Here is a 110068-nt window from a genome sequence, read left to right on the forward strand (position 1 = left end):
TCTTCGATCCGGCATAGGCGAGATGCGACAGCCGCGGCCGCGTCACCACCGAGACGCCCTTCAGCAGGCGCTGCAGGATGCCATGCATGGTGGCGGCGCCGAGCAGCAACGTCTCCTGGCGGCCACGCAGATGCAGGATACGGTCGGTGAAGATATGGCCGCGTTCGAGATCGCCGGCCAGCTGCACCTCGTCGATGGCAACGAAGGCGGCGTCGGTCTCGCGCGGCATGGCTTCGACGGTACAGACGGAATACCTGGCGCCTGCCGGTTGGATCTTCTCCTCGCCGGTGATGAGCGCCACCTTGTGGGCGCCGACCTTCTCGCAGACGCGGGCATAGACTTCGCGGGCAAGCAGCCTGAGCGGCAGGCCGATAATGCCGCTTTCATGCGCCACCATGCGCTCGATGGCGAGATGGGTTTTGCCGGTGTTGGTCGGGCCGAGCACAGCGGTCACGTCGCGGCCCGACAAGATCAGCGGCTCAGTGTGTTTCGGCTGAATGTTCATCGACCTGGAAATAAGGCTTTCTGCCGTGTTGTCGGGAGCGCGCCTCAATGTGGCGCGTGTGACAGGCGACACATAGGGATTTCACGCGCGAAGCGAAAGCGGAATGTTCCTGCCTGCTGTCCGAGGGTCGCGTTCGAGGGCCGAATCCGTCCGCGGTTAACAGTTGGAACGAGTCTGGAACGAATCGGCGACGAATCAGTGACTCCTGCAGATTCAGCTTTTGTTCACGGCTACATGTGGATTTTTGACCGGCGAGTCTCACCACATGCTGAATCGCTGGAACTGGCCCGATTCATGCAGGCGAACGCTGATGTTAACCTTTGCCGGGGAAGGATCGGATCCTGGCGGCGGACCTCGCCCAAGATTATGAAATTGTTGATCTTTCCTAACGCGCTTTAATCATTTGGAGGGTGGTTTCAGACTTCGCCGTTAACGTTCCGGTCAAAGCCGGAACGAATCGGCGACGAATCAGCGATGGCCCGATTTTCCCGGTTTGTTCACTCCAATATCTTGTGTTGTGAACAGGTTTTCCACCGAGAATCCACAGGCTTGCTAACAGGTTTCGCACAGGCGGCGCTGTTGCCGTTAACATCTGCGTACCGGAGTGGCACAGATCGGCATCACGTGCTTTGGCCGGTGCAGTCGCTGCACGACGGCCTGACCCGACCAACAATGGTTCTCAGCGTCGGTTTAGGGTGCGCCCTCTCCCGTTGCATAGCGCTGCAATGTCGGGCCGACGTTCAGGATGATTTCGTCGTGGGACAAGGCGACGACGGGCGGAAGCCGCAGCAAGTATCGACACATCGCCAAACCCAGCAGCTGGCTTGATACGAGCCCGGCCCGTCGACCCGCATCGGCGGCGGCTCCGGCCGACCCAACCACTGGCCACACCTGGTTGGCAAACACCTCGCGCAATTTCTCGGCGGCAAATTCGTTCGAGGTTGCCGAACGCAGCAGAATTGCCATGCCGGGACCGCTGGTCGGACCTTCCCAGATTTCGAGGAAACGTCTGATCAGGGCTTCGCCGACGGCGCTGCGGTCGATCACCTGCAATTCCGGCAATTGCAGATCGACGACCGCTGCCCTGGCGAACAGTTCGTCCTTGCTGCGGAAATAGCGGATCACCATGGCCGGATCGATAGCGGCCTGCGCGGCGACGTCGCGAATGGAGGCGCCCTCATAACCCTGCTCGGCGAACAGGAGCCGTGCGGCTTCGAGGATATGGGTCCGCGTGCGGTCCGACTTGCTGATTTTCATAGGCTGATTCTCGATCATGAACCTCATATGCCAACGACTGTTGACAAATGCAATGGCGTCGATTAAAAAGTCAACACTCGTTGATAAATGGAGAGAGAAATGCTACCCGATACAACAGAAGTGATGATCATTGGCGCCGGCCCGACCGGCATGGCGCTGTCCATCGTGTTGCACCAGGCCGGTGTCGACCACGTTCTGATCGACAGGCTGGAGCAGGGCCTTCAGAGCTCGCGCGCCGGCGTCATTCACGCGCAGACGCTGGAAACGCTGGAGCCTCTCGGCGTGACGCCGCGGCTGGGCGAACTTGCCCTGAAGCTGCAGAAATTTGCCTTCCGCGACCGCAACCGGGCGCTGCTCAACCTCGCTTTCGGCACGCTTCCGTCAAAGCATCCCTATTTGATGATGCTGCCGCAGAACCTGACCGAGCAGGTGTTCGCCGAACGGATCGCCGCCCTGGGCGGAGTCATTCACCGCGCAGTCGAGGCCAAGGCAGTCTTTCAGGACGTTGACGGTGCGCATGTGACGGTGGTTGAGAACGGCCGCGAGAGACTGATATCGGCACGCTACGTCGTTGGCGCCGATGGTATGAACAGCCTGGTGCGCAAGTCCGCCGGCATCGAGTTCGACGGTGCGGCCTATGACGCGTCGTTCGTACTCGCCGACGTTCGTCTCGACTGGCCCGTTGGGCCGACCGAAGTGTCGCTGTTCTTTGCGCCAGCCGGGTTGGTCGTGGTGGCGCCGCTTCCGGACGGGTCGTACCGCATCGTCGCAACAATGGACAACGCACCGGAAAAGCCTGAGGTCGCCGACATCCAGGCGCTGCTCGACAGCCGTGGGCCGACCGGGAAACAGGCCCGGGTGCTCGGCCTGACGTGGAGCTCGCGTTTTCGCGTGCATCACCGCCTGGTCCGCTCGTACCGCAAGGACCGGTTGTTCCTGATGGGCGATGCCGCGCATGTGCACAGCCCGGCTGGCGGGCAAGGCATGAACACTGGCATCGTTGACGCGGTCGTGCTTGGCCAACTGCTAGCCGATGTGGTGAACGGGGTGCGCGCGGAGGTCGAGCTCGACGTCTATGAAACGCTGCGGCGTCCGGCAGCCCAGGAGGTGCTTGGTCTGGCTGGCAGGATGACCGAGATGGCGCTTGCCCGCAGCCCGGTGAAGCGCCTCGTCCGCAACCTGGCGCTTTCGCTGCTGAACCTCAATCCATTCCTGAAGCGTCGCATTGCCTTGAAGCTGTCAGGTCTCAGCCGGGCGCCACTTGCCCGGCTGCCGGCGCCTTCCCGCCGGCCGGATCCGATCGCCCAGACTAAGCCTGCAGCCAAGCCAGGGCTGAAGCTCGCTGCCTGACGGCCATTGTCAGGCTCGCTGCCTCGTCGCGGGTACCGGCCGTTGGGCCGGTACATCGCTTGTCAGCGAGGGACGCCAAAGCCTCAGGCGAAGTATTGGCCGCCATTGGCAGAAATGGTCGAACCGGTGATGAAGCCGGCCTCGTCGGAGGCGAGGAAGACGACGCAGCGCGCGATCTCCTCGGGTTCGCCGAGGCGGCCGACCGGTATCTGCGGGATGATGCGTTCGTTGAGCACTTTTTCGTCGATCGCCTTGACCATCTCGGTTGCGATGTAGCCGGGGCAGATGACGTTGACGGTGATGCCGGCCCGTGCGCCTTCTTGGGCCAGCGCCTTCGAGAAGCCGATGTCGCCGGCCTTGGCGGCGGAATAGTTGACCTGACCGGCCTGGCCCTTCTGGCCGTTGATCGAGGAGATGGTGATGACGCGGCCGAACTTGCGGTCGCGCATGCCGCCCCACAGCGGATGCGTCATGTTGAAGACGCCGGACAAATTGGTGTCGATGACCTCTTTCCACTGTTCGCGTGTCATCTTGTGGAACATGCCATCACGGGTGATGCCGGCATTGTTGACCAGCACGGAAACCGGACCAAGGTCGGCTTCGATCTGCTTAATGCCGGCGCTGCAGGCATCGTAGTCGGCGACCGACCATTTATAGGTCTTGATGCCGGTCTCCGCGCTGAACTTCGCCGCTGCCTCGTCATTGCCGGCATAATTGGCGGCAACCGAATAGCCGGCGTTTTTCAGCGCGATCGATATCGCCGCACCAATGCCGCGCGACCCACCGGTGACGATTGCAACCTTGCTCATGCGCTTCCCCTTTTTGATATCGCCCTGTTGTCGGGCTTTTCAGGCACTGGATAAGGAACGGGCGGCTTGCGCCGCCCGGATAATGCTACAGGGCTTCGATGCACATGGCGACACCCATGCCGCCGCCAATGCACAGTGTGGCAAGGCCCTTCTTGGCGCCGCGGCGACGCATTTCGAAGACCAGCGTGTTGAAAACGCGGGCGCCGGACGCGCCGATCGGGTGGCCGATGGCGATGGCGCCGCCATTGACGTTGACGATCGAGGTATCCCAGCCCATGCCCTTGTTGACGGCACAGGCCTGGGCCGCGAATGCCTCGTTGGCCTCCACAAGGTCGAGGTCCTTGACCGACCAACCGGCCTTCTCCAGCGCCCTCTTCGAGGCCGGGATCGGGCCTGTGCCCATGATCGCCGGATCGACGCCTGCGGTAGCCCAGGACACGATGCGCGCCAGCGGGGTGATGCCGCGCCTGACAGCTTCCGCTTCACTCATCAGCAGGGCGCCGGCAGCGCCGTCATTGATGCCCGACGCGTTGGCGGCGGTCACCGTGCCGTCCTTGTCGAAGGCCGGCTTCAGCTTGGTCATGGCGTCGATCGTGGCGCCGTGGCGGATGTACTCGTCCTGGTCGACAATGGTGTCGCCCTTCTTGCCCTTGATGGTGACGGCGACGATCTCGTCCTGGAACTTGCCGGCCTTCTGCGCGGCCTCGGCCTTGTTCTGGGAGGCCAGTGCGAACTGGTCCTGGTCGTCGCGGGTGATCTGGAACTGGCGAGCGACGTTTTCGGCGGTGTTGCCCATGTGATAGCCATTGAAGGCGTCCCACAGTCCGTCCTTGATCATGGTGTCGATCAGCTTGAAGTCGCCCATCTTGACGCCGGCGCGCAGGTGTTGGGCATGCGCCGAAAGCGACATCGATTCCTGTCCACCGGCGATGACCAGCTTGGCGTCGCCGGCGGCGATCTGCTGCATGCCGAGCGCAATGGCGCGCAGGCCCGAACCGCAAACCTGATTGAGGCCCCAGGCGGTGGTCTCTATGGGCAGGCCGGCATTGATCGATGCCTGACGGGCCGGGTTCTGGCCTTGCGCGGCGGTCAGCACCTGTCCGAGGATGACTTCGTCGACCTCGCCCGGTTCGACACCGGCTCGCGACAGCAGCTCCCGGATGACGACGGCACCGAGCTCATGCGCCGGCGTGTTGGCGAAGGCGCCGTTGAAGGAGCCGACGGGGGTGCGCGCCGCACTGGCGACAACGATGGCATTGGCAGCGGACATTTTCTTCTCCAGACTTCGAGCTTGTTTTTTGGCTATGGTTGGAGACTTTTCTTGCCCTTTCCATGATCCAAGTCAAACCGGAAATGGGCATGCCGGCCATGCGCCGCAAGCATGCCGCACGTGCTCACGGCAACGGCACCGCCTTTGCTGCGCAGCATATTGTGCCTGCCATGCAGCATTAATTGATGCCGCACTGCACAAACCACTTGGAATTGTGACGCTTTTGCGCATATCCTCGAAAGAGGCGCAATCGTCACCGGCTGCTTACTCAGGCCAGCCGGGGTCCCGGGGAGGATACTGATGGCCGCGAAAGACGATCCGATCATTATCAAGAAGTATGCCAACCGCCGTCTCTACAACACCGGCACCAGCACCTATGTGACGCTCGAGGACCTGGCCGACATGGTCAAGAAGGGCCAGGAGTTCACCGTCCAGGACGCCAAGACCGGCGATGACATCACCCATCCGGTGCTGACCCAGATCATCTTCGAACTGGAGAACAAGGATGGGCAGAACATGCTGCCGATCCCATTCCTGCGCCAGCTCATCGCTTTTTACGGCGACCAGATGCAGATGATCGTGCCGAGCTTCCTCGAGCAGTCGATGATGGCCTTCTCCAAGGAGCAGGAGCGCTTTCGCGAGCAGATGAAGGGCGCGCTGGTCAAGTCGCCGCTCGACATGATGAAAATCGCCACGCCGATCAAGGCGCTGGAGGAACAGACGCGGCGCAACATGGAAATGTTCCAGAACGCCATGCGCCTATTTACGCCATTCCCGCCCGTCGGCTCGAATGGCCCAGCTCCGGCGCCGACCGAGCCGGCCAGGAAGGAAGCGCCGGAAAAATCCGACGACCTTCAGGAGCTGAAGGAACAGATCGCCGCCATGCAGCGCAAGCTCGACACCATGTCGTGACGTGATCGAAAATCCTGCAACCCGGAAATCTATGGCAACGGTCCCTCGTAGCGGGCGCGCGGCCTGATCAGGTCGCTGCTGGTGACCTGTTCGACGGCGTGCGCGGTCCAGCCGATGCTGCGGCCGAGCGCGAACAGGCGGAACGGCGCATCGGGCGGCAGGCGCAGGCTGCGGGTCAACGCCGCCAGGGCGAAATCGATGTTCGGGTGCAAGCCCGTTGCGGCAAAGGCCGCGTCGCGCAGCCGTGAGAACCCTCGATCGACCTTGAAGACAGCCAGCAAGGCTTCAGCCCTGGGATCGCCTTCGGGGTAAAGCGGATGGCCAAAGCCAGGCATTGGCCTGTCATGACCAAGCCAGCGCTCGACAGCCGTGTCCGGTCCCAGCCTTTGCGCATCCTCCGCGAGGATCATGACCGCCTCGCCCGCGCCGCCATGGCGCGGTCCCGAAAGCGTGGCGAGGCCGGCCAGCAGGCAAGCGGCAATCGGCGACCCGGTGGAGGCGGCGACACGCGCTGCGAAGGTCGATGCATTCAATTCATGATCGGCCAACAGGACGAGCGCCCGGCGGATCAGGGCTGCGCCTGCGGTGTCAACGGACCAGCCCCGCGCCAGTCTTATGTGGAGGGCAGCCGTTCCGGCAACCGCGCCCAACGCTTGCGCGATAACTCCGATGGCGCCAGCCGCATCCTGATGCAGCGAAGCCGGCATGCGTCCGAGCGAAGGCCGGCCCTCGGCTGCCAGCAAAGCCAGTTTGGCGAAGGCAGCCGGCCGGCCGCGTTCCTGGCCGCTGTGAGGGGCCGGCGAAGCGAACGACACAGGACCATCGGATGCCCATAGCAGCCTTGCCGTGTCCTCCAGCGAGGCCTTCTCGGAGAGCGCAACCGCATCCTGGCCGCGATAGACGAGGCGGCCGTGAACGATGGTCGATATCCCGGTGGCAATCGCCGGCTCACCCCAGGCGATGGCGCTTTCGGCGATGGCCTGGGGCGTTCGCCCGCGCGCCCGGCGGGTCGCCAGCGACGCGATGTCGTCGGCGCGATACTGGCTTCGGCGCGGATCGGCCTGGTCCGGCCGCATGCCGATGCGGCCACGGCTGACATAGGCGTAGAGTGTCTGCGGGCGCACTTTCAGGCGCTCCATCGCCTCTTCCCGGGTCAACCACTCCGACATGTTGACGCTCCGACATATTGATTCACTTGATCAAGATTGATGATTCGATCGCTCACCATTATCTCCAATACGAAATTGGTCAAGGAGACAGCCATGGCAAACGGGCTCGATGACGTGGTGGCGGCGGAGACAGTGCTTTCCGACGTCGATGGTCTTGGCGGTCGTCTCACCATCCGCGGGCATTCGCTGCCGGAACTGGCCGGCCGCTGGCGCTACGCACAGGTGGTTCGCCTGTTGCTCGACGGCTTCTTCGAGGATCTTCCGGGCGATGCGGAACTGGCGGAGAGGATCGGCGAGGCGCGCGTTAACGTCCTCGCGCGGCTTCACCCGATGCTTGCCTCGCTGGCGCCGCTCGACATCTACAGCGCCATGCGCGCCGGCATTGCGATGCTGCCGGACGGCGACACATTGATGGATGCGCTGCGGCTGATCGCGGCACCTGCGGTGCTGACGCCGGCCCTGTTGCGCGCCAAGCGTGGGGCGCCGGCGATCGCCCCCGACCCGCACGCCGATCATGCCGGCGACATGCTGAGGATGCTGACCGGCACTGCCGCGTCACCGGCGCTGGCCACGGCGCTCGACACCTATCTGGTGACCGTCTGCGATCACGGCCTCAACGCATCGACCTTCGCGACGCGCGTGGTGGCATCGACGCAGGCCGGCCTGACATCGTCGGTGCTGGCAGGGCTAGGTGCCCTCAAAGGTCCGCTGCATGGCGGGGCGCCTGGACCGGTGATCGAGATGCTGGATGCGATCGATGCGCATGGCGATGCCGCCGGCTGGCTGCGCGCCGAAATTGCGCGCGGCGAACGCATCATGGGCTTTGGTCACCGCATCTATCGGGTGCGCGATCCGCGCGCCGACGTCTTGAAGGCGGTGGTGCGGCAACTCGGCAGCCAGGGCGAAACCGGTCGCCGGCTGGCCTTCGCCGAGAAAGTGGAGCAGGCCGCGCTCGACGTGCTCCGGGTCGCCAAGCCGTCGCGCTCGCTGCAGACCAATGTCGAGTTCTACACCGCGCTGCTGCTGGAGGCGGCGGGCTTTCCGAAAGAGGCGTTCAGCAATGTCTTTGCCGCCGGGCGGATGGCGGGCTGGATCGCGCACGCGCGTGAGCAACAGGCGACCGGACGGCTGATCCGGCCACAGTCGCGCTATGTCGGACCGGTGCCGGATTTGGTGGCCTGAGCTTCCCAGCGTTCGAAGCCAGCTCTCCGCTTCGAAGTGGAGAGGCTTTTTCTTCATGACCGAAATTTCATGTGATCACGCGACCGTGTTCGTGTTCTTGCCTTGGTCGGGACTTATATGCTGCACTGCAACATAAGTCCGCTGCAGCCGAGCCGCTCCGATTCCCGGATGCAACGAGGTACGCAGCAACCAAATCGACAGGAACGCCATGACGAAGAACGGCAAGGCGGAGGAAACCAAGAAGATCAACATTGCGCTGCAGGGCGGAGGCTCGCACGGGGCTTTTTCCTGGGGCGTGCTCGACCGGCTGCTGGAGGATGGCAGGCTCGACATTTCAGCGGTTTCCGGCACCAGCGCCGGTGCCATGAATGCGGTGGCGCTGGCCGACGGCTTTGTTCGCGGCGGAGTCGACGGCGCGCGGCAAAAGCTCGACGATTTCTGGCGCGCGGTGGCGGCCAAGGGCCGCTTCAGCCCGGTGCAGCGCATGCCGTGGGATGTCGCCTGGGGCAATTGGTCGATCGAGAACACGCCCGGCTATTTCTTCTTCGACACCATGTCGCGGGTGTTTTCGCCCTATGTCGCCAATCCGCTCGGCCTCAACCCGCTGCGCGACGTAGTCGAACAGGAGATCGATTTCGGCAATGTGCGTGCCTGCAAATCGATGGAGCTGTTCATCTCGGCCACCAATGTCGAGACCGGGCAGCTGCGCGTCTTCTCGGACGGCGAGATCGACCTCGACACGGTGATGGCCTCGGCCTGCCTGCCGCAACTGTTCCAGGCCGTCGAGATCAAGGGCGTGCCCTATTGGGATGGCGGCTATGGCGGCAATCCGGCGCTTTATCCGTTCTTCAAGACGGCGGCGACCGAGGATGTGCTTCTGGTGCAGATCAATCCGGTGGTGCGCGAAGGGACGCCGAAGAGCGCCAACGAAATCCAGAACCGCATCGACGAGATCACCTTCAACGCCGGGCTGCTGCGGGAATTCCGCTCGATCGCCTTCGTCAAGGAACTGATCGCCGCCGGCCGCTTGCCGCATGGCGAATACCGCGACATTCGCATGCACCGCATCGATGCCGACGAGGCGTTCAAGGACCTGTCGGCATCGTCAAAGGTCAATGCCGAATGGGCCTTCCTGGCCTATCTGCGCGACCTCGGCCGCACCGCCGCCAGCGACTGGCTGGAGGAGAATTACGACGTCGTCGGCAAGCGGCCGACGCTCGATCTCTCCGGCGAACTCGATGACGGTTTCAAGCCGGTGCGTGGTCCCGCACCTGGCCGGCGGGTCAAGGAATTTCTGGCGGCGCGCAAAAGGCCTGAGCAGGTACGCCGTCAGGCATAGATCAGTCCGTCAGGACCGGTGTGGCGCAGTGCTTCCCCAGGGGAACCGGGGAAGTGCTGGATTCGGCCCATGGCGCGTTGTAGCTTACCTAGACGTAAACGGGAGGTTGCGATGTTGCAGACCAGACAGGATGCCCTCGGCGCATTGTTCGAGCTGCAGTGCAGGGCATTCGAGAAAGAGCCCTTTCCAGGCTTCGACGTCCGCAAGGATCGCCTCAAGCGCCTGCTGGCGCTCACCGAGCAGCATGAGGCCGAAATATGCTCCGCCATCGACGCCGATTTTGGCGGCCGGTCGGCCGAGGAGACGCGGCTGGCGGAATTGTTCGTCGTCCGCGCCGGGATACGGCATGCACTGGCGCATTTGCGCGGATGGATGCGGGAGCGCCGCGTTGCCACCAGCCTGCCGTTTCTGCCGGGACGCAACCGCCTTCTTCCGCAGCCGGTCGGTGTCGTCGGCATCGTGTCGCCCTGGAACTATCCTTTCCAGCTCGCCATCGCGCCGGCCACTGCCGCGTTGGCCGCGGGAAATCGCGTTCTGCTCAAACCGTCCGAACTGACGCCGCAATTCTCCGCGCTGCTCGATCGACTGGTCGGCAAGCATTTTGCGCCCGACGAGATGAGCGTCGTCATCGGTGATGCCGACGTCGGAAAGACATTCGTATCGATGCCGTTCGATCATTTGCTGTTCACCGGCTCGACCGCAATCGGCCGTCAGGTCGCGCTGGCGGCGGCGGCCAATCTGACGCCGGTCACGCTCGAACTCGGCGGCAAGTCGCCGGCCATCTTCGACGCGTCCTGCGATCTCGATGCGGCGGTGGCCAGTGTCGCCTATGGCAAGCTTCTGAACGCCGGACAGACCTGCATCGCGCCCGACTATCTGCTCGTCCCGCAAGGGCAGAGCGAGGCGATCGCCGCAAAACTTGCCGCGGCCATGAAGCGGCTCTACCCGAGCCTGCGCGACAACCCCGACTATACCTCAATCATCAGCGAACGGCATCGTCAGCGCCTTGGCGATATGATCGCCGAGGCCCGCGAGAGCGGCGCCGAAATCATCGAGATCAACCCGGCCGGCGAAGACCTCGGCGCCACCAACCGCAAGATGACGCCGACCCTGGTCAGGAACGCAGGCGAAAATCTGCGGCTGATGCGCGAAGAGATTTTTGGGCCGGTGCTGCCGATCATCGAATACGGCACGATCGACGACGCCATCGATCACGTGAACCGGGTGGAGCGGCCGCTTGCGCTGTATTGGTTCGGGCGCGATCACGGCAACCGCCAGCGGATCCTGCGCGAAACCATCGCCGGCGGTGTCACGATCAACGATTGCATGCTGCATCTGGTGCAGGAAAGACAGCCCTTCGGCGGTGTTGGCGCCAGTGGCATGGGCGCCTACCACGGCGAATGGGGCTTTCGCACCTTCAGCAAGGAGAAGCCGGTTTTCCTGCAGTCCAAGCTGAGTGCTGGTGGCTTGTTGCGTCCACCCTATGGCAAGACATTCGAGAGGCTTTTCCGTCTGTTGAGGCTGATTACCTGACGGATTCGCCCCTGGTTACTTCACATAGTTGAGAGGTTGCACATTATCCTGACGCCTACTGCCACGAGCATGAAGACCAGAGAAAGCGGGCTGGCAGGCGGCCAGAAGCCTGGGAATGGCGGGTGCGCCTGCCCGGTGGCACCATAACCCATCAACTTTTCTGACTATTTTGCGGTGCAACTTTGATGTAGAAGCGCGCTTCGCCGTTCACGGCAAATTGAACACGGCCTTGCGCGCACCCATATCGGCAGCGCGCCCGAGTAGAAGACGCGGCCTGGCCATGCCCCGCACAGTGGAAAAACGATGATGAAGATCAGGTTTCACAAGCTTGCAGCCGTTGTCGTGCTTGTTGGCTTCGCGGCGTGGGTTGGGACGGGCGTGTTCTCGTCCGTCGGCAGCGCCTCCGTCGACAACAAGCCCAAGGCAGCGGAAGTCGAACAGCCAAAGCCGCCGGTTCGCACCGTCGCCGTGGTGACGCCGCCGCGCGCCACCTATGCCCGCGCCATCCGCATTTCGGGATTGACCGAAGCCGACAAGCGCGCCGTGCTGGCGACGCGGGTGGCTGGCGTCATTGCCGAGTTGCCGGTCAAGCAGGGCCAGCACGTCAAGGCCGGAGATCTGGTGCTGATGCTGGCTGCCGAGGAGAAGATCTCGGCTGTCGACAATGCCAAGCAGCTTCTGGTGCAGCGCCAGGCCGAGCTCGAAGCCGCCCTGCGGCTGATGAAAACCGGCAATCTGCCCAAGCTGCAGCTCGATACCGCCCGCTCCAATTTGACGTTGGCGCAATCACAGCTGGAAGCCATGCAAGCCGAGCTTGACCGCAACGAGGTGAAGGCGCCGTTCGATGGCATCATCGACCGCGTGCCGGTGGAGCTTGGCAGCGCCGTCATGCAGGGCGGCGAGGTCGCCACCATTCTCAGCCTCGATCCCATTGTCGCCCGGGGCGAGGTCAGCGAAAGCGATCTCGGCTATTTGAAGATTGGCGATAAGGCGAATGTGCGACTGGTCAGTGGCCAGATCGTCGACGGCACGGTGCGCTATATCAGCCGCGATGCGTCGTCGGCCACCCGCACCTTCCGTATCGAGGTCGCCATCCCCAATGCCGACGGCGCTCTGCCGGCGGGCATGACGGCGGAAATTTCGCTCAGCGCGCAGCCGACCGATGCGGTCATGCTGCCGCGTTCGGTGGTAACGCTCGGCGACAAGGGCGATCTCGGCATCCGCGCCGTCGACAAGAACAACAAGGTCGTCTTTTACCCGATCGATCTTGTCGACGATTCGCCAAAGGGCCTGGTGCTCGGCGGCATTCCCAAGGATGCCCGCATCATTGTGCAAGGACAGGACCTGGTGACCGAAGGCGATACAGTCAACGCCGTCGAAGCCGATCCGGCGATGATCAAGAAGCTGATCGGCGAAGCCACCGGCGCGACCCAGTAAGCGGCGCAACACAACAGGCAACGGGAAACTTTGCGAATGGGTATCGTTGGTTTTGCGATCCGCAATGCGCGGCTCACGCTGTCCTTCATGATCTTCTTCATCGTGGCCGGCGCGCTGTCCTATATGTCCATCCCGAAGGAAGCAGAGCCGGACGTCCAGATTCCGATCATCTATGTCAGCCTGAGCCTGCAGGGAATCTCGCCCGAGGATTCGGAGCGGTTGCTGCTGCGTCCGGTCGAGACGCGCATGAAGAGCCTTTCCAACGTCAAGGAAATGCGCTCGGCCGCCTTCCAGGGCGGTGGCTACGTGCTGGTCGAATTCAACCCCGGCGCCAATCTGTCGACGGCGCTGGAGGATGTCCGCGCCAAGGTTTCGGACGCCAAGCGCGACCTGCCGCAATCGGCCGACGAGCCCACCATCAACGAGGTCAACCTTTCGGAGTTCCCGGTTCTGGTTGTGACTTTGGCGGGCAACGTCCCGGAAAGGGCGCTGACGGCGGCGGCGCGCGACCTGCGTGACCGCATCGAAGAGGTTCCGGGCGTGCTCGAAGCCGATCTCGAAGGCGCGCGCGACGATCTCGTCGAGGTCATCGTCGATCCTGTGAAGCTGTCGTCCTATGGACTGCAGCTCGACCAGCTCATCGCCGGTGTCGGCGCCTCCAACAGCCTGGTTGCGGCCGGCAACATCGAGGGCGCCGAAGGAAAATATGCGGTCAAGGTGCCGTCGCTGATCGAGACGCCGGAAGATGTCGCCAACCTGCCGGTGATCGCCGGCCCGAACGCCGTGGTGCGCGCCCGCGACATCGCCACCATCCGCTCGACCTACAAGGATGCCGAGACGATCACCCGGCTCAACGGCAAGCCGGCCATCGCCATCGAAGTCAAGAAGCGCATCGGCGCCAACCTCGTCGAAACCGTCGACGCGGTGAAGGCGATCGCCGACGAGTATGCCAAGAAGCTGCCCGAAGGCAGCATCGTTTCCTACAGCCAGGACAAGTCGACATCGATCCGGCAGCTGCTCGGCGACCTGCAGAACCACGTGATGATCGCCGTCATCCTGGTGTTCATCGTCATTCTCTATGCACTGTCTGGCCGTGCCTCGCTGTTGATCGGGCTGGCGATCCCGTCATCGTTCCTGCTCGGCATATTGATGCTGTCGCTGCTCGGCTTCACGGTGAACATCGTCGTGCTGTTCAGCCTGATCCTGGCCGTCGGCATGCTGGTCGACGACGCCATCATCGTCACCGAATTCGCCGAACGGCGAATGACCGAGGGCATGGACAAGAAAGAGGCCTATGCGCTGGCCGCCAACCGCATGGCCGGACCGGTCATCGCCGCGACCATGACGCGCATTGCCGCCTTCTCGCCACTGCTGTTCTGGCCGGGCATCGTCGGCGAGTTCATGAAATACATGCCGATCACGCTGATCGTGACGCTCGGCGCCTCGATGCTCTACGCGCTGGTCTTCACACCGACGCTGGGCGCCATTTTCGGCAAGGCGCACAAGGAGCCGGAGCACAAGGACGGCGTGTATATGGGCACGGTCAAACTCGCCGTGCGCCATCCGATCATAACGCTGCTGCTTACCGTCGTGCTGCTGGTTGGTTCGGTATGGACTTATGTCCAGAAGGGTAACGGCGTCGAATTCTTCCCCAACGTCGAACCGGATTACGGTCTGCTCTACGTCCATGCGCGCGGCAACCTTTCGCTGGACGAGATGGACGCGGCCGTCGGCCAGGCGGAAAAGCGCATCCTCGGCTGGCCGGGCATCAAGTCCGTCTACACACGCGCCGGCAAGGCGCAAGGATCGGCCAACAACGACGTCGCCGAGGATGTCATCGGCGTCATCCAGTACGAATTCGTCGACTGGCGCCAGCGCAAGCCCGCCAATGACGTGCTTTCCGACCTGCGCGTCGCCATGGCCGGCATTCCCGGCGTCGACGTCGAAGTCAGGGTACCGGATGCCGGTCCGCCGACCGGCAAGCCGATCCAGGTCCGCCTGTCGGCGACCGACCCTGCCGGCTTGAACGACAAGGCCCGCGAAGTGGCCAAAATGCTGAAGACGGTGCCCGGTGTCATAGACATTTCGGACGGGCTGCCGCCGCCAGGCATCGACTGGGCGCTGAAGGTGGACCGCGCCAAGGCCGCGCAATACGGCATCAGCCCGGCCTCGGTAGGCACGGTCGTGCAACTGGTGACAACCGGGCTGAAGCTGTCCGAATATCGTCCGCCAGGGGCCGACGACGCCGTCGACATTAGGCTGCGCCTGCCTGAGGACCGCCGCACACTGGCGACGCTGGACCAATTGCGGGTGCAAACGGCGCAAGGGTCGGTGCCGATCTCCAATTTCGTCAGCCGCGAACCCGAACTGACGACCGGCATCCTCAACCGCATCGACGCGCAGCGAACGGTCACCGTTCAGGCGAATCTGGCGACCGGCACCCAGCCGGCGGAGGCACAGGCCGAGGTCAAGAAGAAGATGGCCGAGATGGAGCTTCCGGGCATACGCTGGAAGCTCGCCGGCCAGGACGAGGAGTCGGCAAAAGCCTCAGCCTTCCTTGGCAAGGCCTTCGGCGCCGCGATCTTCATGATCTGCATCGTGCTGCTCATGCAGTTCAACAAGTTCACCAGCGTGCTGATGGTGCTGTCCTGCGTGGTCATGTCGACGATCGGCGTGCTGCTCGGGCTGCTGATCACCGGCCAGCCGTTCGGCATCGTCATGTCGGGCATCGGCGTCATCGCCTTGGCCGGCGTGGTGGTGAACAACAACATCGTGCTGATCGACACTTATGACCGGCTGCGCCAAGAAGGCTGGGACAAGATGGACGCCGTGCTGCAGACCTGCCGCGAGCGTGCGCGGCCGGTGGTGCTGACCGCCATGTCGGCCATCCTCGGCGTGCTGCCGATCGCCTTCGGCCTCGGCCTCGAAATCTTCCACCACGAGACGACGATCAACGCCCCGTCGACCCAGTGGTGGATTTCGCTGTCGTCGGCGATCGTCTTCGGCTTGTCCTTCGCCACCATCCTGACGCTGGTGGTGACACCAGCAATGCTGATGGTGTTCACACGCAGCAAGAACAGCCGCTTCTATGCGTTCTTCCGCCGGTTGTTCCGGCGCGACAAGAAGCCCGATGCGGTCGCAGGGCCAAGACCAGGTCCGCTTGACGAACCGGCAATCGCCTTCCCGAAGGCCGCCGAATAGCTGCATTCGATCAGCCAGACAAAAAAGGCCGTCCGGAACAACCGGGCGGCCTTTTGCATTGTCCCCAGGAGCAACGCAAAGCGTTGTCTCCGAGCAGCACGCAAAGCGGGAGCTTCCGATGCCGATCAGCACCATCCTCATCATCGTCCTTGTTCTCGTCCTGATCGGCGCCGTGCCGAGCTGGCCGCACTCGCGATCCTGGGGCTACGGCCCGTCGGGCATCGTCGGCCTCGTCCTGGTGGTGCTTTTGATACTGCTGCTGATGGGCCGGATCTAAGCCCCCGATGCAACGACAAAAGCCATGCAAGCCGTTGAGCTTGCATGGCTTTTCTTTTCACCGGTTGCTCAGGCGGCCTTGCTCCTGTTTGCCTTGTCGACGCTGGCAATGCCGATGTCGTCCAGGGCTTGCGAGATGGCCGCATCCAGCGGGGTGCGCGGGATTTCGCCGATGATGTCTTCCAGCCGGTCGGAAACCAGCCGGTGCGGTTGGAAGCGCAGATACGACATCGAGACGATTTCGCGCCACATGGCCACGAACGGGCTGCCGGCGCGCAGCACCCACCAGGGCATGAACGTCAGTTTCAGCGGATGGCCCAGCGCCTTCTCGGAAGCTGCCTTGATCTCGAGATCGGTGACGGCGTGGCCGGGGAAGTTGAGCGCCTCGTAGAAGCCGAGCTTGTCGAGATTGCGCGCCACCCCGACGAAACCCACGGCGAAGTCCGGCAGATAGGCCCATTCATGCACGAGATTGGCCGGACCAGGCGCCGTATAGACGCCCTTGTTCATCTTGGCGGCGACCACCAGATCGAACCAAGATCCGCTGCCGGTGCCGCCGAAGAAATCGCCAGCGCGCAGAATGATGGTGCGCACCCGGCCGGCGTCTGCCTCACGGCGAAACAGCGCCTCCATGGCGACACGGATGCGGCCCTTCTCCGTCGTCGGGCGGAACGGCGTGTCTTCAGTGACCACCGCCGGCATGGGCGAGCCATAGTTGTAAACGGTGCCGGGGAAGAGGTGCAGCGTGCCGTTCGCATGACAGGCGGCCATGACGTTTTCGGCCATCGGCAGGCATTTGCCCCAGTCGGTGTAGATCGGGTTGAGGCCGTTGAAGATGATGTCGACACCTTCTGTGGCGCGGATCAGCGCTTCGCGGTCGAGCGCATCGCCGGCGACGGCTGTAGCGCCGTTCAGTTCAGCCGGTACCTTGCCGTTGCGGGTGACGGCGCGGACGTCGAAGCCGGCGTCGATGAAGGCCTTGCCAACCACGCGGCCGAGCCGGCCATTGGCACCGAGGATTGCGATCTTGGTCATTTTTCGTCTCCGTGTTTGCGTTTAGGTCCGCAATGTGGAGCCTTTGCAAACGAATAGAAATTGACTGACATTGGTGTTCTGATATTCACAAATGAATGGCTGAAATCGACTGGAACCTGATCAAGAGTTTCGTCACCGTGGCGGAGACCGGCAGCCTGTCGGCTGCGGCGCGAAAGCTGTCGGCAAGCCAGCCGACGCTCGGGCGTCACATCGGCGAACTGGAACAGGCGCTGGGCGTCACGCTGTTCCGGCGTGGGCGACATGGCTATGAACTGACGGAAGCCGGCAGCACGCTGTTCGAGCGCGGCAAGGCGGTCAGCGAGCAGGCGAGCGCCTTCTCACTGTTGGCGCTGGGCTCGGTCGAAGCGATCGAGGGTACGGTGCGCATTGCCGCCAGCGAGGTGGTGGCGGCCTATGTGCTGCCCGAGATGACGGCGCGGCTGGGCGTCGAGGAGCCCGGCATCGAGGTCGAGATCGTCGCCTCGAACCAGGTCGAGAACCTGCTGCGACGCGATGCCGATATCGCCATCCGCATGGTCAAGCCGGCGCAAAACGAGCTGGTGGCGCGCAAGGTCAGCGATATCCCGCTCTGCGCCTGCGCGGCCAAATCCTATCTCGACCGGGTTGGCCGTCCCCTCAAGCCAGCCGACCTTGCCGGCCACGCCTTGATCGGCTTCGACCGCAGCGACGATATCATCCGCGGCTTTGCCCAATATGGCATCCCGGTCACCCGCAGCAGTTTCCGCTTCCGCGCCGACAACCAGATCGTCTTGTGGGAAGCGGTGCGGGCGGGAAACGGCATCGGCCTCGGCCAGGAGCCACTGGCCGAGCGTGATCCCGTGGTCGAGAAGGTGCTGCCGGGCCTGCCGCTGCCGGTGCTGCCGGTATGGCTGGTCATGCACCGCGATGTGCGCACCAGCGTACGCATCCGCCGCGTCGCGGATTTCCTCTACGAGGAACTGAAGCGCTATTCGGCCGGAGCCGGAGCGAACTCGGCGCGGTGAGCCAGTCCGGCCATCAGCAGGACGATGACCAGCAGCCCCGACAAAGCAACGAAGATCGGACCGAAGCTTGAGTGCTCGGCAACGAAGCCGATCGCCGACGGCGCCACCAGAATGCCGGAATAGCCCATGGTGGTGACGACGCTCATGCCGGTGCCCGAAGACATGCCTTCCTGATTGCCGCCGGCGGAAAAGATGATCGGCACCATGTTGGCGATGCCGAAGCCGCAAAAGGCAAAAGCCGCGATGGCGAGCCAGGGCGACGGCGCCAGACCAGCGACCAGCATGCCGGCGGCGGCGACAAGCGCCGAGACGCGGAGCATCATCACCGCGCCGAAGCGGTTGCGCACGCCGTCGCCGAGGAAGCGCATGAGCGCCATGACGCCAGAAAAGGCGGCGTAGGCGAGGCCGGCAACGGCCAGGTCGGCACCGAGTTCCTGGCGAAGATACAACGCCGCCCAGTCGAGCACCGCACCCTCGGAGATCATCGTTAGCAGCGCCATCAGCCCGACCAGATAGACCAGCGGATTTGCCGGCAGCGTGAATTTATGATGCTCGGCAACCTCGGGCTTATCTTCGACGATCAGATGGCGGACCGCTACCGCGAGCACGGCAAAGGCAATCGCCGTCACCACAACTGCGTGGGCCAGATGCCCGTAGTTCTGGATGGCGAAGCCGCCAAGCGCCCCGCCGGCAAAACCGCCGAGGCTCCAGAAGCCGTGCGAGGACGACATGATCGCGCGGGAAAGCCTTCTTTCCACAACCACCGCATTGGAATTCATGGCGACATCCATGCCGCCGACCAGGCCGCCGAAGATGAACATGGCGATGGCCGCCAGCGGCACATTGGGCGCCAGCGCGACGACCAGCAGGCCGAGGCTGCCGCACAGGCCGAACCAGCGCAGCACGGTGCGGGAGCCGTGCCTGGAGATCAGGTGGCCGCACCAGGTCATGGCCGCGACAGCGCCGGCGCCAAACAAAAGGATCAGCAGGCCGAGCGTGAATTTGGAGATGTCGAGCCGGGTCAGGAACACCGGGATCTGCGGCGCCCAGCTGCCGGTCAGGAAGCCATTGGCGAGGAAGATGCTTGCCACGGCCCATCGCCCGCGAATGGCGGTCTGCATGACGTTTTGCGCGTCCATAAGGTCGAATCCGCTGCGGAATTGGCTTTGCGCGGCAAATTAGATCGATTCAATCTTCAGTCAAGCATTCGTTGCCGAAAGCGCTTAGGCCAAGCTGGGGTCAGTGATCCTTGGGCCGCCTTGCCTCGAATTCGGCCTTCTTGGCGTCGGAGGCGTCAAGCTGGTTGAGCGCCTGCCATTCGGCATAGGGCATGCCGTAGACGATTTCCCGCGATTGATCCTTGCTGAGATCGACGCCCTCGGCGGTCGCGGCATCGCGATACCAGTTGGACAGGCAATTGCGGCAGAAGCCGGCGAGGTTCATCAAATCGATGTTCTGCACGTCTGAGCGCTCGCGCAGATGCGCCAGCAGCCGGCGGAAGGCGGCGGCTTCGAAATCGCGTTGCTGCTCGTCGCTGAGTTCGGTCATCATAAACCTCCTAACAGCGGCCCGGTGCGCGAGCCGAAGATTTTCACCTGGTGTATATCGGGACGACGATCGATCGCGTCAACGATCGGCGCCAGCCGTTCGGCCCAGGCGAGCGCGCCCTTCTGATCTGATATCAGGTCCTGGCGGATCTCGATCAGCACATGGGCAAACCCGTTGACGATGGCATGCTTGAACATGGTGTCGCCACGCAGAGCGCCGTCATAAGGTTCGTTGTCGCCGACGATGAGGGTTTTGTCCTCGGCCAGCATGTCGATCAGCGGCCGCGCCACGCGGTCGTCGAGGTCCCACAATATGCCGACGTGCCAGGGGCGTTCGACGCCCTGCATCACCGGCGTGAAGGAATGCACCGAAAAGATGAAAGGCGCCTGCGCGGAAGCCTGCGCGACGGAGGCGATCATGGCGCCGACCGCGTCATGGTAGGGCCGGTAGAAGCGGTCCAGCCGCCGTTCCCGCTCCTCGGCAGCGATGGGATAGTTTCCCGGCACGACGGTGCCGTCATAGAGCTGCCGAATCAGCGTCGGGTCGTCCTCGCCGCGATTGGGGTCGATCAGCAGTCGGGAAAAATTGGCGATCAGCGCCGGCACGCCGAGCAGTGCCGCCAGTTCACGCGTCACCGCCTCAACGCCGATGTCGTAGGCGATGTGGCGCTCGAATTCGGCTGCGGGCAGGCCGAGGCTGCCATACTCCTCGGGCAGGTCGCGCCGGGCGTGGTCGGCCAGCAGCACGATGCCGCGCTTGCGGTCGCCTTCGACGATATCGAAAGGCGCGAAAACTGTGGATCGGGTCATTGGCTGGAAATGGTCTGTTCGCTGGCTTCCGGGGAGGGTGGTATCGTCATTCCACGAAGAGGACGCTGGCGCAATGCCGTTGTTTGGCCACGGTTTCTGCGAAAATCCGACAAAAGGCGGCAGACCGCGCGCCGGGGGCGTTTCTAAATCGATTGGAATTGGACAGAACGGCGCGTTGACATGCGCCCGGACTTTTCCGAAAAGGGGCGTTGAGAGATGCACATGTGGTTGTTGAGGGGTTTCAGGATGGGTTCCGCCGGCAGGCCGCGCATGCGCACCGCCTTTGCCATGCCGATCCTGGTCCTCACGGTTGGCTTGTCGGCGATGGTTTCGGCCTCGCCCGCCCGCGCCGACTTCCGCGTCTGCAACGCCACGCAGAACCTTGTCGGCGTCGGCATCGGCTACCGCGCCAAGGCCGGCTGGATTACCGAGGGCTGGTGGCACATCGAGGGATCGAGCTGCAAGACGCTGATCGAAGGTCCGCTGTCATCAAGGTTTTACTATCTTTATGCAGAAGACGCCGAGCGTGGCGGGCGCTGGGACGGTCCGATCAACATGTGCGTGGCCGAAAAAGAGTTCAAGATCGCCGGCGTAACCGATTGCGTCGCCCGGGGCTTCCAGCGCGCCGGATTCCAAGAATATGACACGGGTGAACAGGCAAGCTGGATGGTCCAGCTGACCGATGAGCCCGCAACGGGAGGCGCCCCAGCCGCCCCGGGAACAAACAGTCAATGAGACGTAGCCGCAAGGTCAAGATCCTCGCCACCATCGGTCCGGCCTCCTCGTCCGAGGAGATGCTGAAGAAGCTTTTCGAAGCCGGCGCCGATGTGTTCCGCATCAATATGAGCCACACCGATCACGATCTGATGCGCACGCTTGTCGGCCGCATCCGCACGGTCGAGGAAGCGGTCGGCCGTCCGATCGGCATCCTCGCCGACCTGCAGGGACCCAAATTGCGCGTCGGCAAGTTCGCCAACGGCAAGGAGGTGCTGACCGTCGGCCAGACCTTCACGCTCGACAACAATCCGGAACCCGGCACGTCGACAAGGGTCTATCTGCCGCATCCCGAAATCCTGAGCTCGGTCGAGGCCGGCCATCGCCTGTTGATCGATGACGGCAAGCTCGAATTGAAGGCGGTAAAGAGCGACGGCAAGGCCATCGTCTGCACCGTCATTGCCGGCACCACCATTTCCGACAAGAAGGGCGTCAGCCTGCCCGACACCGATCTGCCGGTCGGGGCGCTGACCGACAAGGACCGCAAGGACCTTGATGCGGTGCTGGCGACCGGTGTCGACTGGGTGGCGCTGTCGTTCGTGCAGCGGCCAGAGGATCTGGCCGAGGCGCGCAAGATCGCGCGCGGCCGGGCGCTGATCATGGCCAAGATCGAAAAGCCGCAAGCGGTGGCCCGGCTGGCCGAGATCATCGAACTCTCGGACGCGCTGATGGTCGCGCGCGGCGATCTCGGCGTCGAGATGCCGCTCGAAGCCGTGCCCGGCATCCAGAAGCAGATCACGCGTGCGGCGCGGCGCGCCGGCAAGCCGGTGGTTGTCGCCACGCAGATGCTGGAATCGATGATCACAGCACCCGTGCCGACCCGCGCCGAAGTCTCCGACGTATCGATCGCCGTGTTCGAAGGTGCCGACGCCGTCATGCTCTCGGCTGAATCCGCCGCCGGCGCCTATCCGGTCGAAGCGGTGGCGATGATGGACCGCATCGCCACCAAGGTTGAAACCGATCCCACCTATGCCGGCATCATCAACGCGCAGCGCTCGGAGCCGGAAGCGACCGGCGCCGACGCCATCTCGCTTGCCGCCCGCGAAATCGCCGAGACGCTGAAACTGTCGGCGATCATCACCTATACGGCGTCAGGCACCACCGGCCTGCGCGCCGCGCGTGAGCGGCCGCAGGTGCCGATCGTGGCGCTGTCGCCGATCCTCAACACGGCGCGACGGCTGTCGCTTTTGTGGGGCACGCATTGCGTGGTCTCGCCCGATGCCAGCGACCTCGACGACATGGTCGACCGCGCCTGCCGCATCGCTCTCGAGGAAGGGTTCGGCAAGCCCGGCGACCGAGTCATCATCACGGCCGGTGTGCCGTTGCGCACGCCCGGTTCGACCAACATGCTGCGCATCGCCTATATCGGCTCGGACTCGCACGCCGGCCACTAGGTCGGCGCGAGTTCGGCCTCAGGCACTTTGAGGTCGGCGCATTTGCCGGCGCCATAGGCATCGCCGGCGATCCGTGCTTCCACGGTCTTGGCCATCGCCTGCAGGTCGATGGCCTTGCCGGCCACCTTTTCGATCGCGCCGACGACCAGATCGGGCGCGATCCAGTCGGGCTTGTGACCGAGATTGTGGACCCAGACCAGTTCGGCGCCGGGGATATCACGAACCAGACCGACCGAATGGATCGTGGCATAGACCACCTTGTCGCGATCCCCTGAGATAACCACGGTCGGTGCCTTGATCTCGCGGTAGTGCGGCGAGGCGTCGAGCGCATAGCGGTAAAGCCCGGCGACATCGGTGGCGTTGGAGCGGAAGGCTTTGGGCCTGAGCACCAGCGGGATCGAAGCCCTATCGACATAGTCGTCCGGCACCTTGTTGGGGGAAAAGACGCAGGTGGTGGCGTCGTCCATCTGCAATGTTCCCGCCGGATAGGTCAGCGTTTCGGAAAACAGCCAGCCGACGACCGGAAGGGTGGTCAGACTGTAATACCAGGAGGTCGCGCCGCCCGGCCAGGGATGGCTGACGGGCGAGATGAAGACGAGGCCAAGCGTCCTGTCCTGGTGTTCGCGGCCAAAGGCTGTTGTCACGGCGCCGCCAAAGGAATGGCCGACGATAATGGCTTGTCTGATGCCGAGACGGTCCATCAATGCCGCGATGGTGTTGGCCTGCGCCGACGGGTTCTCGTTGCTGCCCGGGCCGCGCCCCGACCAGCCGTGACCTGGGCGGTCGAAGAAAACCATCTCGGCACGGCCTTCAAGCAAGGGCCGCAGCGGCAGCATCTGGTCTTTTAGATTGGCGCTGGCGCCGTGGATGAAGATGATCGGCGGCAGTTCGGCATTTTCCGGCGCCGGAACATGAACATAGTGGATGCGGGCGCCATCGATGTCGACGAATTCGCCGCCTGGCGGATTGCGACGTTCGATCAGCCACGCGCCGGCGCGGGTAACCCCGACAAGGGTAAGGACAAGCGCCATCAGGAAGGCGAGCGCGGCGTAGATCAGGTTCATGGGGGATATACGGGGGTGGAGAGGGATAAGTTTGTGGGGTGGGCAGTAGGCAGTAGGATGTGATCAGCCGCTTATCCTACTGCCCACGCCCTATTCCCTACTGCCTATATTAAATTCCTTCGCCGGCAAGCTCCTCCGAAAGCGTCGCGACCTGATCCTGGGCGCTGCGCATCATCGGATAGATGCCCAGCACCTTCTGCCAGGCTTCGAGCGCCGATTGCTTGTGGCCGGTCGCCGCCATGATCTGCGCCAGCCCCGAAAGCGCGCCGAAATGGCGTGGCTCCAACTGCAGTGTGTGGTCGATGTCGGACATCGACTTTCCAAAATTCTTCATCATGTAGTGCACGGTGGCGCGCCGGTTCCAGCCCTCGGCATAGGTCGGCTGCAAGGTCACAACCTGGTCGAGGAAATCGAGCGCGACGTCGAATTTCTGGTTCTCGATCGCCTTTTGCGACCACAGCATCATCAGGTCAATCGAAGCGCTGCCGGATTGGAACCATTCGCTCCAGATGTGCCCGGCAATGCGCTCGGCGGCCTTTTCGTTGCGTTCGCGCTTCAGGTCGGCGAACAGCTGGTCGAGCCTGGCTGCCTTGGTCTCGGCAACCGGAGGGCCGACCGGGTCGTCCGCCCAAGCGGGCAAGACGGCGCTGGAGAGGAAAAGGGCGGTTAGAAATGCAAAAAGAATCCGCATCGCCGGAATCTAACCCCGGACGGCGGATCGTCAAACTGAAATTAGCGTGAAAAGGCCGGCAAGCCGGCAATAAACATCATGCGGGCGGAGGCAGAGAGCCTCCGGCCGAAAACTCAGCCCTGGCGCGCCTTGTAGCGCGGAGCGGTCTTGTTGATGATGTAGACGCGGCCCTTGCGGCGAACCAGCTGGTTGTCGCGGTGACGCGCCTTCAGCGCCTTGAGCGAATTCTTGATCTTCATGGTCTTGCCCGTCGGTCTGGGCCCATCCCGGGCCGAATTATTAAGGCGCGCTCGGAAAGCGCGCCTTGAACTTGTGCGTGGCTCATAAACGAGGAGCCTTGTCCGTGTCAACCGCAAGCGTGCTCATAGACGACGCGAATGCATCGCACCATCAAATATCTACCATCGGCGCCTTGAGGCATTGCGCCGTCCGGGCCCGGCTGGAATGATGCCGAAGCCGCGAAGTGATTTGGGGACCATCATGCGCCGAATTTTTCTGACCGCCTGTCTTGTCGTCCTGGCGTCGGCCGCGCGTGCGGAAGATTGCGACCGCAGCGACGACAGCCAGCAGATGATGACCATCTGTGCCAGCGAAGACTTCAGCGCGGCCGACGCGAAGCTCAACGAGACCTACCAGAATCTCATCGGCGCAAGTGACGCCAACACCGGGAAACTGCTGCAGACCGCGCAACGCGCCTGGATCGTCTTTCGCGACGCGGAGTGCCAATATGCCACCGCGGGCAGTGAAGACGGCTCCATCCATCCGATGGAGGTTTCGGCATGCCTGACACGCTTGACCAACGACCGCATCAATCAGCTTACCGCTGCTACGAACTGCGACGACAGCGATGCGAGCTGCGCCAGCCCCGACGAGGACGAGGGCGACATCCAATAAGATGGTTTAGCCGCGGCGGCTGATCCGGGTGAAGTGGCCCATCTTGCGGCCGGGGCGCGCCTCGGCCTTGCCGTAGAGATGCAGCATCAGATCGGGCTCGGCGAGCAGGGCGGGAACGCGCAAGATATCGTCGCCGATCAGGTTTTCCATGACGCAGTCCGAATGCCGGCCGGGGTTGCCGAGCGGCAGGCCGGCGACGGCGCGGATATGCTGCTCGAACTGCGAGACGACGCAGGCGGCTTCCGTCCAATGGCCGGAATTGTGGACGCGCGGCGCAATTTCATTGGCCAGCAGCGAGCCGTCGGCGAGAACGAAAAACTCGACGCCGATGACGCCGACATAGTCGAGCGCCGCGAGTATCTTTGCAGCCGCGGCCTGCGCTGCCGCAGCTGTCTCGCGCTTTATCCCGGCCGGCAAGGTCGAGCTGTGCAGGATGCCGTGGCGGTGGACATTTTCGGCCGGATCGTAGGCGGCGACAGCGCCGTCCAGCCCACGCGCTGCGATCACTGAAATCTCGCGCTCGAAGGCGACGAAGGCCTCGAGGATCAGCGGCACGCCGCCCATCGCCTCGCAGGTGCCGGCAAAGCCGCCCGCTTCCATGTTGCGGAAGACGCGCTGGCCCTTGCCGTCATAGCCCATGCGCCGCGTCTTCAGGATGCCGCTGCCGTCGAACTTTTTCAGCGCCGCTGTCAGTTCGTCGTCATTGTCGACGGGGCAGAAATCCGCGGTCTGGATGCCGATGCCGTTGAGGAATTTCTTCTCGGCGACACGGTCTTGTGCCACCTCCAGCGCGCGCGCCGGCGGGTAAACCGGAACCGTTGCGGCAAGTGCGCTGGCGGCCGCGACCGGAACGTTTTCAAATTCGTAGGTGACGACGGCGCTGACTGCTGCCAGGTCCGCAAGAGCGGTTGCATCGTCATAGGCGGCTGTGATCTGCCGGTTGGCGACCTGTGAAGCCGGACAATCCGCTTGCGGCTCCAGCACCACCGTGCGGTAGCCGAGGCGGGCCGCTGCCATGGCCAGCATGCGGCCGAGCTGACCGCCGCCGATGATACCGATGGTCGATCCCGCCGGCAGGCTCACGGCGCGTCCGTCGGTTCGGCGGCGACCTTGGCGGTCTGCGTGGCACGCCAGGCATCGAGCCGAGCAGCGAGCTTGTCATCGTAGAGCGCCAGCACGGCCGCGGCCAACAGGGCGGCGTTGGCAGCACCGGCCTTGCCGATGGCCAGCGTGCCGACCGGAATGCCGGCCGGCATCTGGACGATGGAGAGCAGCGAGTCCTTTCCCGACAGCGCCTTCGATTCCACTGGAACGCCGAACACCGGCAACGGCGTCATCGCCGCCGTCATGCCCGGCAGATGGGCAGCACCGCCGGCACCGGCAATGATCACCTTGTAGCCGGCCGCCTTGGCGCCCTTGGCAAAGTCATACAGCCGGTCGGGGGTGCGGTGGGCCGAGATGATCAGCCGGCTGTGCGGGATGCCCAGCGCCTCCAGCGTTTCGGCGGCATGGCGCATCGTCGCCCAATCAGACTGGCTGCCCATGATGATGGCGACGTCGGCGCGGTGATCGTTCAAGCTTTTGCTCCCGGCGGCAAAGGCGCGCATTAGCGGAATTCGCGCAAAGCCGCAAGGAACAAGCACCTGCCGGTCGAGACAAAGGGTTTGCGGGGATCAGTCGACCCTGACGACGAAGTGCTTGGTCACCGGCTCGATGATCTTCCACGTGCCCTTGAAATCGGCTTCGACCACGAAAGCGTCGCCAGGGCCGACTTCGACGGGCGTGCCGCCATCGGGCGTGATGATGATGCGGCCGGCGATCATGTGCACGAACTCATAGTCGCTGTAGGTCGCGTGCCAGGTGCCCGGCGTCGCCTGCCAGGTTCCTGAGATAACCTTGCCGTCGGCGGTGGTGTGCTGGACGGCGGTTTTCATGGTCGGCTTGCCCTCGACCACGACCCAGCCCGCAAGATCGCCGGCCTCGGCGTTGTCGACGGCGCCGAATTTGAGGATGGTCTTGTCTGTCATGATCGGGCTCCGTGTGCCGGCATTGGCTGCCCGGTCAATAGCCGATGCGCCCGGCGCGGGCAACGCGGATGCGATGTCCAACCGGTCCAGCCGGCCAGTTTAGTCCGGCCAGCGCAAGGCGCCGGAAGACTCCTTGCGGGGGGACTTCATGGCGTCCTTGGGACGGTCAGCTGCGCTCAACACCGCGCGCAGCCTTTCGGCGACGATCTCCGCCTCGCCGGGGTGCAGATTGCAGGGGTCGAGGAAGAAGTGGCCGCGCTCGACCTCGTGGTTGCGGACGATGATCGGCGGCGAGCCCGCGGCAAGCGCCGAGGCAAGGCCGGCGGCGCTGAAGCGGCTCTCGGGTGAGACAAAGATCTGCAGCCGGTCGAGCGGGTTGGCTGTCGGATCGGGAATGATGATCGCGGCGATGCCGGGCAGCCCTTGCAGTGCGTCTTTCCAAAGACGCAGCGCTGCGTCCTCGCGCTGGCGGATGCCGGCATGGTCGCGCTTTTCCCAGGCTTCCAGAGCCGCCATGGTGCCGGCAATGCTTTCCTTGCCGACCTTCATGGCGCGGGCCACGCCTCGGTTCTGCAGATAGGCTGTGCGCACCAGATCCTTGCGCCCGGTGACGATGCCGCTGGTCGGTCCTGAGAGGAATTTGTGGCCGCTGTAGACGACGATATCGGCGCCGCGCGCGAGGAATCTGCGCAAATCGTATTCCGAGGCGGCGTCTACGATCACCGGCACGCCCTTGGCGTGGCAGATCTCGCAGAATTCCTCGAGCGACAGCATGCCATACTGCACCGTGTGGTGGGCAACGACGTAGAGTGCCGCCGCCGTGCGCTCGTTGATCGCCTCGCGCACGTGATAATCCTGCGTCACGCTGACCGTGCCGGCAGGTATCACCTTGGCGCCGGCCACCCGTACTGACTGGTCGATGGGCGCGCCGTAATTGACGATATGGCCAAGCTGGATGACGACTTCGGACTTCAGCCCTTCGGTATCGTCGGGCAACCGTTCGATCGCCAGCAAATTGGTGCCGGTCATTGCCCCGGCGATGGCCATGGTGATGCCGCTGGCACAGCATGCGGTGATGAAGCCGGCCTCGCCGCCGGTGAGGCGGGCAATGACCGTGCTTGCGGCACGTTGCAGGTCGTCCATCTCCACCCATTGCGAGGCGATTTCCGCCATCGCGCTGATCGCTTCCGGGACGATGATCGAGGCGCCGAGCGTCGTCATCGTGCCGGAGACGTTGATGATCGGTCGCAGGCCGAGCCGTTCGCGGATCGTGGTGTTGGAGCCGTTAGCGGAATAGGTTTTCATCTCGGCAGATCCATTTCCAAAAAGTCAGGCGGCGATCTCGACGACCGCCTCGATTTCGACTGTGATGTTGCCCGGCAGCGAGCCGACGCCGATCGCCGAGCGGGCGTGGCCACCGATAGTATCGAAAACAGCGGCGAAAAGATCGGAGCAGCCATTGACCACCTTAGGGTGGTCGCTGAACGTCGGGACGGCATTGACGAAGCCAAGCAGCTTGACGATGCGCACAATGCGGCCGAGATCGCCGGCCGCGGCGTGCATGACGGCGAGCAGGTTCAAGCCGGTGAGACGGGCATGGCCATAGGCTTCTTCCACCGTGACGTCGTCGCCGACCTTGCCGGTGCAAAGCGTGCCGTCGGCGCGCAACGGCCCCTGGCCGGAAAGGAAGATCAGCCGTCCGCTCTCGGCATGGGTGACGAAATTGGCGATCGGTGTCGGCGGCTCGGGCAGCGTCAGGCCCAGTTCGGCGAGCCGGATGTAAGGCGTCATAAAAGGGCTCCTTGCAACAGCTTGCGCTGCCGATGTCAAAAATGCGAGGCGCGGAACCGCGCCAGGAAGCTGCGAAGACGTTCGTTCTCGAACCCCTCGGCCAGGATTTCGGCAGGCGGGCCTACGGCGCTGACGCCGCCATCGGCCATGAAGACGATGCGGCTCGAGGCGTCGCGGGCAAAGGCCATTTCGTGCGTGACCATCAGCATCGTCATGCCGTCCTCGGCCAGGCTGCGCACGACTTCGAGCACCTCGCCGACGAGTTCGGGATCGAGCGCCGAAGTGATCTCATCGAGCAGCAGGATTTTTGGCTCCATCGCCACGGCGCGGGCAATGCCGACGCGCTGCTGCTGGCCGCCGGAAAGCTCGGCCGGCAGGCTGTCGGCCTTGTGGGCGAGGCCGACCCGGCCGAGCCAATGTTCGGCAATGGAACGCGCCTCGGCTTCGCTTTTTCCCCGCACCTTGCGCAGGCCAAGCATGATGTTGCCGGCAGCCGTCAGATGCGGAAACAGGTTGAAGCCCTGGAACACCATGCCGGTCTCGGCGCGCATCGCGGCCAGGTCGCGCTCGCTGCGGCGCTGGCGTGTTCCCGTCTCGCGATAGCCGACTTCCTTGCCGTCGATGCGGATCGAGCCGCTGTCATAGCTTTCGAGGAAGTTGACGCAGCGCAGCAGCGTGGTCTTGCCGCTGCCGGAGGGGCCGATGACGGTTACCACTTCGCCGCGCGTGACCTGCAGGCTTACGGAGCGCAGCACGGCGACGGTGCCGAAGGCCTTGGAGACATCGCGGACTTCAAGCAGCGCGGGGCTGGCGTTTGTGGCGTCGGACATCATGCTATTCCCGAATGAAGGAGAAACGCCGCTCCAGCCGCCGGCTGGCGAGCGAGAGCGCGTAATTGACGGCGAAATAGATAAGCGCGCCGAGGATATAGAGCGGCATAGCCTCATAGGTGCGGCCGATGACCTGGTTGATCGCCTGCATCAGGTCGGTGATGCCGAGCAGCGAGACTAGGGCGCTGCCCTTGACCGCATCGGTGACGCCATTGATCCAGGGCGGCAGGAAGCGCCTGAAGGCCTGCGGAAAGATGACGTAGGTGAGACGTTGGCGAAAGGTCAGCCCGATCGCCATCGCCGCTTCGGATTGCCCCTTCGGGATGGAGCCGACCGCGCCTCGGAGATATTCGATGACTTGCGCCGTCTTGAACAGGGTGAGCGCCAGCACGGCAGCCCAGAAGGACTCCAGATGGATGCCGACTGCAGGCAGGCCGTAATAGACGAAGAAGATCAGCACCAGGATCGGAATGCCGCGGATGGTGTCGCTGAAGATACGCACCGCCCAGCGTAAGGGTGCTGGACCGTAGACAAGGCCGACGCCCATCGCCACGCCGGCCCCAAGTGAAAAGACGACGACCAGCAGCGACACCCACAAGGTCAGGGCGAAGCCCTGGGCGAGGAACGGCAGAGCGTAGAGGATCTGGGTGAGCATGTCAGCGTGCCGCCCTGAACCGGCGCTCGACGAGGCGCAGCGCAAAAAGCAGCGCGTAGCCGGTCAACAGGTACATCGCCGTTGTGACCAGGTAGACCTCGACGATGCGGAAGGTGTTGAAGTTGATCCATTGCGCGCCGTAGGTGAGTTCGGGCACCGAAATGACCGACGCGATCGACGTGTCCTTGAACAGCGATATGAAGGTGTTGGAAAGCGCCGGCAAGGTTATGCGCAGCATCGTCGGCAGACGCACATGCAGCAGCCTTTGCCAGGGCGTCAGGCCGATCGCCTTGCCGGCGTCGAGCTGTCCGCGCGGCACGGCTTCGAGTCCTGAGCGGAACACCTCGACCAGATAGGCGCCGCTGTAGAGCGACAGCGTGGCGACGAACGAGGTCTGGGCGTTGTAGGCGAGATCGATGACCGTCGGCAGGCCATAGAAGACCAGATAGACCAGCAGGATCAGCGGCACGTTGCGGATGAATTCGACATAGGCGGCGATGATCGACCGTACGATGCGCCCGGCCGAAACGTACCAGACCGCCAATACGAGCCCGATGACGATGCCGATGGCGATCGAGATGACGGCGAGCTCGAGACTGAGCAGCAGGCCGCCCCAGAGCTTGTCGAAATGCCGCCAGATTAAATTGAAGTTGAGGGCATAGCCCATGCGTCTGCCTCAATACCCAGCATGGCTCACGCTGTCGAGGAGAAGGAGGCGGAAGGGCGTTTGCTCGCCCCTCCGCCGGCTTTTTGTCAGATGACCGGAAAACCGGGATGCCGCGCCGGCGGCTCCAGCCCGAAATAGTCCTTGAATGCCGCGTCGTAGAGCGCCGTTTCATGACCGAACATTGCGGTCGCGAAGGTCGTGTTGACGAAGGTCAGCCAGTCGAGATCGCCCTGCCGGAGTGCGGCTCCATAGAGCATCGAGAACCAGCTCTTGCCGGCGTCGAAGTACTTGTCGGGATTGCGCGAGGCGAGCCAGCGGACCGTCGAGAGATCGACGGCGGCAGCGTCGACGCGCTTCGATTCCAGTGCCTGCAGCACGTTGGCCTGTGTGTCGATCTGCATCACCTGCGACTGTGGCAGGACGAGATGGACATTCTGCTCGGCATCGACGTTCTGCAGGATGGAAATCCGTGTCGCCGAACCGCCGGCGAGCAGCTTGTCGAATGTCTTGTTCTCGGCGGTCGGAAGCGTCAGCAGCGCGACGCCCTCGACATAGTAGGGCCGGGAAAAATTGATCAACTGCGAGCGTTGGGCGGTCATGGTCATGAACTGGATGGTGATGTCGACCTTGTTGGTGGTGACATTCGGAATCCGCTGCGCCGGGTCCTGCATGACGAACTCGACCTTGGTCGGGTCGTCAAAAAGCCCCTTGGCGAGAATGTGCCCCATGGTGATGTCCATGCCGACGAGTTCGCCGGCATCGTTCTCAAAATGCCAGGGTGCGTTGGTGCTGCCGGTGCCGACGATCACCTTGCCGCGATCGAGAACGGTGCGCAGGAGGCTGTCGGGTGCTGCCTGGGCAGCCGCTTTCTTGACATCGACCGCGGTTGCCGCGCTCATCACACCGGCCGTTGCCAGCCCGGCCATTCCCAGTTTCAGAAAATCACGTCTCTTGGATGTGTCGTTCACTGCGACCTCCTTTTCGTGTGTATTCCCCTTTTTCAGACACATGCGTCTGTTGATTTCGCGATTTGTCTCTTACAAAAGACACATGTATCCTATACAAGACAGATACTAACACGAGGAATCGACAATGCAAGATGGCAATGGCTTGGCAGCCGTTTCGGATATCGGTCAGGACGAAGACAGGGTTTCAGGCTCCCGCGAGAAGGGCCTCACCCGGGTGCTGCAGATTCTGCAGTTCCTGCACACGACCCAGCGCGCCATCGGTATCGGCGACCTCGCCAAGGGCGTGAACGCGCCGCGCTCGACGACCTATACGCTGGTGCGCTCGCTGGTCGATGCCGGCCTGCTGGAATTGGCCGGCGACGGTAATCGCGTCTATTTCGGCAAGAAGCTTTATCTCTACGGAATGGATTATGTGAGGGGCAACGACCTGCTCAGGCGAGGGCGCCAGGAGGTCGACAATCTGTCGCGCGAGACCGGCGAGACCTCTGAACTGTGCATGCTGCAAAGCGGCCGTTACACGATCGTCCATTCAAGCCCGGGCACCAGGCCGTTCCGCATCAGCTCGGCGACAGGCCTGCAGATACCGCTGCCCTGGACCGCTTCGGGGCGGCTGCTGCTGGCAGGTTTCGAACGAGCCGTCATTGAAAGCATGGTGTCGGAGGACGATCTCGTGCTGCCTGACGGTCGCAAATTGAAGCTGGACGATTTCATCGCCGATATCGCCGTCGCCGAGACCACAGGCTATTGCGTCACGTCAGGACTCGTCGATGCCTACACCAAATGCCTGGCCGCGCCGGTGCTTTCGGTGTCAGGCAAGGTCGAGGCGACGATGTGCCTGGTGGTCCCGATCGACACCTCAAAGGAGAAAACCGGCGAGCTCATCACCCTGTTGCGTGAACGCGCAAGGAAGCTTTCGATCGCCGGATAGCCCCCTTGTTCGGGCGCAGCCCGGCAAACGCCGTTCAGGCGATGATGTCTGGGATGATCTTGTCTTCCAGCGCCATCAGCCGGTCCTTCAGGAACAGCTTCTTCTTCTTCATGCGCTGGATCTGAAGGGGATCACAGCCCATGGCGATCATCGCATTGATGGCCGCATCGAAATCGGCGTGTTCTTGCTTCAGCCGAGAATATTCGAGGCGGACATCAGCCTGTTCCTGGTCGGACATTATCTACCGTCTGCACGTCTGCGGCGCCCAAAATGGGCCTGATTGGGCGGGACCGGCGTCTTTTTGCAAGCCGGCGCGCAGCCCATATCACATTTCACATTGTCGTGGAATGCTACCACGCAGCATTCGACATCAATGCCGGATGGTGGCAGACTGTCACCGTGCCGTCACAGAAGCGAGCCTGCGGTGGACGCCTTGGCGGCTGCAATCGAGGAAACCATGAAAGGGAGAACCAATCATGTCTCTTGCTTCCCATCTTGATGAGTTGCAGCGGAAACACGGCGACATCGAACGCGAAATCGATGATGCAATGAACCATCCATCGGTCGACGACCTCGAAATCGTGAATCTCAAGCGGCGCAAGCTGGCACTCAAGGACGAGATTGAAAAACTGAAAGCGACGAAGCCGACGACACATTGACGCTCCACAGCTGAGATAGCCGCTTCACGCGGTGAATTGTCTTGCCGGCGGCAGGTGCTGTCGCCGGAAGCGGCTGTGTTTGGCAGCAAATTTCCGAAATCGATGCTTCTGGCGGCACCCCGCAATGCGGTTCCTGCCATGATTGCGTGAGCGATTTGATCGCCCAGTGGCGACCTGTCGCCATTGACAAGCCATCTTTGCTCCTCCACCTCATGCCCGGACCTTGCAGATAAAAGGCGGCCGGCCATGACCGGATATTTCTCTTCTCCCTTCCCGCGCCGCACATCGGTCGGCGTCGATGTCGGCGGCGTGATCGTCGGCGGCGGTGCACCGGTCGTCGTGCAGTCGATGACCAACACCGACACCGCCGATATCGACCAGACGGTCGCGCAAGTTGCGGCGCTGCATCGCGCCGGCTCCGAGATCGTGCGCATCACCGTCGATCGCGACGAGAGCGCTGCCGCCGTGCCGCGTATCCATGAGCGCTTGCAGAGGCTGGGCATCAACGTGCCGCTGGTCGGCGATTTTCACTATATCGGCCACAAGCTTTTGGCCGACCATCCGGCCTGCGCCGAAGCGCTGGCCAAATACCGCATCAACCCCGGCAATGTCGGCTTCAAGGACAAGAAGGACCGCCAGTTCGCCGCGATCGTCGAGATGGCGATCAAGTATGACAAGCCGGTGCGGATCGGCGTCAATTGGGGTTCGCTCGACCAGGAGCTTTTGACCCGGCTGATGGACGACAACCAGGCCAAGGGCTTTCCGCTGACCGCGCAGGAAGTGACGCGCGAGGCGATCGTGCAGTCGGCGATCCTGTCGGCGGAGATGGCCGAAGAGATCGGCCTCGGCCGCGAAAAAATCATCCTGTCGGCCAAGGTCAGTGGCGTGCAGGATTTGATCGCTGTCTACACCGAGCTCGCCACCCGCTCCGACCATGCGCTGCATCTCGGCCTGACCGAGGCCGGCATGGGCTCGAAAGGCATCGTCGCCTCGTCGGCTGCCATGGGCATCCTTTTGCAGCAAGGCATTGGCGACACCATCCGCATCTCGCTGACGCCGGAGCCGAATGGCGACCGCACGCGCGAGGTGCAGGTGTCGCAGGAGCTTTTGCAGACCATGGGCTTCCGGCAGTTCGTGCCGATCGTCGCCGCCTGTCCCGGTTGCGGCCGCACGACCTCGACCGTGTTCCAGGAACTGGCGCAGAACATCCAGGCCGATCTCAGGAAGAACATGCCTGCGTGGCGCGAAAAGTACCCGGGCGTCGAAAATCTCAAGGTCGCGGTGATGGGCTGCATCGTCAACGGTCCCGGCGAATCCAAGCACGCCGATATCGGCATTTCGCTGCCCGGCACCGGCGAGACGCCGACGGCGCCGGTATTCGTCGACGGCAAGAAGGCAGCGACGCTGCGCGGCCCGTCGATCGCCGCCGACTTCGAGAAGATGGTTGCCGATTACATCGAGCAGCGGTTTGGACAGCACGGCAAGGCCGCAGCGGAATGAGCCCATGCCGAAAATCCACTCCGGCGGCCACCTGAAGGCGTCTTCTGCGCTTCCGGTGCTCACGGACCGAATGTCCGCTCCGCGCGTCGCGAGGGCGACCCCGAAGCCACCATCATCTGGCTCACCGGAGCGATTTTCAACACGGGCTCAGCGTTTGGCGCACGTCCTCGCGCTTATTGTTTCCCTGGTTTCTATCTGGCTTCTGGGGAGCAACGGGGCTCAGGCCGATCCACCGCAATCCGCCGCCAAAAGATTGATCGGCCGGGTCTGCGACCTGATCGAGACCCAGGCCGACCAGAACGGCCTGCCAAGGGACTTCTTCGCCCGGCTGATCTGGAAGGAGAGCCGCTTCGATCCGAACGCGGTCAGCCCAGTTGGCGCCGAGGGCATTGCCCAGTTCATGCCGGGCACCGCCAAGATGCGTGGCCTCGCCAATTCCTTCGACATTGCTCAGGCGATCCCGGCTTCGGCGAAATACCTCGCTGAAATGAAAACCGGTTTCGGCAATCTCGGCCTGGCGGCTGCCGCCTACAATGCCGGTGAGAGCCGGGTGTCGCGCTGGCTTGATACCGGCGGCTTTCTGCCGATGGAGACCGAGAGCTATGTCTTCGACATTATGGGCGAGCCGGCCGACAAGTTCACCGACACCGCTTATGCCGGCACCATCCAGCCGCTCGACAAGAAAGCCCCCTTCGCCGTCGCCTGCCGCAAGCTGCCGGTGATCATGTCCTCGACCGTGGCGATGGCGTCGATCAACATCAAGCCGTGGGGCGTCCAGGTCGCCGGCAATTTCCGCCGCGGGGCGGCGATCAATCAATGGATCAGGGTCAGGAGCCGGTTTCCGGCTCTGCTTGGCGGCCATGATCCTGTCGTCAGCCGGGTGCGCACGCCGATCGGCCGGCGCGGCATCTATGCGGTTCGCATCGGCGTCGACGATCGCGCCGCCGCCAACGTCATCTGCCAGAAACTGCAGAGCATCGGCGGTGCGTGTATTGTTGTGCGCAATCGGTAGAGCTTCCGAAGGCGCGTTGCAGATGACCGCTAAAATTATCCTCCGGCGTCGGCAGTGCCGGCAAAGATTCCAGCTATAGGTTGCCATGACCGACCGCCTCTACAGCGACCTCGTCCAGTTCTACGACATCGAAAACGAGCGCGGCGTTGATTTCGACTATTGCGTCCGCTTCGCCCAAGGTGCTCGCTCGGTTCTCGATCTCGGCTGCGGCACCCGGCAACTGGCCGCGGCACTTGCCGATGGGCGCAGCGTCACCGGCGTCGATCCCGCCTCGGCAATGCTCGATATTGCGCGCCGCAGAGCGGGTGGCGACAGCGTCGACTGGGTCGAGGCCGATGCGCGAAATGTACGGCTCGGACGGCGCTTCGACCTGGTGCTTTTGACCGGGCATGCGTTCCAGGTGTTTCTCACGATGGGAGATCGCGAGGCGGTGATTGGCACCATCGCGGCGCATCTTGTTCCCGGCGGCCGCTTCATCTTCGACACGCGCAATCCCGCGGTCGAGGAATGGCTGGAATGGACGCCAGAACGATCGCACCGGATGCTGGATCATGTCGGACTGGGCACGATCAAGGCATGGAACGATGTCCGGCGCGATGCCACCACCGGCGTCGTCACCTATTCGACCCAATATGACATTTTGGGCCGCAAAGAGATTCTGAGCGCCGAATCGAGAATCGCGTTCCCGGCAAAGGAAGAACTTGCGGGTTTGATCGATGAGGCGGGCCTGACCGTCGAGAAATGGCTCGGCAGCTGGCTTGGCGAGCCCTATGGTCCGACATCGCCGGAGATCATCCCGATCGGCCGGCTGCGCTGACGGGCTATGCCGTCTTCGCCACCACCGTCTCGCTGAGCCAGGTGCCGATCTTGCTGCCGAGGCGATCGGGCGAAACCGGCTTGGGCAGATAATCGTCCATGCCGGCTTCGATGCATTTGTCGCGATCGCCCTTCAGCGCGTGCGCGGTGACGCCGATGATCGGTGTGTGGCTGCCAGTCGTGGCCTCGATCGCCCTGATGGCGCGGGTCGCCTCGTAGCCGTTCATCTCCGGCATGGAGACGTCCATCAGCACCAGCTTGGGGCGAAGCGCTCGATACATCTCGACCGCCGTGCGGCCGTTGCCGGCGATGCGGTAGCTCAGGCCGAGACCGTTGAGGATCTGGCCGAAGACCAGCTGGTTCACGTCATTGTCCTCGGCAATGAGGATATCGATGGGTCCGTTCGGCGTGGCGGTCGATTCCGGTGCGACCGATGCCGGCATTGCCGGCCCGCGGATGACGGTAAAGGCAGGCGGCGCTACCTGGGGGATGACCGGTTCGCGAACGAACTGTGCCTTGCCGACCTGGGCGCGGGCCCTCTGGATGACCGATATGACGGTGCCGAGCAGGATGGCCGAGCGGGCCGGCTTGGTCAGATGCGCGGCGATGCCGAAATCGATGACCATCCTGCCGAAATCGATCTGGTCGACCGAGGTTAGCAGCACGACCGGAATGGCGGACAGGCGGCTGTCCGAGGCAATGGCTCTGGCGACATCGGCGCCGTTCATGCCGGGCATCTGGTAGTCGAGGATGATGCAGTCGACCGCGGCGCCCAACTGGTTGGCGCGATCGAGGAAGGCCAAGCCGACGGCGCCGCTTTCGGCGGCCGCGCAGTCGAAGCTCCAGCTTCGCAGCTGCTCGAGCAGGATCTCGCGGTTGACCGGATTGTCGTCGATGACCAGCACGCGGGCGCCGGTGACGTCGACCGGCACGATCTCGTCGCGTGCATCCTGTTGATGCGAGGGCACCGGCACGGCGAACCAGAAGACAGAGCCACGGCCGATCTCGCTTTCGACGCCGATCTTGCCGCCCATCAGATCGACGAGGCGGGCGGCGATGGCGAGGCCGAGGCCAGTGCCTTCATGGCGGCGCGTCGACGAGCCGTCGACCTGAGCGAATTTTTCGAACACGTTCTGCAGCTTCTCGGCCGGAATGCCGATGCCGGTGTCTTCGACGCGCACTTTGAGCTGGACCAGGCCGGCGACGATTTCGCCGCCGACATCGATCAGCACATGGCCCTTTTCGGTGAACTTCACCGCATTGCCGAGCAGATTGGTGACGATCTGCCGGAACCGTCCGGCGTCGCCGACGACAAAGGCCGGCAGGCGCGGGTCGACACGCACGATCAGCTCGAGGTTCTTCTCGGCTACGCGCGCCGACACCAGGGTGGCGACATCCTCGACCGCTTCAGCAAGGCGGAAAGGGGCCGGGTCGAGCGTCAGCTGGCCGGCGTTGATCTTCGAGAAATCGAGGATGTCGTTGATGATGGTGAGCAGCGCATTGCCGGATTTGACGATGACATCGGTGAAGGTCTTCTGGCGCGGGGTCAGTTCGGTCTTGGCGAGCAGCTCGGCCATGCCCAGCACGCCGTTCATCGGCGTGCGGATCTCATGGCTCATATTGGCCAGAAATTCCGATTTGGCGCGATCGGCGGCCTCGGCCTTGAACAGGGATTCGGCGGATTCGGCGAAGGCGCGGCGGATCGCCTTTTCCATCGGCCGGAAAATCCACAGGGCAACGATGGCAAGCACGGCAAACAAAAGCCCGCTCGCCCACAACAGCAACCGGTCGCCGGAGGCATCAGCCAGATGGCGCTCGTCGTCCATGGCGGTGCGAACGCGGACCAGCATCGGCTGGGCAAACAGATCGTTCTGGTTGCGGATCTCGCGATAGCTCCATTCATCGGCCTTCTGCGCCACCGACATCAGGTTGAAGTTGCGCACCATGTCGCGTGTCGACCAGAACAGATCGCCGTTGACGGAGGCGGATTCGAGTTCGTTGACGGTTTTGCTGGAGAGGCGCGGCTTGATCGCGGCAATCTGGGCGGTCAGCGTTTCGATCTCGCCGGTCAGGCGTTCGGAATGGCCGCGCGCCGATGCGGCGAGACCATCGCGCGTTTCCGCCCGCCAGGCGGTGCCGGTCGTCTCGGCGAAGCTGGTGGCGTTGCGCAGATCGCGGGTGAAGATGACGAGGTTGCTGCTCAGCGCATCGATGTCGTGACGGAAGGAGTTTACGCGGTTGAGCGCAAACATCACGGCAGCGGAAGCCAGCGCAAAGATCAGCAATCCCGAGAGATAGCGGATGCGGATCGAGCGAATGAAGAAAGAATATTCCGGCATGCGCAACCCCAACACATACGCATCATTTTAATCGCCGGGATTACGCTTCATTTACATTAAAATTTCGTTCGTGCGGGGCGGGGCAAATCAGTAACTGACCGCCCTAGGATGCCTTCCCATCCTCAGGCGGCCGGATCAGCCTGCGCGCGGCATCTGCTCCTGCCGCGAGGATGCGATCCGACAATTCGGTCCCTGCCGCCGCGCGGGCCAGCTGAAGCGCGCCGATGAGGGTCGCAAAGACACCCAGCGCCACGCCTTCCGGGTCCTTGCCCTGCGGCAGCGCGGCAGACACCTGCCGCACCTGGGTCAGGAAGCGCTCGGTATAGACCTCGCGCGTTTCAGGCGGCTGGCGCGCAATCTCCGGCAGCAGCGCGGCGGACGCGCAGCCCTTGTCCGGGTTGTCCCGGTGCTCGGCCGACAGATACGCCTGAATGGTCATTTCCGGACCGCCCGAAGCCAACAACTCCTGAATTTGCTGCGACTGGGCATCCAGGGCCGCTGCCACGCTTTCGCGGATGAGCTCCGCCTTTGATTGGAAGTGCGGGTAGAAGGCTCCGTTCGTCAGCCCGGCGTCGCCCATGATGGTTGCCAGTCCAGACGCGGCGATGCCGTCACTCCTAAAACGCTGGGCGGCGACCTCCACAATCCGATCGCGGGATGCGTCCTTCCGGCCCTTTTCGTAGCGCATGGCGGCGTTTCCTTTCTGCTATTGCATTATGCACGTAATGTGATATTATGATCGTAATTCAACCAATGGCAAAAAGCTAGCCCTCATGCATCTGGAGTATCAAATGAGTGTCCTTTCAGGAAGAACCGCGATCGTTACCGGAGCCTCTTCGGGCATCGGCCGCGCCACAGCCGAAGCCCTGGCGCGGGCAGGATATACCGTCTTCGGGACAAGCCGTAGGGCGATAAGCAACGGCCCGGCGCAGGTGTCCATGCTGACATGCGACGTGACCGATGGCGACTCCGTCAGCGCCCTCGTTGCAACCGTGCTGGCGCAGACCGGGCGGATCGACCTTTTGGTCAACAATGCCGGTGTCGGCATGCTTGGCGGTGCCGAGGAATCCTCGGTCGCACAGGTGCAGTCCCTGTTCGACGTCAATCTGTTCGGCGTCATGCGCATGATCAACGCTGTGTTGCCGTCGATGCGGCGGCGCGGCCAAGGGCGGATCATCAACATCGGCTCGATTCTGGGATTGGTACCCGCGCCATACTCAGCGCATTACTCGGCGGTCAAGCACGCGCTCGAGGGCTATTCGGAATCGCTCGACCATGAGGTGCGCGCCTTCAATATTCGCGTCTCGATCATCGAGCCGGCATACGTGCGTACCGTCTTCGACCAGAACGGCATTGAGCCGGATTCGGTGTTGAAAGAATACGATCAGGCCCGAGCCGGGGTCGAAGCGCTACTTCGCGATGTCATGCCCAAAGCCGATCGGCCGGAAGTGGTGGCGGATGTGGTCGTCAAGGCGGCGACCGATGCCCGTCCGCGGCGACGCTATACCGCGGGCAAGGCTGCGCGCCAAGTCAGCATGCTGCGCCGCTTCGTCCCCGCGGAGATGTTCGACAAGACCTTGCGCAAGCAGTTCCGCCTGCCGGTCTGAACCACAGCGAGGAGTTCACGCAGATGAGACTGGCAACCACGACACAATTGGTCAGGCGCCACAGCACGGAGGTGTCAAACATGGCACATATAGTCAATCAGTCGTCCCATTCACGGCTATCGTTCCAGGATGCGCCAACGCGCACCGTCGATGTCGGCGGCACGGCATTCGTTTACCGAGAACTCGGGCCCAGGACCGGCGTGCCGGTCATCCTCCTCAACCATCTGGGCGCTCAGCTGGACAATTTTGATCCACGCATCGTCGATGGTCTCGCCGCGACCCGGCGGGTGATTGCCTTCGACAACAGAGGCATCGGTGCTTCGGCTGGCAAAACGCCGTCAACCATCTCCGGGATGGCGCGCGATGCCGTCGCCTTCATCCGGGCGTTGGGGTTCGAAGAAGTCGACCTCTTCGGCTTTTCACTTGGCGGCTTCGTGGCGCAGGAGATTGTGCTGACCGAGCCCGGGCTTGTGCGTAAACTCATCCTCACCGGCACCGGGCCGGTCGGCGGTCAAGGCATCGACAAGGTGACGCCGCTGACGATCGTGGACATGATCAAGGGGGCGCTGACTTTTCGGGATGCGAAATACTATCTCTTCTTCACAAGGACGGCGAATGGCCGTCGTGCCGCGAACGCCTTTCTGGAGCGGCTGAAAGAGCGCAAGAGCAACCGTGACAAGGCGATTTCGCTGAGCGCGTTCGGCGCGCAACTGAAAGCGATCAAGGCCTATGGGCTGCAAACGCCGCAAGATTTGAGCACCATCCGCATTCCTACTTTTGTTGCGAATGGCGATCACGACAGGATGGTGCCGAGCAGCAATACCCACGATCTCGCCCGGCGTATCCCTGGAGCACAACTGATCATCTACCCGGATGCCGGGCATGGCGGGATTTTCCAGAATTACGCCGATTTCGTCCCGAAGGCCCTGTCCTTCCTCGAGGGCTGAGACCTTCCCCCTGGGCGGCTCTGCCGCCAAAGACGCCGGTTTGTTTCATCCTGGAACACCGATAGACATTTTCAGAAAGTTACTGCCATGAAGGCATTCGTTGTCGACAAATACAACAAGAAGGGCGTTCTGCGGCTGGCCGAGATGCCGGAGCCGGAGCTCGGGAACAAGGATGTCCTGGTCGAGGTCCATGCCGCAGGCGTGAACCTTCTGGACTCCAAGCTCAAGACCGGCGAGTTCAAGCTAATCCTGCCCTATCGCCGGCCCTTCATCCTGGGCCACGACGTGGCTGGGACGGTCGTCAGGGTGGGCTCAAAGGTCCGCAAATTCAAACCCGGCGACGATGTCTATGCGCGGCCGCGCGACGGCCGGATCGGGACATTTGCTGAGTTCATCGCAATCGATGAGGCCGACGTGGCCCTGAAGCCCAAAAACCTCAGCATGGAAGAAGCGGCTTCCATTCCCCTTGTCGGCCTGACTGCATGGCAGGTGCTGATCGAGAGGGCAGGCTTGAAGAAGGGCCAAAAGGTCTTCATCCAGGCTGGCTCCGGCGGTTTCGGGACATTCGCCATCCAGCTGGCAAAGCATCTCGGCGCGAAGGTTGCGACGACCGCAAGCGCGGCGAGCACCGATCTGGTCAAGGGACTCGGCGCCGATGTCGTCGTCGACTACAGGAACGACGACTTCGAGAAGATCCTGTCCGGCTACGACGTCGTGGTGAACAGCCAGGACGCCAGGACGCTTGAGAAATCCCTGACTGTGCTCAAACCGGGCGGCAAGCTGATCTCCATTTCCGGTCCGCCGGATCCCGAATTTGCCAGGAAGCAGGGGCTGAACGTGGTGCTGAGGCTGGTGCTGCGCCTGCTGAGCCGCGGTATCCGGGCCAAAGCCAGGCGCCGGGGCGTCGGGTATTCGTTCCTGTTCATGTGGGCGCAAGGTGACCAGTTGGGCAACATCACGTCCCTCATCGAATCCGGAGCGATCCGCCCGGTTGTCGACAGGGTCTTTCCCTTTGAAGCGACCAACGAGGCTCTGGCCTACGTCGAGACAGGACGCGCCAAGGGCAAGGTCGTCATCAAGGTCAAATAGCGCACGCCTTCCCTTTCCGCTGGCAGCACGTCACGAAGCGGACGCGGCGACCTTGGGGCGTCCGAACTCGACGTCCCAGCTGCGCTCCTGGGGTGCAGCTTCGCCGCTGAGCCCGAGTTTGGGGAACAGCAGTTCGGCGACGTTGAACGCCTCTTCCAGGTGCGGGTAGGCGGACGCGATGATCGTTTCGATGCCGATCTCCTGATACTCGCGAATGCGCGCGGCGACATTGTCGGGGTTGCCGACCAGCGCCGTTCCGGCGCCGCCGCGCACCAGCCCAGGTCCCGCCCACAGGTTCGGGCCGACAACCAATTTGTCGCGCCGGCCCTGGTGCAGCGCCGACATGCGCTTCTGCCCGACGGATTCCGAGATGTGGACAAATCCGTTCTGGGCTTCGGCGATCAGGTCGTCGGTGACGTGGCTGATCAGCCGGTCAGCGGCGGCCCAAGCCTCGTCCTCCGTTTCGCGTACGATCAGATGAATGCGAAGGCCGAAGCGGATCGTGCGGCCTTGCGCTGCCGCTGCCTGTCTGACGCGGTCGATCTTTTCGGCAAGTTGGTCCACCGGTTCGCCCCAGCTCAGATAGGCGTCCACATGCTTGGCGGCGATCGCAATGCCGGCGTCGGAAGAGCCGCCGAACCAAAGTGGCGGGTGGGGTTTCTGGACCGGCGGGAAGGAGATGTCGGTGCCGTGCGCAGACAGGTACTTGCCCTCGAAATCGGCCGGCTCACCCGAAAGGATCCGCCGCCAGATGGTCAGGAACTCGTCGGTCTGCGCGTAGCGCTCGTCATGGCTGAGCTTGTTGCCGTCGCCGGCGAGGTCGGCAGGATCGGCACCGGTGACGACGTTGAGCAGGACGCGGCCGCCGGAGATGCGGTCCAGTGTGGCCGTATGACGCGCAAACAGCGCCGGTGTTCCGCTGCCCGGCCGAAGTGCGACGAGGAACTTCAGCCGCTCGGTGAGCGGGATCAACCCGGCCGCCACGATCCAGGCGTCCTCGCAGCTCGTTCCGGTGGGCAAGAGCACGCCTTTGAAGCCAAGCCGGTCGGCCGCCTGGGCGATCTCCTTGAGATATCCGAAGCTTGCCGGGCGGTGCCGCTGGTCAGTGCCGAGATACGACCCGTCGCCATGAGTCGGCAGGTACCAGTAGAGGTCGAGTGGCTTGCTGGACATCGGATTGTTCCTTCAGCGATGAGGGGCGGCAAGCGTCAGAGCTTGCCCTTCCAGGGGATGAGGCGATGCTCCAGCCAGCGCATGCCGCTGGTGAAGGCGAAGGCCAGCACAGCGATGACGATGAGGCCGACGAAGACGACGTCGGTGGCGAGGAAATTGGCGGCCGACATGATCATGTAGCCAAGGCCCGACTGGGCTGCGATCAGTTCGGCGGCGACCAGCGTCGACAAGCCGGCGCCGATGGCAATCTTCAGGCCGGTCAGGATTTCCGGCAATGCCGACGGCAAGATGATGCTGGTGAACAGTTGCCGGCGGCTGGCGCCAAGCGAAAGTGCTGCGTTGATCCGTTCAGCGGGCACCGATCGGACACCGGCCTGTGCGGCAAAGCAGATCGGGGCGAAGGTCGACAGCGACAGCAGCACGATCTTGGAGGTCTCGCCGATGCCCAGCCAGATGATCAGCAGCGGCAGGTAGGCCAGCGGCGGCAAGCCCCAGTAGAGGTCGATCGGAACGCTGAAGATGCCCTTGACCCAGCGGTTGAGCCCCATCAGCAGGCCGAGCGGAATGCCCAGGAGAATGCCGACGCCGAGTGCCGCGGCGATGCGGCCAAGGCTCGCCAGCGTGTGCTCGAGGAGAGTGCCGTTGGCATAACCGTCGACCCAGACAGCGCTGAACTGGGTCAGCACCTCGGCCGGTGACGGCAGGAACAGCGGCGACGCCCATTCGAAATGTGCGGCGAGGAACCACAAGGCAATCAGCGACGCCAGCGTGACCAGGCTGATGCCGAGCGTGCTTGTCGATGCGGACCGGCGCGGCGGAGCGGACAGTCTGCGCTGGGCCGTTGAGCGCCGGAATGAAGTCGGGGAGTTGGCGGCAAGCGTCATTGCAAGTTTCCTGTTCGGGGCAAGGTTCCTGTGCGGGCGGCTTCCGACTGGTGGATGAGCGAGCGGATTTCCTGCCGCAGTTCGATGAAACGCGGGTGGGACTGGATCGGCCCGATGTCGCCACTCTCGGCGAACTCGCGAACGAAGTCGGCGTCGAACCGGGCAACGATGCGGCCGGGCCTCGGCGACATCACGACGATGGTGGTGCCGAGCGTCAGTGCTTCCTCGATCGAATGGGTGATGAACAGGATCTGCTTGCCGGTCTTGGCCCAGACCGAGGCCAGAAGCTGCTGCATCGTCTCGCGCGTCAGGCTGTCGAGGGCGCCGAACGGCTCGTCCATCAGCAGGATTTTTGGATCGGTGGCCAACGCCCGCGCGATGCCGACTCGCTGACGCATGCCGCCGGACAGTTCATAGGGCGGCTTTTCAGCGAAATCGGCGAGCCCGACCAGTTCCAACAGGTGCCTTGATCGCTCATGGCGTTCGCCGCGCCGCACACCCCGGTATTTGAGGCCGAGCGCGACATTGTCCAGCACATTGGCCCAGGGCAGCAAGGTGTCCTTCTGGAAGACGACGCCACGATCGCCGCCGGGCGCGACAATCTCTTTTCCGTCCAGCGTGATCGTGCCTTCGGTAAGCGGCAGGAAGCCGGCGATCGCGTTGAGCAATGTCGACTTGCCGCATCCGGAAGCACCAACCGCGACAACGATGGAATCGGGAGCGATGTCGAGCGAGACGTGATCAAGCGCGTGCACAGCCTGGCCATCCGAGGCCGGGAAGGTGACGCTGGCATCGCGGATTCGAAGCATGGTGGCCTCCAAGCAGTTTGGCTGGCGGGAATTCCGCCAGCCAGAACCGAATGTCGTCAGGGGATTTCTAGTTCGAAGCCTTGGCAGCGTCGGCATACTCCGGATCAGCGGCTGCGGCGTAGCTGTCCTTGATGGCGGTGATCTTCTTCTGGTCCTTCAGGAAGCCCGCAGTGTCCTTGAGGATTTTCGCCACGGCGCCCTTCTCACCACCGCCCAGCCATTTGTCGGAGACCTGCTCGTCGAGCGGCGGAACCACAGTCGTCTTCAACTGCTCCGAATTTTCGGCCGCCGTGCCGCCCTGCAGGCCGGCGATCAGCTTGGCGTTCTCGGACTCCGGTCCCCACGCGGCCGGGTTGCTCAGATAGGCCGTGTTGTAGCCGTCGATCAGCCGGACATACTGCCCGAGGAAGTCGGGATTGGCCTTGGCGAAATCGCCCGTCACCACCAGTGCACCGAAGGTCGGCGCGCCGCGATCGGCGACCTGGCCTGCCGTGAGCAGGACCTTGCCGTCCTTCTTGAGTTCGGAGAGTGCCGGATCCCAGACGAAGGCCCCATCAATGTCACCGCGCTTCCAGGCGGCGACGATTTCGGGCTGCGGAATGGCGATAACCTGGGTTTCCTTCTCCGAAATGCCTTCCTGCTTGAGGACGGCGAGAAGCTGGTAGTGGTCGGTCGATACGGGTGCTGCGGCAAGCTTCTTGCCGCGCAGGTCGGCCGGCGACTTGATATCGGGCCGCACCACGAGGGCTTCGCCGTCACGGGAGACCGAGGAGATGTAGAACGCCTTCACGTCGAGGCCTCTGCTGACGGCGGCGGCGAACGGGCTCGATCCGACGTCGCCGATCTGGACGTCGCCGGATGCTATTGCCGCGAAAATGTCGGCGCCGGAATTGAAGCGGCGGAATTCGATGTTCCAGCCGGTCTTCTTGGCAAGATCGCCATTGGCGATGCCGAGATTGTAGGGGTTGGCGCCGGTCTGATAGGCGATGACGACTTTCTTATCGGCGGCAAGGGCTGCGGCGGAAGTGGCCGCCAAAGTAAGCCCGACAAGGGCAGCGGAAATCAGGTTTCTCATGGCATTTAATCCTTTTGAACTGAGGGCAAATCCCTCGATTGCCCGCTCGGGCCAAGAGCGTCGGATTAAAGTCCACTTAACTTATAGACTTAGATAGAAATGGAATTCTGAAAATCAGCTCGCGCTTAAAAAAGAATTCGGATTGGACGGCAGGCTGCCACTCCAGGATTGTTGCCCACGCAAAAATGCTTGCGGGTCTTATGTCTGGAAAAAGCGCCCGCAAAGGGCAATCATAGACGGCTTCGACGGACGGTTCCCGACGTCCATCTCCCTTTGTCGCTTTGGTCGCGCACTGGCGCTCCGGCCATCGCTTCTCACGGAGTGAGAGGATTTCCTTGCAGGAGGTGTAGCGAAGAGGCCGAAGCACTTTGCAACGGCAAGGACGGAAGGTTGGAGAATATATGATCCCAATGAAGTTGAGCCACTTTCGTAAGCCTATCCGGCACGGAATCCTTCAATCGGTCTTCGAACCCAGGAAAAGCCTCGACCTGCAGATAAACATCGTTCTCCGCGAGCAGCCGCCGCATTCCAGCAAGTACCCGCGCCTCACTTCCTTCCACGTCGATTTTGACGAACAGGATCGCGTCTTTGACATCCAACAGTTCGTCAAGGGCGACTGCCTGGACGAGCTCGGAGTCTTCGCTGGATTCCTGTATCAGAGCGGAGCCGCGATTGCCGTCTGCAATCGACGTGCTGCGCTGCAATCTCGCAGTGCCCGGTGAGTCCAGAACGGCCGCCTTGATACGCTTGATGTCGTAGCTGGCTCCGTTGAGAAACATCTGCGCTTCCAACTGCGCGAAGTTGTTTGCGTCCGGCTCGAAGCAAAGTATCTCGTCAAACACTCCCAGGCGCCACATCTTGAGGCTGTACAGGCCCCAATATGCGCCGACATCGATAAACAGTTTGCGTCGCGGGTTGTCTTTGAGGGCTCGTGCCGCGTCGATCATCAGGCCGATTTGTGTGGACTCCCAAGCCCCATGGTCCAACATCTCCCTGTCGACCAGCGAGGAAGGGTCGAGCAGCAGCCGAAGATCGCCCCGTTGCACAACGGAGGCCCCGTCGCGCCGATATTGTTCGGACACGATCCCTCCAAGACGTCGCGCCTCTTGCTCCGCAGCGCGAAGGTCGCGACGAAGTCGTCTCACATGAGGGATGCGTTCGAGTGCCCATTTTGCAAAGGCAGGGGTCCTCATCGTCGGTTGCCTATTTCCATTCGGAAAGCTTACAGGCGACGCAGATTGCGTGGCAAATGATATCCGCCAGACCTGCAGTCGAGCCCCAAGCGCGGTCATTGTATGACCACTGGTGGCGCAACGCAGACAATTCTAAAACCGGCTTCCGACGATCTAACCGGGGCGCAGTCTCAGTTGTTGCGGGCCGCCACGAACTTGGCCGCAGCCTTGAGCAAAACCGCCTGTTCGCCATAAGGTTCGAGCAGCGCATGGGCCTGGTCAACGAGACCATGAAGCTGCTGCCGCGCCCATTTCGCGCCATGCAACGCGACCAGCGTTGCCTTGCCGGCGGCGGCATCCTTGCCGGTGGCCTTGCCCATCTGGCTGATGTCAGCCGTCAGGTCGAGCAGGTCGTCGGCAAGCTGAAAGGCAAGGCCGATCGCCGAGCCGAATTCGGCCAGCCGGTCGCGGTCTTCGCGTGGCGCGCCGGCGATGATGGCGCCCGCCTCGCAGGCAAAACGGATCAGCGCGCCGGTCTTCATGGCCTGCAGCCGGATGATGCCGGCCTCGTCGGGCCTGATACGCTCGGCTTCGAGGTCGAGCATCTGGCCGCCGACCATGCTGCCGGCGCCGGCGGCACGCGCCAGCGCCAGCACCAGCGCTGCCCGGCGCTCCGCCGGCAGCGCCGTCGCCTCGTCGGCAAGGATGTCGAAGGCAAGCGTCAGCAAGGCGTCGCCGGCAAGGATGGCGGTGGCCTCGTCGAAAGCCTTGTGCACGGTCGGCTGGCCGCGGCGCAGATCGTCATCGTCCATGGAAGGCAGATCGTCATGGATCAGCGAATAGCAGTGCACGCATTCGAGCGCCGCCGCCACGCGCAGTGCCGCCTCGTCATCGGCGGCAAACAAAGCGGCACTTTCCAAGACCAGGAACGGGCGCAGGCGCTTGCCGCCGTTCAGCACGCCGTGGCGCATTGCCGCCATCAGGCGTTCCGGGCGAGCGATCTCGCCAGAAAGCGTGCGTGCGTCGAGAAGCCGCCGCAGCAGCACTTCCAGCGCGCCCGCGCGCGCGCCAAGCAGCGTTTCGAAGGCGATTTGGTCGTCTTTCGTCATAGCCGGGAGCGGTAGCCGACACTCAGACGTTGCGCAAGAAGCCAAGCGCCATTATGCCGGAGCAGGGGTGTAGCACGGGTTGAGCGGCTTGGCGGAACCGATCGTCGATCAAGAAATCGAAGGGCTGGACATGGCGGCGAGACCGAAAGGCGGCAACCGCATCGGTCTCAAACGCTGGGTCCGGCGCGGCATTGTCGTGGCTGCTGTGCTGGCGCTGATCCCGACGGTGCTGACCTTCCTCTACATGCCGTCCTTCGTGCATCCGGTGTCGACATTGATGCTGAAGGATCTGGCGACGTTTTCCGGCTACGACCGACGCTGGGTTTCGATCGACGATGTGGCGCCAGTGCTGGCCAATTCGGTGATCATGTCGGAGGACGGGCAGTTCTGTTTCCATCGCGGCGTCGATTTTGGCGAGTTGCGCGGCGTCGTCGACGACGCGCTGGCCGGCGAGATGACGCGCGGCGCGTCGACCATCACTATGCAGACGGTGAAGAACCTCTATCTGTGGTCGCGGCCGCTTGGCTCTGTGCGCAAGGTGGTCGAACTGCCGCTGGCGGTCTATTTCGACGCGGTGCTGTCGAAACGGCGGATCATGGAAATCTATCTCAACATCGCCGAATGGGGACCGGGCATCTATGGCATCGAGGCCGCCGCCCAGCATCATTTCGGTGTCTCGGCAAAACAGCTGACACGGCGCCAGGCGGCACTGCTGGCCGTCAGTCTGCCCAACCCGATCACCCGCAACCCGGCCAAGCCTGGACCGGGGCTGAGACGGCTGGCGGCGCTGATCGAGCGGCGCGCCGGAAGGTCCGGCGCCTATGTCGGCTGTCTTCACTAGTCTGCCGGCTTCAAAAAAATTCGGCGCAGTGCTGGCCAAAACCACATCAGGCGTGTATAGGCACCCGACTTCTTCAGATTTCGGCCCCTGACACGGCCCTTTCACGAGGGCGGGCGGGGCTTTTTGACCATGTAGTGGAGCATATCCATGGCCGTTCCGAAACGCAAAACCTCTCCGTCCAAGCGCGGCATGCGCCGCTCGGCCGACGCCCTCAAGGCCCCGACCTATGTCGAGGACAAGAATTCCGGCGAAATGCGCCGTCCGCACCATATCGACCTGAAGACCGGCATGTATCGCGGTCGCCAGGTGTTGACGCCCAAGGAAAGCTGAGACCAGCTTTCTCGAAGGTTGAGTTCTAAAGGACCGGCCAGTGGCCGGTCTTTTTGCGTTTAAAGCGCTGATCGCTGAGCTGAATGGGGCGTGAGCGTGCGGCCAGCTCTACGGATGTAGGCCGGGCTCAGCTGACACCGTTGTTTCGCGCGGTTTCTTTCCGTGTTTGCGGTTGCCGACGAAAATTCTTGACGGCGGGCGCCGGGCGCATACTACAGAAGGCAGTCCAACCCGGAGCCGCCTGATGTTCGGTGCCATTCCGCTGCTGATCGTGCCTTTCGTGCTCTACAATCTCGGGCTTCTGGGAATATTCGGCAGCGGCGACGATCCGTGGGCGAGCGAAATCTTCTCGTTCAAGATGATGTCGGGCGGTGTGTTCTCGATGACGCTCGGCGACCTGATGGTGCTGATCGGGCTGGTCTTCCTGTTCCTCGAAATGGTGAAGTCGGTGCGCACCACAAACGCCTCGATCATGGACCATCTTTTGTCGACGCTGGTCTTCGTCGCCTTCCTGGTCGAGTTCCTGCTGGTGAAGGGCGCGGCGCACTCCGTCTTCTTCACGCTGATGCTCATCGCGCTGTTCGATGTGCTTGCCGGCTTCTCCGTCTCGATGCGGTCAGCCAGCAGGGATATCAATCTCAATTAGGCTGCATTGATATTCAGGTGATGCCGGCCTGCGAAGGGCGGCTTCCTGCGCTTCCGGTACTCACGTACCCAAAAGTACGCTCCGTTCCGGTTCTCGGAAACCGCCCTTCTCGACTCGGCCTGACCTTAATCTCAACGCACCCTCGCCTCTACGCCAAAAGACGCTTAGCCGGGGTCGGCGGTGAAGCCTGCCGCCTCGATGCCGGCGATGGCAGCCGCCTCGTCATTGTCCGACGTGTCGCCGGAAATGCCGACAGCGCCGATGACGACGCCCGCCTTGTCGCGGATCAGCACGCCGCCGACAACTGGCAGCACGCGCCCTCCCGACACGTCGGAGATGCCGGCGACCAGATGCGGGCGCTCCTTGGCGAACGCCTCGACGCGGCGCGAGCCCATGCCGATGGCGAGCGCACCATAGGCCTTGCCGGCGGACATTTGCGGGCGCAGGAACGAGGCGCCGTCCTGGCGCTGGAAAGCCACCAGATGGGCGCCGGCGTCGAGCACCGAGACGCCCAACGGCTTGAACTTCAATTCGGCACCCTTGGCAAAGGCGGCCTCGATGATTTGCTTGGCTTTGTCGAGCGTCAGGACGGTCATGGCAGTCTCCTGTTGGAACGCGTGATTCATTGACCGGGAGCGGGAGAAATGAAATCCCGGTTGCGGTTGAAATTGCTTCGCGTGAAGAGGCGTAGTGGAGGCCGATGGCATTCTGGATCATGCCGTTGGCGGGCACCGTCCCGATATGGCGTTGCCGTCCAGCCGTTTCCAGACCTGCTGCAGAAGACGGGGTTTCTAGGCGACCTTTTTCTTGGCGCGCGCCGGCTTCTTGACCGGGGCTGCGGGCGCATTGGCGAGGTCTTCGGCTTCCTTGGCGAGGCGCAGCGCCCTCAGCTTATTGGTCTTGGCCTGGCGTGCATCGCTTTCGGCGACATATTCCGCCATCGCCTTCTGGCGGACCGTGGCTGCTTCTTCCTGCTTCTTGAAACGCGAATCGGCCCGCGCGCGGGCAGTGTCCTTAGAGTTCTCAACCAAGTGCGTTTTCCAATCCCGTAAATTATGATTTTCAGTCACTTGATAGCAGAGCCGGCCTGCAAATGGCAAAATAAGTTGGTCAGGAGACCGGGTGGCGCCCGGCCGCCTGCGCCTTGCGGGCGACCACGGCCTCGTATGCGGCCTGCAAGGTGGCGCGGACGGTGGCGCCTGCCAGCGTGGCGGAAGGCGCCCCCAGGTGGTCGTGGCGCAGCTCATCCATGAACCGTTCCCATAATGGCGGGCCGCCTTTTTCCAGCAGCTCGGCACGGATCGAGAGTTCCTCGCTGACCGGCAGCCAGACACGGCCCCAGGCGCCGAGATGCGCCAGGATGGGCACCAACGTGATGGCCATTTCGGTCAGGCTGTAGATCGCCTTCTGCTTGTGGCTGGGATCGTCGGCCTTGGTCAGCATGCCAAGCTCCATCAGCCGCTTCAGCCGGTCCGCGAGGATGTTGGAGGCGATGCCTTCCATCGAGCCGTTGAGCAGTTCGCGAAAATGGCGTTTGCCGCCAAAAATCATGTCGCGAAGAATGATCAGGCTCCAGCGGTCGCCAAACACTTCCAGCGACAGATTGATCGGGCATCCGGACCGGTGATCGAGGCTCATGCGACTCTCCAGAAAAAAACTGGTTGCATTATCGTATCAGTCTTATTATCGTGCAACCGATTGCAAAATGCAATCAGTTTAGATGGTGGAGAGGAGATTCCCATGGCCAAGGCTCAAGCACCCGAAATCAAGTCGCAGACGTTTGGCGATTCCGCACATCCAGCGCTGCTGCTGATCATGGGCGCCATGGCTTCGATGCTATGGTGGCCGGAGGCGCTTTGCCGCAAGCTCGCCGGCGAAGGTCGTTTCGTGATCCGCTATGATAATCGCGATACCGGCCTGTCGACCAAATATGCGCCGGGCGCCTACACATTCGACGACATGGCGGACGATGCCGTCAGTGTCCTCGACAGCTACGGCATAGCGAGGGCGCATGTGGTCGGCATGTCGGCGGGCGGCATGATCGCGCAGCTGGTGGCGTTGAAACACCCCTCGCGTGTCATCTCGCTGACGGTGATCAGCAGTTCGCCGGTGGGGATCGACACGTCGCATCTACCTGGGACGACGGCAGCCTACATGGAGCACTCGGCCGAGGGGGCTGATGTCGACTGGTCGAACCGCGAGCAGGTGGTCGACTTCATCGTCAAGGACGCACACGCGATCGCCAGCACCGTGCATCCCTTCGACGAGGCGAAGACGCGGGCGTTCATCGAACAGGACTATGACCGATCCGGTGGCTTCTTGAGCGCGACCAATCATTTCATGCTGAAAGGCGGCGAGGACTGGAAAGGGCGCCTGCACGAGATCAAGGCCCCGCTTCTCGTCATTCACGGGACGTCAGATCCAATCTTTCCGGTCGAGCATGGTGCAGCCCTTGCCGAAGCGGTGCCCGGCGGACGGCTCGTCCGCATCGAAGGTGGTGGCCACGAACTGCATCCCCAGGATTGGGCGACAATTGTCGCCGCCATCACAGCCCATACCCAACCCAGCTAAGCGCCCGAGCCGGACCTTGACACAAAATGGCTGCGGCAATAGTTAAGCAAATGCTTCAGCGTTAAGCTGTTGCCGCGGCGCAAGGCCAGATCTGCAAACCACGAAAAGAGACGAGCAAGACAATGTCCCTGACGATGCATCTCCATCCGCTGGCGTCCTTCTGCTGGAAGCCGCTGATCGCGCTCTACGAGAACGGCACGCCGTTCGCCGCCGTGATCGTCGATCTCGGCGATGAGCAATCACGCGCGGCCTTCCTCAGGATATCGCCGACAGGCAAGATGCCGGCGCTGCGCGACGATGCGCGCGACCGCACGGTGCTGGAATCGACCATCGTCATCGAATATCTGGCCGCGCACTATCCCGGTCCGGTCGACCTCGTTCCCGCCGACATCGACCTGGCGCTGATAGTCCGCCAGGCCGATCGCTTCTACGATTTCTACGTCCAGGCGCCGATGCAGAAGATCGTCGCCGACAGGTTGCGGCCGCAGGACAAGATCGACCCGTTCGGGGTCGAGGAGGCGCGCGCGCAACTGCGTAATGCCTACGCCATCATCGAGCAGGATATGCAATCGAAGACATGGGCGACCGGCGAGGCCTTCACCATGGCCGACTGCGCCGCGGCACCGGCATTGTTCTACGCCAACAAAGTCGAGCCGCTGGGTGACAAATACCCGGCCGTGAAGCGCTATCACGACCGGTTGCTGCAACGCCCGTCGGTCGTCCGCGTCATCGAGGAAGCGCAGCCTTACTTCAAATTCTTTCCCTACAACAACGGTTGAGCCCGATGCTGCACGATACCGCCCAGCTCGACCTGATGTTCCAGGCGCTTGCCGACCCGGCGCGGCGCAGCATGGTCGAGCGGCTGTCGCGTGGCCCGGCTTCGGTCAGCCAGCTGGCCGAGCCGCTGGCGATGTCGCTGTCGGCGGTCGTCCAGCACCTCAATGTGCTCGAGGCGAGCGGCCTCGTGCGTACGGAAAAGCTCGGCCGGGTGCGCACCTGCCAGATCGAGCCGAAAGCGTTGCGGAGCGCCGAGCACTGGATCAACGAACGGCGCCTGACCTGGGAGCGTCGGCTCGACCGGCTGGGCGACTTCCTGGCGCAAACCAAAGATGAAATCGACGAAAACTGAAGGAGACAACCATGACCGAACGAACCGTCGTCCATTCCACCTTCGTCATCGAACGCTTCTATCCGGCAGCGCCGGCGAAGGTCTATTTCGCGCTCAGCAATCCGGCCGCCAAGCGGCGCTGGTTCGCCGATCCTGATAGTCCGAACCCGAGCAGGCACGAGATGGATTTCCGTATCGGCGGCAGGGAGATCAATGCCGGCGGGCCGAAGGACGGACCGATCTACACCTACAACGCCGTCTACCAGGACATCGTGCCGAATGAGCGCATCGTCTACAGCTACGATATGCTGTTCGGCGAGGCCCGCATCTCGGTGTCGCTGGCGACGATCGAACTTCGCCCGGAAGGTAAAGGCACGCGGCTGGTCTTGACCGAGCAGGGCGCCTTTCTCGACGGCCATGACAACTCCGCCAGCCGCGAACATGGTACAGGCGTGTTGCTCGATATGCTGGGCGCAGCGCTGGCCGCCGAGGGCTGACAGTCAGTCCCTGGCGAGACGCTTCAGCCCCCCGGCGTTCCAAGCTGCTCGGCTTCCCAGAACTGGTCGAGCCAGATGTTGAGTTTCAGGAAGCCGGCATTGCTGACCGTATAGACGCGCCGCGTGCCTTCGGCCTTGGCGTTGACCAGCCCGGCCTCGAGCAGCACCTTCAGATGTTGCGAAACGGCCGGGCGCGACACTGGCAGTCCGGCGGCCAGTTCATTGACGGTCTTCGGCCCGCGCCGGAGCTCTTCGAGAAGATGGCGCCGATTGGGATCGGCAATCGCCAGGAAGGCATCGGAAAAGATCATGCCTCATTTGTGAGGCAAAGTTTTCCGAATCTCAACCATTGGTTTCATCTTTTCTGCGCGGGTCGAGCCGCAATGCTTCCGGCGTGACCGAGCGATCGGCCGGTTGGGTCTTGAACGCATCGCGGTTTTCGATCGGCACCGGGGCGCGGCGGCTGATGCGCAGCAGCGTGTAGCCGGCCAGGCTGAGATGGGCGAGCGCGGTCGCCAGGAACAGGCCTTCGGGCCGCATCCAGCCCATCAGGGCAGCGGCCAGCAGCGGTCCGATCATGGTGCCGAAGCCATAGAGCAGCAGCAGGCCACCCGACACTTTGACGAAATCCTCGGAGCGTGCGTGATCGTTGGCATGCGCGACCGCGATCGAATAGAGCGTGTAGGCGAAAGCGCCATAGGCGCCGGTGAAGACCAGGACGAAGACCGCGGAGCGCGGTTCGAACAGGAAAATGGCGAGAGCAAACAGCGCGGCGCCAAAGGCCGCGCCCGCCAGCACGAAACGGCGGTCGGTCTTGTCGGACAGCCGCCCCGCCGGAAGCTGCATGGCCGCACCCGCAACGACCACAAGGCTCATCATCAGCGCGATCTGTGGGGTGGAAATGCCGATGCGGGCGCCATAGACGGCGCCCAGCGTGCCCCAGGCACCGTTGGCAATACCGATCAACAGGCAGGCGATCGCCGATACCGGCGAATTCTTATAAAGGCCTTTGACGTCGAGTGAGACGTCCTGCAGCGGCTTGGGGTGCGAAGCCGTCGAAACGGCGGTCGGGATCAACGACAGGCAAAACAGGATGCCGGTGATCATGAACAGCGAGGCGGACTTCACGTCGCCGCCGGCGACGATCATCTGGCCGCCCATGATCGAGGCGTAGGTGACCATCATGTAAAGGCCGAAGACGGTGCCGCGGTTCTCGTTGGTGGCCTTCTCGTTCAGCCAGCTTTCGATGACCATGAAGGCGCCGGCCATGGTGAAACCGGTGAAGGCGCGCAGCAGGATCCAGAAATATTCGTCGATGATCAGGCCGGTGAGCAGCGCGACAATGGCACCCGACGCGGCAAAGGCGCCAAAAGCCCTGACATGGCCGGCGCGGCGCACGATGCGCGGCGCAAAGAAGCAGCCGGTGACGAAGCCGCCGGCCCAGGCCGTGCCCATCAGGCCGAGCGATGCCGTCGAGAAGCCTTCGAGCTGGCCGCGCAACGGCAACAACAGGCCGTGCAGCCCCGATGCCGCCAGCAGGAAAGCGGTGCCGCGCAGCAGCGAAAGGATCGGTCGGTAGGTTGCAAACATTTTTGGATCCGGCTGGGGTTACGGGGCAGGTCTGAAGACAGTCGTATTCGGGCTTTTCGGCGGCGCTTGCGCCAGCTCTCGGGAATTATCCGCGGCGAAACAGTGCTTCAGCGGCCGACTTGGTGGTGTCCTTGCTCTTGAGTTCAGCTTCCAGCCGGGCAATCTCGTCACGCAGGATGCCGATCCGCTCGGACAGTTCGCTAAGCGAAAGCAACGACAGATCCTGCCCGATCTCGTGCGGTCGTGCCTTCTTTTTGGGTTCGTCGTCGAAGATCGCCATCGTCGCTCCTCCCTGATTTGGCCATTTGCCTGATTTGGCAATGAGCATACATAGGGCAAGGGCGTGGATGCAAACAGCCGGCATAGGCAGGCGAAGCAAGACGGGAAATTTCATGGCGAGCGGACAGAGAATTCCGGCCAGGATGACGGCCATCGCGATCACGGAGCCCGGTGGGCCACGTGTGCTGAAGCCGGAGACGCGCGACGTGCCGATGCCGGGTCCGGGCGAAATCCTGATCCGGGTGCGTGCCGCCGGTGTCAACCGGCCGGATGTGCAGCAGCGCAAGGGTGCCTATCCAGCGCCGCCCGGCGCGTCGGACCTGCCGGGCCTCGAGGCGTCGGGCGAGGTGGCAGCGCTTGGCGACGAGATATCGCGCTGGCGTGTCGGCGACCGGGTCTGCGCGCTGACGCCCGGCGGCGGCTATGCAGAATACGTCAAGGTTCCCGCCGGTAGCGTGCTGCCGCTGCCCGCCGGTTTCACCCACACCGAAGCGGCGGCGGTGCCGGAAAACTATTTCACCGTCTGGCACAATGTGTTCGAGCGCGGCGGCCTGAAAAAGGGCGAGACATTGCTCGTCCATGGCGGCTCATCCGGCATTGGCACCACGGCGATCCAGCTTGCCTCGGCATTTGGCGCCTATGTCATCACCACCGCCGGCAGCGAGGACAAATGCGATGCCTGCCTGAAGATCGGCGCCGACCGGGCGATCAATTACCGCGAGGAGGATTTCGTCGCCGCGGTCAAGGAGGCCACCGGCGGCAAGGGCGCCAATGTCATCCTCGACATGGTCGGCGGCGACTATGTGGCGCGCAACTACGAGGCCGCCGCGATCGAAGGCCGCATCGTCCAGATCGCCGTGCAAAGCGGGGCGGTGGCGAGCGCCGATTTCTCGAAGATCATGGTCAAGCGGCTGACCCATACCGGCTCGACGCTGCGGCCGCGCACCGTCGAGTTCAAGGCGGCACTAGCCGCCGCGCTGGAAGCCCAGGTGTGGCCATTGCTCGGCACCCGCAGGATAGCGCCAGTCATGGACATGATCTTTCCGCTCAGCGAAGCCTGGCGGGCGCATGAGCGGATGGAGGACGGCGATCATATAGGCAAGATCGTGCTCGACGTCGGCTAGGATGTGCCGATATTCAGGTGAGGCCGGCCTGCGAACAGCTGATACCTGCGCTTCCGGCCTTCGCCGGCCCGAAGCACTCATGAGTGGTTGTGGCAGTTAAGGCTACGGCCGGCGTAGGCCGGTGCTCACGTACTTGAGTACGCTCCGCTCTGGTTCTCGGTATTAGCCGTTCTCGACTCGGCCTGACCTGAATCTCGACACATCCTCCGCGCTCACCCCTGTCAGCAAGATGAACAAAGGCTTAATGCTGCAATGCACAATTGCATTGCGGCCATGCAAAAGCGTCTGTTCAATTTGTGGGCAGCGATGCCTATCTAAGCGTCATCGAAACGATTTGATCCAACAAATGGAGGAATACCATGAACCCGATCCGCGCTTACCGTAACTGGCGTATGTACAATGAAACCGTGCGCGAGCTGAACAAGCTCAACGCCCGTCAGCTCAACGATCTCGGCATCAACCGCGCCGACATCGAGGCAATCGCCCGCAAGGCGATCTGATTTCGAGCCTGGTCCGCTCCCAAGATCGGACCATGCTTTGGAAGCCAGAGCCGTAGCAGACGCTTTGCCGTCGCCGGTTCCGAACCCGCTGGACCCTGTCCGGCGGGTTTTGTCTTTTCAGCTGTTGGGTCCATGGCTTTGGCCGGTCCCAGATTGTGCTGGCGCCGCCTTTGCCGCGCGTCCTCCCAAACCCGTTGCGATTTGACCTGAGAGCGGTTATACAGACCGCGAATTTCCCATTTTGGTGGCTCTAAACCACCGCCCGCGCGGGAACGCGGGCGAACGAGAAGGATTTTTGCAATGGCCAATACGCTGCTGATGCCCAAGGCGACCGCCGTCTGGCTGGTCGACAACACCGCGCTGTCCTTTGAGCAGATCGCGCAGTTCTGCGGGCTGCATCCGCTCGAGGTCAAGGCGATCGCCGACGGCGAATCGGCGCAAGGCATCAAGGGCATGGATCCGATCATGACCGGCCAGCTGAGCCGCGACGAGATCGCGCGCGCCGAGAAGGACCCGAACCAGCGCCTGAAGCTGTCGGATCCCAAGGTGCGGGTGCCGGAATCCAAGCGCAAGGGTCCGCGCTACACGCCGCTGTCGAAGCGCCAGGACCGGCCCAACGCCATCCTCTGGCTGGTGCGCAACCACCCCGAACTGAAAGACGCGCAGATCTCGCGCCTGGTCGGCACCACCAAATCGACGATCGATCAGATCCGCGACCGGAAGCACTGGAATTCGGCCAATCTGCAGCCGATGGATCCGGTGACGCTGGGTCTCGCCTCGCAGATCGACCTCGACATGGAAGTCAACCGCGCCTCGCGTGGCCGCGAGCAGCCGCAGCCGGTTGGCGATACGCTGCTGCCGGCAGCCTTGACCGAACGGCTGGTGCCGGCGCCGGAGAAGCCGAAGGACGAGGACGCCGAACTCGACGCCAATGCCGTCTTCGCCAAGCTTTCGGCGCTGAAGTCGAAGAACCCGGATCCGGACGAGGAAGAGTAGGAAGCGGTCGGCCGCAGGCCGATCCAGCATAGCAAAAAGCCCGCTTCGAGCGGGCTTTTTTATTGCCAGGATTTTTGCGGTTTCAGGTTCGCGCCGCCCGGTCCGGCGCCATGCCGTAATCCTCCGAGCGCTCCACCGCCCGATAGAAGTCGGTCAGCTGCTTGCCGCGCTCCGGCTTGAAGTTGCGGCCGGCGATGACCACCGAAGCGAGGCGATCGATGCGGAAGGCGCGGAAATCGTCGCGCATCTCGCACCAGGCGACCAATGTCCATACCTTGCCCCAGAACCACAGACCGAGCGGGCGGATATCGCGCGCGGTGCCACGGCCGGCCTCGTCGGAATAGTCGATGGTCAGCACCTGACGCTTTTCGACGGCGCGCTCGATCAGGTCGATTGCTTCCCGTGCGGCATCACTCACCACCCACATCGGCGTGTGGATCTCGGTGCGGGCGATGCGATCCTTCTCGGCGTCGGGCAGCACGGCGCCGATCTTGACCAGCGCCTCCTCGGCGGCCCGCGCCATGGCGGCGCCCCCAAAGGCGCGCACCATGCGGGCGCCGGCGACCAGCGCGACGATCTCGTCACGCGTAAACATCAGCGGCGGAAGGTCGAAACCCTCCCTCATCATGTAGCCGACGCCGGCCTCGCCGTCGATCGGCACCCCGGTCGACTGCAGGTCGGCGATGTCGCGATAGATGGTACGCTCGGAAACCTCGAGCCACGTGCCCAGTTTCTGGGCGGTGACCAGACGGCCACCGCGCAGATGCTGCACGATCTGGAAGAGCCTGTCGGCGCGGCGCATCGTATGGTCCCTTGTTTCTATGCACGTCGTGACCCCAAAACCGGTTCCCGTTTTTGGGCGGCACGCATTATGGTTCCAGCCCTTCGCTCTTGCGCTGCGCGGCAACGAATGCCGTGCCGAAGGACAATTTCTTGGTTGTCGGCGTGTTCGCGTCGAGCACTCGCCAGAATGGCGCAATGTCATTCAACGTCATGCCGCGCTCGAGATCCTCGTTGGCAGCTTCGGCGACAGTGCGCAGATGATAGCCGATGGTGACCGGACATGTCACTTCGGCACCGTGCTCGATGGCGAGCGCGGTGCGCAGGGCACGGACATCCATATCCACGCCTTTGGGAATTGTGCGGATGAAATCGTCGACCTGACGTGCCGTCGGTACCAGCATCGGCTGGCCTTCGACGACGTCGGACATCGTGCGCGGCGTCGGCTTGACGCCGTGAATGCCGGGCGTGTTCAACCTGTCGTTCCAGCTCTTCACCATATGAATGCGTTCCCGCTAGACGAAAAGTCCAAAACTGTTGCCGTCCGGGTCGAGACAATAGGCGAACGTACCGGCCGGGATTGAGATCGCCGGCGAGACGACCTTGCCGCCATTCTCGGTCACCCGTGCCATTGCGTCCTCGATCGGTGCCGCGACCGACAAATGGATGGTCGGGCCGGTTCCTGGCGCTGCCGGCTTTCCGGGATAGACATGCCCCGATGCCAATCGTTCCTGGGCACTGAACATGGCGATCGGGTTTGGACCGCTCTCCTCGAGCGTCAGATCGTTCTGCAGTACCGAGGCGTAGAAGGCGCGTGCCCGATCCATGTCAGTGACCGGTATTTCGAACCATGCCGATGCCTTTGCGGGAATGAAGGCCATATCTCTCTCCTGACATCGCTGCACTATGGCACGCGGCTCCTGACACCATACTGTCAGGAGCTTTCAGCATGCTCTTTGGCCAGCCGGCGAAACATTTCGATGAAAAGGACATTGCTGTTCGGGCACCGCTTGCTCCATCCCATGCGCGCCGAACCTGTCATGTGGGCGTTGTGACGCCCACATCCAACAGTCGTGGCGAAAAAACTCAATTGCCGCGGATGTGGCGGCCTTCAAACATATCCGGCCAACCAATGTCCTTGCGGACGTCCGGCGGCAGCGAATTCATGAAGCGCTGGGTGCGGATCTCGTTGCGCATCGTCCGGATCTTGCCGACATAGTGCTGGACGCTGCGAAGAATTGTGGAACCGTTCATGGCGACTCTCCTCTGTTTTGATGAGAGCATCATCGCACACCCCTCCTGACAGCAGTCTGTCAGGAGCTTTCAGGGTCTTTGACGATCCTTGCTGCTTGTGCCGGCGTTGCGTTCGAGGCGAAGCGATTGTTCACTATCAGTGTCGACCAAGGTGGAGGTCGTTCAGCCTCCAGCGACGGACTGTCGGCGTTTGCGGCCTTCAGCAGCAGGGCCAGCGTTCTGATATGGGAGGAGAACAATTTTCCTTAAAACAGGTCCATGACCTGGGGAGACGACCATGAGCCTGCAACTGACAGGAATTCACCATCTGACGGCAATCACCGCCAATGCGCCGGGAAATCTTCATTTCTACACGAGGGTTCTGGGTTTGCGGCTGGTCAAGAAGACGGTCAACCAGGACGATACGTCCGCCTATCACCTTTTCTACGCCGATGGAGAGGCGACGCCGGGCAGCGACCTTACCTTCTTCGACTGGCCGGTCGGGCGCGAACGCCGAGGCACCCACAGCATCATCCGCACAGGCCTCCGGGTCGGCAGTCCCGAAAGCCTTGCCTGGTGGAAAGAACGCCTGGCCGGCGAAAACATCGCGACCGGAGAGATCGGCGATATTGGCGGCACCCTGTCGCTGGATTTCGAGGACCCCGAGGGCCAGCGCCTGCGTCTTGTCAGCGATGGTGGCGGAGGTGGCAGCCACCCCTGGGCGCAAAGCCCGGTGCCGGTCGCGCACCAGATACGCGGGCTCGGGCCGATCGTGATCAGCGTTCCCGATATCACCAACACCGAGGCGGTGCTGACCAGGGTGATGAACATGCGCAAAGTGCGCGACTATGCTTCGCCGGACGGCGAGGGGCAGGTGCATGTCTTCGAAATGGGTGAGGGTGGGCCGGCGGCGGAGCTTCATGTCGCGGTGCAGCCCGGCCTTTCGCCGGCAGGTCAAGGTGCGGGTGCCGTCCATCACGTCGCCTTCCGGGCGCCGGACCAGGCAACATTGCATCAATGGACGGCGCGGTTGGCGGAGTTTCGCCTGCCGTCAAGCGGCGAGGTCGAGCGTTACTACTTCCGCTCGCTCTATTTCCGCGAGCCGAACGGCATCCTGTTCGAGATCGCCACCGACGGACCGGGGTTCACCGCCGACGAGCCGCTGGAGACGCTGGGCGAGAAGCTGGCCTTGCCGCCGTTCCTCGAACCGAAGCGCGCCACGATCGAGGCCGGCCTCAAGCCGCTAGTCTAGGGCGCTCATCCGGACAGGCGAGGAGCGCCTTTGACAGCCGGCCCCGATGCTGGTCAAAGACGGCATGTCGAAACTCCTCGCCCTCGTCATCATTGGCATGATGGCCATCCAGCTGATCAAGCCGCTCGGCTGGCCGGGGCTGAAGCGGCGCAGCGATTTCTGGAAGCTGGCGCTGCTGGCCATGGCGGCGATCTCGATCACGGCGGTGCTGGGGCATTGGACCTGAGGCCGGCCATAGGGCCGGCCGATCATTCGGCGACCACCAGCCCGACGAGATGCTCAGCCCAAGCGCGGTAACCGGCCTCCGAGGCATGAAATCCATCGGACGCAAAACCAGCCTCGGGGTCGTCGATCGGCAGGCGTGGCGCTGGCACCGCGCCGCGCTCGAGGCAAAGGCGCTCGCCCATGCGGTTCATCTCACTGGCGCGGATCTCCAGGATCTTGCCGAGCAGCGACGGCATTGCCGGCGCACGGGTGAACTCCAGCACCGGCGACCAGACCACGCGCGCCTCTGGCCATTTGGCGCGTAGCGCATAGAGCAGGCCGCCGAACTCCTTCTTGAAGCGCGGCACCGAATGGAAATTCTTGGTGTCGTTGGTGCCGATGGCCAGCACGATATGCGTCCATGGATCGGCCGACAAATTGGGCAGCACGTGGTCGCGGATCTGGCCTGACGTCGCCGAGTTGAAGCCGGCGGCGCGCCAGCGCACGGCACGGCCGGTGCGTTGCGCAACCAGCGCTGCCAGCTGCGCGGCAAGCCCGTTCTCCGAATTACCGATGCCGACCGAGGCGGCGGAGGAGTCGCCCAGCACCAACAGCGAGATCGCCGGCGCCTTGCCGGCGACATCGTGCATGACCGGGCCTTGCGCCGGCAGCATGCGAGAGGTGCGGCGGCGCACACCGAGCCCTTGCCAGATGTAGACCGGGAAGGCGAGCCAGGTGAGGAGGGCGAGAGGGCGCACAGCGAAGACCTTGAGACAATCAAAGATGTGGACTTAGCGCATCTGGCGTCGCGGGTGAACGACCTTGGTGCCGGCCGGTGTCAGGCTTTGCTTTGGTGGCAGCGGTCGTCGCTTTGTGTCCCGGACCTGTCGCCATACTCATCGTGCAGCCGCACCCAGTCCATCAGGCTATGGTAGGGACCTGTCTCGTTGCGGCCTTTCGGCGTCATATCGAGATAGTGATAGGCGCCGATCAAAGGATCGCCGCCTCTGGAGCGCGACATGAAGGTCAGGAAGATGTCGCCCTTCTCGTCCCTGTAGAACACGCTGCTGCCGGGAAGCTCCTTCGATGTCCGGGGGCGTGTCTCGAAATTGTAAGTGGTGTCGCCGGCTGCGATCTGCTTGTCGGTGAAGGACACCTGCATGTCGAAGTTGAAGTCCGAGGCGTAGGACGACAGCCAGTCGAATTTCCAGCCCATGCGCTGCTTGTAGGGGAGCAGTTCGGCCAGCGGTGCGCGCGAAACCACGACCAGCGACACGTCGTGATGCCTGAGATGCTGGTTGGCGCCGTCGATGTGGTCGGCAAGAAACGAACAGCCCTCGCAGCGGTGGTCAGCGCCCGGCCCGAACATGAAGTGGTAGACGATCAGCTGGCTTTTGCCGGCGAACAGGTCGGCCAACCGCTTCGGTCCGCGTTCGGTCTCGAAGACATAGTCCTTGCGGATTTTCAGCCAGGGCAATTCCCGGCGCTCGGCGGCGATGCGGTCGCGAAACCGCGTCAATTCCTTCTCGCGCGCCAGATGCGCCTTGTGCGCCTCGAACCAGTCTTCGCGCGAAACGACCTTGTTGCGATGCATGAGCTTCTCCCTGTCATTCACCTCAAGGACGTTCGGGGTCGGCGCAAGCCGACATCGCCGCCAGCCTTTTTAGGGAGGAGATAGGCATGCGGATGCCGCCCCCCAAGCCGGGCGGCTGCAAATCAAAACCCGGGCGCATCGGCCCGGGTCCGGATCAAGACAGGCGCGTCGGGGTCAGGCGGCCTTTTCCAGGCTCGCCTGCCATTTTCCGAGCGCCGCCAGATGGTTCATGCGGGCGCGGTGGGCGAAGGCGGCCTGGCCGGCGGCGATGTTCGAGGCCTTGCCGCTCCAGGCCTTCTGCGGAGCGGCCTGCAGGGCGCGGCCATAGGAGAAGGTCAGCTTCCACGGGTGCGGCCCGATGGCATTGATGGCGTTGAGGTTGGCGGTCGCCTCTTCGTCCTCCTGGCCGCCGGAGAGGAAAGCGATGCCCGACACCGCGGAAGGCACCGTCTGGCGGAACAGCTTTATGGTCTTTTCGGCGACCTCCTCCGGGCTGCTCACCTTGCCCGATTTCTTGCCGGCGAGAACCATGTTCGGCTTCAGGATGGTGCCTTCCAGCACGACGCCGGCTGCGTGGAGTTCGTCATAGAGTTTTATCAGCGTCGCCTTCGAGATTGCGAAACAGGTGTTAATGTCGTGGGCGCCGTCCATCAGCACTTCCGGCTCGACGATCGGCACGATGCCGGCCTCCTGGCAGAGCGCTGCATAGCGGGCGAGAGCATGGGCGTTCGAGTTGATCGAATTTGTCGAGGGCACACCCTTGCCGGTGTCGATATCGATCACCGCGCGCCATTTGGCGAAGCGGGCGCCGAGCTTGTAATAGTCGGCGAGCCGTTCGCGCAGGCCGTCGAGACCTTCGGTGACGGTGTCGCCGGGAAAGCCGGCCAGCGGCTTGGCGCCGGCGTCGACCTTGATGCCGGGAATGGCGCCGGCGGCCTTGATGATGTCGACCAGCGGCGTGCCGTCGGCGGCCTTCTGGCGGATCGTCTCGTCATAGAGGATGACGCCGGAGATGTATTTGGTCATCGCATCCTTGGCGCGGAACATCATCTCGCGATAGTCGCGGCGGCTGTCGGCGGTGGATTCGACGCCGATGACGTCAAAACGCTTCTTGATGGTGCCGGAGCTTTCGTCGGCCGCCAGCAGGCCCTTGCCATCGGCCACGATCGCGGCGGCAATGTCTTCGAGACGTTCGCTCATGCTGCTTCTCCTGAAACGGTTTTCCGTGCCAACGGAACTCTACCGCCAAAGGAATGGCGCCGGAAAGCTCGAATCGCTTGAAAGTCCCCGGCGCCGCTGTTCGCTCTCGTGGTGTTGATCGCCTCAGTGCTTCAACACGTCGACGCCGGGCAGCGGCTTGCCTTCCATCCATTCCAGGAAGGCGCCGCCGGCGGTCGAGACATAGGTGAAGTCGTCGGCGACGCCGGCATGGTTGAGTGCCGCCACCGTATCGCCGCCGCCGGCGACCGAGACCAGCTTGCCGGCCTTGGTGCGCGCCGCTGCGTGCTTGGCCGCCGCCACCGTGGCGTGGTCGAAGGGCTCGATCTCGAAGGCGCCAAGCGGGCCATTCCAGACCAGCGTCGCGGCGCGGTCGATCCATTCGGCGATGGTCTTCACGGTCTTTTCGCCGACATCGAGGATCATGCCGTCGGCCGGCACCGCCGCTATGGCGACGGTTTCGCTAGCAGCGCCCGCCTTGAATTCTCTGGCGACGACGCCGTCGACCGGCAGGATGATGGCGCAGCCGGCCTCGGCTGCCTCTATCATGATCTGCTTGGCGGTCGGGGCCAGATCATGCTCGCACAGCGATTTGCCGACATCGGTGCCGCGCGCGGCAAGGAAGGTGTTGGCCATGCCGCCGCCGATGACCAGCGCGTCGACCTTCTTCACAAGATTCATCAACAGGTCGATCTTGCTCGAAACCTTGGCGCCGCCGACGATGGCGACCACCGGGCGGACGGGATTGCCGAGGCCCTTTTCCAGCGCGTCGAGCTCGGCCTGCATGGTGCGGCCGGCGAAGGCCGGCAGCAGATGCGCCAGCCCTTCGGTCGACGAATGGGCGCGGTGCGCGGCGGAAAAAGCATCGTTGACGAAAATGTCGCCATTGGCCGCCAGCTTTTCGGTGAAGGCCGGATCGTTCTTCTCCTCGGCCTTGTAGAAGCGCGTGTTTTCGAGCAGCAGCACGTCGCCCTTGTTCATGGCGGCAACCGCGCTCGCTGCCTTGTCGCCGATACAGTCCGCAGCAAAGCAAACGGGACGGCCGAGCACGTCGGCAGTCGCCTTGGCGATCGGCTCCAGCGAGAATTCGGGCGAGGGACCGTCCTTGGGTCGGCCGAAATGGGCGAGCAGGATGACCTTGGCGCCTTTGCCGGACAATTCGGCGATGGTCGGCGCGATGCGCTCGATGCGGGTGGCGTCGGTGACCTGGCCGTCGGCGACGGGAACGTTGAGGTCGACGCGCACCAGCACGCGCTTGCCGGAGATGTTGCCGATATCGTCGAGTGTCCTAAAGCCGGCCATGCTGGTCCCTTTCGCGAAAAATCGCCGGGACCATACCCCGCACCGTCGACGATGCAAGACCTGCGGCGGGGCAGAGCGGAAAATATGATCCGGCATTTGGCGTCGGGAGCGGTCAGCTCTCGCTTTGTGACTTTTCCACCGCCGGTTCCGGGGCTGGTTCCACCTCGGCCTCGGCGTCAGCAATCTGCGGTTCACCGGGCTTGCGCCAGTTGCGGACAATGGCGGAGAGCCGGTCGCGGATTTCGCCGGCACTCAGGAAGACCGGCACCCGCGCCACCGGCGCGGTCGGCTCGAAGGACAGGCCGAGGCCCATGATCTTGCCCTTGTCGTCGACGTCGCGGACGATCAGTTCGATCGGGCCAATCAGCACCCGGTCGGCATATTCGGCGTGACCGCCGAGCCGTGCCGTCACCAGGGCGCCCACGGTCAGCTTGCGCTCCGCTTCGGTCAGGCCCGGCGCGTAGGCGGTCTCCAATTCCTCGGCCGAGCGCGCCGGGTCGACGGCGAAGGCGCCGAAGAAATCGGCATCCTCGGGATCGACCACGGCGCGGCTGGCGAACAATTTGTCGAGCAGGCGCGGATAGCGGTCGGGCACGAAAATGTAGACTTGGTCGCCGGCCGCCAGCCGGCCCATGTCCTGGAAGCGCATCGAGCGCCCGTCGCGCAGCACCAGCGAGGGCCGTGCCCAGCGCGGAATACGCTCGCCGCGCGCCACAGGGCTGCCAGGTGCGACGCGGTAGGCAAGCAATTCGTGATGGGCCGAGCCCGGCAGCTCGAGCTCGACCTTGTCCAGTGGTCCTAGGCGGGCCGGCACGATCAGGCCGAGACGGCGCGCCAGCGGCCCGACCGTCCAGCCCTGGATGACCAGCGACACCAGCACGATGATGAAGGCGGTGTTGAAGATGAGGCGGCCATTCTCCAGGCCGCCGAGCAGCGGCGTGATGGCGAGCAGGATGGACACGGCGCCGCGCAAGCCGACCCAGGACACGAAGGCGACCTCGGGGCGCGGCAGGCGAAACGGGATCAGGCACAGCCAGACGGCAAGCGGCCGGGCGATGAAGATCAGGAACAGGCCGAGTAGCACCGCCGGCACCATGATCGCCGGAAACTGCGATGGCGTCGCGAACAGGCCAAGGATCAGGAACATGATGATCTGCGCCAGCCACGACATGCCGTCCTGGAAGCGCTTGAGAATGGTGACGGCGCGGATGTCGGAATTGCCGGCGACCAGGCCGGCGAGATAGACCGCCAGAAAGCCCGAGCCGCCGATGGCGCCGGCGGCGGCGAACACCATCAGAGACAAGGTCAGCACGAAGATCGGCAGCAGGCCGTGATCGAGATTGAGCCGGTCAACGAGGCGCACGATGGCCATGCCACCGAGAATGCCGACGACGGCGCCAAGCCCCATGTTGAGCAGGAAGCCGAGGACGAGGTTGGTGACCAGAACCTTGGCCTCGGGGTCGGCGTGGGCGGCGATGATCTCGACCAGCGTGATGGTCAGGAAGATGGCAATCGGGTCATTGGTGCCTGATTCGACTTCGAGCGTGGCGCGCACGCGTTCGCGTAGGTTGATCTCGCCGGCGCGCAACAGGAAGAACACCGCGGCTGCGTCGGTCGAGGCGACGGCGGCACCGAGCAGGAAGGATTCCAGCCAGGTAAGATCGAGCATATAGTAGGCAGCGGCGCCGAACAGGCCGGTGGTCAACAGGACGCCGACGGTCGCCAACGACAGCGCCGGCCCCGCCGCCTGCCGCAAGGCGTTGAGCGGCGTGCCGAAACCGGAATCGAACAGAATGACGGCGAGCGCCAGTGAGCCGGCAAAATAAGCCAGCCGCGCATTGTCGAACTGGATGCCGAGGCCATCGGTTCCGGTGGCCAGGCCGATGCACAAAAACAAGAGCAGGAGGGGAGCGCCGAAGCGGAAGGCGATCAGGCTCGAAAACGCGGCGGCAAGGACAAGCGCGGTGCCGACCAGCGTGACGAGATAGATCGCATGCTCCATCCGTGATTTGCCCCTCGAATTCCTCTTTCTCCCGATTTACGGAGAGTGGGGCGAAGGCATGGCCAGCGCAAGGCGGGAGGGTGGCTTTTTGCCCTATGCCGCTGATTTTCAGGTATTTTGGCGCTCAGGGCTTCTCCTGAGCCGCTCTAACGAAAAACGCCCGGACAAAGCCGGGCGTTTCGTGTCGCGAGACGATGGTTTCGCAATCAGGCGATGGTCTTGCCGAAGGCGACCGCGGTGTCGGACATGCGGTTGGAGAAGCCCCACTCGTTGTCGTACCAGGACAGCACCGAAACGAAGTTGCCGTCCATGACTTTGGTCTGGTCGAGCGCCATGATCGAGGACCGCGGATCATGGTTGAAGTCGATCGAGACATTCGGATGATGGGTGACGCCGAGGATACCCTTGAGCTTGCCGTTGGAGGCGGCGATGACCGCTTCGTTGATTTCCTGGACGGTGGTCGAGCGCTTGGCGATGAACTTGAAATCGACGACAGAGACGTTCGGGGTCGGCACGCGGATCGAGATACCGTCGAGCTTGCCCTTGAGGTCGGGCAGGACGAGGCCGATCGCCTTGGCGGCACCGGTCGAGGTCGGGATCTGCGAGAGAGCGGCAGCGCGGGCGCGGTAGAGATCCTTGTGCATGGTGTCCAGCGTCGGCTGGTCGCCGGTGTAGGAATGGATCGTCGTCATCATGCCCTTCTCGATGCCGACGGTCTCGTGCAGGACCGCTGCCAGCGGCGCCAGGCAGTTGGTGGTGCACGACGCGTTCGAGATGATGATGTGGTCCTTGGTCAACTGGTCGTGGTTGATGCCGTAGACGACGGTGAGATCGGCACCGTCGGCAGGTGCGGAGACCAGCACGCGCTTGGCGCCGGCGGTCAGATGCGCGGCGGCCTTGTCGCGGGCGGTGAAGATGCCGGTGCATTCGAGCGCGATGTCGATGCCGAGCTCCTTCCACGGCAGCTGCGTTGGATCCTTGATCGCGGTGACCTTGAACTTTTCCTTGCCGACGGTGATCTGGTCGCCATCGACAGTCACTTCATGCGGGAAGCGGCCGTGCACGCTGTCGTAACGCAGCAGATGCGCGTTGGTCTCGACCGGGCCGAGATCGTTGACGGCGATGACATCGATATCCTTGCGGCCGGATTCGTGGATGGCGCGCAGGATGTTGCGGCCGATGCGGCCGAATCCGTTGATGGCTACTCTGACGGTCATTTTTCTCTCCCTGGGAGCTGGAAGGCTGACGATGGGTCCGCAGCTTCATAGCGGCGGACGGACAAAGAATCCAGCCGCAGCGACGTGGATTTAAATCGATTAGGTTGGGCCAGCCCCGCGAAACCGTCTTACCCGATTTCGCGGGGGCTTAGTTCTTTACTTAGCGTGCAGGCGGGTTTCCGCCGCCTTGGCAGCCGCTTCGGCGGTGATGCCGAAATGCGGATAAAGCTGTTCGATCGTGCCGGAAGCGCCGAAGCCGGTCATGCCGATGAAGATGCCGTCGGAACCGATCAGATGATCCCAGCCCTGGCGGATGCCCGCTTCGATCGCCATCTTGATGGGGGCGTTGCCGATCGTCTTCTTGCGGTAGTCGGCGCTCTGCTGGTCGAACAGTTCGAAGCAGGGAACCGAGACGACGCGGGTCGGATGGCCGTGTTTTTCCAGCAATTCACGGGCAGCAACCGCGATCTCGACCTCGGAGCCCGACGCAAAGATGGTCACTGCCGCTTCACCGCTGGCGGCGACGAGTTCGTAGGCGCCCTGGCGGCTGAGGTTCTTGGCGACGAATTCGGTACGCACCGTCGGCAGGTTCTGCCGGGTTAGCGCCAGCGTTGAAGGCGTCTTTTCAGACTCGATGGCCAGCTGCCAGCATTCGGCGGTTTCGACCGCGTCGGCCGGACGGAAGAAATTGTGGTTGGGGATGGCGCGCAATGCCGCCATGTGCTCGACCGGTTGGTGGGTCGGGCCGTCTTCGCCCAGACCAATGGAATCATGGGTCATGACGAAGATCGAGCGGATGCCCATCAGCGAGGCAAGCCGCATCGCCGGACGCGCATAGTCGGAGAAGCACAGGAAGGTGCCGCCATAGGCGATGAGGCCGCCGTGCAGCGTCAGGCCGTTGATCGCCGCGGCCATGCCATGCTCGCGGATGCCGTAGTGGACATAGCGCTGGCCGTAATCGTCGGCTGTGATGTTCTTGGTCTGGCTGGTCTTGGTGTTGTTGGAACCGGTCAGGTCGGCAGAACCGCTGATGGCCTCAGGCACCGCGCCGTTGATGACTTCCAGCGCCATCTCCGACGATTTGCGGGTGGCGACCTTCGGCTTGTCGGCCGCAAGCTTCTTCTTGTAGTCGGCGATGACGGCGTCGAAATTCGACGGCAGCTGGCCTGCGATGCGACGTTCGAATTCAGCCTTCAACTTGGCGTCGGCCTTGGCCAGGCGGCCTTCCCAGTCGGTGCGGGCCTTGACGCCGGTCTTGCCGGCGCCGCGCCAGGCGTCGAGGATATCGGCCGGAATCTCGAAGGGCGGTGAATCCCAGTTGAAGAACTTCCTCGCGCCGGCGATCTCGTCGGCGCCGAGCGGCGAACCGTGTGCCTTGTTGGTGCCGGCCTTGGTTGGTGCGCCGAAACCGATGGTCGTCTTGCAGGCGATCATCGTCGGCTTGTCGGAATGGCGGGCCGCCTCGATGGCGTAGGCGATGGCTTCTGGATCGGTGCCATCGATGTGACTGGCGTTCCAGCCCGAGGCCTGGAAACGGGCGACCTGGTCGGTGTTGTCGGCGAGCGAGACCGGACCGTCGATCGAGATGTTGTTGTTGTCCCAGAAGACGATCAGCTTGTTGAGCTTGAGATGGCCGGCAAGCGCGATGGCTTCCTGGGAAATGCCTTCCATGAGGCAGCCGTCGCCGGCCAGCACATAGGTGTAATGGTTGACGAGGTCGTTGCCGAAGGCGGCATTCATGATGCGCTCGCCAAGCGCGAAGCCGACCGAATTGGCGAGACCCTGGCCGAGCGGGCCGGTCGTCGTCTCGATGCCGGCGGCGTGGCCGTATTCGGGATGCCCCGCCGTCTTCGATCCCAGCTGGCGGAAGCTCTTGATCTGGTCGATCGTGATGTCCTCGTAGCCGGTGAGATAGAGCAGCGAATAGAGCAGCATCGAACCGTGGCCGGCCGACAGGATGAAGCGGTCGCGGTCGGCCCAGTGCGGGGCCTTGGCATCGTATTTCAGGAAGCGCGTGAACAGCACCGTGGCGATGTCGGCGCAGCCCATGGGCAGGCCGGGGTGGCCGGACTGGGCCTTCTCGACGGCATCCATGGAAAGAAAACGGATCGCATTGGCCATCCGGTCATGTTGTTCACGCGAGGTCATGCTTCCTCCAATATGGGGGGTTGGGGCCTTGGGAGAGCCCTTGAAAAGGGTGCGCGACACATAGCAGGCGCGGCTTTTTAGTCAACAAATCGGTGCGCTTTTGCCGGTCTCGTGATGGTGGTGTCCCGGTACATTAGCGTTAGCGGGGGACAGTCGCGAGAGCTTTGTTGACGTCGCCTTCACACGGCGCCTAATGTTTCCCAGATAACGCGTTCTGAATGCGAATGATTCGGTGATGGGCAGGGCACAGGACTAAGGCCATGACCGGGGAAACGACACTCAAGGAAGTCATCGCCAGGCTGGGTAAGGCCATCGAGGGGCTGGAAAACGCGGTCGCGGCCAAGCTCGAGCATGAGCGGGATTATTCCGAATCCGAAGCCGAGGTGCAGCGCATGAACGCCGACCGCTCGCGGCTGGCGCAGGAACTCGACAATTCCGAAGCCCGCGCCGAACGGCTGGAAGACGCCAACAAGGAAGTGTCGCGCCGACTGGTGACCGCCATGGAAACCATCCGCGCGGTGCTAGACAGGTAGGCTCATGGCACAAGTCACGGTTTCCATCGACGGCAAGCAATATCGGATGGCCTGCGACGAAGGCCAGGAAGAGCACCTGATCGATCTTGCCGAGCGCTTCGACCGCTATGTCTCGCATCTGAAGGATTCGTTTGGCGAGATCGGCGACCAGCGGCTGACCGTCATGGCGGGCATCATGGTCATGGACGAGCTGTCGGAACTGCAAAAACGCGTCAAGGGCATGGAAAGCGAAGTGCTGACGCTGCGCAAGACGCGCGACGACGCGCTGACCAAAGCCGACAAGAACGACAGCGTGCTGACCGGCGCGCTTGGCGCGCTCGCCCAGCGCATGGAAGACCTGGCGACGTCGCTGGCGGTGAAGAAAGCCTGAGCCGCAGAAAATCCTGTCGCCGACTGCCGGCAGGGGCGAAAAATTTTCGCCCGCCGATGGCAATGCCTACCCTCTGAGCGTTTGATCGATGCCGTCATGGTGCTAGGATCGATTGCCGGCGCCGGCCGGTATTTCACAAAGGGGTAGGGTCATGAGTGTTCGTATCAACGATATCGCGCCGGATTTCACGGCGGAGACCACGCAAGGCACGATCAACTTCCATGAATGGATCGGCGACGGCTGGGCTGTGCTGTTCAGCCATCCGAAGAATTTCACGCCGGTCTGCACCACCGAGCTCGGCACGATGGCCGGGCTGGAAGGCGAGTTCAAGAAACGCAACGTCAAGATCATCGGCATCTCGGTCGATCCGGTCGCGAGCCATGACAAGTGGCAGGCCGACATCAAGACGGCGACCGGCCAGACGGTGAATTATCCGCTGATCGGCGACAAGGAGCTCAAGGTCGCCAAGCTCTATGAGATGCTGCCGGCGGGCGCCGGCGAAACCTCGGAAGGGCGCACGCCGGCCGACAACGCCACGGTGCGCTCGGTCTACGTCATCGGTCCCGACAAGAAGATCAAGCTGGTGCTGACCTATCCGATGACCACCGGCCGCAATTTCGATGAGATCCTGCGCGTCATCGATTCCATCCAGCTGACGGCCAAGCACCAGGTGGCCACACCGGCGAACTGGAAGCAGGGCGAGGATGTCATCATCACCGCCGCCGTCTCCAACGAGGACGCGATCAAGCGTTTTGGCGCCTATGAGACGATCCTGCCGTATCTCAGGAAGACCAAGCAGCCTACCGCCTAGATTCAGGTGATGCCGGCCTGCAAATGGCGGTTTCCTGCGCTTCCGGTGCTCACGTACGAAAAGTACGCTCCGCTCCGGTTCTCGGAAGCCACCATTTTCGGCTCGGCCTGACCTGAATCTCGTCACGCCCTGGAGCGAGCGACAAAAAAACGGCGGCGCCAGATTCTGGCGCCGCCGTTTTGTTATTGCTTAATGCGCGGTGGCTTTACGCCGCCGGCTGTACCTCGATGGTGCGCAGTGCCTGCATCTGGCGCTTGGCCGCGGCCTTGACCGCGTCCTGCACCTTCTCGAAGGCGCGCACCTCGATCTGGCGCACGCGCTCGCGGCTGATATCGAACTCGGCCGACAGCTCTTCCAGCGTCAGCGGCTCCTCGGCGAGGCGGCGCGCCTCGAAGATGCGCCGTTCGCGCTCGTTGAGCACGGCAAGAGCGCCCGACAGCATGCCGCGCCGGTTTTCCAGCTCGTCCTGCTCGATCAGCATCTCTTCCTGGCTTTCGTGGTCGTCGACCAGCCAGTCCTGCCATTCGCCGGATTCGCCTTCGCTGGCGCGGATCGGCGCGTTGAGCGAAGCGTCGCCCGACAGGCGGCGGTTCATCGACACCACTTCGGCTTCCGACACGTTCAGCCTTGTCGCGATCTCGGTGATCTGGTCGGGCTTCAAATCGCCATCGTCGAGCGCCTGGATCTTGCCCTTCACCTTGCGCAGGTTGAAGAACAGGCGCTTCTGGTTGGCGGTTGTGCCCATCTTGACCAGGCTCCACGAGCGCAGGATGTACTCCTGGATCGAGGCCTTGATCCACCACATCGCGTATGTCGCGAGGCGGAAGCCGCGCTCGGGTTCGAATTTCTTGACGGCCTGCATCAGGCCGACATTGCCTTCCGAGATCACTTCACCGATCGGCAGGCCGTAGCCGCGATAGCCCATGGCGATTTTGGCAACGAGCCGAAGGTGGCTGGTGACGAGCTTGTGCGCAGCCGTGGTGTCCTCATGCTCGGCGTAACGCTTGGCGAGCATGTACTCTTCCTGCGGCTGCAGCATCGGAAAGCGGCGGATTTCTTCCAGGTAGCGGCTGAGGCCGCCTTCGCCGGAAACAATACTGGGTAATGACTGGGCCATGATAGCGCCCCCTCTCTCTTGGAGTGATGCCCCCGAAACGCGGCGGGCATGTGACGCGAACGCCAAAAGGCTCATCCGCGACAACGAATTCATATAGGAACAAAACCAGAAAAGACAGGCATTTGTTCAACACGAAACAGTGTGTCACGCCAAAGTGAACAATGCCGCTCAGGTTTTAGGAGACCGTTCAGAGTTTGCGAAAGCCGCCGACGAGTTCCTCCATGTCCCCCGGTATCGGCGCCTCGAACCTCATCGATAAATGGGTAGTGGGGTGGCGAAATGCAAGGAGGCGGGCATGCAAAGCCTGTCGTGGAAATGCCTTCACCAAGGCCTTCAACGGTTCGGGCAGCCGGTTGGCCTTGGTGCGAAAGGCTTGCCCATAATCGGGATCGCCGACGACGGGATGGCCGATATGCGCCATGTGGACGCGGATCTGGTGGGTGCGGCCGGTCTCCAGCCGGCATTCGACCATGCTCGCCGTGGCGAATTCCTGCTGCTGTTCGCCAAAACGCTCCAGCACGATGAAATGGGTGATGGCGTGGCGGGCGTCGTCGCGCCCCGCCGGCACCACGGCGCGGCGCACGCGGTCGGCGGCACGGCCTAGCGGCGCATCGACCTTTCCGGTCGGCCTCGTCGGTATGCCCCAGACCAGCGCCAGATAGGCGCGTTCGAGGTCGCCGGTCAGGCCGTGGTCGGCAAAGGCTTCCGACAACGCCTTGTGCGCGCGATCGGTCTTGGCGACGACCATGACGCCGCTGGTTTCCTTGTCGAGCCGGTGCACGATGCCTGGCCGCCTGACGCCGCCAATGCCGGAAAGACTGTCGCCGCAGTGATGGATCAGCGCGTTGACCAGTGTGCCGGTCCAGTTGCCGGCGCCGGGATGCACGACCAGCCCGGCCGGCTTGTTGATGACGATCAGCTCGGCGTCTTCGTAAAGCACATCCAGCGCGATCGCCTCGCCTTGCGGTTCGGCCGGCTCCGGTTCCGGCGTCACAACCGACACGCGCTCGCCGGCGGCCATCTTGCGCTTGGTCTCGTCGACCGGCTTGCCGTTGACGCTGACCGCGCCCTGCTTGATCAACATCTGCACCCGGCTGCGCGACATGTCCGGGCCGAGTTGGCCGGCCAGCCATTGGTCGAGCCGCTGGCCGGCCGCGTCAGCGCCTGCTTCCAGCGTGATCGGCGCGGGCTCTATGAATTGCTGGGTCTCTTCGCTATGAGCGCTCATCGAAAAAATTCCGGAATTTTGCCATGGCCAGGCCGCTTGCCGACGAAGACCAGGAAAAACCGCTCGACCCCGAGGTCGAAAGCGTGCGGAAGAAACTCCTGCGCTTCATGGCCATCAATCTCGGCCTGCTGTTGCTCGCCCTTATGGTGGTGATCGGCGCGCTTGTCTACAAAGCCCGCAATGCGCCTGCCGTCAGCCCGCCCCTGGCCGGTGACATCCAGGTGCCTGCCGGCGAGCCGCTGACCGGCGACATCGTGCTGCCGGTCGGCGCGAAAGTCGTCAGCCAGTCGGTGTCCGGCGACCGCATCTCGATCGACGCAGAGCTTGCGGACGGCGGCCGCACCATCTTTGTCTATGACATCAATGAGCGCCGCATCGTCGGCCGCTTTGCAATCCGCAACAAATAGCGGGCCGCAAATGCAGCAAACAAGTTTGCAGCAGATATGACCGGGTTTGCCGAGAGCCGTCGCATCGCCACCGTCACGCTCGTCGTCGCCGATTATGACGAGGCGATCGCCTGGTATGTCGGCAGGCTTGGCTTTGCGCTGACCGACGACATCGATCTCGGTGACGGCAAGCGCTGGGTGACGGTGACGCCGTCGACCGGACAAGGCGCGCGGCTGCTGCTGGCCGAGGCCGCGGACGATGTGCAGAAAAGCCGCATCGGCAACCAGACGGGCGGCCGGGTTTTCCTGTTCCTCGAAACCGACGACTTTGCCCGCGACCACGCAGCGATGCTCGAAAACGGCGTCGACTTCCATGAGACGCCGCGCCATGAGCCCTATGGCACGGTGGCGGTTTTCGCCGATCTCTACGGCAATCTCTGGGACCTGATCGAGCCGAAACGCCACGCCTGAAACGGTCCGGATTCCACGGGCAACCGATTGTCCGCAAGCCCCGTTGCTTTTTCCCAGCCGTCAGCCTATATCGCCGGTTCTTGAACGCGCCCATCGTCTAGCGGTCAGGACACCGCCCTCTCACGGCGGGAACAGGGGTTCGATTCCCCTTGGGCGTACCAAGCAAATCAATCACTTAGGCCGACTGGGTTGTAAACCGTCAAATAACGGTCAAATATGCCTTCCGTACGAGCCCCGTTTTGGCGCTTTGCGACAGCACCCGGCTACCAGCGCGGCTTCCGCGATAACACCATAGGCGTCGGCGATCTGTCTGTTAGCTTATGGGCGGCGGACTAGTTCCGCCAGGCCGGCGCCCTCCCCAATAGGCACCCCAACCCGCCCTTGCGGCGCCGGCCATCTCTCCCCTAGCGAAATCGTCAATCGCGCCCTTGCTGGGGCGAAGCTTGCGCTGCATCCTCGGCGCAACGCGAGGGGGCGCTAAGTATGGGCGAAAGGGCAAGGGTTGTGGTCGTCGCTGTCGTCGCACTCGGCCTTGTCTGGATCTTCAAGGGCCATGACAGGAGCCCGATCGCGTCCAGCGGCGCTGCCTCGGGCGTCAATGCCGGAGTCTACGAAGGCTGCGCCAAGATCAACGCGAAAGCCGTCCTTGCTTCATGGGATAGCATGATCGACAGCATTAGGCGCAGCGAGGCAACCGATTTCAGCGGCCCTCAAATGTTCGTCCAAGTCTCGACCGAAAGATGGAGTGCTGCCGGCCGTGACGGGCAACTGAGCATCGCGGTCGCTGCGTACTGCGATGTCGCCGATTCGCATGGCAAGGGCGTAGCCATCATAAAGGGAAGCCTTGATGAGAAACTCGGCGGCGTCGTTGACGGCAACTACATGAGCCAATGATCTTAAAGGGCTATCTCTTCGGCTTCGGCGTGATCTCCTCGATCTGCGTCTTTTACGCCGATCTCCTCGGGCTTCCGCGATCACGCCATACGCTAACGTCGTCCCGCAGTTCACAATACAACTACAAGCGGTCGATTCCTTAGGGATGTTAGCCGCCATCAGAGGTCCGTCGCGTGGGGGCACGCGGCGGACCTTTCATTGATGATCAGGGGACTATGTTTTCAGCGCCGTTAGCGGCGCGCTTATGCGCTACTCCACCCTTGGGTTGCGTCCTTCGGCCATTTGGTTGTGTTTCAGCTATATTAGCAGGAGCGTATATAGCAGTCAGCCGGCACCGCCGCCTGAGCCCCCCGGCTAGGCCCGGTATTTGCTGGCCCCCCCCGCTGGCGAGTGCCGGGCCGCTTCTGTCATCCCCGTCTTTGGCCTTGCCGTAGGCGTTCGGGCTGGTATCCGGCGTGTAGATCAGACCGACTCTCTTGCTGCCGCACTTGGCGCATTTGAGCTTTGGAATGAGGTCATCCGCCATGGCTGGCGCCTCTCGGCCGAAGCGGTCGCTCAGCTTCACTAGGTCGAGCTTTTGGCTATGGTTGCAGGGTGCATGATGGCAGTGCGCCGTCACCGCCATCTTGGCGTCGATCAACGTTTGGAACGTCCAGCCCTTGCCCATGCGTGCCAATATGTCCCCTGCGAGGCGTCACCTGTGTTCGTTTGCCCTGCTGACTTTACGCCTGAGCTGCTTATCCACCCAGTCCTGAATTGGTCGGTCGGGGTTGCGACTACGCCAAGAAGACGGCGCACCCCGATTTGAACCTACATGGAGTGCCAAATCTGTGAGCGACGGGAATGTCTTCTTGACCCCGTCGATTGTTGCGGTAATCGGAATCAAAACCCCGCTCGCCATTGCCGTTACTCTTCGCTGCTTTATGGCCGCGATTCAATTAGCTTGCGCTTAAATGGTTCCCCGAAATGAAAAACCCGCTAGGAGGTCGAGGGGGACCACTGGCGGGTCTCTTTGCCCGCGCGCTTGCGAGATCGACGCGGGCCGACCGCGACTGTGAAGCACCTGCGCGGCGAGAAAGACCTTCGGCTCTCATGGCTGCGGTTTACGCGACGACCCTTAGCCGACACCTTCCAGATTGACCGGCGCCGCAACCTCCTCGATGGTCTCCCACCGCCGCGACCGGGCGGACCGCAGCACCGCGTCCACCACGGCGTCGGCCGCAAGGCCATCTCGAAAGTTGGGCACAACCTTCTCTCCAGTGCGAAGGCCGCTAAGGAAGTCGGCGACCTGATGTACGAATGTGTGTTCGTAACCGATCTGGAGGCCCGGCACCCACCAGGCCTTCATGTATGGATGGTCGCTGTCGGACACGTGGATCGTACGCCAGCCGCGAAGGGCGCCTTCGTCATGGTGGCTGAAGTACTGAAGCCGGTGCAGGTCGTGCAAATCCCATGCGATCGAGCCGTGTTCGCCGTTCACTTCCAGCGTAAAAAGCGCCTTGTGGCCGCGCGCGAAGCGGGTCGCCTCGAAACTTGCGAGCGAGCCGTTGGCAAACCGGGCAAGGAAAAGGCCGGCGTCCTCCGCCGTGACGGCTTCGCGCTTGCCGCTCAGCGTATGCATGCGTTCACGGATGAAAACCTCGGTCATGCCGCACACCTCGGCAAACGGCCCGACGAGCCAAAGTGCCGCATCGATACAGTGGGCAAGCAGATCGCCCGTGACGCCGCTCCCTGAGCGGCTGGCGTCGAGCCGCCACGTACCCGGCCCGCCTTGTGGCAGATCCGCCGACATGGTCCAGTCCTGCAGGAACTTGAAGCGGCTGTGGAAGATCTGGCCGAGCCGCCCTTCCTCGACCATCTGCTTGGCCAGCGCCAGCGCGGGCACCCGCCGGTAATTATACCAGACCATATTGGCGACGCCCGCACGCTCCACCACCTCGACCATGCGCCGCGCCTCGGCGAGCGTGGTTCCGAGCGGTTTTTCGCACGCCACCATCTTACCGGCTTTCGCGGCGGCCATCGCTATCTCGGCATGGGTGTCATTCGGACTGGCGATGTCGATAAGATCGATGTCGTCGCGCTCGACCAGTTTGCGCCAATCGGTCACATGCGAGCCGAAACCCCATTGGGCGGCAAAATCCCGGGCCTTGGCTTCGTCGCGTGAGCAGACCGCCACCAATTCCGCACCCGCTTCCTCGGGAAAAAAGCGCCGCACCTGATGATAGGCATTAGAATGGGTACGGCCCATGAAGCCGGTGCCAACGAGCCCAACCCTCAAGCCCCGGTTTGACGGCACGTCATTCTCCCAAAACTCCCATGGCAACTATTTCGACGTCAACCATACTGCAACATGGGGCGTTTTCCCAAGGCTCGATAGTTTCAGCGTTGCTGACCTGCCAGACCCCAATCTGGTTACTCCAGACCCTTCCCGCTGGCTCACCGTCTTTTGTTTCAGGATTGCCAAAGTACCGAACGGCACAGTCCTTACACCGCCTGAAGTGCCGCTTTTTGGCGCCCCGTCAGGTTCAGAGGAAGCCCGCCTCAGCTAGTTCGCCCCCATCCGAGGCGGGCTGTAGAAGCTGTTAGAGGACAGCTTCCGGGCCTTGGCCACGGGGAGTAAACGCCAAGGCTGGATCAGAAACTACAGCATACGAAGGATGTTCCAGCCTGAACGCGCCACCGTGAAGAAGCGGGCTAAGCAGCGGCTAAACTTTTCCGTGGTGTCAATTGTCGCCGTCGACGCCTGCAGTGTACCGGCAACCGTTGTGCTCCCACGCGTCGCGCCCTTGGCTGCTCGATTCGGACCAGCCGAGGCTATGTTCCGCGTCGGATCCCTCTTCGTCGTCGCTGCTATCCCCTTCCCTGTCGTCGGAGCCGACGACTTCGGCGCCGCCTGCCAGATACGGTTCGAGATCCGGGGAGGGAAATCAGCCGCTCAATCTCATCTTCGATCGAGCGCCGGACGATCGGGTCCGATAGGCGAACGTGCGCGTTCACAGTCTTCCCCCCTTGATGTCTTGGTGGCTCTCAAGCGCCCGCGTCCCTGACCGGACCGAGCGCGTTCGCCAAGTGATCAGAAAGGCCCGCCAGGCGTGGAACAGGGGTTCGATTCCCCTTGGGCGCACCAAGCAAATCAATACCTTAGCTTTCTCACTGCCCCCGGCCCGGCGAGGCTCCGTGGCGGATCACGATGGCGTTGCGGTGCGTTCCTATCCCCGCAGGTGTGGCCTTAAGTCGCAAACGATTGGCTTCAGAAGCAGGGCGTCGGGGTTCACTGAAGGCGCAATCGACACCATATAACGATCCACAGCCTCCAAAACGAGAGAAGCTCGCCCGTACGCGGTCGTATTGCGGCCGTCAGCCGGCGTCGGCTTATGAACCAGGAACCTGAAAACCATCATGTCTAAAAAAATCGGACTAACTTCGAGAGACGTTCCCCTCATTCAGCTGGGCGTCTTTCAGTGCCGCTTCCCGGTGAGCGAAGACCGGTCAGTGCCCGGCGGGTACCGTTTTTGCGCGGGGCCGACTTCGCCGGATCGCGTGTACTGCGATCACCACCACACCATTGTGACCGCGGTGGACCCTCGTCGAGTCCGTCCGGCCCGTCCGGGTCTCCAGTTGGCTCAACGACGCGCCGCGTAGGTTACGTTTTGGTGTGTTGAGCCCTCCGCTCGTGGCGGTGGGCGTTGCTTCGTCGCCTATGGTGTTGTCCCCTCAAATCCAATCGGCGACCCCATTTCAGTCAACGAAGCGCGTCCTCTCAGACTTGAGGACGGCCTCAGCGAAGTCGGGCATTTCCAGACCCTGGCGCACCTGGGCCTCAAGAATCCGCTCGGCCGCCCTGACGGCGGCGAGCCGCGCCAGCACTGTCTTGGCCTCCAGGCGGGGCACCACGGCGACGCCATCGCGGTCGCCGACCAAAATGTCTCCCGGCGAGATCGTCACTCCTCCCAGCACCACCGGAAATCCGACGGTGCCCGGACCATTGCGCGCCGGCGAGTTCGCGATGACCCCGGCACAGTAGACCGGCAACCCGACCGCCTCGATTCCGACGACATCGCGGACGAGGCCGTCGGTGATGAAGCCTGCGAGCCCCTTGTTGCGCGCCATGCCGAGCACGAGATCCCCGGTTACCGCCGCACCGGCAAAGCTGTCGGTGGCCGCAACGATGATATCGCCACTTACGGCGACATCCAGCGCGCCAAACACCGCGAGATTGTCGGCGGGGCCGCAGTGACAGGTCACGGCGACGCCGACCAGCACAGCACCACTTGGCGTTAATGGCTTGATCGCATGGTGCAAGGCCCCGCGGCCGCCCATGGCGTCGACGATTTGGCTGACGGGCACGCCGGAAAAGGCACTGATGATTTCTGCTGCAGGCCGCTCGAAACGGCGCTTGATGGTGAGCAGCGGCGGGTCTTCAATCATGTGGCGGCCTCGTAGCCTGAAGGAACGCAAGACAGTCCGGCCCGAGGTCGCGCAGGCTCCGCGCCCCCATCAGCGCCATGACCCGGTCGATCTCTTTGCGATAGAGTTCGAGCACGTGTCGCACACCGTGCTGGCCGGCGACCGCGAGCCCCCACAATTGCGGCCGGCCGATCAGACAGCAGGCGGCGCCGAGCGCCAATGCCTTCACGACGTCCGAGCCTCGCCTGATGCCGCCGTCGACCAGCACCGGGATGCGACCGTCGACGGCCGCGACGATTGCCGGCAGCGCGTCCAGTGACGCGGCCGCGCCGTCGAGCTGGCGTCCGCCGTGATTGGAGACGATGACGCCGTCGATTCCGCGGGCCACGGCCTCGGTGGCTTCGGCGGGATGCAGGATGCCCTTCAGCAACAACGGTCCGGACCAAACAGTGCGCAGCCAGTCGACGTCGGCCCAGGAGAGCCCGGGGTCGAGCAGTGCGGCCATGCGGCCCGCCAGCGCACCGACCGTCGCCGTCTCGCCGGGGCGCGCGTAGTTGCCGAAGGTCAGTTTTGGAAGTCGGGTGCGCATACGCAGCAGCCACGCCGCCTTGGTGGCGGCAGCCAGCGTCCCGGCCACGCCGAAGCGCGGCGGGATAGCAAAACCGTTGCGGATGTCGCGTTCCCGGTGGCCAAGCATCTGATTGTCGATGGTGAGCACCAGCGCGTCGTAGCTTGAGGCACTTGCCCGATCCACCATTTCCCGGGTGAAGCCGCGATCGGTATAGACGAATACCTGCATCCACCGCGGGCTGGTTCCGGTGGCTGCTATGTCCTCCAGCGTGCAGACCGAGCCGTGGCTGGCGCAGTAGAATGTGCCAGCGGCCGCTGCGGCTCGGGCTGCCGCGCACTCACCGTCGGGCCAGAACAGGCCGGCCAGGCCGGTTGGCGCGATGCCGATCGGGACGGCAAGCTTCGCGCCAAAGAGGTCAAGAGAGATATCGCGTGTCGCCGCCCCGTTGAGCGGTCGCGGCAGAAGGGCAACCTCGTTGAAAGCCTGCTCGTTGCGGCGCAGCGTTCGCTCATCCTCGGCGCCGCCGTCGGCGAAGTCGAACACCGGACGCGGCAAAATCCGCCGTGCGGCGTCGCGGACCGCGCCCACGCTGTACAGGCGCTTCAGCACCGCCGGCGAAGCAGGCGATGCCGCAACGCCGGCACCGCCATTGACCTTAGCGCCTGTGTTCGGGGCGGTCGAGGAGTTGCTCACGGTTTCCTGCCGCCGATGCGACCGTGGTGCGTCGGTCCGCCGCCTCCTGTAACATGCATGCTGCAAAGAGTGCCCTGGAAGGAGGGGTCGCTGCCGGTCGCCAGCACGCCGGCATTTGTCACCCAAAGCGTCTCGCCGGAGAAAACGCAGTTGGTCGTTGCCTTGCCGCAGACGAAGAATCCCTCCGCCGTTCCGTCCGGCCTGAGCACATGAATGCCGTTGGCGGCAATATCCGTGACATAGAGGCGGCCGTCCGCACCGACCTTCAGCCCATCAGGGATCGGATTGGCCCCAGGCAAGCGGCCAAGGTCTTCGACGCAGCCATCCGGACGCTGGCGCTTGACGCGCCCTGTATAGGACTCACCCCAGACGATCGAGCCGTCGGCCTCGATCGCCACTCCGTTCGGGAAGGTTGGCTCGTCGAAGCCGATAGCGAGGTACGCATTGCCATCGGGGTTGACGGCAAAGATGTAGCTGGGGTCCGGATTGCCAGGGTTGTACGTGCCGGGATCGCTGAAGATGAGCCGGCCATCGGCGGCAAATACGAGATCGTTTGGACCATTGAGCCGAATGCCCGCAACTTCGGCCAGCAGGATTTCCGGCTTTCCGCCTTCGGCAACGCGCTGGATCGATGGCGTCGTCATCTCCGCGGCCCGCCAGGGTCCGGTCGTGCCGCCGTTCTGGCAGACATAGAGCAGGCCATCCGATCCGAGAACGCAGGCATTGGGCGCTCCCGCAACATAAGCGAACTGGCGAGCGGTTCCGTCAGGATCGATGGCGGTCAGCTGGCTGCGATAGCTTTCAACGATGACAACGCGCCCGTCAGGCAGCACAGTCGGGCCCTCGGGCCAGCCGAGGCCAGTCGCGACAAGCTCGACCGCCAGCTGTTCAACCTCGTTCATCGCGCGATCTCCAGACCGGCAGCCCTACCAAGATTTGTCTGATATAATCCAGCCGGACGATCTGGCGGTCATCCGGATCCGGCAAGTCGGGCGCTGCAGGATCTCAAAACATCGTGCTCGGATCGTCGCTTCTGGCGCAGCGCTGCCAATTGATTTAGCATCGCTTCAAAAGCCACGAGCCAAAGGCTCGGGACGGCGCGCAGAACGCCGGGGAACGGATCGGGAAAGCTGCCAGGCAGGCACATCGGCCGCGCATGACGTGGTTGGCGATGGCGTGCGGCCGCCAGAGATCGACGCTCGTCGCAAGGGACGAGGCAGGGAGGGAGACCAATGCAGAAACTGCAATCGCAGGGCGTCCATCACATCACGCTGGTCGGCGCCGGGCGCCAGACTTCGATCGATTTCTGGGAGGGCGTGCTGGGCATGCCGTTCATCTTCGAGCAGCCCAATCTCGACAAAGCCAAGGAGAGCCATCTCTATTTCGATCCGGGCGACGGAAGGCTGATCACCATCTTCACCGACGAGAGCCGCACTGCGGTCAAGCGGCGCACGCCGACCGATCCGGGTTGCGTCCACCACATCGCATTCTCGGTGTCGCGCGTCACCTTCCTGCAAGCGGTCGCCCGGCTCGACGAGCGCGCCATCAAGCACAGCGGCGTCAAGGATCGCGGCTTCATGGATTCGATCTATTTCGAGGATCCGCTCGGCCTGCTGATCGAGCTTGCCTCCTACCGCTTCGAGCCGCCGGCCGGCTTCACCCATGCCGACGTGCTGATGGAAGCGCACAAGATCCGCGTCGCGCGCGGCGATTACAACATTGCGGAAGTGCATCTCGCCGACGCGATCCAGGCGCTCGTCGAGCGCTCGCGCGCGACCTTGTCGGACGACCGGGCGGCGAAGAACCCATACTGACTACCAACAGAAAAGAGGGAGGACCACAATGGCAAAGACTGTGACCAAGAGTGCGAAGAAGCCCGCGGCCAAGGCAGCCGCCAAGCCGGCGGCGAAAGCGGCGAAACCTCCAGCCAAGGCAGCGGCAAAAGTTTCGGCGAAGCCAGTAGCGAAATCGGCCGCCAAGCCGGCGCCGAAAGCCAAGGCAAAATCGCCGAAAAAGCCGGCGCTGAAGCTCAGCATTCTGAAGCCGAGCGTCAACAACATGACCGTTCGGGTGTTTGCACGCGCGGCCGGGTTCGACGCTGCCGAGACCGACGCCTGGGGCCACACGCGCTCGCCCGAATATATGGCGCGCAACCCGGCGCATCTGACGCCGATGATCGAGGACAAGGGCCTGCCGCGCGGCGTGCTGTGGGAAAGCTGCGCCATCATGCAGTATCTCGCCAACAAGCATGGGCTGGAGAAGTTTTATCCCAAGGCGCCGGCCAAGCGGGCGATGGTCGACAGCGCCATGTTCTACCTGGTCGGCACGTTCTACCCCTATCTGGCGCGCGCCACCTATCCGGCGCTCGGCTTTGCGCAATATGCCGGCGAGGTCGGCCACAGCGACGCCCATCCGGATAAAAAATCGGAAGCTCAGAAGGCTGCCACGGCCGCGATTGCCGAGCCGCTGGAGGTCTTTCACAGCTTCTTCCGGGACGGCAAGCCGTTCATCGGCGGCAACAACCCGTCGATCGCCGACATCCGTCTGGCGGCGACGCTCGAGTTCCTGGCGGTCATCGATTACACGCTGCCCAAATGGGCGAAGGAGTATATGGCGGCGATCGAGAAGAAGCTTGGCAAGGCCTATGCCGAGCCGGCCGCCGATGTTCGCGGCTATATCGCCTATGTGAAATCGCAGGCCACGGCCGCAAGCTAAGGTTTCGTTAACCAAAGCCCTGTCTACTCAAGGGCAATTCACCTCCAACCTGTGACCACGGATGTACTGGCGCGGATGTCGAGGTGGAAGGAAAGGTCGGCCTTGCGCCGGCCTTTTTGTTTTTCGAGGGCTCTCGCCCTGGGTCAATGGTGCAGGCGTCTCGCATTGACATGCCGTTGCAGTTCCGGCGTCTCGAAGACGTAGTCGCTCCAGGCCGATTCCGGAATCTGGCCGGCCATATAGCATTCCAGCAGCAGGCTCTGCTCAGGCGTCAGGGGTCTCGGCGCCCGCTCATGGTCGAGTCCCAGCGAGTGGAACAGGTTTCTGGTCAGGCCAGAGACGGTGAAGTGAATAGACATCTTCGGTCTCCTTAGCACACACAACGCGAGCACACACAACGCGCAGGACCGGGCAAAGGTTTCAGCGGCAAGCGGCCGATGTTGCGGGATCGGGATCCATGGTGCCCCTCAGGCCGTGGCGCCGGGGCGACATGCATCGAGCTGCCTGGAACGCTCTTGCCGTCACGGCGTTGTGACAGGGATCAACCAGGAGCAATCGCCATGGTCACGTTCAGGGAAATGAAGGTGCAGGAGATTGTCGAAGACCAATCTCTGACCACCGATCAGAAAATCGCCAGGCTTCGCGACATCGAATCCGAGGCGCGCGGCTTGCAGCGGGCGGCGTCGGAAAGTTCGATGAGCGACGATGATGGCTGGCAGGATGAGCTGCGCCAGGTGCGTTTCGCGCTGGAGAAGCTCGGCGCCAAGGAGCCTAAAAAGGGCGCAGCGTCGCTTTGACTATCTCAACTGAAAGTCGGCCGGCTATTCGCAGACGACGCGATAGCGCTTGCCGGGTGCGCTGACGTCCTTGCAGGTCAGCGGCTTCGTTGGCTCGGCAGACAGGCTGGGCGGGTTGGAGACCCTCGTCAGGCGCCGTGCCGGCGGGGTGTCGCTGTGGGCCACCCATCGTCTCGGCTCCTGCGGCGGCACCGGAAAGACACCGGTTTGCGCCTGCAATTGGGTTGCTCGCGTCTGCGATGGATCCTGGTCCCAGAAACGCCTGACATCGAGCGGTCTGGGGATGACCACCGTCCCGTCATAGCTGCGCGCGCAACCACTGCCGAAAAGCAGCGTCACGCCCAGGAAACAAGGCAGAATCCGACCGAACATTAGCAATACCCCTTGGTAACTTATAACGCGGCTGCGGTCCCGCCGACAACCGGCCGAATTGACGCGTTGCAGTTGCCGTCTTTTGGATCAATGCAACCCGTTATGGTTAGCGGATCATTAATGCTTCTCGGGCACATTCCGTCGGCGAACCGCGGGGAGGGTTCGGCCTTGGTTTTCGGGGTGGGACGGGATGGCGGAAGCGGACGAAACAGTTGGGGCACGTGGCAAGCGCGGTGCCCGCAAGAAGGGTGTGCACGGCGACGATGCGCTCGCCGATCACATCGATTCGGCCGAGGCGCTGCGCCAGTTGGTCGAAGCGGGTGCCGACTGGGTCTGGGAGACCGACGCCGAGTTGCGCTTCTCCTGGGTTTCGGAAAACTACCAGGCCGCCACCGGCATCGATCCCGCGACCATTCTTGGCCGGTTCCGCTTCGATTTCCTCAAGCAGATGATGGACGGCAATCGCAATGCCGCCGCGCATCTCGAGGATTTGCAGGCGCATCGGCCGTTTCGGGATTTCGTCTATGAATTGCAGGGCGGCCGCCCCGACTGCCACTGGGTTGCGATCACCGGCTTTCCACGCTTCGATGCCGAGGCGAAATTTGCCGGCTATCGCGGCATTGGCCGCAATGTCACGGCGTTGGCCGATGCATTCGACCAGCTGAAGTCGACGCAGCAAGACAGTGATGCGCCGGCAGCTGGCGAGAATGCACAGCATCTGGCCGATCTCGAGCGGACCATGGACGCCATGCATATGGGCGTCGTGCTTCTGGACGCCCGGCTCGACACGCTGATCGTCAACAAGGCCTATCGCGACCTCTCCAGGATTCCGGAGGGCGCCGTGACCATTGGCGCTCCGTTCAGCCTGTTGATGGAATTGAACCGCCGCAACGGCATCTATGGCGATATCAACGAACAGGCGTGGCAGCGCTACCTCGCCAGCCGCATCGAGGAGATTCGCGCCGGCTCCGTCGCGCCGCGCGAGTTCCCGCACGCCGATGGCCGGACGATGATGTTCTCGGTGACGGCGCTGTCGGGAGGCAAGCGGCTGTTGACCTATTACGAGGTCACCGAGCTCAAGGCTCGCGATGCCGAGATCGTCAGCGCCAACGCCCGGACTGCTGAAACCTTCGCCAATCTGCGCACGATGGTCGACCAGATGCCGATCGGCGTCCTCGTCCTCGATGCCGACATGCGCGCCGAAGTCATCAATCGCGCCTTCTACGATTTCTGGGGGATCGACGCCCGGCGCGCCGAGATCGGCTGCAACTTCCGCGATCTAATGCAGGCCAGCCGCGACGTCGACCCCTATGGTTCCGACGATGCGACATGGCATCAGCATATGGTCGAGCGCGAGGCGGAGATCAGGGCGGGCACGGCCGGATCGAAGCAATTCCCGCGCAATGACGGCCGCACGCTGATCTCGTCGATGTCGCCGCTGGCCGGCGGCAAGCGGCTGATTTCCTATGTCGACGTCACCGAGATGAAGGACCGCGAGGCGGAACTGGCGGAAGCGCTGGAGAAATCGCGGCTGGCCGAGGCGGTGATCAACGGGGTCAAGGACCCGATCTTCGTCAAGGACGACAATCTGCGCTTCGTCTTCGTCAACGAGGCGTTCTCTTCGCTTTTCGGACAGACGCCGCAGGCGATGCTCGGCAAGCCCGGTGGCGATTTCGTGACGGCGGACGAAGTGGTGCTGTTCGAGGAAAGCGAAAAGCAGGTCCTGGCAAGCGGCAAACCCTACGAAGTGGAAGAGAACTTCGCATTTGCCGGCATCGGCCGCTCGCGCATCGTCAGGAAAAACCGCGTCTCGATGGCCAGCGGCCGCAATTATGTCGCCGGTTTCATTTTTGACATTTCCGACATGAAGCGCCGCGAGACGGAAGCCGAGGACGCACGCAAGAACCTCGCCACCGTGCTGGAATCGTTGCCGGCTGCCGTCATCATCTACGACCGCGACGACAAATTCGTCTTCGCCAACCGCAAGCTGCAGGATACGCTGCCGGCGCTGAAGCCGGCGTGGCACCCCGGCGGCACTTTTCGCGACGCGCTGAAGCTCGGCCATTCGGTGGGCTATTTCCGCCTCAGCGGCGACCCTCAGGTCGACAAACTGTATGACGGCGATCCCGAGCGCTGGCTCGACGCCATTCTCGCCCGCTACCGCTTGCCCAACTCGTCCTATGAGCGCCTCAATCCCGATGGCCGCTGGTACCAGGTCTACGACATGCGGACCGAGGACGGCACGTTCATCGGCGTGCGCGTCGACATCTCCGAAATCAAGAGTCGTGAAAAGGCGCTGCAGGAAAGCATGCGCCAGATCGACCTGTTCCGGCACGTGATGGACGAACTGCCGGTGGCCGCCTTCATCAAGGCCGAAGATCTCAGCATCGAATTCGTCAACAAGGCATGGTGCGCCTTGACCGGCATCCCCAAGGAAGAGGTCATCGGCCGCACCGACCGCCAGCTGTTCGGCGTCGACGATGCCGAAAGCTACAGCCATGACGACACCGAAGTCGTCGTCACCGGCCGCTTCCGCGAGGTCGAGGAGCCCGTGACCCATCGCGATGGCACGCTGCGGCAATTGATGACCCGCAAGAGCCGGCTGGTGGCGCTCGACGGGTCAGTTCATCTGGTCGGCTCCAGCACCGACATCACCGACGTCAAGGCGCGCGAACACGCGCTGCAGGAGAGCATGCGCGAGAACGAGGTGTTCCGCAACCTCATCGACAACGTGCCGGTGTCGATCTACGCCAAGCGCTCCGACCTCAGGCAATTCTATGTCAACAAGGGTTGGTGCGATCTCACCGGCCTGACCAGGGAAGATGCGATCGGCAAGACCGACATCGAGATTTTCGGTCAGGACGGCGAAGCCTTCGTCAATGGCGATCTTGCCGTGCTGCGTACCGGCGAGACACAGGAGATCGAGGAAACGGTGACGCTGGCCGACGGCAGCGTGCGCCACCAGTTCGCCCGCAAGGGCGCGATGATCGCGTCCGACGGCTCGCTCTATCTGATCGGGTCGACCACCGACATCACCGAGCTGAAGCTGCGCGAGGCCGAATTGCGCGAGGCGCGCCAGCGCGCCGTGCTTGCCGACCGTGCCAAGTCGGAATTCCTGGCCAATATGAGCCACGAGATCCGCACGCCGATGAACGGCGTGCTCGGCATGGCCGAACTTCTGGCCAAATCCGATCTCGACCCGAAGCAGAAGACGTTTACCGACATCATCGTCAAGTCGGGCAACGCGCTTTTGACCATCATCAACGATATCTTGGACTTCTCCAAGATCGACGCCGGCCAGCTGGTGCTCGACCCGGCGCCCTTCAACCTCCCCGAAGCGATCGAGGATGTGGCGACGCTGGTGTCGACACGCGCCAAGGAGAAGGACCTCGAGCTCATCGTGCGCATCGAGCCCGGCCTGGAAAGCCTGTTCATCGGCGATGTCGGCCGCATCCGGCAGATCGTCACCAATCTGGTCGGCAATGCGGTGAAGTTCACCGACGAAGGCCACGTGCTGGTCGACGTGACCGGGCAAAAGGTGGCGATGGGAACAAAGCTCACCATCTCGGTCACCGATACCGGCATCGGCATTCCGGAGGAGAAGCTGAAGCTGGTCTTCGAAAAATTCAGCCAGGTCGATACCTCGTCGACCAGACGCCACGAAGGCACCGGGCTCGGGCTCGCCATCACCTCGCGCCTGGTCGAGCTGATGGGCGGCGAGATCGGCGTCGAGAGCGCCGAAGGCAAGGGCTCGACCTTCTGGTTCACCGTGACATTGCCGAGGGCCGGGGAACAGACCGGGCGGCGGATCATGCCGGTCGACGTGACCGGCGCCCGGGTGCTGATCGTCGACGACAATGCCGTCAACCGGTCGATCCTGAGCGAGCAGATGGCGTCATGGACGTTCGATTCCTGCGCGGCCGAAAGCGGCGCCGAAGGGTTGAAGGTGCTCGTTGCCGCCGCTGCCTATGGCGTGCCGGTCGACTGCGTCGTGCTCGATTACCAGATGCCGGGAATGAGCGGCGCCGAAATGGCGCGCATCGTGCGCAACACCGCAGGTCTGGCCGATACGCCGATCATCATGCTGACATCGGTCGACCAGTCGCTCGCCAACACCAGCTATCGCGATCTCGGCATCGATGCGCAGCTGATCAAGCCGGCGCGGTCCTCGGTGCTTTTGGAAACGCTGGTCGCCACCATCCAGCGTCACCACCACCACACGACAGGCGACGGTGTGCTGCCGGCGGCAAGCCGTGGTTCCGGCATTTTGCAGCCGTCTTCGGCAAAGCAGCCACTCGCCGCATCGGAGCGGGCCTTGCTGCAGCCACCGCCGGTTCGCGCCCGCGCCCGGACGGCCGGGGATGAACGCAGGCTCGACATCCTGGTTGCCGAGGACAATGAAGTGAACCAGATGGTGTTCACCCAGATCATCGGCGAAACCGGCTACAGTTTCGAAATCGTCGGCAACGGCCGCAAGGCGCTCGACGCCTTCGGCAGGCTCAATCCGCGCATGATCCTGATGGATGTCTCGATGCCGGAGATGAGCGGGCTCGAAGCGACGGCCGCCATTCGCCGGCTGGAAGAGGAGTCGGGCACGCATATTCCGATCGTCGGCGTCACAGCGCACGCGCTGAAAGGCGATCGCGAACGTTGCCTGGAAGCCGGCATGGACGATTATCTGCCCAAGCCGATCAGCCCAAGGGCGCTGCTTGAAAAGGTCGAGCGCTGGGTCGGCACAGGCTCAGAAGTCCAGCGCAGCGCAGGATAGGCGCGCCATCGAGGCCGGTTTCGCCAGCAGCGGAGAAAGATCGCCGAAGATTCGGCGCCGCTCCTTGCGCGAAACACTATGGTGCGATCGCACCATACCAAAACAAGTCCGCAGCCGGGACAATGATCGCATAGAAATCCGCACCAGTTACGGGCGGGAGCAAGCGACCGCCGGCAAGAAACAGCGTCAATTCTACCCCAACGGACCCTGTTTTCGGTGATGGCTTGGCCAAGACACGCTCTGGCCACAGGCAACGCGCTCCCGCCCGGCTTTTCTTTCCCTGCGCTTGCCGCTGAGGAAGAAGCCGGCCGGAATCGCGCAAGTCCCTGATTTCGGCAGCAAACCGCGACCACATTGCCAAGGCTGGCCGGCCGCCATTTTCGGCACTCCCGTTCGACGTTACCGGGCTGACACGAAACTGTCATGCGACTGTAATAATCGGGGGCTATTGGCCTCAGCGGGCGCCGACAGACACTGGCGCCGAGAGACCATCTTCCGAACAGGAGCAGGCCACATGAAGAAATTCCTCCTCACGGCGTCGGCCGCGGCGCTTGCGCTGGCCGCGTCGTCCGGCTTCGCCGCCGCGCGCGACCAGATCCAGGTCGCCGGGTCGTCGACCGTGCTACCCTATGCCAAGATTGTCGCCGAGCAGTTCGGCGAAACCTTTACCAACTTCAAGACCCCGGTGGTCGAGTCCGGCGGCAGCGGCGCCGGCATCAAGGAATTCTGCAAGGGCGTCGGCGAAGACACGATCGATATCGCCAACTCCTCGCGCCCGATCAAGCCGGACGAGGTCAAGTCCTGCGCCGACGCCGGCGTGAAGGAAATCCAGGAAGTCCGCATCGGTTATGACGGCATCGTCTTCGCCACCGACATCAAGGGCCCGGACTGGGCGCTGGTTCCCGCCGACATCTACAAGGCGCTGGCCGCCAAGCTGGTCGTCGACGGCAAGCTGGTCGACAATCCGAACACCAAGTGGAGCCAGGTCAACCCGAAGCTGCCCGACTGGGACATCGCCGCCTACATTCCGGGTGAAAAGCACGGCACGCGTGAAGTGTTCGAGACCAAGCTTCTCGACGCCGGCTGCGACAAGGCCGCCATCAAGGCGACCGGCATCAGCGACGACAAGGAAGTCGGCAAGACCTGCATCGCCATCCGCAAGGACGGCAAGGCTATCGATATCGACGGCGACTATACCGAGACGCTCGCCCGCATCGACTCCAACAAGACCGGCGTCGGCGTGTTCGGCCTCGCCTTCTACGAAAACAACGCCGACAAGCTGAAGGTTGCGACCGTCAAGGGCATCGTGCCTTCGACCGCGACCATCGCCAGCGGCGAGTATCCGGTGTCGCGCCCGCTGTTCTTCTACGTGAAGAAGGCGCATCTCGGCGTCGTTCCCGGCCTCAAGGAATATGTCGAGTTCTTCCTTGACGACCAGATGGTCGGCCCGGAAAGCCCGCTCGCCGAATACGGCCTCGTTGCGGCTCCCGACGCAGAGCGTCAGGCCCAGCGTGACGCATTCGCCGCCGGGAAGACGATGTAATCAGCTACCGAACCAGGGCGCGGGCCAAGTCCGCGCCCTGGTTTCGTCGCCTGCCGCAATGGCGGCGGCGCTTTGAATTTTCCTTGGGGTGGGTGATGTCGTCCTTGCTCGTACTCGCCATTATCGTTGCCATAGGCCTGGTTGCGTTCTTTATCGGCCGGCAGCGTGCTTCCGCTCAGGACAATGGCACGGTGAAGCCGCATTCGCGCGCCCACTATCACGGCTGGTGGGCCTTCCTGCTCGCCGTTCTGCCCGCCCTTTTGCTGCTCGCCGTCTGGAACGTCGGCTCTTCGGTCTATCTCGACCGTCACATTCACGCCGCCTTGCCCGAGCGGACCGCCGACAGCAAGGTTGCCAGCGAGGCGCTGGACGTCAGCCTGGTAAAGAGCCTCGCCAAGGGCTTGCGCCAGCTCGACGCGAACACCGCACTGCCAGCCACTTTCGCCGAACTGCAGCCGATGCTCGCCGCCAAGGGCGTGGCGCTGGCGACCGACACGCAGGACTACATGATCCCGATCGCCGTCGAGGCGAACGCCGTGCAGAACCGGCTCGGCCTGTTTGGCGCAATTATCACCTTCGCCTTGTCGATCGCCGGCGCCTTCTATGCGCTGAGGCAGATCGCGCCGCGCGCCAGGGCGCGCAACAATGTCGAGAGGCTGATGCTGTGGGGGCTGCTTGCCGCCTCCACCATCGCCATCCTGACCACGGTTGGCATCGTGCTCTCCATGCTGTTCCAGACGATCACCTTTTTCGAAAGCGTGTCGCCGGCGAGTTTCTTCTTCGGCACGGTCTGGGATCCGCGTTTTTCCGCTGCCGGTTCGGGCGGCAGCCAGGGCCAGTTCGGCCTGATCCCGCTGCTTGCCGGCACGCTCTATATCGCAGCGGTCGCGCTCGTTGTCGCGGTGCCGATCGGGCTGATGTCGGCGGTCTACATGGCCGAATATGCAACGCCCCGGCTGCGCTCTGTGGTCAAGCCGGCGCTGGAGCTGCTCGCCGGCATACCGACCATCGTCTACGGCATCTTCGCGGTGGTCACGCTCGGGCCTTTCCTGCGCGATCTCTCCGCGGCGCTGACCGGCGGTTCGCCCTTCATCCAGGGCCAGAGTATCTTCACCGCCGGCCTGGTCATGGGCGTCATGCTGATCCCGGTCGTGTCTTCGCTGTCCGATGACATCATCACCGCGGTGCCGCGCGCCATGCGCGACGGCTCGCTCGGCCTCGGCGCGACCCGCTCCGAGACGATCAAGCGCGTCATCCTGCCGGCGGCACTTCCCGGCATCGTCGGCGCCATCCTGTTGACCGCTTCGCGCGCCATCGGCGAGACGATGATCGTCGTGCTGGCGGCTGGCGTCGCCGCCAATCTGACCATCAACCCGTTCGAGGCGATGACGACCATCACCGTCAAGATCGTCAACCAGCTCACCGGCGATCTCGAGTTCAATTCACCGCAGACGCTGGTCGCCTTCGCGCTCGGCCTGACGCTGTTCGCGCTGACGCTGGTGATGAATATCGTCGCGCTCTACATCGTGCGCAAATACCGGGAGCAGTACGAATGACCGACATTCCCATGGACACGATGGTCCGGGCCGCCGCTCATCCGCGCCGCGACATCGGCCTCAAGGCCCGCTATGCCGCCGAACGCCGCTTCCGCATCTATGGCATGCTGGCGATTTCCGTCGGCCTCGCCTTCCTGGCCATCATCCTCGTCACCATCGTCTCGAAGGGCTACACCGCCTTCTGGCAGACGACGGTGTCGCTGCCGGTCAACTTCGACGCGAAGGTGATCGATCCCGGCAACAAGCGCGCCACCGATCCGAACGTGCTGATCAAGGCGAACTATCCCAAGCTCGCCGAATACGCGCTGATCGCCAAGCTCGGCATTTCTCCCGACGACAAGCCGGCGATCAAGCAGCTCAAGGGCTTCCTGTCCGAAGGCGCGCGCGTCCAGCTGCGCGACATCGTCGCCGCCGATCCGTCGGTCATCGGCACGACGCGTGACGTCAACATCCTGGCTGCCGCCAATCTCGACTCGGCCTTCAAGGGCCAGATCGACCTCGGCGTCGAGGAAGCGCGCCGCAAGGTTTCCGACCAGCAGATCGCCTGGATGAACAAGCTGAAGGCGGACGGCGTGATGGCCGAGCACTTCAACACCGGCCTGTTCACCTACGGAGCTTCCAGCCGTCCGGAAACATCCGGCATGGGCGTGGCGATCATCGGCTCGCTCTACATGATGGTGATCGTGCTTTTGCTGGCGCTGCCGATCGGCGTCGCCGCCTCCATCTATCTGGAGGAATTCGCCAAGAAGAACCGGTTCACCGACCTGATCGAGGTCAACATCAACAATCTGGCCGCGGTGCCGTCGATCGTCTTCGGCCTTCTCGGCCTTGCCGTCTTCATCAACTTCCTCGGCATGCCGCGCTCGGCCGCTTTCGTCGGCGGCCTGGTGCTGACGCTGATGACGCTGCCGACGATCATCATCGCGACGCGCGCGGCACTGGCCGCCGTGCCGCCGTCGATCCGCGCGGCAGCGCTTGGTCTTGGCGCTTCCAAGATGCAGATGGTGTTCCAGCATATACTGCCGCTAGCCGCCCCCGGCATTCTCACCGGCACCATCATCGGCCTGGCGCGCGCGCTCGGCGAAACCGCGCCGCTGCTCTTGATCGGTATGGTCGCCTTCGTTGCCGACTATCCGAAGACACCTTTCGATCCGGCGACGGCGCTGCCGGTGCAGATCTACCTGTGGGCGAACGAGGCCGAACGCGCCTTCGTCGAACGCATGTCCGGCGCCATCATCATCCTGCTGGTCTTCCTCATGGCCATGAACATCACCGCGATCGTGCTTCGGCGCCGGTTCGAGCGGCGCTGGTAGAAAAAAGGCATTTTGGTATGAACATCATGACCGAACAGTCCCTTGAAAACGCTGTGGGCGATAAAATGAACGCCAAGTCGAACGAAGTGATCAAGATGCGCGGCGACAAGGTCGGCGTGTTCTACGGCGAGAAGCAGGCGTTGTTCGACGTCAATCTCGACGTGCGCCTCAACCAGGTGACGGCGCTGATCGGCCCGTCGGGCTGCGGCAAGTCGACCTTCCTGCGCTGCCTCAACCGCATGAACGACACCATCGATTCGGCGCGGGTGACCGGCAAGATCACGCTGGACGAAGAGGATATCTACGACAAGAGCATCGACGTCGTCGAGCTCAGGGCGCGCGTCGGCATGGTGTTCCAGAAGCCCAATCCGTTCCCGAAGTCGATCTACGAGAACGTCGCCTACGGCCCGCGCATCCACGGACTGGCCAAGCGCAAGGCCGACATGGATCAGATCGTCGAGTCGAGCCTGAAGAAGGCGGCGATCTGGAACGAGGTCAAGGATCGCTTGCAGGAGCCCGGCACCGGCCTTTCCGGCGGCCAGCAGCAGCGTCTGTGCATCGCGCGCGCCATTGCCGTGTCGCCCGAGGTGATCCTGATGGACGAGCCCTGCTCGGCGCTCGATCCGATCGCCACCGCCCGTGTCGAGGAACTGATCGACGAACTGCGCCAGAACTACACGATCGTCATCGTCACCCACTCGATGCAGCAGGCGGCGCGCGTGTCGCAGCGCACGGCGATGTTCCATCTCGGCTATCTCGTCGAGGAGGGCGCCACCGACAAGATGTTCACCAATCCCGACGACAAGCGCACCCAGGACTACATCACAGGCCGGTTCGGCTGAGCGGTTCCGGCAGCGAAGTTTCAGGCACGAGGACGAGGATCATGGGTGAACATACCGTCGCATCTTTCGATGAAGAGTTGGGGCAGATCAGCAAGCTGATCCGCGACATGGGCGATCTCGCCGGCTCGATGGTCAGCGGCTCGACCAAGGCGCTGCTCAATTCGGACAACGCCCTGGCGCAGCGCGTCGTCTCCGACGACGCCATCATGGATGCGCGCCAGCGCGAGCTGGACGACCGCGCCATCACGCTGATCGCCAAGCGCCAGCCGATGGCCAACGATTTGCGCGCAGTGGTCGGCTCGATCCGCATGGCCGGCGACCTCGAGCGCATCGGCGACCTGGCCAAGAACATCGCCAAGCGCGTCGGCACCGTCGGCCTCAGCGTCACGCCGCGCGACCTGTCGCATTCCATCGATGCGATGGCCCAACTGGTGCTCATCCAGGTGCAAGGGGTGGTCGAGGAATACGCCGCCGCCGATGCGGCAGCGCTCGCCAAGCTCAGAAACGACGACGAGCGCATCGACGTCAAATACACCTCGGTGTTCCGCGAGCTTTTGACCTACATGATGGAAGACCCGCGCAACATCACCGCCTGCACGCATCTGTTGTTCTGCGCCAAGAACCTCGAACGCATCGGCGACCATGTGACCAACATCGCCGAAAATGCATATTATGTTTTGACCGGCTCGCAATTGCCCGCCAATCGTCCGAAGCAGGACGAGACGGCGATGTCCGCGCCGGCGGCATGACGACAAAGGTGACCAGTCGATGATCGCGCCACGCATCATGGTGGTGGAGGACGAGGAGCCGCTAGGCGTGCTCCTCCGCTACAATCTCGAATCCGAAGGTTACCAGGTCGAGGTGGTGACGCGCGGCGACGAGGCCGAAATCCGCTTGCAGGAAAACGTGCCCGACCTGCTGGTGCTGGACTGGATGGTGCCGTCGGTTTCCGGCATCGAGCTGTGCCGGCGCCTGAGGATGCGGCCCGAAACCGAGCGGCTGCCGATCATCATGCTGACCGCGCGCGGCGAAGAGAGCGACCGCGTGCGCGGCCTGTCGACCGGCGCCGACGATTATCTGGTCAAGCCGTTCTCGACGCCGGAATTCATGGCCAGGGTCAAGGCGCTGCTGCGCCGCGCCAAGCCGGAAGTCCTGTCCAGTGTGCTCAAGGTCGGCGACATAGTGCTCGACCGCGAATCGCACCGGGTCTATCGCAAGAAGAGCGAGATCCGGCTCGGGCCGACAGAATTCCGGCTGCTCGAGTTCATGATGCGGCATCCCGGCCGGGTGTTCTCGCGCAGCCAGTTGCTCGACAATGTCTGGGGCGAGACGATCTATATCGACGAGCGCACGGTCGACGTCCATGTCGGGCGGCTGCGCAAGGCGGTCAACAATGGCCGCATGCCCGACGTCATCCGCACCATCCGCGGGGCGGGCTACGCGATCCGCGAAGACTAGGTCCCTCGGCGCGGAAGCGTTTATTGGTTGAATGCGTCCACTCCCGGACCTCACGCGTCGATGATTGGCTCAGCCCGCTCATGGCTTCGTCATCCTTGGGCGAAGCAAGGAGCGTAGCGACGCGGCGCAGACCCAAGGATCCATGCCGCGACCTCAAGGCGTTGCTACTGTGCAGAATTCTGCCCCGTTGAATTCTTTGACCGATTTCACGGCATGGATCCCAGGGTCTCCGCGACGGAGCTTCGCTCCTGCTTCGCCCTGGGATGACGACGTTGGGACGGCTTCGGCCAATCTCCAAAGTCGGCGACAATCTGCGGCATCAATGATTGACGTCGTCCTCAGGCCACGTCTTTCCCGATAGCGCCAGCCCGTGCCTGCCCGCCCGGCGCGAAGATCTCCTGGTCGACGAAGCTCAGTGCCCGCATGGCGCAGCCTTCGCGGATCAGCGGCAATTCGTTCGGTTCGGTGTCGAAGGAGATCGATTTCGAGTGCTGGCCGCCGGCGGTCTGGGCGATGGCCTCGCGCAGCGCCGGTTCGATCAGGTCGAAGGCGGCGGCGCTGACGCCGACCATGGCGACCGGCGCGGGATCGATCAGCGCAAAAAGACTGCCGAGGCCGAAGCCGAGCGCTTCGCCGGCCTTGCGGTAGGCCTCGCGCTCCGGCCCGTCTTTCTCGCGTGCCGCGACGGCGAGCGCCCGCATGTCGGCGTCGCTGACATCGGCGACCGGCTCGGCGTCCTCGCCCAATTGCCTGGCGTTGCGCCAGATGGCGTAGTTGCCGGCATAGGCCTCGACGCAGCCGCGCCGCCCGCAACGGCACAGCGCCCCGCCCGGGCGATGGATCATGTGGCCGAACTCGCCGCCCGATGAATGGGTGCCGGTGAACAGCTCGCCCTTCAGCACCAGTCCCATGCCGATGCCGTGCGACAAAAGGATGGCGATGAAATCGTCGTGGTAGCGGACCGGATCGCGCCACTGCAGCGCCACCGCCATCATGTTGCAGTCGTTTTCCATGGTGGCCGGAATGCCGAATTCGCCTTCCAGTATGTCGGCGAAGGCGATGTCGGTCTGCGGCGTGATCGGCGACCACAGCATGGCGCGGGCGTGCGAATCGGTGATGCCTTGGATGCCCATAGCAATGCGGGCAACGCTGTGGGTGTCGAGGTCGGGATCCTCGAGCCGACGCCTGACTATGGCGACACATTCGCCGATCAGTTCGTCGCGCGGCATGGTCAGCGTGTCCAGCCGGCGCTGCTCTTCGGCCACCACCTGGCCGGCGTAGTCGATGACAGCGACGGAAAGGAAATTCAGCGACAGCACCACGGTCATCACAGCGGCGGCTTCCGGATTGAGTCCGAGACCGACTTGCGGCCGACCGCGTTTCAGCGAAACCGGCTCGCTGGCCTTGCTCTCGGCCAGGATGCCTTCCCCGATCAGGTCGGCGGAGATCGCCGATATGGTGGAGTGGCTGAGGCCGGTGGTCGCGGCGATCTCGGTCCGCGACGGCTGGCCGGCGCGGCGCACGGCCGAAAGCACCATCGCCCGGTTGCGGCGGCGCAAATCGTCGTGGCGGATTCCAACCGACATCTTTCTTGCTTTCCTCCCGGTCGTCCCCGCGGCCTCTCATGATATTGAAGGCAGTCGGTGACACCAGCCAAATATTGGCAGAAGCCGGCAGGCCTGTCATTATTTATTGCGAGTCTCGAAAAAAAGTCAGTGACACATCAAAATCCATCAGAATCGATGTTGACAGCGCTCCGGCGTTGGATCAGTATTTTTTCGAGGCTCGAAAAAATAGAGCCTTTGTGCCGGCCTTCGGGCCAGTTTGGTCGCGCCGCACGCGGCGCAGGGAGGATACAATGAAAAGATTCACAGCCGCCATCCTGGCGGGTGTCGCCATGTCGCTGACGCTGGCGTCGGTCGCACAGGCGAAGGACAAGGTCATTGGCGTTTCGTGGTCGAACTTCCAGGAAGAGCGTTGGAAGACCGATGAAGCGGCGATGAAGACGGCGATCGAGGCCGCCGGCGACAAGTACATCTCCGCCGACGCGCAGTCCAATCCCGGCAAGCAGCTTACCGATGTCGAGAGCCTGATTTCGCAGGGCGCCAACGCGCTGATCATCCTTGCGCAGGATGCATCGGCCATCGGCCCGGCGGTGCAGAAGGCGCTGGACGAAGGCATTCCGGTCGTCGGCTATGACCGTCTGATCGAGAACAAGGATGTCTTCTACCTGACCTTCGACAACAAGGAAGTCGGCCGCATGCAGGCCCGCGAAGTGTTCAAGGCCAAGCCGGAAGGCAACTACGTCTTCATCAAGGGCTCGGGTGCCGATCCGAATGCCGATTTCCTGTTCGCCGGCTCGATGGAAGTGCTGAAGGAAGCCATCGACGGCGGCAAGATCAAGAATGTCGGTGAGGCCTATACGGACGGCTGGCTGCCTGCCAACGCCCAGAAGAACATGGAACAGTTCCTGACCGCCAACGACAACAAGGTCGATGCGGTGGTTGCAGCTAATGACGGCACCGCCGGCGGCGTTGTCGCCGCGCTGACGGCGCAGGGCTTGGCCGGAACCGTACCGGTGTCGGGCCAGGACGGCGACCACGCCGCGCTGAACCGCATCGCACTCGGCACGCAGACCGTGTCGGTGTGGAAGGACGCGCGCGAACTCGGCAAGAACGCCGCCGAGATCGCTTCGCAGCTCGCCGACGGCAAGAAGACCGGCGACATTGCCGGCGCCAAGGACTTCACCACGCCTGGCGGCAACACCGTCAAGTCGCTGTTCCTGACCCCGGTTGCCATAACCAAGGACAACCTCAACGTCGTCATCGACGCCGGCTGGATCAAGAAGGACGAAGTCTGCGCCGGCGTCACTGCCGGCAGCGTTGCGGCCTGCAACTAAAACCGGACCGCTATCGGTTCCAAATCTCGGCGCCGCGGCCCAAAAGCCGCGGCGTTTCTCAAGGGGCTTTCCGCTTCAAATGACCGCGGAAAGCAAATAGCATCCATGTTTCCGGCATCCGCGCCAGACGGCAAACCGGTGGGAGGATAGCATGACCGACACGACCTCTAATCAGCCGGTCGCCAGCACTGCCGCGGACCGGGCGCGTGCATCCGAACTCAGCGCCGTCGGGCGGTTCCTCAGGGCTACCGAGCTCGACACGCGCATGCTCGGCATGGTCGGCGCGCTGCTGGTCATCTGGGTCGGCATCCATATCCTGTCGGGCGGGCTTTTCCTGACGCCGCGCAATCTGTGGAACCTGTCGGTGCAGACCTCCTCGGTCGCGATCATGGCGACCGGCATGGTGCTGGTCATCGTCATGCGCAACATCGACCTTTCGGTCGGCTCCGTCGAAGGCGTGATCGGTATGATCATGGGCGTGGCGCAGGCCGAATTCCTCATTCGCGTCATCGGCTTCCAGCTTGGAAATCCCTGGCTCTGGATCATCGCGCTGGCCGTCGGCGTGGTGCTTGGTCTGCTGATCGGCGCGTTCCAGGGCTTCATCATCGCCTATATGGAGGTTCCGGCCTTCATCGTGACGCTGGGCGGCCTGCTGGTCTGGCGCGGCATGGCATGGCTGATCACCAGCGGGCGCACGGTCGCGCCGCTCGATGCCACTTTTCAGCTGATGGGCGGCGGACCGCGCGGCTCGATCGGCGCCACCGCCAGCTGGATCGTCGGCGTGGTCGCTTGTGCGGCGGTTGCCTTCGCGCTGCTCAACGGCCGCTCGCAGCGCAAGCGGTTCAGCTTTCCGCTGCGCCCCGTCTGGGCCGAGACCTTGCTTGGCGTGGTCGCTTGCGCGGCCATCCTCGGCGCCGTCTGGATCGCCAATTCCTATCCATGGCCAATCGGCATCGTGCGCCAGTATGCGCAGCAGAACGGCATCACTCTTCCCGAAGGCGGGCTGTTTATCGCGCACGGCATCGCTATACCGGTGCTGATGGCGGTGACTGTCGGCATCAGCATGACCTTCATTACCAAGCGCACGCGTTTCGGCCGCTATGTCTTTGCTATCGGCGGCAATCCGGAGGCAGCCGAACTCGCCGGCATCAACACGCGCTGGGTGACCATGAAAGTGTTCATGATCATGGGCGTGCTGGCGGCCATCAGTGCGGCGATCTCGTCGGCCCGCCTCAATGCGTCGACCAATGCGTTGGGCACGCTGGACGAGCTGCTGGTCATCGCCGCCGCCGTCATCGGCGGCACGTCGCTGGCCGGCGGCGCCGGAACGGTGATGGGCGCCATGCTCGGCGCGCTGCTGATGCAGTCGCTGCAATCCGGCATGGTGCTGCTCGGCATCGATTCGCCGCTGCAGAGCATCGTCGTCGGCGCGGTGCTGGTCATCGCCGTCTGGCTCGACACCGTCTACCGCAAGCGCGTCTAGGGGAGGAATGACGATGGAAAAAACCGCTCCTACGGGCACTGCGCTGATCGACATGCGCAACATCTCGATCGCCTTCGGCGGCATTCGCGCCGTCGACGATGCCTCCATCGATCTTTTCCCGGGCGAGGTCGTGGCGCTGCTCGGCCATAACGGCGCCGGCAAGTCGACCTTGATCAAGATCCTTTCCGGCGCCTACAAGCGCGATGCGGGCCAGATCTTCGTCAACGGTCAGGAGGCTGCGATCTCCAACCCGCGCGATGCCAAGAAATACGGCATCGAAACCATCTACCAGACACTGGCGCTGGCCGACAATGTCGACGCTGCCGCCAATCTGTTCCTCGGCCGTGAGCTGATGACCGGCTGGGGCACGCTCGACGATGTCGCCATGGAAGCCGAGGCACGCAAGGTGATGGGCCGGCTCAATCCCCGCTTCCAGCGCTTCAAGGAGCCGGTGATCAAGCTGTCGGGCGGCCAGCGCCAGTCGGTGGCGATCGCGCGCGCCATCCTGTTCAACGCCCGCATCCTGATCATGGACGAGCCGACGGCGGCACTCGGGCCGCAGGAAACGGCGCAGGTCGGCGAACTGGTCAAGCAGCTCAAGGCCGACGGCATCGGCATCTTCCTCATCAGCCATGACATTCATGACGTGTTCGAACTCGCTGACCGGGTCTGCGTGATGAAGAACGGCCAGGTCGTCGGCACGGCGCGCACCACCGATGTGACCCAGGACGAGGTGCTCGGCATGATTATCCTGGGCAAATGCCCACCCGGGGCCATTCCCGGGCCTGGCGCGCTGAAGATCGCAGCATAGGCTATTATCTGGTTCGGCCATGATCTGTTCCGAAAACCGGTTTCCACTTTTCGGGATCATGATCTGATAAGCCGGCTAACCATAGGCAATCGATAGGCCAACTCTCACGATGGTTTGTCCTCGCCATTGTGTTGGCGCGGTGACATGCCATAAAGGTCCCGAATCCATGGGCCGCAACATCCGTTGAAGAAGTTCTTCCCGATCGTCGCCTTTGTCGCCGTCGCGCTGATCAGCCTGACGATGGCGGGATTTGCCTATTTCGCCACGCAGGAGGCGGCGCGGATCAAATTCGAGGCGGCCGCGGACGACGCGCTCAACCGGATCGAGAGCCGCATCGATCTGCATCTGTCGCTGCTGCGCTCAACCCAGGCGCTGTTTGACGCCCGGAATGGCGACATTTCGCAAGCAGAGTTCAAGGCATTCTTCAACGCGCTCGATGTCGACACCAATTTCGCCGGCCTGCGCGGCATCGGTTTTCTCAGACTGGCGAAGGCGGGTGACGAGGCGGCGGTCGAGCGCGACATACTGCACGACCATGGCGTCGCCCATGCAGTCTATCCCGATACGACGCAGCCTTGGCGCACGCCCATCTTCATGTTCGAACCGCTGGACCCGTCCAACCAGTCGAGCATCGGTTATGACATGTTCACCGAACCGGTGCGCCGGGCGGCGATCGAAAAGGCGATGGCCGATGACCAGCAGCATGCGAGCGGGCTCATCCAGCTCGGCCAGGGCACGGGTGCTGCGCAGACCTTTACCGGCTTCCTGGTTTTTGTGCGGCTCAATGTCGAAACCGCGCCCGACGTCATCAATGCGTCGAGATCGTCGACGGCGGGTTTACTCTATGCCGCCTTCCGCGCCCGCGATCTGTTCCAGATCGCGCTCAGCCGGACGCCGCTGCTGCCGGTCAATACCGAAATCTATGACGGCAAGGCGGAGGCCGGCGCTCTCCTGTTCCGATCGGAAACGCCGCCGGTCGCAACCCTGGGCGACAGGCTGCTGGTGACGCGCCAGATCACCGTGGCCGGCCGGCCATGGACCGTCCTGTTTCGGCCGACAAGCGCCTTCTCGCAGCCCTCCTCGCGCGCCATTCCGGTGATGCTCGGCCTGTTCGGCCTGCTGCTGGCAGGCACAATTGCGCTGGTGGCGCGCTATCAGGAGCGGGCCTATGACGCCAAGTCGCTGCTGCACGAAACGACCGAGAAGAGCTTGCTCGAAAAGGATCTGATGCTGCAGGAGATGAAGCATCGCATCAAGAACTCGATCACGCGGGTGCTGGCGATCGCACGCCAGACGGCGTCGCGGGCCACCGACGTCAACGAATTCTCGGCATCCTTTTCGGCCCGGCTGCAGGCGATGGCGGCGTCGCAGGACATGCTGACGCGCTCGCGTTGGCAGAAAGCCGATCTCGGCGATCTCTTACGCATCGAACTTGGCCAGGTGTTCGGCAAGGAGCTTCCGGAAGGCGTCTTGTCGGGGCCACAGGTTCTGCTCGACGAGACGACGACGCAGGCGCTGGGCCTGACTTTTCACGAGCTGGCGACGAACGCGCTGAAATATGGCGAGGCTGGCAATTCGGTTGGCGCGCTCAAGGTCGACTGGTCGGTTAACGGGCGCGGACGCGACCGTACGCTGGCGCTCAACTGGCGCGAGGCCGGGCAAAAGAAGCTGGAAGCACCTGTCGAGACCGGCTTCGGCACAAAACTGATCGATCTCAATGTCACGCGCGAATTGCGTGGCACGATCAGGCGCGATTTCCGTGCTGACGGATTGAAAGTGGAAATCAGGATTCCGCTGTCGGACTGAAACGCCGCCACGGGCGGTTCGAATACTCAAACAAACGGAGACCGGACCAGCCGGTCTCCGCCTTGATTGCTTGACGCGCTTTGAAGCGGATCAGCAGCGAGCCGTGTAGAGATGGCCGCGGTTGTCGCGATACTGGCAATAACCATTGCGCAGGTTGCGCACCAGCAGGCCGGAACCAGCACCGACAGCCGCGCCGATGAGCGCGCCTTTGGTGCCGCCGATCAGACCGCCGGCCACGGCGCCGACACCGGCGCCAACGCCGACATCCCGCTCGGTCGTGCTGCAACCGCTGACCGCAACCACGGCAACCATGGCAATAATCAATTTCCGCATAGAGTCTCTCCTCACTTGTGTCCTCACTTTAGTAAGCTCCAGCCGCCATTTAGCATGAAATGACGGCCTTTGCCCGCTCGAATTTATTGTTGGCGAACAGAGTCTTTTTCGGGGCGCGCGCCGTTCGATGCAACCATAAGGTTGGAAATCGCCAACGAAGCGTCCAGCGTTCCGTCCGGACGCACGTTCCAGACAATTTGATCGTAGTCGTCTTCCAGCGCCGGATCGACGGCAAGACATTTGGCGACGACGTGCTGGGCCTGACCCTGTACGTCGCCCAAGGCGAACGGCCGCTCGGCGGTGCATTCGTCAGCCGTCTCGAAGACGCTGACCGGCACCGGCAGTTCGCGGCACTCGGTCATGGTGTTCGAACAGCCGATGACCAGCAGCAAGGCGGCAATATGTTCCATGGCGACAATCCTCTCGCCATAGCAACGGCCCACATCGTTCAAAGTTCCTGCGCTTGCGGCCAAGTGCATGAATAATTGGAAGGATGCGGGCTTGGGGTCAGGTCAACGGTGGAGATCAGCTCAACTGGAATGCCGCGATCAGCACGATGACCGCGACCAGCGCGACAATAGCGAGGCGAAGCGCCGTATGGGAAACATGGAGCGAGGGGGCGGCCGATGGGTCAAGATCCTGAAATCCGCTCATCGAGATGCGGGCGGCCTGCTCCAGTCTGTTCATATCGGCAACCGTCAACTTCATTCCTCCCATACTGCGCTGCAAGCCGTAGCCGAAACGTTCGAGGCATCGGCAAGTTCCAGCGGTACCTGGGAAGTACAGCATCGGACTTTATGGTGAACAGTCGGTTAAGGATCGGCGCTGCCGTCGGCCGCGGCATTTCTGGCAAGCTGGCTGTTATGCGCTCACTCGGTCTCGAAATTGCCGTGCGGAACGACAAGCCGGTATTCCAGACGGCCGCCGCTGATTTCAAGGGTCGCTGTGCCGTTCAATGATGTCGGCACGACGCGCTCGAGCGCAACGCTGCCAAAGCGCTTTTCGTTGCGTTGATTGTCGTTGGCGCCGACGGCTTCGGTCCAGGTCAGCGACAAAGCCGGCCTGGCGGCGGAACCGGGCGTCAGGCTGGCCGTCACCTCGACGAAGCCATCCGGTCGCGACAAGGCGCCGTAACTCACCGAATTGACGGCGAGTTCATGCATCGCCAGACCGATATGCAAAGCTGCATTGGGGTTGAGATAGGGGTTTTCACCCTGGAAACGCAGGCTGCGCGCCGGATCGGCGCCGTAGCGGCCAACCTGGCCGGAGACGAGTTCGCGAAGGGCGGCACCGCGCCAGTTGGACGACGTCACCAGATCCTGGGAAGAGGCCAACGACTGCAGCCGGCCGCGAAAACGCGTGAGGAAATCGCCAAGCGTCTCGGAATAACGGCCGGTCTGGGTGGCAATGCTCTGGATGATGGCCAACAGGTTTTTCGAGCGGTGGCTGACCTCGCGCAACAGCGTCTTCAGCGTCTGCTCGCGGCGCTTCTGCTCGGTCGTTTCAACCATGGTGGTGACGACGCCTTGCACGTCACCGCCATCGCCATGATCGGCATCGATCCACACCTGGAACCAGCGGACGCCGTCGTCGGCGGGAACACTGAGCTCAAGCCGTTCGGCATTGCCGGATGCGATGACATTGCGTTTGGCGGCGCCGATGCGTTCAGCCTGTGCCGGCGGCAATATGCCGTTGCTGTCGGCGGTATCGGCGGCCCATGGCGCGCGCATGTTGCGCGCCCATACCGTCTTCATTTCGCGGTCCTGGTAGAGAACTGAAATGCCGGCATTGTGCAGTGCATGGAGAAGGGCGCGGCCAAGCTGCATGCCGCTTTCGGCGGGATGCAAAGCGATGACCTCGTCACTCTGGCCGCTGTTGGTCATGTCTCCGGCTCGGGAACGCATCAATCACCTGTCCACCCAACTCAGGGCTGAACGGTTCATTGCGCAATGGGTTCCCTCATGCAGTTGTCCGGCCCCCTTAAAGCGGTCCGCCGGGCGGTGTCCGTTGAAGGACCCCGCCCGGCGGTGGCTGGAAACCGTTTGAGGGGTGCGGCTTCCAGTGTCCGGTCGCGCCTTACGAGGCCCGTCTGAACAGGCCGGCGAGAAGCGAAATGACCAGGAAGGCGAGAAAGATGAAGAACAATATCTGCGCGATACCGGCCGAGGTGCCGGCGATGCCGCCGAAACCAAGCGCGCCGGCTATGATCGCGACGACGAGGAATACGAGCGCCCAGTAAAGCATGATCCATCTCCATCAAATGGTATGAGAAAAACGTGGTTGGTTGCCGTTTGTTCCACCATTTGCCGAAAAAGACGACCGCTGGAAAGGGGCGTCTGCAGCGCGATGTGTTGGGTGCGCCTGACGGCTCACCCGGCGATTGCGCCGGGCGAGCGTCTCTTGGCAGCTATCATTTCATTTTGGAAGCGCAGCGCAGGCCGGATCTTAAAGCGCGTCGCGTTGAAGCGGATTCAGGCAACGCGCTTTAAGTATTTGTTTTGGTGCATTTCGTTGTCCCAAAACCGCTGCGCACTTTTGGGCGACATGCATTAGGCAGCGGCTTTCGCTTGCCGGTCGAAGAACAGGGCCTGGCTGATCAGCGCCTTGACCATATCCGGGTTGAACGGCTTGGTGACCAGGAAGGCCGGCTCCGGCCGCTCGCCGGTCAACAGGCGCTCGGGAAAAGCGGTGATGAAGATCACCGGCACCGATGTCGACGACAGGATCTCGTTGACGGCATCGATGCCCGAACTGCCGTCGGCAAGCTGGATGTCGGCCAGCACCATCCTTGGCCGCGTCTTGCCGAACATCATCACCGCCTCGGCGTGGGTGCGCGCCGTTCCAACGACGCGGTGGCCAAGACTCTCGACCATCTCCTCGATGTCCATGGCGATCAGCGGTTCATCCTCGATGATCAGCACGTCGGTTGCCACCTGGCGGGAAATCTCG

At 63.1% G+C, this 110068-nt stretch carries 114 protein-coding genes and 1 tRNA gene (2 of these 115 cut by a window edge); 53 read left to right on the forward strand and 62 right to left on the reverse strand.

From position 1 onward, the window contains the following. On the reverse strand, positions 1-505 hold the 5' end (the start) of the coding sequence (locus tag AC1D0N_RS17980) for a helicase-related protein (protein ID WP_477246177.1). 2936 nt of this gene lie to the left of the window's left edge; only the first 505 of its 3441 coding nucleotides appear in the window; its start codon is at positions 503-505; the stop codon falls past the left edge of the window. Between the two features lie 690 nt (positions 506-1195). After that, positions 1196-1762, reverse strand: coding sequence for a TetR/AcrR family transcriptional regulator (locus tag AC1D0N_RS17985; protein WP_477246179.1), 567 nt, complete (start codon positions 1760-1762; stop codon positions 1196-1198). Positions 1763-1861: 99 nt separating this feature from the next. Between AC1D0N_RS17985 and AC1D0N_RS17990 the strand changes: the two genes are divergently transcribed. After that, complete coding sequence (locus AC1D0N_RS17990) at positions 1862-3112, forward strand: FAD-dependent monooxygenase (protein WP_477246181.1); 1251 nt, start codon at positions 1862-1864, stop codon at positions 3110-3112. 83 nt (positions 3113-3195) lie between these two features. Here AC1D0N_RS17990 and phbB read toward each other — a convergent pair whose 3' ends face one another. After that, positions 3196-3921 carry an acetoacetyl-CoA reductase gene (gene phbB / locus AC1D0N_RS17995; protein WP_477246183.1) on the reverse strand — a complete coding sequence of 242 codons (726 nt, stop codon included), beginning with the start codon at positions 3919-3921 and terminating at the stop codon, positions 3196-3198. A gap of 85 nt (positions 3922-4006) precedes the next feature. Continuing rightward, complete coding sequence (locus AC1D0N_RS18000) at positions 4007-5191, reverse strand: acetyl-CoA C-acetyltransferase (RefSeq protein WP_477246185.1); 1185 nt, start codon at positions 5189-5191, stop codon at positions 4007-4009. 300 nt (positions 5192-5491) lie between these two features. Here AC1D0N_RS18000 and phaR point away from each other — a divergent pair, with 300 nt between their 5' ends. Then, the gene (gene phaR / locus AC1D0N_RS18005) at positions 5492-6103 is read left to right on the forward strand and encodes a polyhydroxyalkanoate synthesis repressor PhaR (RefSeq protein WP_477246187.1); all 612 of its coding nucleotides are present in this window, start codon (positions 5492-5494) and stop codon (positions 6101-6103) included. A 29-nt stretch (positions 6104-6132) separates the two neighbouring features. Here phaR and AC1D0N_RS18010 read toward each other — a convergent pair whose 3' ends face one another. Next, on the reverse strand, positions 6133-7272 hold the full coding sequence (locus AC1D0N_RS18010) for a citrate synthase family protein (protein WP_477246189.1): 1140 nt from the start codon (positions 7270-7272) through the stop codon (positions 6133-6135). Positions 7273-7365: 93 nt separating this feature from the next. On the opposite strand from AC1D0N_RS18010, the gene AC1D0N_RS18015 reads away from it, so the two are divergent. From AC1D0N_RS18015 to AC1D0N_RS18040, 6 genes are all read left to right on the forward strand, one after another. Further along, complete coding sequence (locus AC1D0N_RS18015) at positions 7366-8454, forward strand: citrate synthase/methylcitrate synthase (RefSeq protein ID WP_477246191.1); 1089 nt, start codon at positions 7366-7368, stop codon at positions 8452-8454. Between the two features lie 208 nt (positions 8455-8662). Then, complete coding sequence (locus AC1D0N_RS18020; RefSeq protein WP_477246193.1) at positions 8663-9793, forward strand: patatin-like phospholipase family protein; 1131 nt, start codon at positions 8663-8665, stop codon at positions 9791-9793. A 111-nt stretch (positions 9794-9904) separates the two neighbouring features. Next, positions 9905-11326, forward strand: coding sequence for a coniferyl aldehyde dehydrogenase (locus tag AC1D0N_RS18025; protein WP_477246195.1), 1422 nt, complete (start codon positions 9905-9907; stop codon positions 11324-11326). Between the two features lie 303 nt (positions 11327-11629). Continuing rightward, on the forward strand, positions 11630-12763 hold the full coding sequence (locus AC1D0N_RS18030; RefSeq protein ID WP_477246197.1) for an efflux RND transporter periplasmic adaptor subunit: 1134 nt from the start codon (positions 11630-11632) through the stop codon (positions 12761-12763). 36 nt (positions 12764-12799) lie between these two features. Next, positions 12800-15964: an efflux RND transporter permease subunit gene (locus AC1D0N_RS18035; RefSeq protein ID WP_477246198.1), complete on the forward strand. Its 3165-nt coding sequence runs from the start codon at positions 12800-12802 to the stop codon at positions 15962-15964. A gap of 118 nt (positions 15965-16082) precedes the next feature. Further along, positions 16083-16241: a DUF3309 family protein gene (locus tag AC1D0N_RS18040; protein ID WP_477246200.1), complete on the forward strand. Its 159-nt coding sequence runs from the start codon at positions 16083-16085 to the stop codon at positions 16239-16241. 68 nt (positions 16242-16309) lie between these two features. Here the strand turns inward: AC1D0N_RS18040 and AC1D0N_RS18045 are convergent, their stop codons facing one another. Beyond that, entirely contained in the window at positions 16310-17275 is a 966-nt protein-coding gene (locus AC1D0N_RS18045) for an SDR family oxidoreductase (protein WP_477246202.1), read from the reverse strand. Between the two features lie 95 nt (positions 17276-17370). Here AC1D0N_RS18045 and AC1D0N_RS18050 point away from each other — a divergent pair, with 95 nt between their 5' ends. Further along, entirely contained in the window at positions 17371-18279 is a 909-nt protein-coding gene (locus AC1D0N_RS18050; RefSeq protein WP_477246204.1) for a LysR family transcriptional regulator, read from the forward strand. Here AC1D0N_RS18050 and AC1D0N_RS18055 read toward each other — a convergent pair. The 3 genes from AC1D0N_RS18055 to AC1D0N_RS18065 form a co-directional block, all read right to left on the reverse strand. Further along, positions 18243-19418 (reverse strand): MFS transporter, encoded by a 1176-nt coding sequence (locus tag AC1D0N_RS18055; protein ID WP_477246206.1) that lies wholly within the window; start codon positions 19416-19418, stop codon positions 18243-18245. The genes AC1D0N_RS18050 and AC1D0N_RS18055 overlap by 37 nt on opposite strands. Before the next feature lie 100 nt (positions 19419-19518). Beyond that, the gene (locus AC1D0N_RS18060) at positions 19519-19827 is read right to left on the reverse strand and encodes a DUF1244 domain-containing protein (RefSeq protein ID WP_477246208.1); all 309 of its coding nucleotides are present in this window, start codon (positions 19825-19827) and stop codon (positions 19519-19521) included. Continuing rightward, positions 19827-20636, reverse strand: coding sequence for an N-formylglutamate amidohydrolase (locus AC1D0N_RS18065; protein WP_477246210.1), 810 nt, complete (start codon positions 20634-20636; stop codon positions 19827-19829). The genes AC1D0N_RS18060 and AC1D0N_RS18065 overlap by 1 nt, the downstream gene beginning before the upstream one ends. A 288-nt stretch (positions 20637-20924) precedes the next feature. Between AC1D0N_RS18065 and AC1D0N_RS18070 the strand changes: the two genes are divergently transcribed. Together AC1D0N_RS18070 and pyk are read left to right on the forward strand one after the other, a co-directional pair. After that, complete coding sequence (locus AC1D0N_RS18070) at positions 20925-21371, forward strand: DUF1036 domain-containing protein (protein WP_477246617.1); 447 nt, start codon at positions 20925-20927, stop codon at positions 21369-21371. After that, on the forward strand, positions 21368-22804 hold the full coding sequence (gene pyk, locus AC1D0N_RS18075; protein WP_477246212.1) for a pyruvate kinase: 1437 nt from the start codon (positions 21368-21370) through the stop codon (positions 22802-22804). The genes AC1D0N_RS18070 and pyk overlap by 4 nt, the downstream gene beginning before the upstream one ends. Here pyk and AC1D0N_RS18080 read toward each other — a convergent pair. The 3 genes from AC1D0N_RS18080 to ykgO all read right to left on the reverse strand — a co-directional run bounded on the left by AC1D0N_RS18080 (position 22801) and on the right by ykgO (position 24798). Beyond that, positions 22801-23868, reverse strand: a complete 1068-nt coding sequence (locus AC1D0N_RS18080) for an alpha/beta fold hydrolase (protein ID WP_477246214.1) — start codon at positions 23866-23868, stop codon at positions 22801-22803. The two genes, pyk and AC1D0N_RS18080, sit on opposite strands and share 4 nt — an antisense overlap. Before the next feature lie 109 nt (positions 23869-23977). After that, on the reverse strand, positions 23978-24559 hold the full coding sequence (locus tag AC1D0N_RS18085) for a tetratricopeptide repeat protein (protein WP_477246215.1): 582 nt from the start codon (positions 24557-24559) through the stop codon (positions 23978-23980). A gap of 113 nt (positions 24560-24672) precedes the next feature. Beyond that, positions 24673-24798, reverse strand: a complete 126-nt coding sequence (ykgO, locus tag AC1D0N_RS18090; RefSeq protein ID WP_006327841.1) for a type B 50S ribosomal protein L36 — start codon at positions 24796-24798, stop codon at positions 24673-24675. A 205-nt stretch (positions 24799-25003) separates the two neighbouring features. On the opposite strand from ykgO, the gene AC1D0N_RS18095 reads away from it, so the two are divergent. Continuing rightward, complete coding sequence (locus AC1D0N_RS18095; protein WP_477246217.1) at positions 25004-25453, forward strand: lysozyme inhibitor LprI family protein; 450 nt, start codon at positions 25004-25006, stop codon at positions 25451-25453. A gap of 6 nt (positions 25454-25459) precedes the next feature. On the opposite strand, the gene AC1D0N_RS18100 is transcribed toward AC1D0N_RS18095, so the two are convergent. The 9 genes from AC1D0N_RS18100 to AC1D0N_RS18140 all read right to left on the reverse strand — a co-directional run bounded on the left by AC1D0N_RS18100 (position 25460) and on the right by AC1D0N_RS18140 (position 32391). Next, positions 25460-26536: a 5-(carboxyamino)imidazole ribonucleotide synthase gene (locus tag AC1D0N_RS18100; protein ID WP_477246219.1), complete on the reverse strand. Its 1077-nt coding sequence runs from the start codon at positions 26534-26536 to the stop codon at positions 25460-25462. Beyond that, entirely contained in the window at positions 26533-27030 is a 498-nt protein-coding gene (gene purE / locus AC1D0N_RS18105; RefSeq protein WP_477246221.1) for a 5-(carboxyamino)imidazole ribonucleotide mutase, read from the reverse strand. The genes AC1D0N_RS18100 and purE overlap by 4 nt, the downstream gene beginning before the upstream one ends. A gap of 96 nt (positions 27031-27126) precedes the next feature. Next, entirely contained in the window at positions 27127-27480 is a 354-nt protein-coding gene (locus AC1D0N_RS18110) for a cupin domain-containing protein (RefSeq protein WP_477246223.1), read from the reverse strand. 99 nt (positions 27481-27579) lie between these two features. Further along, positions 27580-28785, reverse strand: coding sequence for an aminotransferase class V-fold PLP-dependent enzyme (locus AC1D0N_RS18115; RefSeq protein WP_477246225.1), 1206 nt, complete (start codon positions 28783-28785; stop codon positions 27580-27582). Between the two features lie 24 nt (positions 28786-28809). Then, positions 28810-29271, reverse strand: a complete 462-nt coding sequence (locus AC1D0N_RS18120; protein WP_477246226.1) for a RidA family protein — start codon at positions 29269-29271, stop codon at positions 28810-28812. 35 nt (positions 29272-29306) lie between these two features. Then, a complete protein-coding gene (locus AC1D0N_RS18125; protein ID WP_477246228.1) occupies positions 29307-30101 on the reverse strand; it encodes an amino acid ABC transporter ATP-binding protein in 795 nt (264 codons plus the stop codon). 4 nt (positions 30102-30105) lie between these two features. Next, the gene (locus tag AC1D0N_RS18130; protein WP_477246230.1) at positions 30106-30756 is read right to left on the reverse strand and encodes an amino acid ABC transporter permease; all 651 of its coding nucleotides are present in this window, start codon (positions 30754-30756) and stop codon (positions 30106-30108) included. A gap of 1 nt (position 30757) precedes the next feature. Further along, positions 30758-31423, reverse strand: a complete 666-nt coding sequence (locus tag AC1D0N_RS18135; RefSeq protein ID WP_477246232.1) for an amino acid ABC transporter permease — start codon at positions 31421-31423, stop codon at positions 30758-30760. An 86-nt stretch (positions 31424-31509) separates the two neighbouring features. Further along, on the reverse strand, positions 31510-32391 hold the full coding sequence (locus tag AC1D0N_RS18140) for a transporter substrate-binding domain-containing protein (RefSeq protein ID WP_477246234.1): 882 nt from the start codon (positions 32389-32391) through the stop codon (positions 31510-31512). Positions 32392-32515: 124 nt separating this feature from the next. Between AC1D0N_RS18140 and AC1D0N_RS18145 the strand changes: the two genes are divergently transcribed. Further along, entirely contained in the window at positions 32516-33319 is an 804-nt protein-coding gene (locus AC1D0N_RS18145) for an IclR family transcriptional regulator (RefSeq protein ID WP_477246235.1), read from the forward strand. A gap of 34 nt (positions 33320-33353) precedes the next feature. Here AC1D0N_RS18145 and AC1D0N_RS18150 read toward each other — a convergent pair whose 3' ends face one another. After that, a complete protein-coding gene (locus tag AC1D0N_RS18150; protein WP_477246237.1) occupies positions 33354-33557 on the reverse strand; it encodes a YdcH family protein in 204 nt (67 codons plus the stop codon). Positions 33558-33795: 238 nt separating this feature from the next. Here AC1D0N_RS18150 and AC1D0N_RS18155 point away from each other — a divergent pair, with 238 nt between their 5' ends. The 4 genes from AC1D0N_RS18155 (at position 33796) to AC1D0N_RS18170 (ending at position 37307) form a co-directional block, all read left to right on the forward strand. Further along, complete coding sequence (locus AC1D0N_RS18155) at positions 33796-33978, forward strand: YdcH family protein (protein WP_477246239.1); 183 nt, start codon at positions 33796-33798, stop codon at positions 33976-33978. Between the two features lie 246 nt (positions 33979-34224). Then, positions 34225-35478, forward strand: coding sequence for a flavodoxin-dependent (E)-4-hydroxy-3-methylbut-2-enyl-diphosphate synthase (ispG, locus tag AC1D0N_RS18160; protein ID WP_477246241.1), 1254 nt, complete (start codon positions 34225-34227; stop codon positions 35476-35478). A gap of 202 nt (positions 35479-35680) precedes the next feature. Further along, entirely contained in the window at positions 35681-36490 is an 810-nt protein-coding gene (locus tag AC1D0N_RS18165; RefSeq protein WP_477246619.1) for a transglycosylase SLT domain-containing protein, read from the forward strand. Between the two features lie 85 nt (positions 36491-36575). Further along, positions 36576-37307, forward strand: coding sequence for a class I SAM-dependent methyltransferase (locus AC1D0N_RS18170; protein WP_477246243.1), 732 nt, complete (start codon positions 36576-36578; stop codon positions 37305-37307). A gap of 4 nt (positions 37308-37311) precedes the next feature. On the opposite strand, the gene AC1D0N_RS18175 is transcribed toward AC1D0N_RS18170, so the two are convergent. Together AC1D0N_RS18175 and AC1D0N_RS18180 are read right to left on the reverse strand one after the other, a co-directional pair. Beyond that, a complete protein-coding gene (locus tag AC1D0N_RS18175) occupies positions 37312-39645 on the reverse strand; it encodes a response regulator (RefSeq protein ID WP_477246245.1) in 2334 nt (777 codons plus the stop codon). Positions 39646-39748: 103 nt separating this feature from the next. Next, the gene (locus AC1D0N_RS18180; RefSeq protein WP_477246247.1) at positions 39749-40333 is read right to left on the reverse strand and encodes a TetR/AcrR family transcriptional regulator; all 585 of its coding nucleotides are present in this window, start codon (positions 40331-40333) and stop codon (positions 39749-39751) included. Positions 40334-40436: 103 nt separating this feature from the next. On the opposite strand from AC1D0N_RS18180, the gene AC1D0N_RS18185 reads away from it, so the two are divergent. The 3 genes from AC1D0N_RS18185 to AC1D0N_RS18195 all read left to right on the forward strand — a co-directional run bounded on the left by AC1D0N_RS18185 (position 40437) and on the right by AC1D0N_RS18195 (position 43288). Continuing rightward, positions 40437-41252 (forward strand): oxidoreductase, encoded by an 816-nt coding sequence (locus AC1D0N_RS18185; protein WP_477246249.1) that lies wholly within the window; start codon positions 40437-40439, stop codon positions 41250-41252. A gap of 80 nt (positions 41253-41332) precedes the next feature. Further along, positions 41333-42199, forward strand: coding sequence for an alpha/beta fold hydrolase (locus tag AC1D0N_RS18190; RefSeq protein ID WP_477246251.1), 867 nt, complete (start codon positions 41333-41335; stop codon positions 42197-42199). 87 nt (positions 42200-42286) lie between these two features. After that, positions 42287-43288 (forward strand): NADP-dependent oxidoreductase, encoded by a 1002-nt coding sequence (locus AC1D0N_RS18195; RefSeq protein WP_477246252.1) that lies wholly within the window; start codon positions 42287-42289, stop codon positions 43286-43288. A 30-nt stretch (positions 43289-43318) separates the two neighbouring features. On the opposite strand, the gene ssuD is transcribed toward AC1D0N_RS18195, so the two are convergent. From ssuD to AC1D0N_RS18225, 6 genes are all read right to left on the reverse strand, one after another. Then, positions 43319-44461, reverse strand: a complete 1143-nt coding sequence (ssuD, locus tag AC1D0N_RS18200; RefSeq protein WP_477246254.1) for an FMNH2-dependent alkanesulfonate monooxygenase — start codon at positions 44459-44461, stop codon at positions 43319-43321. Between the two features lie 35 nt (positions 44462-44496). Then, positions 44497-45345, reverse strand: coding sequence for an ABC transporter permease subunit (locus AC1D0N_RS18205; protein ID WP_477246256.1), 849 nt, complete (start codon positions 45343-45345; stop codon positions 44497-44499). Beyond that, complete coding sequence (locus tag AC1D0N_RS18210) at positions 45342-46154, reverse strand: taurine ABC transporter ATP-binding protein (protein WP_477246258.1); 813 nt, start codon at positions 46152-46154, stop codon at positions 45342-45344. The genes AC1D0N_RS18205 and AC1D0N_RS18210 overlap by 4 nt, the downstream gene beginning before the upstream one ends. A gap of 67 nt (positions 46155-46221) precedes the next feature. Then, on the reverse strand, positions 46222-47229 hold the full coding sequence (gene tauA, locus AC1D0N_RS18215; protein ID WP_477246260.1) for a taurine ABC transporter substrate-binding protein: 1008 nt from the start codon (positions 47227-47229) through the stop codon (positions 46222-46224). A gap of 314 nt (positions 47230-47543) precedes the next feature. Further along, on the reverse strand, positions 47544-48311 hold the full coding sequence (locus AC1D0N_RS18220; RefSeq protein ID WP_477246262.1) for an FkbM family methyltransferase: 768 nt from the start codon (positions 48309-48311) through the stop codon (positions 47544-47546). A 281-nt stretch (positions 48312-48592) separates the two neighbouring features. Continuing rightward, positions 48593-49510 carry a polyprenyl synthetase family protein gene (locus tag AC1D0N_RS18225; protein WP_477246263.1) on the reverse strand — a complete coding sequence of 306 codons (918 nt, stop codon included), beginning with the start codon at positions 49508-49510 and terminating at the stop codon, positions 48593-48595. A 79-nt stretch (positions 49511-49589) separates the two neighbouring features. On the opposite strand from AC1D0N_RS18225, the gene AC1D0N_RS18230 reads away from it, so the two are divergent. The 3 genes from AC1D0N_RS18230 to AC1D0N_RS18240 all read left to right on the forward strand — a co-directional run bounded on the left by AC1D0N_RS18230 (position 49590) and on the right by AC1D0N_RS18240 (position 51327). Beyond that, positions 49590-50351, forward strand: a complete 762-nt coding sequence (locus AC1D0N_RS18230) for a biosynthetic peptidoglycan transglycosylase (protein ID WP_477246265.1) — start codon at positions 49590-49592, stop codon at positions 50349-50351. Positions 50352-50498: 147 nt separating this feature from the next. Then, positions 50499-50681, forward strand: a complete 183-nt coding sequence (rpmF, locus tag AC1D0N_RS18235; RefSeq protein ID WP_008834724.1) for a 50S ribosomal protein L32 — start codon at positions 50499-50501, stop codon at positions 50679-50681. 244 nt (positions 50682-50925) lie between these two features. After that, on the forward strand, positions 50926-51327 hold the full coding sequence (locus tag AC1D0N_RS18240; protein ID WP_477246266.1) for a hypothetical protein: 402 nt from the start codon (positions 50926-50928) through the stop codon (positions 51325-51327). A gap of 164 nt (positions 51328-51491) precedes the next feature. On the opposite strand, the gene AC1D0N_RS18245 is transcribed toward AC1D0N_RS18240, so the two are convergent. The 3 genes from AC1D0N_RS18245 to AC1D0N_RS18255 all read right to left on the reverse strand — a co-directional run bounded on the left by AC1D0N_RS18245 (position 51492) and on the right by AC1D0N_RS18255 (position 52965). After that, entirely contained in the window at positions 51492-51923 is a 432-nt protein-coding gene (locus AC1D0N_RS18245) for a GlcG/HbpS family heme-binding protein (protein ID WP_477246268.1), read from the reverse strand. A 195-nt stretch (positions 51924-52118) separates the two neighbouring features. Then, positions 52119-52358, reverse strand: a complete 240-nt coding sequence (locus tag AC1D0N_RS18250) for a hypothetical protein (protein WP_477246270.1) — start codon at positions 52356-52358, stop codon at positions 52119-52121. A 79-nt stretch (positions 52359-52437) separates the two neighbouring features. Continuing rightward, entirely contained in the window at positions 52438-52965 is a 528-nt protein-coding gene (locus tag AC1D0N_RS18255) for a winged helix-turn-helix transcriptional regulator (protein WP_477246272.1), read from the reverse strand. A 102-nt stretch (positions 52966-53067) separates the two neighbouring features. Here AC1D0N_RS18255 and AC1D0N_RS18260 point away from each other — a divergent pair, with 102 nt between their 5' ends. From AC1D0N_RS18260 to AC1D0N_RS18275, 4 genes are all read left to right on the forward strand, one after another. Further along, on the forward strand, positions 53068-53898 hold the full coding sequence (locus AC1D0N_RS18260) for an alpha/beta fold hydrolase (protein WP_477246274.1): 831 nt from the start codon (positions 53068-53070) through the stop codon (positions 53896-53898). Between the two features lie 122 nt (positions 53899-54020). Continuing rightward, the gene (locus AC1D0N_RS18265) at positions 54021-54677 is read left to right on the forward strand and encodes a glutathione S-transferase family protein (RefSeq protein WP_477246276.1); all 657 of its coding nucleotides are present in this window, start codon (positions 54021-54023) and stop codon (positions 54675-54677) included. 5 nt (positions 54678-54682) lie between these two features. Further along, positions 54683-55027 carry an ArsR/SmtB family transcription factor gene (locus AC1D0N_RS18270; protein ID WP_477246278.1) on the forward strand — a complete coding sequence of 115 codons (345 nt, stop codon included), beginning with the start codon at positions 54683-54685 and terminating at the stop codon, positions 55025-55027. Positions 55028-55038: 11 nt separating this feature from the next. Further along, complete coding sequence (locus AC1D0N_RS18275) at positions 55039-55503, forward strand: SRPBCC family protein (protein WP_477246280.1); 465 nt, start codon at positions 55039-55041, stop codon at positions 55501-55503. Positions 55504-55526: 23 nt separating this feature from the next. Here the strand turns inward: AC1D0N_RS18275 and AC1D0N_RS18280 are convergent, their stop codons facing one another. The 3 genes from AC1D0N_RS18280 to AC1D0N_RS18290 form a co-directional block, all read right to left on the reverse strand. After that, on the reverse strand, positions 55527-55814 hold the full coding sequence (locus tag AC1D0N_RS18280) for an ArsR/SmtB family transcription factor (RefSeq protein WP_477246282.1): 288 nt from the start codon (positions 55812-55814) through the stop codon (positions 55527-55529). 31 nt (positions 55815-55845) lie between these two features. Beyond that, complete coding sequence (locus tag AC1D0N_RS18285) at positions 55846-57093, reverse strand: MFS transporter (protein WP_477246284.1); 1248 nt, start codon at positions 57091-57093, stop codon at positions 55846-55848. A gap of 85 nt (positions 57094-57178) precedes the next feature. Next, the gene (locus tag AC1D0N_RS18290; protein WP_477246286.1) at positions 57179-57373 is read right to left on the reverse strand and encodes a DUF1192 family protein; all 195 of its coding nucleotides are present in this window, start codon (positions 57371-57373) and stop codon (positions 57179-57181) included. Positions 57374-57485: 112 nt separating this feature from the next. On the opposite strand from AC1D0N_RS18290, the gene AC1D0N_RS18295 reads away from it, so the two are divergent. The 3 genes from AC1D0N_RS18295 (at position 57486) to AC1D0N_RS18305 (ending at position 59992) form a co-directional block, all read left to right on the forward strand. Then, positions 57486-58496, forward strand: a complete 1011-nt coding sequence (locus AC1D0N_RS18295) for an NAD(P)H-quinone oxidoreductase (RefSeq protein ID WP_477246288.1) — start codon at positions 57486-57488, stop codon at positions 58494-58496. A 359-nt stretch (positions 58497-58855) separates the two neighbouring features. Beyond that, positions 58856-58996 carry a DUF1127 domain-containing protein gene (locus tag AC1D0N_RS18300; RefSeq protein ID WP_477246290.1) on the forward strand — a complete coding sequence of 47 codons (141 nt, stop codon included), beginning with the start codon at positions 58856-58858 and terminating at the stop codon, positions 58994-58996. Positions 58997-59296: 300 nt separating this feature from the next. Then, on the forward strand, positions 59297-59992 hold the full coding sequence (locus AC1D0N_RS18305) for a DUF1013 domain-containing protein (protein ID WP_477246292.1): 696 nt from the start codon (positions 59297-59299) through the stop codon (positions 59990-59992). A gap of 82 nt (positions 59993-60074) precedes the next feature. On the opposite strand, the gene AC1D0N_RS18310 is transcribed toward AC1D0N_RS18305, so the two are convergent. The 4 genes from AC1D0N_RS18310 to AC1D0N_RS18325 form a co-directional block, all read right to left on the reverse strand. Next, the gene (locus tag AC1D0N_RS18310; protein WP_477246294.1) at positions 60075-60794 is read right to left on the reverse strand and encodes a helix-turn-helix transcriptional regulator; all 720 of its coding nucleotides are present in this window, start codon (positions 60792-60794) and stop codon (positions 60075-60077) included. Between the two features lie 67 nt (positions 60795-60861). Further along, complete coding sequence (locus tag AC1D0N_RS18315) at positions 60862-61272, reverse strand: hypothetical protein (protein WP_477246296.1); 411 nt, start codon at positions 61270-61272, stop codon at positions 60862-60864. A gap of 15 nt (positions 61273-61287) precedes the next feature. Then, a complete protein-coding gene (locus AC1D0N_RS18320) occupies positions 61288-61653 on the reverse strand; it encodes a VOC family protein (RefSeq protein ID WP_477246298.1) in 366 nt (121 codons plus the stop codon). Between the two features lie 205 nt (positions 61654-61858). After that, positions 61859-62026 (reverse strand): hypothetical protein, encoded by a 168-nt coding sequence (locus AC1D0N_RS18325; RefSeq protein ID WP_477246300.1) that lies wholly within the window; start codon positions 62024-62026, stop codon positions 61859-61861. 277 nt (positions 62027-62303) lie between these two features. Between AC1D0N_RS18325 and AC1D0N_RS18330 the strand changes: the two genes are divergently transcribed. Both AC1D0N_RS18330 and AC1D0N_RS18335 read left to right on the forward strand, forming a co-directional pair. Beyond that, positions 62304-63257 (forward strand): ring-cleaving dioxygenase, encoded by a 954-nt coding sequence (locus AC1D0N_RS18330; protein ID WP_477246302.1) that lies wholly within the window; start codon positions 62304-62306, stop codon positions 63255-63257. Positions 63258-63303: 46 nt separating this feature from the next. Further along, entirely contained in the window at positions 63304-63483 is a 180-nt protein-coding gene (locus AC1D0N_RS18335) for a hypothetical protein (RefSeq protein ID WP_477246633.1), read from the forward strand. A 22-nt stretch (positions 63484-63505) separates the two neighbouring features. Here AC1D0N_RS18335 and AC1D0N_RS18340 read toward each other — a convergent pair whose 3' ends face one another. From AC1D0N_RS18340 to tkt, 7 genes are all read right to left on the reverse strand, one after another. After that, positions 63506-64219: an SGNH/GDSL hydrolase family protein gene (locus tag AC1D0N_RS18340; RefSeq protein WP_477246304.1), complete on the reverse strand. Its 714-nt coding sequence runs from the start codon at positions 64217-64219 to the stop codon at positions 63506-63508. Positions 64220-64299: 80 nt separating this feature from the next. Next, positions 64300-65055 carry a DUF899 domain-containing protein gene (locus AC1D0N_RS18345; protein WP_477246306.1) on the reverse strand — a complete coding sequence of 252 codons (756 nt, stop codon included), beginning with the start codon at positions 65053-65055 and terminating at the stop codon, positions 64300-64302. Positions 65056-65229: 174 nt separating this feature from the next. Next, positions 65230-66255, reverse strand: a complete 1026-nt coding sequence (locus AC1D0N_RS18350; RefSeq protein ID WP_477246308.1) for a class I fructose-bisphosphate aldolase — start codon at positions 66253-66255, stop codon at positions 65230-65232. A gap of 123 nt (positions 66256-66378) precedes the next feature. Next, positions 66379-67575, reverse strand: coding sequence for a phosphoglycerate kinase (locus tag AC1D0N_RS18355; RefSeq protein ID WP_477246310.1), 1197 nt, complete (start codon positions 67573-67575; stop codon positions 66379-66381). Positions 67576-67687: 112 nt separating this feature from the next. Then, positions 67688-69577 carry a potassium/proton antiporter gene (locus AC1D0N_RS18360; protein ID WP_477246312.1) on the reverse strand — a complete coding sequence of 630 codons (1890 nt, stop codon included), beginning with the start codon at positions 69575-69577 and terminating at the stop codon, positions 67688-67690. Between the two features lie 206 nt (positions 69578-69783). Then, positions 69784-70794, reverse strand: coding sequence for a type I glyceraldehyde-3-phosphate dehydrogenase (gap, locus tag AC1D0N_RS18365; RefSeq protein ID WP_477246314.1), 1011 nt, complete (start codon positions 70792-70794; stop codon positions 69784-69786). A gap of 156 nt (positions 70795-70950) precedes the next feature. Next, entirely contained in the window at positions 70951-72942 is a 1992-nt protein-coding gene (tkt, locus tag AC1D0N_RS18370) for a transketolase (RefSeq protein ID WP_477246316.1), read from the reverse strand. Between the two features lie 260 nt (positions 72943-73202). Between tkt and AC1D0N_RS18375 the strand changes: the two genes are divergently transcribed. The 3 genes from AC1D0N_RS18375 (at position 73203) to AC1D0N_RS18385 (ending at position 74656) form a co-directional block, all read left to right on the forward strand. Then, a complete protein-coding gene (locus AC1D0N_RS18375) occupies positions 73203-73475 on the forward strand; it encodes a DUF4164 domain-containing protein (protein WP_477246318.1) in 273 nt (90 codons plus the stop codon). A gap of 4 nt (positions 73476-73479) precedes the next feature. After that, positions 73480-73845 (forward strand): cell division protein ZapA, encoded by a 366-nt coding sequence (locus AC1D0N_RS18380; RefSeq protein ID WP_258606986.1) that lies wholly within the window; start codon positions 73480-73482, stop codon positions 73843-73845. Between the two features lie 151 nt (positions 73846-73996). Further along, the gene (locus tag AC1D0N_RS18385; protein ID WP_477246320.1) at positions 73997-74656 is read left to right on the forward strand and encodes a peroxiredoxin; all 660 of its coding nucleotides are present in this window, start codon (positions 73997-73999) and stop codon (positions 74654-74656) included. Positions 74657-74861: 205 nt separating this feature from the next. On the opposite strand, the gene rpoH is transcribed toward AC1D0N_RS18385, so the two are convergent. Together rpoH and AC1D0N_RS18395 are read right to left on the reverse strand one after the other, a co-directional pair. Then, a complete protein-coding gene (rpoH, locus tag AC1D0N_RS18390; protein ID WP_477246322.1) occupies positions 74862-75773 on the reverse strand; it encodes an RNA polymerase sigma factor RpoH in 912 nt (303 codons plus the stop codon). Positions 75774-75960: 187 nt separating this feature from the next. Then, positions 75961-77001 (reverse strand): RluA family pseudouridine synthase, encoded by a 1041-nt coding sequence (locus AC1D0N_RS18395; protein WP_477246324.1) that lies wholly within the window; start codon positions 76999-77001, stop codon positions 75961-75963. Positions 77002-77024: 23 nt separating this feature from the next. On the opposite strand from AC1D0N_RS18395, the gene AC1D0N_RS18400 reads away from it, so the two are divergent. From AC1D0N_RS18400 to AC1D0N_RS18415, 4 genes are all read left to right on the forward strand, one after another. Further along, positions 77025-77408 carry a fimbrial protein gene (locus AC1D0N_RS18400; RefSeq protein ID WP_477246326.1) on the forward strand — a complete coding sequence of 128 codons (384 nt, stop codon included), beginning with the start codon at positions 77025-77027 and terminating at the stop codon, positions 77406-77408. Positions 77409-77444: 36 nt separating this feature from the next. Next, a complete protein-coding gene (locus AC1D0N_RS18405; protein WP_477246327.1) occupies positions 77445-77858 on the forward strand; it encodes a VOC family protein in 414 nt (137 codons plus the stop codon). A gap of 86 nt (positions 77859-77944) precedes the next feature. Next, positions 77945-78019, forward strand: a tRNA-Glu gene (locus AC1D0N_RS18410). A 322-nt stretch (positions 78020-78341) separates the two neighbouring features. Then, the gene (locus AC1D0N_RS18415; RefSeq protein ID WP_477246329.1) at positions 78342-78752 is read left to right on the forward strand and encodes a hypothetical protein; all 411 of its coding nucleotides are present in this window, start codon (positions 78342-78344) and stop codon (positions 78750-78752) included. 1117 nt (positions 78753-79869) lie between these two features. Here the strand turns inward: AC1D0N_RS18415 and AC1D0N_RS18420 are convergent. The 4 genes from AC1D0N_RS18420 to AC1D0N_RS18435 form a co-directional block, all read right to left on the reverse strand. After that, entirely contained in the window at positions 79870-81048 is a 1179-nt protein-coding gene (locus tag AC1D0N_RS18420; RefSeq protein WP_477246331.1) for a Gfo/Idh/MocA family protein, read from the reverse strand. A gap of 1442 nt (positions 81049-82490) precedes the next feature. Beyond that, positions 82491-83180, reverse strand: coding sequence for an RraA family protein (locus tag AC1D0N_RS18425; protein ID WP_477246332.1), 690 nt, complete (start codon positions 83178-83180; stop codon positions 82491-82493). Beyond that, positions 83173-84423 (reverse strand): alpha-hydroxy acid oxidase, encoded by a 1251-nt coding sequence (locus AC1D0N_RS18430; RefSeq protein WP_477246334.1) that lies wholly within the window; start codon positions 84421-84423, stop codon positions 83173-83175. The genes AC1D0N_RS18425 and AC1D0N_RS18430 overlap by 8 nt, the downstream gene beginning before the upstream one ends. After that, a complete protein-coding gene (locus AC1D0N_RS18435) occupies positions 84420-85325 on the reverse strand; it encodes an SMP-30/gluconolactonase/LRE family protein (RefSeq protein WP_477246335.1) in 906 nt (301 codons plus the stop codon). The genes AC1D0N_RS18430 and AC1D0N_RS18435 overlap by 4 nt, the downstream gene beginning before the upstream one ends. Positions 85326-85655: 330 nt before the next feature. Between AC1D0N_RS18435 and AC1D0N_RS18440 the strand changes: the two genes are divergently transcribed. Next, complete coding sequence (locus AC1D0N_RS18440; RefSeq protein ID WP_477246337.1) at positions 85656-86237, forward strand: VOC family protein; 582 nt, start codon at positions 85656-85658, stop codon at positions 86235-86237. A 28-nt stretch (positions 86238-86265) separates the two neighbouring features. Further along, positions 86266-87138 carry a glutathione S-transferase family protein gene (locus AC1D0N_RS18445; RefSeq protein WP_477246339.1) on the forward strand — a complete coding sequence of 291 codons (873 nt, stop codon included), beginning with the start codon at positions 86266-86268 and terminating at the stop codon, positions 87136-87138. 143 nt (positions 87139-87281) lie between these two features. Here the strand turns inward: AC1D0N_RS18445 and AC1D0N_RS18450 are convergent, their stop codons facing one another. Then, on the reverse strand, positions 87282-87497 hold the full coding sequence (locus AC1D0N_RS18450; RefSeq protein WP_477246341.1) for a hypothetical protein: 216 nt from the start codon (positions 87495-87497) through the stop codon (positions 87282-87284). Between the two features lie 201 nt (positions 87498-87698). On the opposite strand from AC1D0N_RS18450, the gene AC1D0N_RS18455 reads away from it, so the two are divergent. Beyond that, positions 87699-87935, forward strand: a complete 237-nt coding sequence (locus AC1D0N_RS18455) for a hypothetical protein (RefSeq protein ID WP_477246343.1) — start codon at positions 87699-87701, stop codon at positions 87933-87935. A 24-nt stretch (positions 87936-87959) separates the two neighbouring features. On the opposite strand, the gene AC1D0N_RS18460 is transcribed toward AC1D0N_RS18455, so the two are convergent. Then, positions 87960-88307, reverse strand: coding sequence for a hypothetical protein (locus AC1D0N_RS18460; protein WP_477246345.1), 348 nt, complete (start codon positions 88305-88307; stop codon positions 87960-87962). 190 nt (positions 88308-88497) lie between these two features. On the opposite strand from AC1D0N_RS18460, the gene AC1D0N_RS18465 reads away from it, so the two are divergent. From AC1D0N_RS18465 to phoB, 7 genes are all read left to right on the forward strand, one after another. Next, positions 88498-93075, forward strand: coding sequence for a PAS domain-containing protein (locus AC1D0N_RS18465; RefSeq protein WP_477246347.1), 4578 nt, complete (start codon positions 88498-88500; stop codon positions 93073-93075). 514 nt (positions 93076-93589) lie between these two features. Next, positions 93590-94618, forward strand: a complete 1029-nt coding sequence (locus AC1D0N_RS18470) for a substrate-binding domain-containing protein (protein WP_477246349.1) — start codon at positions 93590-93592, stop codon at positions 94616-94618. A 95-nt stretch (positions 94619-94713) separates the two neighbouring features. Continuing rightward, a complete protein-coding gene (gene pstC / locus AC1D0N_RS18475; RefSeq protein ID WP_477246351.1) occupies positions 94714-96174 on the forward strand; it encodes a phosphate ABC transporter permease subunit PstC in 1461 nt (486 codons plus the stop codon). Continuing rightward, positions 96171-97487 carry a phosphate ABC transporter permease PstA gene (gene pstA, locus AC1D0N_RS18480; protein ID WP_477246353.1) on the forward strand — a complete coding sequence of 439 codons (1317 nt, stop codon included), beginning with the start codon at positions 96171-96173 and terminating at the stop codon, positions 97485-97487. Before pstC ends, pstA begins: the two co-directional genes overlap by 4 nt. Positions 97488-97504: 17 nt before the next feature. Beyond that, on the forward strand, positions 97505-98329 hold the full coding sequence (pstB, locus tag AC1D0N_RS18485) for a phosphate ABC transporter ATP-binding protein PstB (RefSeq protein WP_202299037.1): 825 nt from the start codon (positions 97505-97507) through the stop codon (positions 98327-98329). Between the two features lie 41 nt (positions 98330-98370). Next, positions 98371-99078 carry a phosphate signaling complex protein PhoU gene (gene phoU, locus AC1D0N_RS18490; protein ID WP_477246356.1) on the forward strand — a complete coding sequence of 236 codons (708 nt, stop codon included), beginning with the start codon at positions 98371-98373 and terminating at the stop codon, positions 99076-99078. A 19-nt stretch (positions 99079-99097) separates the two neighbouring features. Continuing rightward, positions 99098-99787 carry a phosphate regulon transcriptional regulator PhoB gene (phoB, locus tag AC1D0N_RS18495; protein ID WP_477246358.1) on the forward strand — a complete coding sequence of 230 codons (690 nt, stop codon included), beginning with the start codon at positions 99098-99100 and terminating at the stop codon, positions 99785-99787. Between the two features lie 338 nt (positions 99788-100125). Here phoB and AC1D0N_RS18500 read toward each other — a convergent pair whose 3' ends face one another. Beyond that, complete coding sequence (locus AC1D0N_RS18500) at positions 100126-101373, reverse strand: ROK family protein (RefSeq protein WP_477246360.1); 1248 nt, start codon at positions 101371-101373, stop codon at positions 100126-100128. A gap of 272 nt (positions 101374-101645) precedes the next feature. Between AC1D0N_RS18500 and xylF the strand changes: the two genes are divergently transcribed. From xylF to AC1D0N_RS18520, 4 genes are all read left to right on the forward strand, one after another. Then, the gene (gene xylF / locus AC1D0N_RS18505; protein ID WP_477246362.1) at positions 101646-102686 is read left to right on the forward strand and encodes a D-xylose ABC transporter substrate-binding protein; all 1041 of its coding nucleotides are present in this window, start codon (positions 101646-101648) and stop codon (positions 102684-102686) included. 151 nt (positions 102687-102837) lie between these two features. Further along, the gene (locus tag AC1D0N_RS18510; protein ID WP_477246364.1) at positions 102838-104169 is read left to right on the forward strand and encodes a sugar ABC transporter permease; all 1332 of its coding nucleotides are present in this window, start codon (positions 102838-102840) and stop codon (positions 104167-104169) included. A gap of 13 nt (positions 104170-104182) precedes the next feature. Further along, positions 104183-104980: an ATP-binding cassette domain-containing protein gene (locus AC1D0N_RS18515; RefSeq protein WP_192259350.1), complete on the forward strand. Its 798-nt coding sequence runs from the start codon at positions 104183-104185 to the stop codon at positions 104978-104980. 183 nt (positions 104981-105163) lie between these two features. Further along, entirely contained in the window at positions 105164-106786 is a 1623-nt protein-coding gene (locus tag AC1D0N_RS18520) for a CHASE domain-containing protein (RefSeq protein WP_477246366.1), read from the forward strand. Positions 106787-106876: 90 nt separating this feature from the next. Here AC1D0N_RS18520 and AC1D0N_RS18525 read toward each other — a convergent pair whose 3' ends face one another. The 6 genes from AC1D0N_RS18525 to AC1D0N_RS18550 all read right to left on the reverse strand — a co-directional run. Beyond that, the gene (locus tag AC1D0N_RS18525) at positions 106877-107119 is read right to left on the reverse strand and encodes a YMGG-like glycine zipper-containing protein (protein ID WP_477246368.1); all 243 of its coding nucleotides are present in this window, start codon (positions 107117-107119) and stop codon (positions 106877-106879) included. A gap of 83 nt (positions 107120-107202) precedes the next feature. Beyond that, a complete protein-coding gene (locus tag AC1D0N_RS18530) occupies positions 107203-107529 on the reverse strand; it encodes a hypothetical protein (protein ID WP_477246370.1) in 327 nt (108 codons plus the stop codon). A 115-nt stretch (positions 107530-107644) separates the two neighbouring features. Continuing rightward, a complete protein-coding gene (locus tag AC1D0N_RS18535; RefSeq protein ID WP_477246372.1) occupies positions 107645-107827 on the reverse strand; it encodes a hypothetical protein in 183 nt (60 codons plus the stop codon). Between the two features lie 161 nt (positions 107828-107988). Further along, positions 107989-109023 (reverse strand): sensor histidine kinase, encoded by a 1035-nt coding sequence (locus tag AC1D0N_RS18540; protein ID WP_477246374.1) that lies wholly within the window; start codon positions 109021-109023, stop codon positions 107989-107991. A gap of 172 nt (positions 109024-109195) precedes the next feature. Next, a complete protein-coding gene (locus AC1D0N_RS18545) occupies positions 109196-109363 on the reverse strand; it encodes a DUF1328 domain-containing protein (RefSeq protein WP_023670098.1) in 168 nt (55 codons plus the stop codon). A gap of 305 nt (positions 109364-109668) precedes the next feature. Continuing rightward, a protein-coding gene (locus AC1D0N_RS18550; protein WP_477246376.1) for a response regulator crosses the window boundary here: on the reverse strand, positions 109669-110068 show its 3' portion. It continues 395 nt past the right edge of the window; 400 of the gene's 795 nt are visible here — the last part of the coding sequence; its start codon lies beyond the right edge, outside the window; its stop codon occupies positions 109669-109671.

It is taken from the genome of Mesorhizobium sp. P2_E10, from assembly GCF_056404235.1.

Coding starts and splice junctions, on each gene's coding strand:
- AC1D0N_RS17985 (WP_477246179.1), bottom strand. CDS start 1,762: ATGAAAATCAGCAAGTCGGACCGCACGCGGACCCATATCCTCGAAGCC.
- AC1D0N_RS17990 (WP_477246181.1), top strand. CDS start 1,862: ATGCTACCCGATACAACAGAAGTGATGATCATTGGCGCCGGCCCGACC.
- phbB (WP_477246183.1), bottom strand. CDS start 3,921: ATGAGCAAGGTTGCAATCGTCACCGGTGGGTCGCGCGGCATTGGTGCG.
- AC1D0N_RS18000 (WP_477246185.1), bottom strand. CDS start 5,191: ATGTCCGCTGCCAATGCCATCGTTGTCGCCAGTGCGGCGCGCACCCCC.
- phaR (WP_477246187.1), top strand. CDS start 5,492: ATGGCCGCGAAAGACGATCCGATCATTATCAAGAAGTATGCCAACCGC.
- AC1D0N_RS18010 (WP_477246189.1), bottom strand. CDS start 7,272: ATGTCGGAGTGGTTGACCCGGGAAGAGGCGATGGAGCGCCTGAAAGTG.
- AC1D0N_RS18015 (WP_477246191.1), top strand. CDS start 7,366: ATGGCAAACGGGCTCGATGACGTGGTGGCGGCGGAGACAGTGCTTTCC.
- AC1D0N_RS18020 (WP_477246193.1), top strand. CDS start 8,663: ATGACGAAGAACGGCAAGGCGGAGGAAACCAAGAAGATCAACATTGCG.
- AC1D0N_RS18025 (WP_477246195.1), top strand. CDS start 9,905: ATGTTGCAGACCAGACAGGATGCCCTCGGCGCATTGTTCGAGCTGCAG.
- AC1D0N_RS18030 (WP_477246197.1), top strand. CDS start 11,630: ATGATGAAGATCAGGTTTCACAAGCTTGCAGCCGTTGTCGTGCTTGTT.
- AC1D0N_RS18035 (WP_477246198.1), top strand. CDS start 12,800: ATGGGTATCGTTGGTTTTGCGATCCGCAATGCGCGGCTCACGCTGTCC.
- AC1D0N_RS18040 (WP_477246200.1), top strand. CDS start 16,083: ATGCCGATCAGCACCATCCTCATCATCGTCCTTGTTCTCGTCCTGATC.
- AC1D0N_RS18045 (WP_477246202.1), bottom strand. CDS start 17,275: ATGACCAAGATCGCAATCCTCGGTGCCAATGGCCGGCTCGGCCGCGTG.
- AC1D0N_RS18050 (WP_477246204.1), top strand. CDS start 17,371: ATGGCTGAAATCGACTGGAACCTGATCAAGAGTTTCGTCACCGTGGCG.
- AC1D0N_RS18055 (WP_477246206.1), bottom strand. CDS start 19,418: ATGGACGCGCAAAACGTCATGCAGACCGCCATTCGCGGGCGATGGGCC.
- AC1D0N_RS18060 (WP_477246208.1), bottom strand. CDS start 19,827: ATGACCGAACTCAGCGACGAGCAGCAACGCGATTTCGAAGCCGCCGCC.
- AC1D0N_RS18065 (WP_477246210.1), bottom strand. CDS start 20,636: ATGACCCGATCCACAGTTTTCGCGCCTTTCGATATCGTCGAAGGCGAC.
- AC1D0N_RS18070 (WP_477246617.1), top strand. CDS start 20,925: ATGCCGATCCTGGTCCTCACGGTTGGCTTGTCGGCGATGGTTTCGGCC.
- pyk (WP_477246212.1), top strand. CDS start 21,368: ATGAGACGTAGCCGCAAGGTCAAGATCCTCGCCACCATCGGTCCGGCC.
- AC1D0N_RS18080 (WP_477246214.1), bottom strand. CDS start 23,868: ATGAACCTGATCTACGCCGCGCTCGCCTTCCTGATGGCGCTTGTCCTT.
- AC1D0N_RS18085 (WP_477246215.1), bottom strand. CDS start 24,559: ATGCGGATTCTTTTTGCATTTCTAACCGCCCTTTTCCTCTCCAGCGCC.
- ykgO (WP_006327841.1), bottom strand. CDS start 24,798: ATGAAGATCAAGAATTCGCTCAAGGCGCTGAAGGCGCGTCACCGCGAC.
- AC1D0N_RS18095 (WP_477246217.1), top strand. CDS start 25,004: ATGATGCCGAAGCCGCGAAGTGATTTGGGGACCATCATGCGCCGAATT.
- AC1D0N_RS18110 (WP_477246223.1), bottom strand. CDS start 27,480: ATGACAGACAAGACCATCCTCAAATTCGGCGCCGTCGACAACGCCGAG.
- AC1D0N_RS18115 (WP_477246225.1), bottom strand. CDS start 28,785: ATGAAAACCTATTCCGCTAACGGCTCCAACACCACGATCCGCGAACGG.
- AC1D0N_RS18120 (WP_477246226.1), bottom strand. CDS start 29,271: ATGACGCCTTACATCCGGCTCGCCGAACTGGGCCTGACGCTGCCCGAG.
- AC1D0N_RS18125 (WP_477246228.1), bottom strand. CDS start 30,101: ATGTCCGACGCCACAAACGCCAGCCCCGCGCTGCTTGAAGTCCGCGAT.
- AC1D0N_RS18130 (WP_477246230.1), bottom strand. CDS start 30,756: ATGCTCACCCAGATCCTCTACGCTCTGCCGTTCCTCGCCCAGGGCTTC.
- AC1D0N_RS18135 (WP_477246232.1), bottom strand. CDS start 31,423: ATGGGCTATGCCCTCAACTTCAATTTAATCTGGCGGCATTTCGACAAG.
- AC1D0N_RS18145 (WP_477246235.1), top strand. CDS start 32,516: ATGCAAGATGGCAATGGCTTGGCAGCCGTTTCGGATATCGGTCAGGAC.
- AC1D0N_RS18150 (WP_477246237.1), bottom strand. CDS start 33,557: ATGTCCGACCAGGAACAGGCTGATGTCCGCCTCGAATATTCTCGGCTG.
- AC1D0N_RS18155 (WP_477246239.1), top strand. CDS start 33,796: ATGTCTCTTGCTTCCCATCTTGATGAGTTGCAGCGGAAACACGGCGAC.
- ispG (WP_477246241.1), top strand. CDS start 34,225: ATGACCGGATATTTCTCTTCTCCCTTCCCGCGCCGCACATCGGTCGGC.
- AC1D0N_RS18170 (WP_477246243.1), top strand. CDS start 36,576: ATGACCGACCGCCTCTACAGCGACCTCGTCCAGTTCTACGACATCGAA.
- AC1D0N_RS18175 (WP_477246245.1), bottom strand. CDS start 39,645: ATGCCGGAATATTCTTTCTTCATTCGCTCGATCCGCATCCGCTATCTC.
- AC1D0N_RS18180 (WP_477246247.1), bottom strand. CDS start 40,333: ATGCGCTACGAAAAGGGCCGGAAGGACGCATCCCGCGATCGGATTGTG.
- AC1D0N_RS18185 (WP_477246249.1), top strand. CDS start 40,437: ATGAGTGTCCTTTCAGGAAGAACCGCGATCGTTACCGGAGCCTCTTCG.
- AC1D0N_RS18190 (WP_477246251.1), top strand. CDS start 41,333: ATGGCACATATAGTCAATCAGTCGTCCCATTCACGGCTATCGTTCCAG.
- AC1D0N_RS18195 (WP_477246252.1), top strand. CDS start 42,287: ATGAAGGCATTCGTTGTCGACAAATACAACAAGAAGGGCGTTCTGCGG.
- ssuD (WP_477246254.1), bottom strand. CDS start 44,461: ATGTCCAGCAAGCCACTCGACCTCTACTGGTACCTGCCGACTCATGGC.
- AC1D0N_RS18205 (WP_477246256.1), bottom strand. CDS start 45,345: ATGACGCTTGCCGCCAACTCCCCGACTTCATTCCGGCGCTCAACGGCC.
- AC1D0N_RS18210 (WP_477246258.1), bottom strand. CDS start 46,154: ATGCTTCGAATCCGCGATGCCAGCGTCACCTTCCCGGCCTCGGATGGC.
- tauA (WP_477246260.1), bottom strand. CDS start 47,229: ATGAGAAACCTGATTTCCGCTGCCCTTGTCGGGCTTACTTTGGCGGCC.
- AC1D0N_RS18225 (WP_477246263.1), bottom strand. CDS start 49,510: ATGACGAAAGACGACCAAATCGCCTTCGAAACGCTGCTTGGCGCGCGC.
- rpmF (WP_008834724.1), top strand. CDS start 50,499: ATGGCCGTTCCGAAACGCAAAACCTCTCCGTCCAAGCGCGGCATGCGC.
- AC1D0N_RS18240 (WP_477246266.1), top strand. CDS start 50,926: ATGTTCGGTGCCATTCCGCTGCTGATCGTGCCTTTCGTGCTCTACAAT.
- AC1D0N_RS18245 (WP_477246268.1), bottom strand. CDS start 51,923: ATGACCGTCCTGACGCTCGACAAAGCCAAGCAAATCATCGAGGCCGCC.
- AC1D0N_RS18255 (WP_477246272.1), bottom strand. CDS start 52,965: ATGAGCCTCGATCACCGGTCCGGATGCCCGATCAATCTGTCGCTGGAA.
- AC1D0N_RS18260 (WP_477246274.1), top strand. CDS start 53,068: ATGGCCAAGGCTCAAGCACCCGAAATCAAGTCGCAGACGTTTGGCGAT.
- AC1D0N_RS18265 (WP_477246276.1), top strand. CDS start 54,021: ATGTCCCTGACGATGCATCTCCATCCGCTGGCGTCCTTCTGCTGGAAG.
- AC1D0N_RS18270 (WP_477246278.1), top strand. CDS start 54,683: ATGCTGCACGATACCGCCCAGCTCGACCTGATGTTCCAGGCGCTTGCC.
- AC1D0N_RS18275 (WP_477246280.1), top strand. CDS start 55,039: ATGACCGAACGAACCGTCGTCCATTCCACCTTCGTCATCGAACGCTTC.
- AC1D0N_RS18280 (WP_477246282.1), bottom strand. CDS start 55,814: ATGATCTTTTCCGATGCCTTCCTGGCGATTGCCGATCCCAATCGGCGC.
- AC1D0N_RS18285 (WP_477246284.1), bottom strand. CDS start 57,093: ATGTTTGCAACCTACCGACCGATCCTTTCGCTGCTGCGCGGCACCGCT.
- AC1D0N_RS18290 (WP_477246286.1), bottom strand. CDS start 57,373: ATGGCGATCTTCGACGACGAACCCAAAAAGAAGGCACGACCGCACGAG.
- AC1D0N_RS18295 (WP_477246288.1), top strand. CDS start 57,486: ATGGCGAGCGGACAGAGAATTCCGGCCAGGATGACGGCCATCGCGATC.
- AC1D0N_RS18300 (WP_477246290.1), top strand. CDS start 58,856: ATGAACCCGATCCGCGCTTACCGTAACTGGCGTATGTACAATGAAACC.
- AC1D0N_RS18305 (WP_477246292.1), top strand. CDS start 59,297: ATGGCCAATACGCTGCTGATGCCCAAGGCGACCGCCGTCTGGCTGGTC.
- AC1D0N_RS18310 (WP_477246294.1), bottom strand. CDS start 60,794: ATGCGCCGCGCCGACAGGCTCTTCCAGATCGTGCAGCATCTGCGCGGT.
- AC1D0N_RS18315 (WP_477246296.1), bottom strand. CDS start 61,272: ATGGTGAAGAGCTGGAACGACAGGTTGAACACGCCCGGCATTCACGGC.
- AC1D0N_RS18320 (WP_477246298.1), bottom strand. CDS start 61,653: ATGGCCTTCATTCCCGCAAAGGCATCGGCATGGTTCGAAATACCGGTC.
- AC1D0N_RS18325 (WP_477246300.1), bottom strand. CDS start 62,026: ATGAACGGTTCCACAATTCTTCGCAGCGTCCAGCACTATGTCGGCAAG.
- AC1D0N_RS18330 (WP_477246302.1), top strand. CDS start 62,304: ATGAGCCTGCAACTGACAGGAATTCACCATCTGACGGCAATCACCGCC.
- AC1D0N_RS18335 (WP_477246633.1), top strand. CDS start 63,304: ATGCTGGTCAAAGACGGCATGTCGAAACTCCTCGCCCTCGTCATCATT.
- AC1D0N_RS18345 (WP_477246306.1), bottom strand. CDS start 65,055: ATGCATCGCAACAAGGTCGTTTCGCGCGAAGACTGGTTCGAGGCGCAC.
- AC1D0N_RS18350 (WP_477246308.1), bottom strand. CDS start 66,255: ATGAGCGAACGTCTCGAAGACATTGCCGCCGCGATCGTGGCCGATGGC.
- AC1D0N_RS18355 (WP_477246310.1), bottom strand. CDS start 67,575: ATGGCCGGCTTTAGGACACTCGACGATATCGGCAACATCTCCGGCAAG.
- AC1D0N_RS18360 (WP_477246312.1), bottom strand. CDS start 69,577: ATGGAGCATGCGATCTATCTCGTCACGCTGGTCGGCACCGCGCTTGTC.
- gap (WP_477246314.1), bottom strand. CDS start 70,794: ATGACCGTCAGAGTAGCCATCAACGGATTCGGCCGCATCGGCCGCAAC.
- tkt (WP_477246316.1), bottom strand. CDS start 72,942: ATGACCTCGCGTGAACAACATGACCGGATGGCCAATGCGATCCGTTTT.
- AC1D0N_RS18375 (WP_477246318.1), top strand. CDS start 73,203: ATGACCGGGGAAACGACACTCAAGGAAGTCATCGCCAGGCTGGGTAAG.
- AC1D0N_RS18380 (WP_258606986.1), top strand. CDS start 73,480: ATGGCACAAGTCACGGTTTCCATCGACGGCAAGCAATATCGGATGGCC.
- AC1D0N_RS18385 (WP_477246320.1), top strand. CDS start 73,997: ATGAGTGTTCGTATCAACGATATCGCGCCGGATTTCACGGCGGAGACC.
- rpoH (WP_477246322.1), bottom strand. CDS start 75,773: ATGGCCCAGTCATTACCCAGTATTGTTTCCGGCGAAGGCGGCCTCAGC.
- AC1D0N_RS18395 (WP_477246324.1), bottom strand. CDS start 77,001: ATGAGCGCTCATAGCGAAGAGACCCAGCAATTCATAGAGCCCGCGCCG.
- AC1D0N_RS18400 (WP_477246326.1), top strand. CDS start 77,025: ATGGCCAGGCCGCTTGCCGACGAAGACCAGGAAAAACCGCTCGACCCC.
- AC1D0N_RS18405 (WP_477246327.1), top strand. CDS start 77,445: ATGACCGGGTTTGCCGAGAGCCGTCGCATCGCCACCGTCACGCTCGTC.
- AC1D0N_RS18415 (WP_477246329.1), top strand. CDS start 78,342: ATGGGCGAAAGGGCAAGGGTTGTGGTCGTCGCTGTCGTCGCACTCGGC.
- AC1D0N_RS18425 (WP_477246332.1), bottom strand. CDS start 83,180: ATGATTGAAGACCCGCCGCTGCTCACCATCAAGCGCCGTTTCGAGCGG.
- AC1D0N_RS18435 (WP_477246335.1), bottom strand. CDS start 85,325: ATGAACGAGGTTGAACAGCTGGCGGTCGAGCTTGTCGCGACTGGCCTC.
- AC1D0N_RS18440 (WP_477246337.1), top strand. CDS start 85,656: ATGCAGAAACTGCAATCGCAGGGCGTCCATCACATCACGCTGGTCGGC.
- AC1D0N_RS18445 (WP_477246339.1), top strand. CDS start 86,266: ATGGCAAAGACTGTGACCAAGAGTGCGAAGAAGCCCGCGGCCAAGGCA.
- AC1D0N_RS18450 (WP_477246341.1), bottom strand. CDS start 87,497: ATGTCTATTCACTTCACCGTCTCTGGCCTGACCAGAAACCTGTTCCAC.
- AC1D0N_RS18455 (WP_477246343.1), top strand. CDS start 87,699: ATGGTCACGTTCAGGGAAATGAAGGTGCAGGAGATTGTCGAAGACCAA.
- AC1D0N_RS18460 (WP_477246345.1), bottom strand. CDS start 88,307: ATGTTCGGTCGGATTCTGCCTTGTTTCCTGGGCGTGACGCTGCTTTTC.
- AC1D0N_RS18465 (WP_477246347.1), top strand. CDS start 88,498: ATGGCGGAAGCGGACGAAACAGTTGGGGCACGTGGCAAGCGCGGTGCC.
- AC1D0N_RS18470 (WP_477246349.1), top strand. CDS start 93,590: ATGAAGAAATTCCTCCTCACGGCGTCGGCCGCGGCGCTTGCGCTGGCC.
- pstC (WP_477246351.1), top strand. CDS start 94,714: ATGTCGTCCTTGCTCGTACTCGCCATTATCGTTGCCATAGGCCTGGTT.
- pstA (WP_477246353.1), top strand. CDS start 96,171: ATGACCGACATTCCCATGGACACGATGGTCCGGGCCGCCGCTCATCCG.
- pstB (WP_202299037.1), top strand. CDS start 97,505: ATGAACATCATGACCGAACAGTCCCTTGAAAACGCTGTGGGCGATAAA.
- phoU (WP_477246356.1), top strand. CDS start 98,371: ATGGGTGAACATACCGTCGCATCTTTCGATGAAGAGTTGGGGCAGATC.
- phoB (WP_477246358.1), top strand. CDS start 99,098: ATGATCGCGCCACGCATCATGGTGGTGGAGGACGAGGAGCCGCTAGGC.
- AC1D0N_RS18500 (WP_477246360.1), bottom strand. CDS start 101,373: ATGTCGGTTGGAATCCGCCACGACGATTTGCGCCGCCGCAACCGGGCG.
- xylF (WP_477246362.1), top strand. CDS start 101,646: ATGAAAAGATTCACAGCCGCCATCCTGGCGGGTGTCGCCATGTCGCTG.
- AC1D0N_RS18510 (WP_477246364.1), top strand. CDS start 102,838: ATGACCGACACGACCTCTAATCAGCCGGTCGCCAGCACTGCCGCGGAC.
- AC1D0N_RS18515 (WP_192259350.1), top strand. CDS start 104,183: ATGGAAAAAACCGCTCCTACGGGCACTGCGCTGATCGACATGCGCAAC.
- AC1D0N_RS18525 (WP_477246368.1), bottom strand. CDS start 107,119: ATGCGGAAATTGATTATTGCCATGGTTGCCGTGGTTGCGGTCAGCGGT.
- AC1D0N_RS18530 (WP_477246370.1), bottom strand. CDS start 107,529: ATGGAACATATTGCCGCCTTGCTGCTGGTCATCGGCTGTTCGAACACC.
- AC1D0N_RS18535 (WP_477246372.1), bottom strand. CDS start 107,827: ATGAAGTTGACGGTTGCCGATATGAACAGACTGGAGCAGGCCGCCCGC.
- AC1D0N_RS18540 (WP_477246374.1), bottom strand. CDS start 109,023: ATGCGTTCCCGAGCCGGAGACATGACCAACAGCGGCCAGAGTGACGAG.
- AC1D0N_RS18545 (WP_023670098.1), bottom strand. CDS start 109,363: ATGCTTTACTGGGCGCTCGTATTCCTCGTCGTCGCGATCATAGCCGGC.